This window comes from Paraburkholderia sp. J63 (assembly GCF_905220245.1).
Taxonomy (GTDB): Bacteria; Pseudomonadota; Gammaproteobacteria; order Burkholderiales; family Burkholderiaceae; genus Paraburkholderia.
This window is the reverse complement of the sequence record NZ_CAJMZF010000010.1, coordinates 56,466-171,808: the sequence shown is the minus strand read 5'-3', so window position 1 is coordinate 171,808 and position 115,343 is coordinate 56,466. Positions and strand designations below refer to the sequence as shown.

Here is a 115,343-nt window from a genome sequence, read left to right as displayed (position 1 = left end):
GAACACCTTCCCCGGCACGAGCCGGCGCTTGAGCGTGCGCGTGAGCAGGTAGACCGTGCCGAGCCGCTCGACACCGAGGCGCTGCGTGAGCGTGGCACCGAAGCCGCTCAGGAAGTTGAAGGCCGACGGGCTCGAAAAACCATCGAAGTCGAAGATCAGCCTCCGCTCGAGCGCGCGGCGGATGCCGGTCCAGAGCAGCAGGCTGATCGACCCGCAATGGGCATCCTGCACGCGCGAGGAGAGCAGATAGTAGACCGCCTGATGGTCCCACACGAGCCCGATCGCGGCGACGAGCCGCGCACCCGGGCCGCCACCAGGCCCGTATACGCCAAGCAACATCCCCGCCTTGCGCTCGACAAAGGCGCCGACGAGCTCGCGCATCACCGCTGCGCCGTACGCGTTGCTGCGCGAACGCGCGGCAAGATTGGCGTCGTAGAAGGCCAGGAACTCGGCCGGCGAGAGCTCCGGCGCGATCGTCAGCTCGCGCTCGGCGCTGCGGATCACATTGCGCGTCTTGCTGTCGAGGCGCGCCCACGCCTCGTCGACCGTGCAGTGCGGGGCAATGCGGAACGTGTAGCGCGCCGACACCGTGAAGCCGCGCAGCGCGAAGGCAATCGCATTGTCGACACGCGGGTCGAGCACCTGGAAGAAGCTGTCACATTCGGGCAACTGGTCGATGAGCTGCGCCGTGATATCGATCCGATGATGCATCTGGCGCGAAGCGCTGCCGGTCACCGGATTGATCACGGGCCCGAGCGTGCGGGTCAGCGGCGGCAAATGGGAAATACGCCATAGATGCGTGCGCGAGATGGCGTAGGGCATCTCGCCGACGATTGCGCCGTTGTGCTTGACCACCGCCAGCGACCAGTTCCCCTCGGTGGCGATGTCGAGCCACCAGGGTTCGTGGAAGATCGAATGCGCCGAGCGGACCGGCGGCGGCGATACCGGGGCAGCCGGCGGCTCGATGGGGGGTATCGCCCAGTCGTGTACGGTCGTCATCGGTCTCCACCCTGCTCTGAGGGCATGCGCGCCCCGGGTTCGCACCCGCGCGCCCTGCTGCGCTCCCGTTCTTCGCGGAGCCTCATTCCGGACAGGTCAATGTCGTGTATGCGCCGAGACGATCCTTGCCGTCGTTCATCGCCTCCGGTTCCCGCTTCCGCTCTTTACGCAGCCTCTTTACGCAGCAACGGAGCGATGGCCGTGTTCCCGTACCGCAAATGACGCACGGGTTCCAGTCTACGAGCAATAAACCGGCCTTTTACGCCAGGATCTAGCTCTGTACGCAACCTGCGCGCCTTGTGCCGCATTTTTGGTCGGCCCCAAGCCGCAGCCGGCGGTGAGTCAGGCGATGCGGCGCCGATTGCGTACCCACTGTACGCCGACGGCGTGCAAGCTCAATCGAGCTTGAACTGCCCCACCGATTGCGCCAGATTCGCCGCCTGGCCGCGCAGGGCGGCGGCCGCCGCCGTCGACTGCTCGACCAGCGCCGCGTTCTGCTGAACCATCTCGTCGAGCTGGCTCACCGCGCGGTTCACCTCCTGAATGCCACGCGTCTGCTCACCGGCCGCATTCGTCACTTCGGAAATGATGGTGGTCACGTTGGCGACGTTCGCCACGATCTCGTCCATCGTCTCGCCGGCGCGGCGCACGAGCTGCGAGCCCGAGCTCACGCTCGCCACCGTCGACTCGATCAGCGCCTTGATCTCGCGCGCCGCCTGGGCGCTGCGCTGCGCGAGGCTGCGCACCTCGCCCGCCACCACCGCGAAGCCGCGCCCCTGCTCGCCCGCGCGCGCCGCTTCCACGGCCGCGTTCAGCGCGAGAATGTTGGTTTGGAACGCGATGCCGTCGATCACGCCGATGATGTCGGCGATCTTTACCGACGCGTTCTCGATCGCGCCCATCGTGTCGACGACGTCCGAGATCACCGCGCCGCCGCGCGAGGCCACCGCCGAAGCCGACGACGCCGTCACGTCCGCCTGCTGCGCCGCGTTCGCGGACTGCGCCACGGTCGCCGTGATCTGCTCCATCGAGGCCGCCGTTTCTTCGAGGCTCGCCGCCGCCGATTCGGTGCGGCCCGAGAGGTCGACGTTGCCTGCGGCGATCTCGTCGCTTGCCGTGCGCACCGATTCGCTCGCGTCGCGGATATGGCGCATCACGTCGCGCAGCTTGTCCATGAATGCGTTGAACGCGCGCGCGATCTGCGCGACTTCGTCGTTGCCCACGGCGGGCAGGCGCTGGGTGAGATCGCCCTCGCCCTTGCCGATCGCGGCCATCGCGTCGCGCACGCGCGAGAGACCCTGAAACGACACCGTCGCGACCGCCCCCACCACGAGTGCCGCGAGCACCGCGATCACCACCAGCGCGCCGAGCGAGGCCGTGAGGAGCGAACGCATGCCGGCCGTGGCGTCGGCGCGATCGAGCGCGACCACGAGGTGCCAGTCGGTGCCCGCGATCGGCTGGGCGCGCATCAGCTTGGTGTCGCCGCCCACGTCGACGTTGAGCGGCGCATCGGCGGCCAGCAACGCGGCGAGCTTGTCGCCAGTGAGGCTGGGCGCAATCTCGGTGACGGCCTTGAGCGTGAGCTTCGGGTCCGTGTGCGCGACGATCTGACCCGTGCCGTCGACGAGCATGCCGAAGCTCGCGGGCGTCGGGTGGATCGAGCGCACGTTGGCGATCACGCTGTCCATCACGACGTCGCCCGAAATCACGCCCTTCACCGCGCCCTCGCGAATCACAGGCTCGGCGAACGAGACCACGAGCTTGCCCGTGGCAACGTCCATATACGGCGGCGTGACCACGCCCTTGCCCGCCGCCACGGCCTGCTTGTACCAGGGGCGGCCGGTCGGATCGTAGTCGGCGGGAATGCCGGTGTTGTCCGAGAACTTCGCGCTCTTGTCGGGATAGCCTACGTAGACGTTGATGAAGCCGCCCGCCGCCGCGACCTGCTTGAGCATGGGCACCGGATCGGGTTGCAGCACGGCGTCCTGCAGCGAATCGACCATGCGCGCATGGCTCGCGACCCATTCGTCGATGTTCTGGGCGTGGCTGTCCTCGACGGCCGTGAGCGAGGCGTCGATCGAATCCTTGTTGTGCGAGTCAGCGACGAAATAGTCGAGCGCGGTGTTGGCCGCCAGCGCCACGACAACGATAACGACGCATAGCGCGACGATGCGCGCGCGAATGGTAGTGAACATAGAGGAGGAAGCGCCGTATGGAAGTGAGTATCGAACTGCGGTACGCGTGTGAGATGAAGCTTTGACCCACGCGTTTACGGCGGCTTGCCCGAAGGACTTGAATCGGATTTATCGGGGCGCGATCAAATCGGGGAAGGCGATGGAAGGTGGTCGGCGAGAAATGCGAAAGCGGCTCGCGCAAGGGGCGAGCCGCAATCTGTCGAAGTGGGGGAAAAAAGATGCAAGGACCAGGCGGCCCCGCTTATTTGCTCGCCGCAGCCGCCTTCTTCTTGTCGCCGATACGGCTTTCGGTGCCGTTCACGAGCTTCGAGATATTCGCGCGATGGCGCCAGAACAGCAGCACGCTCATCGCGAGAATCGCGAGCGCCATCACGTGCGTGCCGAACAGGAAGACGTCGAATAGCGGCGCGAACACGGCGGCCGCGAGCGCCGCCAGCGACGAATAACGCGTGAAGAACGCGACGATCAGCCAGGTGAGCAGCGTCGCGCCGCCCAGCACCGGGTTCACGGCGAGCAGCACGCCCGCGGCGGTCGCCACGCCCTTGCCGCCCTGAAAACGGAAGAACACCGGATAGAGGTGGCCGAGGAACACGGCGATGGCGGCCAGAGCCACGGCCGTCTCGCCCAGGCCGAAACGCGGCCCGAAGCGCGCCGCGAGCCAAACCGCGAGCCAGCCCTTGAACGCATCGCCGATCAGCGTGAGGATGGCGGCCTTCTTGTTGCCGCTGCGCAGCACGTTGGTCGCGCCCGGGTTGCCGGAGCCGTAGGAGCGCGGGTCGTCGAGGCCCATGACGGCGCTCACGATCACGGCGAACGAAATCGAGCCGATCAGATAGGCAGCGACGGCAACAAACAGGTTGTACATGCACGAAACCCGAAGGAAGAGAAACGAAGCGCGGCGCTCGAATGTCGATGCGCGCGCGAAGGCGCTCATTCTACCGAAGCGCGGGCGGCCCTTGCCGCGATCCCAGGGTAATCAGGGAAATCGGGGAGCATACCGGTGGCGCTTGGACGATCGGCCCGCCATCAAACCCGGCTATCACTCAACGCTCGCGCACTGCACCGGCTTTGCGTTCAGCAACGTCATCAGCACCGCCGGCGCGAGGCTCACGAGATAGCCGCGCCTGCCGCCGTTGAGCCAGATCTCGTCGAGTTCGAGGATCGTCGATTCGACGTAGACGGGCATCGCCTTCTTCGTGCCGAACGGCGAGGTGCCGCCCACCAGGTACCCCGAGTGACGGTTCGCGACTTCGGGCTTGCAGGGCTCGACGCGCTTGGCGCCGATCTGCCGCGCGAGGTTCTTGGTCGAGACCTTGCGGTCGCCGTGCATGAGGACGATCAGCGGCTTGGCGTGCTCGTCCTCCATCACGAGCGTCTTCACGACGCGATGCTCGTCCACGCCTAGCTGACGCGCGGATTCGCCCGTGCCGCCATGCTCGACGTACTCGTAGGGATGCTCGCCGAACGCGACGCCCGCGCGGCGCAGCATCTGCGTGGCGGGCGTTTCGGAGACGTGTTTCGATTTGCTCATGGCGCGCATTTTAATGTGCAACGCGCCTCGACCGCACCCTATCCGCGCGGATGATGCATCTCGTGCAGGAGCCGCAGGCGCTCGCGTGCAACGTGCGTATAGATCTGCGTCGTGGAGATGTCGCTGTGGCCGAGCAGCAGTTGCACGACGCGCAGGTCCGCGCCGTGATTGAGCAGATGCGTGGCGAACGCATGGCGCAGCGTGTGCGGCGAAAGCGGCGCATGCACGCCCGCATGGAGCGCGTGGCGCTTGATGATGTGCCAGAACTGCTGGCGCGTCATGCCCTCGGCGCGCGCGGTGACGAACAGCGCGTCGGTCGTGCGCGCGCCCAGCAGCGCGGGCCGCGCCTCGCGCAGATAGCGCGTGATCCAGGCCGCCGCCTCCTCGCCGAACGGAATCAGGCGCTCCTTCGAGCCCTTGCCGAGCACGCGCACGACGCCTTCGTTCAGGCCGACCTCGACCGTCTTGAGCGTGACGAGCTCGGTCACGCGCAGACCGCTCGCGTACATCAGCTCGAGCATCGTGCGGTCGCGCAGACCAAGCGGCGTGGCCACGTCGGGTGCGTTCAGCAGCGCTTCGACCTGCGCTTCGGTGAGCGTCGAGGGAAAGCGCGGCGCCTGCTTCGCCGAGCGCACGCGCACCGTCGGGTCCGCGCTCACGCGCTGCTCGCGCAGCGCCCAGCCGTAGTAGCGCCGGAATACCGAAAGACGCCGGTTCGACGAAGTCGACTTGTCGTCCTTGCGGTGCGCGCTGTAGACGAGCAGGTCGTCTTCGTGCACGGCGTCGAGTCCGTGCGAACGCACGCGCGCGAGCCACTCGGCGAACAGGCGTAGATCGCGCCGGTAGGCGTCGAGCGTGTTGCGCGAAAGGCCGTGCTCGAGCCACATGGCGTCGCAGAACGTGTCGATCGCGAGCAGGCTCGCGGAAAGCGCCTGTGCGGCGGCCGGGGCGAGCTCGGTTGCTTCATCGCCGTCCGCCGCGCCCGGCATCACGTCGATTTCGTCATCGAGTTCGCTTTCTTCGATGCCGAAATCCGCATCGCCATCGGCGTTGTCATCTACGTCGCTATCGTTCCGATCGTTCACGTCTGCCCTTTCGCTGCTCTTTTCTTGCGCCGGTTCCTGCACGCCGGCGCGTGCGCGCGGTGCGCTCATCGGATGGTCACGCCTTCGTGGGTGAGGAGCCAACGCTTCACGTCGCGAAAGAAACCGTCGCCGCCGTGATGCGCGAAGCCGCCGATCCCGCTCGCCGACACCACGCGGTGGCACGGAATCACGATGGGAAACGGATTCGAGCCGCACGCCTGCCCGACGGCCCGCGCGCTGATGCTGCCGATGCGCTTCGCGAGCGTGCCGTAGGTGAGCACCTCGCCCGCCCCGATCGCGCTGATGCCGTCCCATACGCGGCGCTGAAACGCCGTGCCGAGCGGCGCGAGCGGCAAATCGAAGTCCGCTTGCGCGCTCGCGAAGTAGCGCACGATCTGCGCGACCGCGCGCTCGGCGAGCGGGCAATCGGGGGCAACCGCGCGCGTGGATTCGGGCAGATAGACGATCTCGCGCACGGCGCCCTCGCCGGTGCGGATGCCGACCTTGCCGAACGGCGCGTCGATGACTGCGTTGAACATGGTTTCCTCCTGTCGTGCGCGCATCAGTCTAAGCCGCTTCCAGCGCCCAATGCACATGCTCGCGCACGAGCGCCGACTCGTCGTGCTCGCGCGCACGCAACGCCGCGACGATGGCCGCGCGCCCTTGCGGTTCATCGTGCGGCTCGTCCGGCTGGCCGCGAGCGCCCGCGTCGTCGCGCGTCGCGCGCAACGCATTGCCCATCGCCACGGCGATATTGCGCGACCACGACTCGTAGCCGATGCGCCGGATCGCGCTGCCCTGCATGCGCTCGTCGAACTGCGCGGCGCTCCAGCCGAAAAGGTCGACGAGACTCGCGCGATCGAGCCCATGACGCACGTCGAAGTCGCCAACGGGCGCGGCCTGCGCGAACTTGTTCCACGGACACACGAGCTGGCAATCGTCGCAGCCATAGACACGATTGCCGATCAGCTCGCGCAATTCCAGGGGAATGCTGCCCTTCAATTCGATTGTCAGATAGGAAATGCAGCGCCGCGCATCGACGCGATAGGGCCCGGTGATCGCCCCCGTCGGACATGCATCGATACAGCGCGTGCAACTGCCGCAATGCGCGCCGGGCTGTTCGGGCGCGGGCGAGGCGGGATCTTCGGCGTCGGTGGGCAGCGGCACGTCCACGTAGATTTCGCCGAGAAAGAACAGCGAGCCCGCATCGCGCTGCAACAGCAAGGTGTGCTTGCCGCGCCAGCCGATGCCCGCCTTCTGCGCGAGCTCGACTTCGAGCACTGGCGCGGAGTCGGTGAAGACGCGAAAACCGAACGCGCCGATCTCGGCCTCGATGCGCTCGGCGAGCTGCTGCAGCCTCGCGCGCATCACCTTGTGATAGTCGCGGCCGCGCGCGTAGATCGACACCACGGCCGCATACGGGTCGGCCAGACGCGCGTGTTCGCGCTCGCGCCAGTTCGCGTGCTCGCCCGCGCGAGGGGTATCGGCGCGGGTATCAGCATGGGTATCGGCGGCCGCTTCGGCATGCACTCGCGGCTGAACTTCGGCTTGCGAAGCACTTTCGGCCATCTTTCCCGAGCCATTCGAAAGGTCGGCGCCCGCAAGCGTTGCGGCGGGCAAATACGCCATGCGCGCGGTGATGACGCGTCGCGTACCGGCCACAAGCGCTGCGGGCCGCGCGCGTTTCATCCCATGTTTGGCCATATAATCCATCTCGCCATGGCAGCCCGCTTCGAGCCACGCGGCGAGGCCCGCCTCGGCATGAGAAAGGTCGGTGTCGCTGATGCCGATCGCACCGAACCCCAGCTCGCGTCCCCATGCGCGGATGCGTGTCGCGAGCGCGGCCAGCGCCGCTTCGTCTAGCGGCGCGGCCTCATTCTGCGGCGCCTGAGTGCCGGCGTCCGACGTAGCGAGGTCCGACGCCGTCCAATGCGCGGATGCTTTCGCGGACGTCCCGACCGGCACGCGCGCATCGACCAGATCGTGCACTTCGTGCCTGTCGCACGAATCGTGCGAATCGCGCGATTCGTGGTGCGCCGGGTTCGAAGGGGAATGCGAGGGATTCATTACGCTATTTTACGAGAATGCCCGGAACACCCGACATGCCCGGACACGACCAAGCCAGTCTGCTGGCCGCAGCCATTCTGCTCGAACGCCGCTTCGAGCTCGCGGACGAAGCCGCCACCGATGCGTTCGGCGCGCGCTTTGCGCACGCGCTCGAGAGCTTGCGCACGCAAGAATCCGGCCATGGCGTGCAAAACGGCCTGCACGTGCAGCTTTTCGGCGACCTCGGCGCGGGCAAGACTTCGCTCGTGCGCGCCGCGCTGCGCGCGCTCGGCCACAGCGGGCGCGTACGCAGCCCGACCTATACGCTCGTCGAGCCCTACACGGTGGCGACGACAAGTGGGGAACTCCAGCTCTATCACTTCGATCTCTATCGTTTCAGCGACCCGGCCGAATGGGCCGACGCCGGCTTTCGCGAATATTTCGCACAAGGAGCAGTGTGTCTCGTCGAATGGCCGCAACGCGCGGGCGGCCTGCTCGGCGTTCCCGATCTCGTGTTCCAGCTCGAACCGGGTCGGTACGGTGAAGGCCGCGTGCTCACCGCGTACGCATACAGCGCATCAGGAAAGGCATGTCTAGAAAGATGTTAATCAAACCGTTCCGCTCGATCGAATCCGCGGCCACCGCGACGCACAACTGGCGGCGCCGGCAGATTCTGAAGGCGGGCGCGTCCACGCTGGTGCTCGGCCTCTCCGTCACGGCACCGCGCCTCGCGTGGGCAACCTCGGTGATCGGCGTGCGCGTATGGCCCGCGCGCGACTATACGCGCGTCACGATCGAATCGGATCAACCGCTCTCGAACACGCAGCAACTGCTGCAGGGCCCGGACCGCCTCGTCGTCGACTTGAGCGGCCTCGACCTCGACGACGCGCTCAAGAATCTCGTCTCCAAGATCACGCCCAACGATCCGCAGATCCAGGCCGTGCGCGTGGGCCAGTATCAGCCGCACGTGGTGCGCATGGTGTTCGACCTCAAGGGGGGCGTGAAGCCCCAGGTCTTCACGCTGCAGCCGGTGGGCTCGTACAAGTACCGGCTCGTGTTCGACCTTTATCCCGCGGTCGCGCCCGATCCGCTCATGGACCTGCTCGCGCAGACCGAGCGCAAGCAGCAGCAGCTCGACGCGCGCGAGGCGATGCGCGATAACACGCCGCCCGCGCCGCCCTCCACGCTCGCGGGCCCCAACAACGCGCCCGCGCACGACAACAGCGACGCGTTCTTCGAGCGCTACGCGCAGAACGATGCGGGCGCCCCCCCGCCTGCTACGCCGGCCACGCCCGCCGCGCCGCGCCCGACACCGCCGGTGCCGCCCGCAACGGTGCTGCCGCGTCCGAAGCCCGCGCCGAAGCCGCCCGTCATCGCAAAGAACGACGATAGCAGCGACCAGCCCGACGACAACTACGGCTTCACCACGCCGAAGTCGAGCAAGGGCGGCACCACGCGGCTTCTCACGGTGGCCATCGATCCGGGCCACGGCGGCGAAGACCCGGGCGCGATCGGCAGCGCGGGCACGTACGAAAAGCACATCGCGCTCGACATCGCGAAGAAGCTGCGCGCGAAGATCGACGCCCAGCCCAACATGCGCTCGATGATGACGCGCGATGCCGACTTCTTCGTGCCGCTGAACGTGCGCGTGCAGAAGGCGCGCCGCGTGGGCGCGGATCTCTTCGTGTCGATCCACGCCGACGCGTTCACGACGCCGCTCGCGCGCGGCTCGTCGGTGTTCGCACTGTCCGAGCACGGCGCATCGAGCGCGGCCGCGCGCTGGATGGCGACCAAGGAGAATTCGTCGGACCAGATCGGCGGCATCAGCGTGCAGACCGCCGACGCCTCGGTGAACCGCGCGCTCTTCGACATGTCGACCACGGCTCAGATCCGCGACTCGCTGCGCTACGGCGGCTTCGTGCTCAACGAGGTCGGCGAAATCAACAAGCTGCACAAAGGCTCGGTCGAGCAGGCCGGTTTTGCCGTGCTCAAGGCGCCCGACATTCCGTCGATCCTCGTGGAAACGGCCTTCATCAGCAATCCCGAGGAAGAGCAGAAGCTCAACGACGACGCCTATCGCGACAAGATGGCGAACGCCATCCTCAAGGGCATCAAGCACTACTTCGCGGCGAATCCGCCGCTCGCGAAGAGCCGCATGACGTAAGGGCGGAGGCGGCGCGAGGGCCGCCGCGGTTCACGACCGCGCGGCCCGCATGGATTCGAGCCGCGCCCTCGCCCAGCCGCCGAACACGTTCACGGCGAGCCCCGCCATCACGAGCGCGGCGCCGCCGATCTGCGCGGCGGAAAGGCGCTCGCCGAGCAGCAGCGCCGCCGCAGCCAGCCCGACGATCGGCACGAGCAGCGAAAACGGCGCAACCTGGCTCGCCGGATACTTCGAGAGCAGCCGGCTCCAGAGGCTGTAGCCGAGGATCGTGGCCACGAACGCGAGATAGACGATCGCGCCGATCGAATCCATGCCGATGCCCGCGAGCGCCGTCTCGATGCGCTGCGGTCCCTCGATGAAGTACGAAAGCACGAGGAACGGCAGCGGCGGAATCAGGCTCGCCCACACCACGAGCCCGACGAGATCGACCTTGCCCACCTTCTTCGTGACGATATTGCCGAGCGCCCACATGCAGGCCGCGCACAGCGTGAGCACGAAGCCGGCAGCGGTCATCGCCTGCGTGCCCGCGCCCGCCGAAGACGACTGCAAGCCGATCACGGCGAGCCCCGCCGCCGCGATCAACAGGCCGATCACGTTCTGCGCGCGAAAGCGCTCGCCGAGGAAGATCGCCGCGAACACGAGCGTGAAGAAAGCCTGCGCCTGCAGCACGACCGAGGCGAGCCCCGCGGGCATGCCCACGTACATGGCGGTGAAGAGGAACACGAACTGCCCGAACGAGATCGTCGCGCCGTAGGCAAACAGCCAGCGCAGCGGCAATTTCGGGCGCTTCACGAACAGCACCGCCGGAAACGCCGCCAGCAAAAAGCGCAGCGCGCCGAGCAACAGCGGCGGCACGCCGTGCAGCCCCACCTTGATCACCACGAAATTCACGCCCCACGCGAGCACGACCACGAGCGCAAACAGCAAGTCCTTCGGCGACATCTCCGGCTCCAATTATTGTTCTGTCGAATACGCGAGTTTACCGGCCAGGGCGTGGCCGCGCTTGCGCCCCTGCGATCCCGCCCCCAGCGCCTGCTTCCCTGACGGCGCGCGGCCGAGGCCGGCGTTAGAATGAGCGCCTGCTCGCGCACGGCGCTGCGCCGTTGCGCGCTGTTGCGTATTCCATCGCGTGCCGTCCGACCCATCAAGGAAGCGTCCATGTCCTCATCGATCAAAGCGGTCCTCAAGCCCCATCAGCGCGACATCGGCAATCTCTATGTGCGCCGCGTGCTGCCTGCGATGGCCGCGCGTCTCGTCGGCCCGTTCATCTTCTTCGACCATATGGGCCCGGCCACGCTCGCGCCCGGCTCGGGCGTCGATGTGCGCCCGCACCCGCATATCGGCCTCGCCACCGTCACCTATCTGTTCGACGGCGCGCTCATGCACCGCGACAGCATCGGCTCGGCGCAGGAGATCGTCCCAGGCGACGTCAACTGGATGACGGCGGGGCGCGGCATCGTCCATTCCGAGCGCACGCCCGACGCCGCGCGCCAGACCGGCCTCACCATGCACGGCATCCAGACCTGGGTGGCGCTGCCGCTCGAGCACGAAGACAGCGAGCCCTCGTTCTTCCACCACGCCGCCGATACGCTGCCGAACATCGAGCGCAACGGCGTCTCGATGCGCGTGATCGCGGGCACGGCGTTCGGCGCGAGCTCGCCGGTCGCGACCTTCTCGGGCACGCTCTACGTGGCTGCCGAATTCGCGCCCGGCAGCGCCATCGCGCTCGACGCGGAGCACGAAGAGCGCGGCGTCTATCTCGTCGACGGCGACCTCTCGATCGACGGCACGCCGCTCGAGCAGTACACCATGGCCGTGCTCACGCCGGGCGAAACCGTCACGCTCGCGAGCACGAACGGGGCACGCGTGATGCTGCTCGGGGGCGAAAAGCTCGCGGGCGAGCGCTTCATCGAATGGAACTTCGTCGCCAGCTCGCGCGAAAAGATCGAGGCCGCCAAGGCCGCCTGGACGCGCCAGGAAATGGGGCACGTCCCCGGCGAGACCGAATGGATCCCGCTGCCCGAGAAGAAGCCGCGGGCCTGAGACGAAGCCACGGCCCCGGCGCAGCATTGAAGCGCGCCGATTCGCCCTCACCTACACGCGTACCGGATTTTTCCCAACGAGGACGTAATGGATACCACCCTGGCCACTTTTGAAAAAGACGTGATCGAGGCGTCGGCGCTCGCGCCGGTGCTGGTCGACTTCTGGGCGCCGTGGTGCGGCCCGTGCAAGACGCTCGGGCCGATGCTCGAAAAGCTCGAAGCCGAATATGCGGGCAAGTGGAAGCTCGTGAAGGTCAATGTCGACGAGAACCAGGAGCTCGCCGCGCACTTCCAGGTGCGCAGCATTCCGCACGTGGTGGCGTTCGCCGACCAGCGCGCAGTGGACCAGTTCATCGGCGTGCTCCCCGAAGGCCAGTTGCGCGAGTTCCTCGACCGCCTGATCCCGGATTCCGCGCAAGCCGCGCGTCAGGCCGCCCAGGAAGCGCTCGCCGAAGGCCGCCGCGACGACGCCTACGAGGCGCTGCAGGCCGCGCTCGCCTTCGACCCCGGCTTCGACGACGCGCGCATGGACCTGATCGAGATGCTACTCGTCGACAACCGCGCCGACGACGCGCACAAGGAAGTCGAGCTGCTCTCGCCGAAGACCACGCAGGGCATCGACGCGCGCTTCAATGCGCTCAAGACGCGCCTCGACGCGCTCGACGCCGCCGCCGATCTCCCGCCCACGGACGCGCTCGAAGCCCAGGTGGGCGCGCACCCCGAGGATCTCGAAGCGCGCTTCGATCTCGCGAGCGCGCTGATCGCGCGGCGTAAGTATGCGGGGGCGCTCGAGCAGTTGCTCGAGATCGTCAAGCGCGACCGCGCGTTCCGCGACGACATCGGGCGCAAGACCATGCTCTCGGTGTTCGATCTCGCGTCGCACCAGCCGCAGCTCGTGAGTGAGTGGCGGCGGAAGTTGAGTGCGGCGTTGAATTGAGCGCGCGGTGCTCTAACGAAAAACGTGCTGGACAATGATTGCCGCGGGCCTCAGATGAGGCTCGCTTTTTTTGCGCCAAGCGCGGGCGTTTGGATTGAAGAAACGTTGCAACGGGGGGATTCCAGGACGGAAATCCGGAGATTCTGTCGTTCTGCTCGAAACTTCTTCAGTCCGGGCAGGCAATTGCGCTTCATCCTCGAAATTTTGTCGCAAACGCCCACGTGCCGAAAAGCCGTGCTCGTTTGGCGGGAACCAACTTCGATTTCCCAATAGCCGTATTGGCGCGGCCAATACGCCTCACCCCGCCGCACCCCGATGCGCCAGCGCGCGCAACACATACGCCGCGGCAGCAAACCCAAAACTCGCCGTCACGCACACGCTCGAACCGAACCCCGCGCAATTGAGCCCCACGGGCCCGTGGTGTCCAGGCGAGGTACTCACATGCTCGGCTTCATTGTCGATGTCGCAAACGGCGGCTTCGGGATAGATCAGCGGCTCATCGGAATACACGGCGCTCACCTTGAAACGCGCCTTGGGACCGCGCGGGAAACCGTGATGCTTGCGCAATTGCCCACGCACCTTCGAAAGCAGCGGGTCCTGAATCGTGAGCGCGAGATCGTCGATGCGAATGCGCGTCGGGTCGAGCTGGCCGCCCGCGCCGCCCACGGTGATGAGCGGCACGCGATGCTCGACGCACCAGGCGATCAGCGCGGTCTTGGTGCGCACGCTGTCGATGGCGTCCACCACGTAGTCGAAGCCGCCGCCAAGCAGCGCATCGAAATTCGACGGCTCGACGAAATCCTCCACGAGCCGCACGTCGCAGGCCGGATCGATGAGCTTGATGCGCTCGGCCATCGCCTCGACCTTCGGCTTGCCGTAATTGCCGTCGAGCGCATGGATCTGGCGGTTGGTATTGCTCTCCGCGACGTTGTCGAGGTCGATGAGCGTGAGCGTGCCGATCGCACTGCGCGCGAGCGCCTCCGCGACCCACGACCCCACCCCGCCGATGCCGATCACGGCGACGTGCGCGCGCTCGAAGGTTTCGAGCGCAGGTGCGCCATAAAGCCGCGCCACGCCGCCAAAGCGGCGGGCCCGGTCGGCAACATCGGCCGCGGCGGGCGCGGTAAGATCGGCGAGGCCGGTGGAACCGGCCGTAGCGGAAAGCGGTGTACTGGACATGGCGGTAGCGGATCGAAAGCGGACCGATCGCGCACTGCCACGGTCCCTGGAAACGCATATTTTGCCTGATCGCGACCAAACGGGCGCATCCGGCCCAAGTGCAGGCCCCGGTGCGGGACCGGTCCGGGCCCAGGTCCCAGCCTCAAAGTGGCCTGCCCGCGCGCCTGTGCCACTTGCTTCGCCGCTGTCTTCGATATACTTGTCCGCATTGAAGCGTTTGCATAAAAAATGACCTCGCTCGCCGACCTCCGCAAGAACTACTCGCTAGGCTCGCTCGATGCCTCCGACGTCGACCCCGACCCGATCCGCCAATTCCAGACCTGGTTTGCCCAGGCGCTCGACGCCAAACTGCCCGAACCCAACGCGATGACCGTCGCGACCGTGGACGCAGAGGGCCGCCCCGCCGCGCGCATCCTGCTGATCAAGGGCGTGGACGAGCGCGGCTTCGTGTTCTTCACCAACTACGACAGCCGCAAGGGCCGCGAGCTCGCCGCCAATCCGCACGCGGCGCTGCTCTTTCACTGGATCGAGCTCGAGCGCCAGGTGCGTATCGAAGGCCGCGTCGAGAAGACCAGCGACGCCGAAAGCGATGCGTATTTCCAGTCGCGCCCGCTCGGCTCGCGCATCGGCGCGTGGGCTTCGGAGCAGAGCGCCGTGATCGGCAGCCGCGCCGAGCTCGAAGCGCGCGAGCGCGAGATCAGCGCACAGTACGGCGAAGAGCCGCCGCGTCCGCCGCACTGGGGCGGCTACCGGCTCGTGCCGGGCGCCATCGAGTTCTGGCAAGGGCGTCCGTCGCGGCTGCATGACCGCATCCGCTATACGCGAGACAGCGTGCACGAAGGCGCCGCATGGCGCATCGAGCGGCTCGCCCCCTGATTCCCGGGCGAATCGCGCGACTTCCTAAAATTTTCGCAGGGCATCTCCGCAACACCAGCAATACCCGCAATACCCCGCATCACGCGCGCGCCGCAGTTCGCTGCGGCGCCGTGCCAGTCAGTTCTACCTCGTAGCACGCATTGCAATTCGCTTTTGTCTTTTGGCTTCAACCGTTCATCGGACCATAACCATCTTGCATGGGACCGGAGTCAGCGCCTTGCACTCGCTCCGGATCGACACGGAGAGAAACGCATGTTCTGGGAGAAAAAACTCGCACAGTGGGTCGACGAAGTCCGCAACAAGGCCAACCTGCCCGCGCGGCTCGTGCTCTGGAGCGGTCAGCAATACGACTTCGGCCATTTCGCGGCCCCGCAGGTCACGCTGAAGGTCAACAGCGCCGCGGCGCTGCCGCTGCTGCTCGAACCGAGCCTCGACAATCTCGGCGAGGCCTACGTGAAGGGCAAGATCGACATCGAAGGCCGGCTCGCCGACATCATCGACATCAGCTACTCGCTCGCGCGCAACACCATCACGAGCGCGGGCAAGCTCGCGCGGGTGCGCCGCTACTTCACGCACTCGAAGAACACCGACAAGCAGGCGATCCAGTACCACTACGACGTCTCGAACGACTTCTACAAGCTGTGGCTCGACGAGAACATGGTCTATTCGTGCGCCTATTTCGAGAACGGCGACGAAGACCTCGCCGTCGCGCAGCTCAAGAAGATCGACCACATCCTCACCAAGATCCAGCTTCAGCCGGGCCAGACGCTGCTCGACATCGGCTGCGGCTGGGGCGCGCTCGTGCTGCGCGCGGCGCAGAAGTTCGGCGCGCGCTGCGTGGGCGTGACGCTCTCGCAGAACCAGTTCGACCTCGCCACCGAGCGCGTGAAGGCCGCGGGCCTCGCCGATCGCATCGAGATCCGCCTGCAGGACTATCGTGACATCCAGGGCCAGTTCGACCGCATCACGAGCGTGGGCATGTTCGAGCACGTCGGGCGCAAGAATCTGCCCGGCTATTTCACGAAGGTGCGCGAGCTGCTAGCCGATGACGGCGTCGCCATGAACCACGGCATCACGTCGAGCGATGCCGAAAGCGGCGAGACGGCGCTGGGCGGCGGCGAGTTCATCGACCGCTACGTGTTCCCCGACGGCGAGCTGCCGCACATCGGCCTCGCGCTCGAAGCGGCGCAGCGCGGCGGGCTCGAGGCGGTTGACGTGGAGAGCCTGCGCCGTCACTATGCGCACACGCTCGGCATCTGGGCGGAGAATTTCGAGGCGCGCGCCGAGGAAGCGAAAAAGCTCGTCGACGATGAGAAGTTCCGCATCTGGCGCGTCTATCTGGCGGGTTGCGCCTACGCGTTCGAGCACGACGACGTGTCGATCTACCAGATCGTCTGTCGCAAGGCCGGCCGCAGCGCGAAGACGTTGCCGTGGTCGCGCCGCTATATGTACGAGAAGCCGCTCTGACGCCATCGCGAAGCGTGCGGCGGTGCGGGCTGCGGCCTGCGCCGCTGTGTTCGCGGGACGGCGCGCTTGCCGGTCAGGCCATAGGGCATGGCCTGTTGCGTCGAGCGGCCTGAATCACCGGATCGCCATCAAGACTCACACGCATGAACGAACGCGACGACGGCCTTTTCGGGGCACTAGAGAACGACGGCGCCGGCGCGATGCCGAGCGAGGACGGAGGCGACGCGACGCGCGGCACGGCTCGCCATTCGGCGCCTGCCACGCAGCGAGCGAGCCGCCCAACGGCGCGCCGAGATTCGCGGGCTGCGGACGCAAACGCGCAGCCCGATACCCAGACCGACCTGTTCGGCTTCGTGCCGCCCGAGCCGCCGCCGGGGCGCGCCGCGCGCAGGAAGGCTAGCGATACGGCCGGCGACGACGAATCACCAACGCTCGACGACACCGAGCAGACGCACGCCGCGAAACCGTCCAGATCGTCGCCGGATTCGCCCGCCCCTGAACCGCTGAAACGCCGCGCGAAAGGCGTGCTGCCCGCCGAGCCCGCCCAGGACGTGCTCGACCTCGCCGCCGAGTTGCCGCCCAGCGTGCGTCTGGGCACCTCGTCGTGGTCGTTCCCGGGCTGGCGCGGCATCGTCTACGGCGACGACTACAGCAATTCCAGGCTCGCGCGCGACGGGCTCGCCGCCTATGGCGCGCATCCGCTGCTGCGCTCGGTGAGCATCGACCGCTCGTTCTACGCGCCGCTCACCGTCACCGACTACCTGCGCTACGCCCAGCAGGTGCCGGACCACTTCCGCTTCATCGTGAAGGCGCCCGCGCTGATTACCGACGCCAGCGTGCGCGGCGATCGCGGCGAGCCGGTCTCGGCCAATCCCTGCTTCCTGAACCCCGAACTCGCCATCCGCGAATTCATCGAGCCGTGCCTCGCGGGGCTCGGCGCGAAAGCGGGCGCGCTCGTGTTCCAGTTTCCGCCGCTGCCCGATCAATTGCTCGCCGATCCGGCCGCCTTCGTCGAGCGTCTCGCGGCGTTTCTGGCCGCGCTGCCGCCGCTGCCCGCGCCCGCCGCGAACGCTGCGCCGGGGGACGCGACCTGCTACGCCGTCGAGATCCGCGACGGCATCCTGCTCACGCCGCGCTTCGTGCGCGCGCTGCGCGCCGCGGGCGTGCGCTACTGCGTCGGGCTGCACGCGCGCATGCCCGACCCGCTGCGCCAGGCCGCCGCGCTTGCCCTAATGGACGGCGAAGCGCCCGCGGGCCCGCTGATCGTGCGCTGGAGCCTGCACAGCGGCTTCAAGTATGAGCAGGCGAAGGCGCGCTACGAACCCTTCGACAAGCTCGTCGACGAGGACCCGCACACGCGCGACGCGCTCGCCGAACTGGCCGCGCGCTATGCGATCGCCGGCCAGCCCGTGTTGATCACGACGAACAACAAGGCGGAAGGCTCGGCGCCGCTGACCTGCGCGAAGCTCGCGCGCGCGATCGCCGACGAGATGCTGCGGATTCGCGGCGAAAACGCCTGAGCGCCGCGCAATTAAAATCCGGATAAAAAACGGCGGGCGCCGTTCAGAAAGAATCCTGAACCGCGCCCGTCGTCCTGATACCAATCGATAAAAAACGCGATAAAAGCGCCGCCGCGCCGCTCACTCCGCCCTGAGCCGATGCGCGAACTTCTGGCGGAACTTCGCCACCTTGGGCGCCACCACGAACGCGCAATAGCCCTGATTCGGGTGCTGCGCGAAGTAGTTCTGGTGATACGCCTCGGCGGGGAAATAGTTGCCGTCGAGCGGCAGCACCTGGGTCACGATCGCGCCGTCGTAGACGCTCTCGGCCTTCAGTTCGCGGATCGCCTGGAGCGCCGTCTCGCGTTGCGCTTCCGAATCCGTGAAGACGACCGAGCGATACTGCGTGCCGACGTCGTTGCCCTGGCGGTTCAACTGGGTCGGATCGTGGATCGCGAAAAAGATGTCGAGAATCTCGCGATAGCTGATCTTGGCGGGATCGAAATCCACTTTCACGACTTCCGCGTGGCCTGTGTCGCCATCGCAAACCTGTTCGTAGGACGGATTCGCGGCATGGCCGCCCGCGTAGCCCGATTCCACCGCCACCACGCCGTCCACACGTAGATAAACCGCCTCCAGGCACCAAAAACATCCGCCGCCGAGCGTGGCGGTTTCGATCGTCTGACTCATGCTGCACTCTCCTTTGATGCCGCGCCGGCCCCGCCGCCCCAGAACGTCGGAGCCCACGCAGCTATTCACCGATTTCCCGCTCCATCCCAGGCGGCCAGGCCGACGGAACCGCCAGCGACCGCTTTTCGTTAAAATTGGGACAATTCGCCGAAATTACACATGACGTTGATACCGACTCCTGCTTGCGCCGCCCGCCCCGTCCAGTTCGCGCCGGGCACGCGCCCCAACGCCCGGGGCGTGCGCCCATGACCCGCCGCGCCAGTCCGCCCAACTTCGACGCCGCCGCGTTCCGCCGCGCGCTCGGCCAGTTCGCCACCGGCGTGACGGTCATCACGACGCGCGCGCCCGACGGCGCGCTGATCGGCATCACCGCGAGCTCGTTCAACTCGGTCTCGCTCAGCCCGCCGCTCGTGCTGTGGAGCCTCGCCACGCGTTCGGCGTCGATGCCGGTGTTCCGCAGCAACAGCCATTATGTGGTGAATGTGCTCGCCGCGTCGCAGCTCGACCTGTGCAAGCGCTTCGCCACCGTGAAAGGCGATCGCTTCGAAGGCGTCTCGCACGCGGCCGGCGACTCGGGCATGCCCGTGCTCGACGGCGCCATCGCGTGGTTCGAGTGCCATAACCGCAGCCGCTACGACGAAGGCGATCACGTGATCTTCGTCGGCGAAGTCGAGCGCTGCGGCGTTCGCGAACCGGGCCAGGACGGCGGCGACAACGCCGCGCCGCTCGTATTCCACGGCGGCGCCTTCCATCAGTTGCTGTCGCTCTAGACCGCCGCTACCGAAAGCGCTGCGCAGGAAAGCACCGGAGGCGCGAGTCCCTATCCTTGCCGCCGCCCGGCCCGGCGGCGCGAGCGCGTCTACTAAGCCTTCGGCTCCCCGCGATGCGCGATCAGGTCGACCGGCACCCCCGCCTCCGTCTTAAGCGTCGTGAGCACGATGTTCGAGCGGATATCCATCACGCCCGGCGCCTTGTAGAGCTTGTTCAGCACGAAGTCCGAGTAGTGCTTGAGGTTGTGCGCGAGCACGCGCAGCAGATAGTGCGTCTCGCCGGTCACCACGTACGCCCCCACCACTTCGGGCCATTCGCGCAGCGCCGCGACGAAGCGCTCGTGCCAGCTTTCCTGGTCGTTGCGCATCGAGACCTGCACGAAGGCCTCCATTTCGAAGCCCAGGATCTCTCGGTTCAGGCAGGCGCGATAGCGCTCCACCACGCCCTGTTCTTCCAGCAGACGCAGCCGCCGCAGACACGCCGAAGGCGAAAGCGCAATACGCTCGGCCAGGTCCAGGTTGCTGATGCGCCCCTCGTTCTGGAGCACGGCAAGAATCCGGCAATCGGTTGCATCAAGCGAGATGGCGTTCATTTTTGGTCTCCGTTCCCCTGTTGACTCAAATTATGTGCCAAGAACTGTAGCGTACGGCGTTTTTTTCGCAAGCACATTTCGCGGCGGGTTGCCTATCATTCGAAAAACGCCCCTTGTGTGGGACCGGACAACCTGGTTGAGACGATGAACGACCTCTGGGACATTTCCCCCTCCATTCGCCCCGAAACGCCCGTCTGGCCCGGCGACACGCCCGTGGGCGTCGAGCGCGTCTGGCGCATGGAAGCCGGCTCGCCGGTCAACGTGGCGCGCGTGACGCTGTCGCCCCACACCGGCGCGCACACCGACGCCCCGCTGCACTACGACGAGACGGGCGCGCCCATCGGCGCCGTGCCGCTCGACGCCTATATCGGCGCGTGCCGCGTGATTGATTGCGTTGGTACGGCGCCGCTCGTGCTGCCCGGGCACGTGCAGGGGACGCTCGCCGACATCCCGCCGCGCGTGCTGCTGCGCACCTACGCCAGCGCCCCGCAGGATCGCTGGGACAGCGCGTTTTGCGCCGTCGCGCCCGAGACGATCGACCTGCTCGCGGAGCACGGCGTGCGCCTGATTGGCATCGACACGCCCTCGCTCGACCCGCAGGAATCGAAGACGATGGACGCGCACCACCGCATCCGCGCGCATCGCATGGCGATACTCGAAGGCATCGTGCTCGACGCCATCGCGCCCGGCGATTACGAGCTGATCGCGCTGCCGCTGAAGTTCGCGACGCTCGATGCGAGCCCGGTGCGCGCCGTGCTGCGCACGCTGCCCGCGCGAGCATGAACGCCACGCATGCCTTGAAACGCCGCGAATCCTGATCGAATCTTTCACATCAATCGCCCCGACCCAACACCTTCACCGCACCGAAAAACCGACATGAACGACCGTAACGACGCATTGGCGCTCGACCGCGCCGACCCGCTCGCGGCACTGCGCGAGCAGTTCGCGCTCGCGCCCGAGACCATCTATCTCGACGGCAACTCGCTGGGCGTGCCGCCCAAGGCGAGCGCCGCGCGCGCCCAGGCCGTGATCGGCGGCGAATGGGGCGACGGCCTCATCCGCAGCTGGAACACGGCGGGCTGGTTCGCCATGCCAAAGCGCCTCGGCAACAAGCTCGCGCCGCTGATCGGCGCGGCAGAAGATGAAGTGGTCGTCACCGACACCATCTCGATCAATCTCTTCAAGGCGCTCTCCGCCGCGCTGCGCGTGGCGAACACGCGCGATCCGAAGCGCCGTGTGATCGTCTCCGAGCGCTCGAATTTCCCGAGCGACCTGTACATCGCGCAAGGACTCATCGAGCAGCTCGATCGCGGCTACGAGCTGCGCCTCGTCGACGATCCGCGCGAGCTGCCCGCCGCGATCCGCGAAGACGTGGCCGTCGCGATGATCACGCACGTGAACTACCGCACCGGCGAGATGCACGACATGCGCGCGCTCACCGACCATATCCACGCGCAAGGCGCGCTCGCGCTGTGGGACCTCGCGCACTCGGCCGGCGCGGTGCCGGTGGACCTGAACGGCGCGAACGCCGACTACGCGGTTGGCTGTACCTACAAGTACCTGAACGGCGGCCCTGGCTCGCCCGGCTTCGTGTGGGTGCCCAAGCGCCATCAGGATGCGTTCTCGCAGCCGCTGTCGGGCTGGTGGGGACACAAGTCGCCGTTCGAGATGCACCCCGTGTACCGCCCGGACCCCGGCGTCGGCCGCTTCCTCTGCGGCACCCAGCCGATCATTTCGATGGCGCTCGTGGAATGCGGCCTCGACGTCTTCCTGCAAACCGACATGCAGGCGATCCGCCGCAAGTCGCTCGCGCTCACGGATCTTTTCATCGAACTCGTGGAGACGCGCTGCAAGGACTACCCGCTCACGCTCGTCACGCCGCGCGAGCATGCGCAACGCGGCTCGCACGTGAGCTTCGAGCATCCGCACGGCTATGAAGTGATGCAGGCGCTGATCGCGCGCGGCGTGATCGGCGACTATCGCGAGCCGCACGTGCTGCGCTTCGGCTTCACGCCGCTCTACCTGAGCTTCGCCGATGTCTGGGACGCCGTCGAAACGCTGCGCGACGTGCTCGCGACCGAAAGCTGGCGCAAGCCCGAATTCGCCGCGCGCGGCGCGGTGACCTGAGGAGCGCGAGATGACCGACCACATGCAAATTCCGGGCGTGCCCGACACCGACGCGGCCTCTGCTCCGTCCAAGGACGCTAACGAAGCGGCACGCGGCGGCTGCCCGTTCGGGCATGGCGCTACGTCGACAGCGCCGCAAGCGGGCACGACCGCGCCAGCCGCTTCGGCGGAAACGCAAAAGGGCGAAGGCTGGCACGAAGCCCAGCTCGACTTCTCGAAGTCGATGAGCTACGGCGACTACCTCTCGCTCGACGCCGTGCTCAACGCACAGCATCCGCTCTCGCCCGATCACAACGAGATGCTGTTCATCGTCCAGCATCAGACGAGCGAGCTCTGGATGAAGCTCGCGCTCTACGAGCTGCGCGCGGCGCTCGCGTGCGTGCATCGCGACGAGCTGCCGCCCGCGTTCAAGCAGCTCGCACGCGTCTCGCGCATTCTCGAACAGCTAGTGCAGGCATGGAATGTTCTGTCCACGCTCACGCCGTCGGAGTACACGGCGATGCGGCCGTATCTGGGCGCGTCGTCGGGGTTCCAGTCGTATCAGTATCGACAGATCGAATTTCTGCTCGGCAACAAGAACGTGCAGATGCTCAAGCCGCACGAGCATCGGCCTGAAATTCTCGCGCAAGTGAAGGCCACGCTGGAGGCGCCTTCGTTTTACGACGAGGTGATCCGGTTGCTCGCGCGGCGTGGCTTTGCCATCGCGCCCGAGCGGTTGGCGCGTGACTGGACGCAGCCGACGCAGCACGATGCATCGGTCGAGGCCGCGTGGCTCGAGGTTTATCGCAATCCTTCGCAGTACTGGGATTTGTACGAGATGGCCGAAGAGCTCGTCGATCTCGAAGACGCATTCCGCCAATGGCGGTTCCGCCATGTCACCACGGTCGAGCGGATTATCGGGTTCAAGCAGGGCACGGGTGGCACGAACGGCGCGCCGTATCTGCGCAAGATGCTCGATGTCGTGCTGTTTCCCGAGCTTTGGCATGTGAGGACGGTGTTGTAACACCGCGCATATCGCAGTCAGGTCAGAAATGACTTCGCGCCGGCCGGCGCACTTTGAAAGCCCACCGTCCGGCGCGTATGTTTCAGCTTTGCGGAACCCCGATACTCGCCGGGGGCAGCCGTGCAGAAGCGTCTTAGACCACCACCGTCTGCGCCTCGCCTTCCTTGCTCTCGCGCACCACGCCGATCTTCCAGACCTGCTCGCCCGCGGCCGCCAGCAGCGAAGCCGCCGCATCGGCCTGATCCGCCGCCACGATCACGGCCATGCCGATGCCGCAGTTGAACACGCGATGCATCTCCGCGTCGGCCACGCCGCCATGCTTCTGCAGCCACGAGAACAGCGGCGGCAGCGGCCACGCCGCGTGGTTCAGTTCGGCCGTGAGGCCGTCGCGCAGCACGCGCGGAATGTTCTCGACCAGACCGCCGCCGGTGATGTGCGCCATGCCCTTCACGGCGATGGTTTCCATCAGCTTGAGCAGCGGCTTCACGTAGATGCGCGTGGGCGCCATCAGGGCGTCCGCCAGCGAGCGGCCGTCGAAGTCGGCGTTCAGGTCCGGGTTCGCACGCTCGATGATCTTGCGCACGAGCGAGAAGCCGTTCGAATGGATGCCGCTCGAAGAAAGGCCCAGCACCACGTCGCCGGGGACGATCGTGCTGCCGTCGATGATCTTGCTCTTCTCCACCGCGCCCACCGCGAAACCGGCCAGGTCGTACTCGCCATCGGGATACATGCCCGGCATTTCGGCCGTTTCGCCGCCGATCAGCGCGCAGCCCGAAAGCTCGCAGCCCTGCGCGATGCCCTTCACGACCGTGGCCGCCGTATCGACGTCCAGCTTGCCGCACGCGAAATAGTCGAGGAAGAACAGCGGCTCGGCGCCCTGCACGAGGATGTCGTTCACGCTCATCGCGACGAGATCCTGGCCGACCGTATCGTGTTTGTTCAGATGAAACGCGAGGCGCAGCTTGGTGCCCACGCCGTCGGTGCCCGAGACCAGCACGGGTTCCTTGTACTTCTTCGGCACTTCGAAGAGCGCACCGAATCCGCCGATGCCGCCCATCACGCCGTCGCGCAGGGTCTTCTTCGCAAAGGGCTTGATGCGGTCGACGAGCGCGTCGCCCGCGTCGATGTCCACGCCTGCGTCGCGGTAGGAGAGGCCTTGCTCCTGCGCTGGGTCCTGGTTAGCGGGGCCGGATTTCGGTTGATTCATGGGGAAGAGGCAGAAGGTCGGTAAAATGCGATTTTAACCGATTGAAGGCGCCCCGCCGCCGCGGCCCGTGTGAGTATTTTGGTAGTAGCGGAGCGGGCGCGTCGATCGGAAACCCCGTTTTGTCGCCGAACACAACGATTTACACGCGATATCAGCGCCAGGCCTTCGTGTGGGCCGCGCGCGACAGGAACTGACAGAGCCCCTTCGGCCAGACACACCGTGCAGCGACAGCTAACGCTCGATCTCGGCACCCCGCCGCCATCGACCTTCGACAACTTCCATACCGGCGCCAATGCGGAGCTGGTCGCGCGGCTGCGCGGGCTCGACGCGGCGCTGGCCGCGGGCCCCGCCGTCGACCCGAAGGTCGACCGGACGTTCTACGTCTGGGGCGAGCCCGGTAACGGCCGTTCGCATCTGCTGCACGCGCTCGCATTCGAAACGCCGCCGGGCCGCGTGCGCTATATCGGGCCGAAGAGCGGCCTCGCCGCCTTCACGTTCGACCCGCAGGTGCCGATTTACGCCGTCGACGACTGCGACTCGCTCTCGGGCGCCCAGCAAATTGCGCTGTTCAATCTCTTCAACGAAGTGCGCTCGCACCCGAAGACGGCGCTCGTCGCCACCGGCAACGCACCCCCAATGGGGCTCGCGGTGCGCGAGGACCTGCGCACGCGCCTCGGCTGGGGCCTCGTGTTCCACCTCGCGCCGCTTTCCGACGCGGGCAAGGCCGCCGTGCTCAAGCACGCGGCGCGCGAGCGCGGCATCAATCTCGCCGACGACGTGCCGGCCTACCTGCTCACGCACTTCCGCCGCGACATGCCGAGCCTCATGCGCCTGCTCGACGCGCTCGACCGCTTCTCGCTCGAGCAAAAGCGCGCGGTGACGCTGCCACTACTGCGTACGATGCTCGCGAGCAGCGAGGATGAGGCGGGTGTTGATACGTCGGGCGAGGATATGTCGGGCGTCGAGACCGCGGATGGCGAGGTCGATCCGCGCACCGGCGAGGCAACCGCCGCCACGCATCCAGGCGAGGCGAGCGAGAGCATCCCCGCTCAGGAAGACGTTGCGCCCGAATCGGCCGATACCGCTGGTACGCCTGCGGATAGCGCTGAGCGAAACGGTGCCCACGGCGTCGAACTCGAACTGTTCCCGTCTCAAGAGACGCCGCAGGCCGGGCCCACGCCTGCGCCCGCCGACCCGGACAACCCTGCATCCGGCAGCGCTGCCGCCTACGAAGCCCCGAAAGCCCCCGCCCTGCAACCGCGCGCGCCGCTCGGAGCGCCGCCATTCCAGCCGCCGACCGACAATGTCGAAGGCGAACTGGGGGCCAAATTCCGCGACGTCGTCCACCGCGAGCTGGGCGCCGAGCTTCAGGGCGAGGTCGAAGCCGACGTCAGCGGCGAGATGAACGGCGAACTCGACGGCGATCTCGATCCGCCTTCGGATTCCGCCGATCCGGCCAATCCAACCGATCCCGCAAGCTCCGCCGACACCGCGCCGCCCACCGATCCGGCCCCATCCAGCCCGACGCACGGCGAGCACTCGCCCGCCCCAGGCACGGCGGCGAACGCCCCAACCCCGGCGCCATCGTCCGCACCGTCCGCCGAATCGCCCGACGCCCCGCATCCCGACGGCCCCAAGCACCAGGAACACCCTCAGCGCCCCGCCTCGCCGGCCGCAGCGGGCACCAGCAACGGCTTCACCCGCTTCAAGTAGAATGAGCGCCCATGGCTAATCTTGCACTTTTTGATCTCGATCACACGCTGATCCCCACCGACAGCGACCACGAATGGGGCCGCTTCATGGTGAAGCTCGGCATTGTCGACGCCGAGCGCTTCGCCGAGCAGAACGACCGCTTCTACGCCGACTACAAGGCCGGCCAGCTCGACATTCACGCGTATCTCGTCGCCATGCTCACGCCGCTCGCCAAGTATTCGCGCGCGCAGCTGAAGCAGTGGCACGACCAGTACATGCACGAAGTGATCAACCCGACCATCGTGCCGGCCGCCGTCGAGCTCGTGCAGCAGCACAAGGAAGCGGGCGACCTCTGCTGCGTGGTCACCGCCACCAACGAGTTCATCACGGCGCCCATCGCCGAGGTGTTCGGCGTGGACAAGCTGATCGGCTGCGAGGTCGAAACCGTGGACGGCCATCCGGCCTCGGCCTTCACTGGCCGCCCGACGGGCACGCCGAGCTACCGCGAAGGCAAGATCGTGCGCGTCGAGGCATGGCTCGCCTCGCTCGGCAAAACCTGGTCGGACTTCGAGCGCAGCTACTTCTATAGCGACTCGCACAACGACATTCCGCTGCTCGAAAAAGTCACCGACCCGATCGCGACCAACCCCGACGACACCCTGCGCGCCCACGCGCAAAAAGCAGGCTGGCGCATCCTCGATTTGTTCCAGGCATCGTGATCAAGAAATTCATCCGCAAGCTGTTCGGCCAGGACGACGCCTCCGCCACGGAAGGCGCCCCGGCCGGCAACGGCGACACCGCGCTGGCCGCGGCCATGCAGGGCGAAGCCGCTGGCGATGCCACCGGCCGCCCGCGCCGCAAGACGGTCACCATCAAGAAAGAGGCCAAACCGCGCGCGGGCAAAGGCGCGCCCGACCCGGCCACGCCCGTCGTCCTCTCCGCCGACATCCACGGCATCGATCCCTCGCTCATCTCCCGCAACGCGGTACGCGTGACCGAAGGCCTGCAGCAAGCGGGCTTTCGCGCGTTCATCGTGGGCGGCGCGGTGCGCGATCTGCTGCTCGGCGTCGCGCCCAAGGACTTCGACGTGGCCACCGACGCCACGCCCGACCAGGTGCAGAAGCTGTTCCGCCGCGCCCGCATCATCGGCCGGCGCTTCCAGATCGTGCACGTGCAGTTCGGCCAGGAAATCATCGAGGTCTCGACCTTCCGTGCGCTCGTCGATGCCCCGGCGGCCCCGCCCGCCGACGCGGCGCCCGCGAAGCGCATGCGCCGCGACGAGCTCGACCGCAAGACCCACCACGTGGACGCGAGCGGCCGGGTGCTGCGCGACAACGTCTGGGGCGAGCAGCACGAGGACGCCACGCGCCGCGACTTCACGATCAACGCGATGTACTACGACCCGTCCACGCAGACGGTGCTCGACTATCACAACGGCATGGCCGACATGCGCGCGCGCCTGTTGCGCATGATCGGCGACCCGCTCACGCGCTATCGTGAAGACCCGGTGCGCATGATGCGCGTGGTGCGCTTCGCAGCGAAGCTCGGCTTCGAGATCGAGGAACACACGCGTGCGCCGATCAAGGAGCTCGCGGACCTCATCAACAACGTGCCCGCGGCGCGCCTGTTCGACGAGATGCTCAAGCTGCTGCTCTCGGGCCACGCGCTCGAATGCCTCAAGTGGCTGCGCAAGGAAGGCCTCCATCACGGTCTGTTGCCGCTGCTCGACGTGGTCCTCGAGCAGCCGCAGGGCGAGCGCTTCATCACGCTCGCGCTCTCGAACACCGACGCGCGCGTGCGCGCGGGCAAGCCGGTCTCGCCGGGCTTCCTGTTCGCGACGCTGCTCTGGCACGACGTGCAGCAGCGCCTGCAGCAATACACGGCCGAGGGCGAGCTCCCCGTGCCGGCGCTGCATCGCGCGATGGACGACGTGATCGACGCGCAGACGGAGAAGCTCGCGATCCATCGCCGCTACTCGTCGGACATGCGCGAGATCTGGGGCCTGCAATTGCGCCTCGAAAAACGCGGCCGCAGCGCGATCAAGCTGCTGGAACACCCGAGATTCAGAGCGGGGTATGATTTCCTCCTGTTGCGCTGCGAATCGGGCGAGCTCGACGCCGAAGTGGGTCAATGGTGGACCGACTTCATCGACGGCGACTCGGCCGCGCGCGAAACGCTGCTCGCCTCGGGCGGCAGCAAGGAGCGCGCGCCGCGCAAGCGCCGCCGCCGTGGCGGCGCGAAGAACCGCAAAACGGGCGAAGCCGCAGCGGGCGCCGAAAGCGCCGAGGCGGCATCCACCTACGGCGGGGACAGCGACGAGCCGCACGAGGACTGAAGCCATGCCGTGCTCAGCCCCGTGCGCGCATGTCGAATGCGTTTCCGCAACAGAGGAAGTCAAGCCATGACGGTTGCCTGGCTGGGGATCGGCGCGAATCTGGGGGATGCGCGCCAGACTCTCAAAGACGCGGTGGTGTGTCTCGCGCAGCAGCACACCATCACCGTACTCGCCAAATCGAGTCTGTACCGCACCGCGCCCATCGACGCGGGCGGCGACGACTATTTCAACTGCGTCGTGAAGCTCGACACGCGGCTTTCGGTGCGCGAGCTGCTTGGCCTGTGCCATCGCATCGAGCACCACTTCGGCCGCGAGCGTCCGTTTCGCAACGCGCCGCGCACGCTCGACATCGACATCCTGCTGTATGGCGAGGCCGTCATCGACGAGCCCGACCTGATCGTGCCGCATCCGCGCATGACGGGCCGCGCGTTCGTGCTCGCGCCGCTCGCCGAGATCGATCCCGAGCTCGCCATTCCGGGCCGGGGCGTGGTCAGCACGTTCCTGCCCGCCGTCGCGGACCAGCGCATCGAAAAGATGAAGCCGCTGTGCCAGTGCCTCGCCGATCCCGAAGCCAGCAAACCCGCCGACGCAGCCGCCGATAGCACGGCGCCCTCGTCCTCATCGCAGCGCTCTCCGGGCACTTGCCGATGAGCACGCCCCTGCCGTTCTCCACCACGGTCACCGCGCGCGCCGCACGGCCCGCGCTCCAGTACCTCGCGATCGAAGGGCCGATCGGCGCGGGCAAGACCGCGCTCGCGACGCGTCTGGCCGAGCGCTGGCAGATGCAGACGCTGCTCGGCTCGCGCGCCGACAACCCGTTTATCGAACGTTTTTACCGCGATACGTCGCGCCACGCGCTGGCCGCGCAGCTCGCGGTCGCGTTGCAGCGCGAGCATCTCTCGCAGCAGGTGGCCGCGCAGCGCGCCGCCGGCACGCCGCTCGTGACGAACTTCCTTGCCGAGCGCAACGACCTGTTCGCGCGCCTCACGCTCTCCGAAGAAGAGCTGCCGCTGTTCCAGGCGCTGGCCGCGCGGCTGCGCGTGGAGGCGCCGCCGCCCGACCTCGTGGTGTATCTGCAGGCGAGCCCCGAGGCGCTCTACGCGCGCATCCAGAAGCGCGCGGTGGCGGCCGAGCAGCACATCTCCGACACCTTCCTGCGGGCGCTGTGCGACAGCTATAACGAATTTTTCTATCATTACGACCGTGCGCCGGTGCTGACCGTCGGCGTCGAGAATCTGAACCCGCTCGACTCCGATGCGGACCTTGCGCTGATCGCCGAGCGTATCGAGACGATGCGCGGCCGCAAGGAATCGTTCGTCAAGGGCACGTCGCTCTAAGCGGCGCGTGCCGTCCGTCCGGTTTTTCTCTTTCTAATCGACTCTCGGATTTCCCATGACTTACCTGCAGGAAACGAGCCGCAGCGCGGTCACGGTGCCCAAGCTCCAGGCGATGCGCGACGCCGGCGAGAAGATCGCCATGCTCACGTGCTACGACGCGAGCTTCTCGGCGCTGTGCGACCGCGCGGGCGTGGATACGGTGCTGATCGGCGACTCGCTCGGCAACGTGCTCCAGGGCCACACGACAACGCTGCCCGTCACGCTCGAAGACATCGCCTATCACACGGCCTGCGTCGCGCGCGCGCAACCGAAAGCGCTGATCATCGCCGACCTGCCGTTCGGCACGTTCGGCACGCCCGAGGACGCCTTTGCGAGTTCGGTGAAGCTCATGCGCGCGGGCGCGCAGATGGTGAAGATCGAGGGCGGCGAATGGCTCGCGCCCACGGTCAAGATGCTGGTCGAGCGCGCGGTGCCGGTGTGCGCGCATATCGGCCTCACGCCGCAGTCGGTGCACGCGTTCGGCGGTTTCAAGGTGCAGGGCAAGACCGATGCGGCCGCCACGCAGCTCGTGCGCGACGCGCTGGCGCTCGAAGCGGCGGGCGCTCAACTCGTGGTGATCGAGGCGGTGCCGGCGGCGCTCGGCGCGCAGGTCACGAAGCAACTGCGCATTCCGACGATCGGGATTGGCGCGGGCCTCGATTGCTCGGGCCAAGTGCTCGTGCTGCACGACATGCTCGGTATTTTCCCCGGCAAGCGTCCGCGCTTCGTGAAGGACTTCATGGCGGGACAGCCCGATATCGAATCGGCCGTGCGCGCGTATGTGAAGGCGGTGAAGGAAAGCACGTTTCCGGGGCCTGAGCACGTGTTTTGATGCGGGCTTGATGGCTGGCATGGCGCGATAGTGCAGAATGCAAAAAAGCGCGTTCCTTGCGGGACGCGCTTTTTTTACGCTCGCTTTCTTCTGCCGGTGCTACGCGCCCGACCCTTTTCGTGGATGCGCGAGGCGCACGCTCATCGAATCAAGCGTGCCGGCACAGCGCCGCGCAGCGCATTCGTCAACAGCAATGCCTCGGCGTTCAGCACGTCCTCGCGCGTGAGCACCCGCTCGCGCGCTCCGAACGCCGCGTCGTCGAGCAAGACGCCGCGCATCACGCCGGGCAGCAGCCCCGACGTCAGCGGCGGTGTCCACCATTGCCCATCGAGCTTCACAAACACGTTCGAGCGCCCGCCCTCGGTCAGATCGCCGCGCTCGTTGAAGAACAGCATGTCGAAGCCACCCTGCGCTTCGGCCTCGCGCCATGCGCGGTCGAACTCGGCACGGCGCGTCGACTTGCGCAGTAGCAGCGCGTCGGCCGACGCGACCGGCGCGAAGCCGTGATCGGGCGCGAGCAACACGCCGACCGTGTCGTGCGCGAGCGGCGCAAGCGGTGCACTGGTCAGCGTTGCCGCCCCACTCTTGCCGAGCGCGAGGCGCAAACGATGCGGCGCATCCTCGTCGGCAAACGCCGCGCATGCTTCAGCGAGACGCGCGCGCAGCGCATCGACATCGCACGGAAAGCCGAGCCATGCCGCGCTCGCCGCCAGCCGCGCGAGATGGCGATCGACGTGACGCACGCCTTGCGCGTGTGTCGCGTACATCGTCTCGAAGAGTTCGATGCCGGGATCGGCCTGGGTGAGAAAACGCGCTTTCAATCGGCACTCCTCGTATTCGTCGGCGGCCACGCTGTCCAGCACGATGCCCGCGCCCACGCCCATCTCGCCGCGCCGCGTTGCGCCGGACACTCCGGGTTTCGCAGCGTCGAGCGTGAGCGTACGGATCACGACCGAAAGGCAGAAGTCGCCGCACACCGCGCCATCGTTCGGGGCGTCCAGCCAACCGATAGTGCCCGTATAAAGCCCGCGCGGACCATGCTCGAGCGCCTCGATCAACTCCATCGTGCGATGCTTGGGCGCGCCTGTGATCGAGCCGCATGGGAACAGCGCGCGCATTGCATCGGCGAACGTCGTACCGGGACGCACTTTCGCCTCGACCGTCGACGTCATCTGCCAGACCGACGCATACGGCTCCACGCTGAACAGCGCCGGTACGCGCACCGATCCCGTCTGCGCAACGCGCGACACGTCATTGCGCAGCAAGTCGACGATCATCACGTTTTCGGCGCGATTCTTGGGATCGTTCGCGAGAAACCGCGCGGCGGCGGCATCCCCGGCCGCATCGGTAGAGCGGGCGGCGGTGCCCTTCATCGGCCTCGCGCGCAACGTTTCGCCATGCTTTTCGACGAAAAGCTCGGGCGAGCACGAGAGCACCCAGCGGTCGCCCGGCAGCGCGATCAGCGCGCCGTAGCGCACGCGCTGACGCTCGCGCAAGCGCCGGTACAACGCCACCGGCGCGCCGAACGCCTCGAAGCTCAGCCGGTAGGTGTAGTTGATCTGATACGAGTCGCCGATGCGCAACGCGTCCTGCACCGCGCCGATGTCGCGCTCGAAGCGAGCGCGGTCGACGCCCATCGTCACGCCGGCGACGCCCGCGGGCGCCGGTGCATCGCTGCCCTCGCGCGCGGCGAGCCAGGCATCGGCTTCGTCGCGCGAGAATCGCTCGCAGCGCTCGAACAATAAAAAACGCAGCGCGGCAAAGCCGTGCTGCGTTTCACTGGATGAGGCGTCGCGCTTCGCGAATTCGAGCGCGCGGCCGAATTCGTAGTCGCCGAGCACGAGCGCAAAGCGGCCCGCGCCCAGTTCGTCGTTCACTTCGCGGCAGGCCGCGTCGAGATCCGATGCACGCTCGCACGCGATCGCGCGCACGAACCCCGTGTAGAGGCGGCTCGAACGGCTGGCCGCCGTCGAATCGCCGTCGTCGAGCAGCGCAAAAACTGCGTCACCCGCCGCCGCGCCCTGGTTCACTGCCATTGACGTTACCGCCTGCTACCGTACGAAGAGAACGAACGCCGCACGAGGCGGCGTACAAACGCGCTTACAAACGCGCGTCCCGATCAATCGAAGAAGCTCTTCACGCGGTCGAACCAGCTCTTGCTCTGCGGGCTATGGCGCGAGCCGCCTTCCACGAGCGACTTCTCGAACTGCTGGAGCAGATCGCGCTGCTGCTCGGTGAGCTTGACCGGCGTTTCGACCTGGACGTGCACGTACAGATCGCCGGCAATGCTCGAGCGCAGGCCCTTGATGCCCTTGCCGCGCAGACGGAAAGTCTTGCCCGACTGCGTGCCTTCGGGCACCGTGAAGCTCGCGCGGCCCGCGAGCGTCGGCACTTCGATCTCGCCGCCGAGCGCCGCCGTCGTGAACGGAATCGGCATCTGGCAATGGAGGTCGTCGCCGTCGCGCTCGAACACCGAGTGCTGCTTGATGTGGATCTCGACGTAGAGATCGCCCGACGGCCCGCCGTTGATGCCAGGCTCGCCGTTGCCGGCCGAGCGGATGCGCATCCCGTCGTCGATACCCGCCGGAATCTTCACTTCGAGCGTCTTGGTTTCCTTCACCTTGCCCGCGCCGTGACAGTGCGTGCAGGGTTCGGGAATGTAGGAGCCCGTGCCGTGGCACTTCGGGCACGTCTGCTGGATGCTGAAGAAGCCCTGCGACATGCGCACCGAGCCCGAACCGTGACAGGTCGGGCAGGTTTCGGGCTTGGTGCCGGGCTTCGCGCCCGAGCCGTGACAGACTTCGCAGCCGCTCCAGCCCGGCACGCGGATCTGCGTCTCGTAGCCGTGCGCCGCCTGCTCCAGCGTGATCTCCATGCTGTAGCGCAGGTCCGCGCCGCGATACACCTGCGGGCCGCCGCGCGCGCCGCGGCCGCCGCCGGCGGCGGCCTGGCCGAAGATATCGCCGAAGATGTCGCCGAAGGCGTCCGCGAAACCGCCGAAGCCCTGCGCGCCCGCGCCGCCCATGTTGGGATCGACGCCCGCGTGGCCGTACTGGTCGTAAGCCGCGCGCTTTTGCGAGTCCGACAGCATTTCATAGGCTTCTTTGACCTCCTTGAAATGCTCTTCCGCATCCTTGTTGTCCGGATTGCGGTCGGGGTGGTACTTCATCGCCAGCTTGCGATACGCCTTCTTGATTTCGTCGTCGCTCGCGTTTTTCGCGACGCCCAGAACCTCGTAGTAATCCCGTTTCGCCATATCGGTTCAACGCCGGCCGCGCGCCTTGCGGCACACACCGGCTCCTCTTGAATGCTGGATCTCGTGACCCGTTTGCCGCTCCCTCGAACCGCCGCGCGGACGTTTTCGCGCCCCGGCGGCCCCTGCAAGAGAACGGCCTCCATAAAACAAATGTGCCCGGAAAGCCAAAAGGCTCGCCAGGCGCTCCAATGCCGACCCGCATCGTAACCGATGCAGCCGTGCTTCGGTCTGTTCAGTCGTTCCGGTTCGGGCCGATTCCTCAAGCATCCGGCGCGAGTCGCGCCGGATGCCCTGGCCCTGAACGAACAGACTTAGTCCTTCTTGACTTCCTTGAACTCGGCGTCGACCACGTCGTCGGCGCTGTTCTGCGCAGCGGCCTCTCCCGCACCCGCGGCGCCTGCCGCCGCACCGGCCGCGCCTTGCTGAGCCTGCATGTCGGCGTACATCTTTTCGCCGAGCTTCTGCGACGCCGTCGACAGTGCCTCGACCTTCGCTTCGATCGCCGCCTTGTCGGCCGACGCGTCCTTCAGTGCGTCTTCGAGATCCTTGAGCGCGGCTTCGATCTTTTCCTTTTCGGAGGCGTCGATCTTGTCGCCATACTCGGCCACGGCCTTCTTCGTGCTGTGAACCAGCGCGTCGCCCTGGTTGCGCGCGTCGGCCAGCTCACGCAGACGGTGATCTTCTTCCGCGTTCGCTTCGGCGTCCTTCACCATCTTCTCGATTTCGGCTTCGGACAGACCCGAGTTCGCCTTGATCGTGATGCGGTTTTCCTTGCCGGTCGCCTTGTCCTTCGCGCCGACGTGCAGAATGCCGTTCGCGTCGATGTCGAAGCTCACTTCGATCTGCGGCACGCCGCGCGGTGCGGGCGGAATGCCTTCGAGGTTGAACTCGCCCAGCAGCTTGTTGCCCGCTGCCATTTCGCGTTCGCCCTGGAACACCTTGATCGTCACGGCGCCCTGGTTGTCGTCGGCCGTCGAGTAGACCTGAGCGTGCTTGGTCGGGATCGTGGTGTTCTTGTTGATCATCTTCGTCATCACGCCGCCGAGCGTCTCGATACCGAGCGAGAGCGGGGTGACGTCGAGCAGCAGCACGTCCTTGCGGTCGCCCGACAGAACCTGGCCCTGAATCGCGGCACCGACTGCCACGGCTTCGTCCGGGTTCACGTCACGGCGCGGATCCTTGCCGAAGAACTCCTTGACCTTCTCCTGCACCTTCGGCATACGCGTCTGGCCGCCGACGAGAATCACGTCGTCGATGTCGCCAACCTTGACGCCCGCATCCTTGATCGCCACGCGGCACGGCTCGATGGTGCGCTCGATCAGGTCCTCGACCAGCGCTTCCAGCTTGGCGCGCGTGATCTTGAGGTTCAAGTGCTTCGGACCCGAGGCATCGGCCGTGATGTACGGCAGGTTGATTTCGGTCTGCTGGCCCGACGAGAGCTCGATCTTGGCCTTTTCAGCGGCTTCCTTCAGGCGTTGCAGCGCGAGCACGTCCTTCGAGAGGTCGACGCCCTGCTCCTTCTTGAACTCGCCGATGATGTAATCGATGATGCGCTGGTCGAAGTCTTCGCCGCCGAGGAACGTGTCGCCGTTGGTCGAGAGCACTTCGAACTGCATTTCACCGTCCACATCAGCGATTTCGATGATCGAGATGTCGAACGTGCCGCCGCCCAGGTCGAACACGGCGATCTTGCGGTCGCCCTTTTCGGCCTTGTCCAGACCGAACGCGAGCGCGGCTGCGGTCGGCTCGTTGATGATGCGCTTGACTTCCAGACCCGCGATGCGGCCGGCGTCCTTGGTGGCCTGACGCTGGCTGTCGTTGAAGTACGCGGGAACCGTGATCACGGCTTCGGTGACCGGCTCGCCGAGGTAGTCTTCAGCGGTCTTCTTCATCTTGCGCAGCACTTCTGCCGACACCTGCGACGGCGCGAGATTGTTGCCGTGCGCCTGGACCCATGCGTCGCCGTTGTCGTGCTTGACGATCTTGTAGGGCATCAGGTTGATGTCCTTCTGCACTTCCTTCTCGTCGAAGCGGCGGCCGATCAGGCGCTTGACCGCGTACAGCGTGTTCTTCGGGTTGGTGACCGACTGGCGCTTGGCCGGCGCGCCGACCAGCACTTCGTTGTCGTCCATGTAGGCGATGATCGACGGCGTCGTGCGGGCGCCTTCGGAGTTCTCGATCACCTTGACCTGATTGCCTTCCATCAGCGCCACGCACGAGTTCGTGGTGCCGAGGTCGATGCCGATGATTTTGCCCATTTTTGTCCAATCTCCAGATTTTGATCGCTGGGCGTTCGCCGCTTCTCGCGTCGTGCGGGGGCGTTCGCCTCAGTTCAATTCGGTTTCAATTCACTGCTGCCCAAATGTGTGCCGCAAAGGCGTTTTCAAGAGCTTCGGGCTATGCATTCGTTAATTTTTTTCAATCGGCGGCGCGTCTGCGGGGAGCGCGCCGCCCAGTCTTTCCGATACCTTACGAAAAGCCGCTCGGGACGCGTTACTTCGGCTGCGAAACCGTGACCAGCGCCGGGCGCAGCACGCGATCGGCGATCACATAGCCCTTTTGCAGCACCGCGACCACCGTGTTCGCTTCCTGCTCCGAAGGCACCATCGAGATGGCCTGGTGGCGATGCGGGTCGAACTTCTCGCCGACCGGATTGATCTGGAGCACCTTGCCCTTCTCCAGCGCGCCGGCGAGCTGCTTGAGCGTGAGTTCGACGCCTTCGTTAACCTTGGCGAGGTCGTCCGAACCGTGGGCGAGCGCGGCCTCGAGGCTGTCCATGACCGGCAGCAGATGCTCGGCAAAGCTCTCGATGGCGAACTTGTGCGCCTTGGCAACGTCTTCCTGGCCGCGGCGGCGGACATTTTCCGTTTCGGCCTTGGCGCGCACGAATGCGTCCTGCAGCTCGGCCACCTTGGCCTGCGCTTCGACGAGCGCTGCCTCGGCCTCGCCTTGCGGCGCCTGCGCGGCGCCTTCAGCCGGTTGTTGTTGCGGCTCGCCGGCGGCAGCGGCCTGCGACGCCTCGTCCGCGGGCGTGGGGTTCTGGCTCGTCGGGTTCTCTTGCGTGTTTTCCATGTCGCTGAACGTCGTTGAAGAGTAAAAAGGGGAGCAAAGCGCGGGCCATTGTTGCCCGCATCGTCCGTCAGGCCGGCGAGCGTTGCGCCGACGCGACAGCAGCTTTGTTCATTGCGACAGCACGTGGGTGCCGGATCGCTTATTTCAAGGGCTTCGCGCCGCTTTTTTATACACGGATCAAACCGCCGAAATCGCTCGTTACAACCATTACCGCAGCGCCGCAAGAATGAAATTGAGTACGGGGCAACCCTGACCTACACTCAGGAACAGGTGCTGCTCACGACGTGTTTACCCTGAGTCGGCACCGCACCGAATGGGCCCTGCCGCCGTCCGCGAACGGGCCTCGTACTGGGCGTTTTGCAGCAATCCCTTGGGGAGTACCGTGAAACTGACCTTTGCCATCTCGGTGGTCGCTCTGGTACTCATTGCTGGAACCACGACCATCTGCATGTCCGGCGCCGTGAACGAAAACACGACGGAGTATGGGGGCGTCCACGCCACGATGGAGGCGCTCTTCAATCCTCACGCGAAAGTTTGTCGATAGTGCGGCGGTCGCGCTTGGTCGGCCTGCCGTGCAGCACGGCGGCCGGCTCGCGAAAGAGCTTTTTGCGCTCCTGCTCTGCCGTGCGTCGCGCGCGGCCGCTCTCCGTCTCCGCGTAGAGCGTCTGGGCGACGCTCGCGGGGCCGCGCACTTCGCAGATGCCCATCACCTTAACTTCCCACACCACGTGTTCGATCTCGATCTCCACGAGGTCGCCCACGCGCACGTCCCGTGAAGCCTTTACCACGTCGCCGCCAATGCGCACGCGGCTTTTGGCGATGGCGTCCGACGCCAGCGAACGCGTCTTGAAGAAGCGTGCGGCCCAGAGCCATTTGTCGATGCGCAGGCGCGCGCCGGGTTCGGTCGAGATCTTGTAATTCATAGAGGCTTCCTGCTGCTTCCTGATTGAGCGTCGCGGGTCTGTCGGCCAGAGTTGGCGCTTTTAGTGCTCTACCCAGCCTGCGCTCAAGCCACCGCGCCTGCCGGAGCCGCGGCCTGCACCGGCCAGCCCTGCAGGTTCTGCGCGACGATTTCGCCCAGCGCCGCGATCCACGCGCGCGAGTCATTGAGGCACGGAATGCGGTGAAACTCCTTGCCGCCGCCGTGCAGGAACTCGTCGCGCACCTCCATGCCGATTTCCTCGATGGTTTCGAGGCAGTCCGCCGTAAAGCCGGGACAGAACACATCGGCGCGGCGCACGCCGCCCTGACCCAGCTCCTTGAGCGTCGGCGCGGTATAGGGCTGCAACCACTGGGCCCGCCCGAAGCGGGACTGGAACGTGACGCGGCACTCCACCGCCGTGAGCTCCAGCGCATGCATGAGGAGCGCCGCCGTCTGCTGGCATTGATCGTGGTACGGGTCGCCGAGGTCGAGCGTGCGGCTCGGCACGCCGTGAAAGCTCAGCACGAGGCGGTCGCCCGCCGCGAAGTCGGGGCGGCCATGCGCGTGCCAGTACTGCTGCACCTGCGCGGCGAGCGCGGCGATATAGGCCGGATGGTCGTGGTACGCGCGCACCGTGCGGATTTCCGGCTGGTTGCGCATGCGCCGCAGCGCGGCGAATGCGGCATCGAAGGCCGTCGCCGTCGTCGACGCCGAGTATTGCGGGTACATCGGCACGAGCAGGATGCGCTCGGCGCCCGCGAGCTTGAGCTGGTTCAGCATCGCCGGGATGTCGGGCATGCCGTAGCGCATCGCGTAGTCCACGAGCACCGTGTAGTCGTTCAGATGCAGCAGGTGGCGCAGGCCATCGGCCTGCTTCTGCGTATGCACGCGCAGCGGCGAGCCCTCGGGAGACCAGACCGCCGCGTACTTCTTCGCCGACGAGCGGCCGCGAAATGGCAGGATCAGCCCGCGCAGGATCACCTGCCAGATGGGCGCGGGAATCTCGACCACGCGCGGGTCGGAGAGGAATTGCGCGAGATAGCGGCGCACGGCGCGCGGCGTGGGCGCGTCGGGCGTGCCCAGATTGATGAGCAGCACCGCGACACGATGCGCGACGGCGGACTGCAGGGGCCGCTCCAGGTCGAAACGCATAGGCGATCAGGGGCGCCGCACTTCAACGCGCGGCAACGGTTGCACAAGTGCGCATTATAGCGGGCGCATTTCGATGCGCCTGGCCCGCTCCGAAGCGATTCCTGGAATCATGCTGGCAGCGCTCGCCACGCTGGCCATTCGGCCAATGGCGCGCCGCGCCGCTTCGGGCGATGATCACGCATACACCGGATACACAGGGAAACGCGAGAAAAACGTGTCCGGTTCAGTTCTGGCTGAGCGCGAGGGAGAGCAGGCGCGCGGTGATGTCGACGATCGGAATCACGCGGTTGTAGGCCATGCGCGTCGGGCCGATCACGCCGAGCGTGCCGACGATCTTGCCGTTCACTTCGTAGGGCGCCGTCACCACGCTCATTTCCTCGATCGGCACGAGGTTCGACTCGCCGCCAATGAAAATCTGCACGCCCTGGGCGTGGCTCGACACGTCGAGCAGTTGCAGGAGGCTCGTTTTCTGGTCGAACACGTCGAAGAGCTTGCGCAGGCGCGCCATGTCCGACGACAAATCGGCCACTTCGAGCAGGTTACGCTCGCCGGAAATGAGCACGGTCTCGCCCGTGTCGGTCTCGTCGGTGCTCGCGGTCACGGCCGCGTGCATGAGCGTGGTCATGTCGCCGCGCAGCGCGTCGATCTCTTCGCGCAGGCGGCGGCGCACCTCGTCGAACGAGAGGCCGGCAAAGTGCGCGTTGATGTAATTGGAGGCTTCGATGAGCTCGGAAGGCGTGAAGTCGCGTTGCGTCGCCATGATGCGGTTCTGCACGTCGCCTTCGGGCGTCACGATGATGAGCAGGATGCGCTTGTCCGACAGGCGCATGAACTCGACCTGCTTGAACACGTGGCTGCGCCGCGGGGTGAGCACCACGCCCGCGAATTGCGAGAGGTTCGAGAGCACGCTGGCCGCCGCCGCCACCACCTTCTGCGGCTCGCCGGGGCGCAGCGTGGTCTTGACCGCGCGCGTGACCGCATCTTCGTCGGCCGAGGGCTCGACGGTGAGCATGGTGTCGACGAAGAGGCGATAGCCGCGCGGCGTGGGCACGCGCCCCGCCGAGGTATGCGGGCTGGACACGAGCCCCAGCTCCTCGAGGTCCGACATCACGTTGCGGATCGTCGCCGGGCTCAACTCCAGGCCGGAAAAGCGCGACAGCGTGCGCGAGCCGACCGGCTGACCTTCGGCGATGTAGCGCTCGATCAGCGTTTTGAGGAGGGTTTGTGCGCGGGGATCTAGCATGACTGAAAATTCTAGCCTAATGCCGGGTTGGCGGCGAGTCCGCGCTCGCCTGCGCTGGCGGCCCGCGAGCGCGGGTCGGCGGCGCCTGGCGGGGCGCTCCGGGCGCCCTGCTGGATACCATGCTGGGCGGCCTGTAAAAACGGCGGCATTTATGCCACTGTCATAGGCGCGTCATCGCCGTGTCACGGCCGCCTGCAAAAAAGGGGCGCAGCGCACGCCCGCGCCCGGCGGGCGTGGGTCGCCAGGTTCTTTTCGAGACTCGACTATGGTGTAATGCCGGCATGCAGATCCAGAAGATCCAGAGCCAGTTCAAGACGGTTGCGCTCGTCGGGCGCAGCAATACGCAAGGCATCGGCGAGCCGCTGATGGCGCTCGCGCAGACGATTTCGCAGCGCGGCTTCGACGTCGTGTTCGAGGCGAGCACCGCCCAGCAGATCGGCGCCACCGGCTATCCGGCGCTGCAGATCGCCGAGATCGGCGCGCGCGCCGATGTGGCCGTCGTGCTCGGCGGCGACGGCACGATGCTCGGCATCGGCCGCCAGCTCGCGCCCTATCGCACGCCGCTCATTGGTATCAACCACGGGCGCCTGGGCTTCATCACCGACATCCCGTTCTCCGACATGCAGGAGGTCGTGCCGCAACTGCTCGCGGGCAGCTTCGAGCGCGAGGAACGGTCGCTCCTCGAATCGCGCATCACGCGCGACGGCGACCCGATCTACCATGCGCTCGCCTTCAACGACGTCGTGGTGAACCGCAGCGGCTTTTCGGGCATGGCGGAGCTGCGCGTGCACGTGGACGGCCGCTTCATGTACAACCAGCGCTCGGACGGCCTGATCGTCGCCACGCCCACGGGCTCCACGGCCTACTCGCTCTCGTCGCAGGGGCCGCTGCTGCATCCTCAGCTCCAGGGCATCGTGCTCGTGCCGATCGCGCCGCACGCGCTTTCGAATCGCCCGATCGTGCTGCCCGACGACTGCAAGGTCAGCATCCAGGTCGTCGCGGGCCGCGACGTCAACGTGAATTTCGACATGCAGTCGTTCACGGCCCTCGAACTCAACGACGTGATCGAGGTCCGCCGCTCGCGCCATACCGTGCCTTTCCTGCACCCGGTCGGCTATAGCTACTTCCGGACTCTGCGCCAGAAGCTGCACTGGAACGAACACCCCTCGCTGCAAGACGCCCCGGAAGAGTGACGCCGCCATGCTCCGCCATCTTTCGATCCGCGACTTCGTGATCGTCGCCGCGCTCGACCTCGAATTCGACAAGGGCTTTTCCGTGTTCTCCGGCGAGACCGGCGCAGGCAAGTCGATCCTGATCGACGCCCTCGCGCTCACGCTCGGCACGCGCGCCGACGCCGGCGTGGTGCGCACGGGCGAGGCCCGCGCCGACATCACCGCCGAGTTCGACGCCCCGCCGCACATCGCGCAGTGGCTCGACGAGCAGGCGCTCGCGACACCCGACGGCGAAGATACGGTGATGCTGCGCCGCGTGGTCGACAGCGGCGGGCGCTCGCGCGCGTTCATCAACGGCACGCCGGCCACGCTCGCGCAGTTGCGGGAAGTGGGCGAGCGGCTCGTCGACATTCACGGCCAGCACGCGCATCAGCTGCTCATGCGCCCCGACGCGCAGCGCGAGCTGTTCGACACGCACGCGGGCCTGACCGAGTTGGCGGCCGCCGTCACGCGCACGTGGCGCACCGCCCGCGACGCGCGCCTCGCCGTGCAAACCGCGACGTCACGCGATCGCGAGCTGCAGCTCGAGCGCGAGCGCCTTGCCTGGCAGCTCGCCGAGCTCGACAAGCTCGCGCCGCAACCGGGCGAGTGGGAGGAAGTGAACGCCGAGCACGTGCGGCTCTCGAATTCGGCGAATCTGATCGAAGGCGTGCAGGGCGCGCTCGCCGCGCTCTCCGAATCCGACGAGGCGATGATCTCGCATCTGAACTCGATTCTCTCGAAGCTGCGCGATCTCGCCGAAGTCGATCCCGCGCTCGGCGATGCGCTCGCCGCGCTCGAACCCGCCGCGATCCAGTTGCAGGAAGCCGCCTACTCGCTCTCGCATTATGCGCAGCGGCTCGATCTCGATCCGCAACGGCTCGCGCAGGTCGAATACCGGCTCGACGCGCTGCACTCGGCGGCGCGCAAGTTCCGCCTCCACGCGGAGTCGCTGCCCGAGGAACACGCGGCGCGGCGCGCCCAGCTCGCCGCGCTCGACGCCGCCTCCGATCTCGACGTGCTGCGCGCCGCCGCCGACAAGGCGCACGACGCGTATCTCGCCGAAGCCCGCCAGCTGTCGAAGGCGCGCGCCAAGGCCGCCAGGGCGCTAGGCGCGGCGGTCACGCAAGGGATGCAGGAACTGTCGATGGCGGGCGGCAGCTTCGAGGTCGCGCTGGTGCCGCTCGGCAGCAGCGCGAACGGCGAGCCGATTGGCGGCGCGCACGGCCTCGAGCAGATCGAATTTCGCGTGGCGGGCCACGCGGGCGTGCCGCTGCGGCCGCTCGCGAAGATCGCCTCGGGCGGCGAGCTCGCGCGTATCAGCCTCGCGCTCGCCGTGATCGCGAGCGCCGCGAGCCCCACGCCCACGCTGATCTTCGACGAAGTGGACACCGGCATCGGCGGCGGCGTGGCCGAAGTGGTCGGGCGCCTGCTGCATCAGCTCGGCCACCAGCGCCAGGTGCTGTGCGTCACGCACCTGCCGCAAGTGGCCGCGCGCGGCGATCACCACTTCCAGGTCTCGAAGTCCGGCGACGGCAACGGCGGCACCGTCTCGGTCGTCACGCCGCTCGACCGGCCGGGCCGCGTGGAGGAAGTCGCGCGCATGCTCGGCGGGCTGGAGATCACCGCGACTACGCGGCGGCATGCGAAGGAGATGCTGGCGGCTTGAGCTTGCCGCCGCTGCCGCATACGCCAGCCGTACGACGCCAGTCAGGCGTTGTACCTTCGGCAGTACGCGAGCACATGCAATCGAGGAGCTAGCAGCAATGCAGTCGGACCACCGCAAGACGGATGAAGAAATCGCGCAGGCCATCGAACCGCCCGGCCTCGCAGATCCGGGCCAGACGCTGCTGGCAATTCTGGCGCTCAACCGAAAAGAGATCGAAGCGGGGGAACTCATCCCCGCCAAGGACGTATTCGCCGAACTGGAAAGAATGGATAAAGAGGCGGGATTTATCTAATTCCAGTTCGATTACGCGCGCTGCACCTTAACCCCGCTCCCCAAACACCCGCCTCCACAACGCCAGCACCGCTTCGCGTTCGCGCTCGACCCGCGCGGGATCGACGCGCGCCGTCTCCATGCCGTCCAGCCGCAACTGGTGCTGGAGCTTGCGATAGAGTCGGTACGCCGAGCCGATCGTATCGGCCTCCTCCTCGCTCATCAGCCCGAAGCGCGACACCTCGCGCAGCAGCGCGATATTGCCCGTGTTGCGGATCAGCTCGGGGTCCTGCGCCGCGTGCAGCAGCACCCAGTACTGCACGAGGAATTCGATGTCGACCATGCCGCCGCGGTCGTGCTTGAGATCGAACAGCTCGGTGCGGTTCGGGTGGCCGTCCTCCACGCGCTGGCGCATCTCGACGATCTCTTTTGCGAGCGGCGCCGCATCGCGCGGCGTCGTGAGCACCTGCACGCGGATCGCCTCGAACGCCTGGCCGATGGCCGTGTCGCCGGCCGAAAAGCGCGCGCGCGTGAGCGCCTGATGCTCCCACACCCACGCCGTGTTCGCCGCGTCGCCCTCGCGTAGCTGGTAGCGCCGGAACGAGCCGAGATCCGTGACGAGCAGCCCCGATTCGCCGTTGGGCCGCAGGCGCAGGTCCACGTCGAACAGCGTGCCCGCGCCCGTGGACGTCGTGAGCCACGTGATCAGGCGGCGCGCGAACGTGGCGTAGATCTCGGAGGCGCGCTCGTCCTCGTCGTCGTAGAGAAAGATCAAGTCGAGGTCCGACGCGTAGCCCAGCTCCTTGCCGCCGAGCTTGCCGTAGGCGATCGCCGCGAAGCGCGGCACCTCGCGGTGGCGCTTCGCGAACTGCTTCCACACCGTTTCGATAGTGACGTCGAGCACCGCGTCCGCGAGCTCGGAGAGCAGGTCGCTCACGTGCTCGACCGTGAGCCGGCCCCCGAGATCGTTGAGCAGGATGCGGAAGACTTCGGCCTGGTGCGCGTGGCGCAGCAGGTCCATCTGCTGCTCGACGTCGGCGGCCGCGGCGAGCCGCGCGCGCAGGAGGCGCGAGAACTCAGGCCAGTCGAACGGCGTGGCGACGGCCTCGTCGTCGAGCAATTCGTCGAGCAGTTGCGGATGGCGGACCAGATAACCGGCCGCCCAGCGCGACGCGCCCAGCACCTTGAGCACGCGGTTGAGCGCATCCGGATATTCGGTGAGCAGCGCGAGATAGGCGCCGCGCCGGATCACGGCTTCGAGCAGGTCGAACATGCGCGCGAGCGTGTCGCCGCGCCGCTCGTGCGGTTCCAGCGTGCGCGCAGCTTCGAGCGCGCGCTGCGCGACGTTGTCGAAGCGCTCGCGGCTCTTTTCGGGCAGGCCCGTATAGCGCGACGACTGCCACAGCCCGCGCAGGCGCGCGAGCAGCGGCGCCGGGTCGTCGATGCCGAGCTCCGCGAGCCGTTCGAGCAGCGCGCCGTCGGTGACCTCTTCGGTCAGCGCGTCGCTCCAGACCCACGCGGCCGCGCCGTCGCCGGGCGCGGCGCAGCCGCTCTCGCCGCCCACCTTGTCGGAGAAGATCTGGTCGAACTGCTGCTCGACTTTCTCGCGATGCGCGTCGAGCACGGCCATCAGCGCGGCGTAGTCGTCAAAGCCCATCGACTTCGCGAGCGCCGCGCGCTCTTCGGGATCGACGGGCATCGCGTGGGTCTGCGCATCGTCGCGGTATTGCAGCCGGTGCTCGAGCTCGCGCAGGAAGTTGTAGGCGCACGTGAGTTCGCCACAGACTTCGGACGCGATCAGCCCGCGCGCCGCCGCATAGCCGAGCACGGCGAGCGTCGGGCGCACGCGGAAACCCGCGTCCTGGCCCCCGCGGATCAGCTGGAACACCTGCGCGCTGAATTCGATCTCGCGGATGCCGCCGCGCCCGAGCTTGATGTCGTCGGCCTTGTCGGGGCGCATGCTGGCGCGGCGCTGCGCCTCGTGACGGATCTGCATGTGCAGCGAACGGATCGCGCTGATCACGCCGAAGTCCAGGTAGCGCCGGTAGACGAAGGGCTTCACGAGCCGTTCGAGCTGCGAGGCGAGGCGCAGCGCGCTCTCGCTCCGCTCCTCCGAGACGAGCCGCCCCTTGATCCACGCGTAGCGCTCCCATTCGCGGCCCTGCACGTAGAAATATTCCTCGAGCATGCCGAGGCTGCACACGAGCGGGCCCGAATCGCCGTTGGGCCGCAGCCGCATGTCGACGCGAAACACGAAGCCGTCCGCCGTCACGTCGGAGAGCGCGGCGATCAGGCGCTTGCCCACGCGCGCGAAGAAGTCCTGGGTGGCGATGGGCGAGCGCTGACCGCCCGTGGTCTCGCCGTCGTCCTCGTAGACGAAGATCAGGTCGATGTCCGATGAAACGTTGAGCTCGCGCCCGCCGAGCTTGCCCATGCCGACCACGCCGAGCGTCAGGCGCTCGCCGTTGGGCCCGCGCGGCTCGCCGAAGACCGTTTCGAGGTCCGCGCTCACGACCGCCAGCGCGCGCTGGATCGTCACTTCGGCGAGATCGGTCATGGCGCCCGTGACTTCGCCGACGTCGGCCGCGCCCGCGAGGTCGCGCTCCATCACCGCGCAGATCACCTCGGCGCGCAACTGGCGCAGCGCCTTTTTCAACTGCTCGTCGGTGAGCGGGATGGCGGGCTGGCCTGGGCTCGCAGCGGGGTTGCCCGATCCAGCGCCGCCGCGCGCCTCGTCGCTCAACGCATCGAGCCGCGCGGCGATGCGCTCGCGCGTGAGCGGCGAGGCGGCCAGCGCCTGAACCTGGTCCGCCAGGCCGGGACGGGCGGCATAGGCGCGCGCCGCATAGCGCGAATAGCTGGAACTCAGAAGGGAGGTAGCAGTCATGTAGGATCTTGCCCAGCTCGTTGAGCGGGGGGAGTGGGCAGGCGTCGGCATTGTTTCAGCCGCATCGATGGATCGAAGCGCCCTCGCCGCCGTGCAAAACACCCCGTGCACCAGCGCACCGCAAGCCATCCCGGCTTCCCCGGATGGCCGGCCCCACGGCCCCCTGTGATACATTTCGACGTCAGAACGCAACGCTACCATACCCCACCCGCCGCAGCATGTCCGAGCGTAACGACCCCGCCGGCCCGCATCAAACCGGACACGTCAGCCGGGAAAACGCCGACGCGGGCCCACAGCATCATCATCCGGTCCTGCGCCACACGTTTCGCGTGCTGGCCTGCATCGCGCTCGTCCTTTATTTCATCGTCGGCGTGCTGCTGCTCGGGCTGCGCTACATCGTGCTGCCCCACGTGGACGATTTTCGGCCGCGCATCGAGAAGCTCGTCTCCGGGAAGATCCACGCCGAGTTCCGCATCGGCAAGCTCTCGCCGCACTGGTCGGGCTTCCAGCCCGGCATCGACGTCGCCGGGCTGACGATCCGCGACCGCCACGGCAAGCTCGCGCTGAACGTGCCGCACGCCACGGCCGCGGTCTCCTGGCGCTCGCTCGTGAGCTTCGAGCTGCTGCTCTCGAGCGTCGTGGTCGAGCGCCCCGACGTGCTGATCGCCCGCGAAGACGACGGCACGCTCACGGTCGCGGGCGTGCCCGTGCCCACGGCGCACACGGGCAACGCCACCTTCACGACCTGGCTCATGCGCCAGCAGGCCATCGTGCTGCGCGGCGGCACGCTGCGCTGGAGCGACGCCACGCGCGACGCGCCCGAGCTCAAGCTCTCGGACATCCGCGTCGCCATCCTCAACGACGGCTACGACCACCGCGTCGCGCTCCAGGCGCCCGCCGAGGGCACGGTGCTGCACGGCCCGCTCGATTTCCGCGCGCATTTCCGGCACGCGCGCGATGCGCAGGCGGGCAAGCCGATCGCCTGGAGCGGCGACGCCTATATCTCGACCGGCCCCGTCGACCTGCCGACGCTCGCGCGCTACATCCACTTGCCGCTCACCATGTATGCAGGACGCATCGACAACGCGATCTGGGCGCACTTCGAGGCGGGACGCATCAAGTCCGCCGACGGCATGCTGAGCGGCAACGACATCGCGCTGCGCGTGAAGGCGACCCAGCCGCGCCTCGACCTGCCCATCGCGCAGTTCAACTGGCGCCTCGGGATCGAGCCCGGCGACTACACGCTGCAGATGCACGACTTCCACGCCGAGCTCGGCCAGCCGCCGCTCGACGACGGCACGCCGCTCGTGCGCTCGCTCGCGTTCACGACGCTGGACGGGCGTTTTCGCCAGCAATCGCTCCAGCACGGCCAGCTCTTTGCCGTGCACGGCGACCGTATCGATCTGGGCATCCTCGCCGAATTCATGCGCGCGCTGCCGCTGCCCGGGCGCGTGCAGAACGCGCTCGTGCGCTTCAATCCGCAAGGGCTCATCGCCAACTACGAGCTCGCGATGGAACGCGCCACGCCCGAGTCGGGCGAAGCGGCGGTCGAGCAGCGCACCACGAGCGTCGAGCCCATCGCCCATTACCGATTCAAGGGCGACCTCCAGGGCATCAGCGTGGCGGCCCAGGAGCCGGGACCCGGCCTCACGCCGCGCGGCCACCCGCGCGCGGGCCTGCCCGGCGTCGAGAACCTCTGGGGGCACATCGACGCCGACGAATCGCACGGCACGCTCCATCTCGACACGGCCGCGACCGCGCTCACGCTGCCAGGCGTGTTCGACGATCCGCGCCTGAAGTTCGACCGCCTCTGGGGGGCGATGACCTGGACAGTGGCCGCGCAGCGTCAGCCCGGCGACAAGCTCAAGGCGTTCGCGGTCGACGTGAGCGAGCTGGGCGTCGAGAACGCCGACGCGCGCGCGAACATGACCGCGCACTACACGAACCCGGGCCACGGGCGCGGCGCGCTCGACCTCGTCGCGAAGTTCGATACGGCGCAGGTCAAGGCCATCCCGCGCTATCTGCCCACCAGCATCACCGAGAAGACCCGCACCTATCTGGGCCACGGGCTCCAGGCGGGGATCTCGAAAGGCGCGACGATCGAGATTCACGGCGATCTCGCCAAATTCCCGTACTCGCGCGACCCGCAGGCGGGCCAGTTCCGCATCGTCGCGCCGTTCCGCAATGGGCGCTTCGACCCGTCGCCGTATCCGCCGCGCAAGCTGCGTAACGGCGCGCCGAACGTCTGGCCCGCGTTCGACGGCATCGACGGCGTGTTCCGGCTCCATGAGAACAAGCTGCGCTTCGACGTGGATCGCGGCCACTATCGCAACTTCGTGCTGCGCGACGTGAGCGGCCGCATCGACGAGCTCGGCATCAAAGGCTCCGATCTCGTGATCGAGGGCGCCGGGCGCGGGCCGCTCGCCGATCTGCTCGACTATGCCGATAACAGCTCGATCGGCGTGATGTCGAAGCATGCGACCGCGAAGGTCCATGCGCAGGGGCCGGCCACGTTCGCGCTCAAGCTCACGATTCCGCGCAAGCCGATGCCGAAGGTCAAGCTGGCGGGCGCGATCGGCTTCGATCACGACACGCTCAGCGCCGACAACGTGCCGCCGCTTTCGAGCCTCACGGGCAAGGTGCGCTTCACGAACCGCAGCGCCCAGGTCGAGCGGCTCACCGGCCACTTCCTCGGCGGCGACGTGCGCGCGAACGGCGGCCTGAGCGACGACGGCCGCTATAACGTGAACGTCGCGGGCAGCGTCGCCGTGGATGCGAACGCGGCGCGCAGCCTGAACCTGCGCGGCACGCCGGCGGCCGTGGTCGGCCGCTTCTCGGGCTCGGCGCCGTGGTCGCTCTCGGTGGCGGGCGTGCGCGGGCGTCTGCCCGACGTGAAGGCGAACTCGGATCTGACCGATCTCGCCATCGACCTGCCCGCGCCGTTCGGCAAGACCGCCGGCGCGCCGATGCCGTTGCGCTTCGCGCTGCAGCCCGGCACCGGCGACAACAACGACGCCGGCACGGTGGCCGCCGCCACCGACGACTCGCAGTACGAGCATGCCGAGCTCGCGCTCGGGCCGCTCGCTGCGCGCTACGTGCTGCGGCGCGATCCTGGCCACGTGCCGGGCGTGGTGCGCGGCGTGATCGCCATGAACCGGCCCGCCGATCTGCCCAGCGAGGGCGTGGTCGCCGTGGTCGACGTGCCCACCTTCGACGCCGACGCATGGCGCCGCGTCGCGCAGGAGCTGCGCGGCACGGCGGCGGCGAGCGAGGCGGCAAACCCGGCGATGAATGCGGCAGGAAACGCGGGGGCAAGCCCGGCGACGACAGCCGGCACCGCGAACGCAGCCTCCGAAGGCACTCAGGCGTCGGCGGCAAGCGCGCGAGCCGCATCGCAAACGTTGGCAACGGCCGCTCCGACGCAAGCAACCTCGGCGACCGCGAGCCCGGCGCAAGCCGCATCGCAAACAGCAGCCACCGCCAGCCCGGCACCAGCCGCATCGCAAGCCACGGCCACGGCGACCCCAGACAACGCGCCCGCTCCCGGCGGCGCCTTCGCGCCCTACCTGCCCTCGCGCTTCGCGGTCCACGTCGGCACCCTCACGCTGCTCAAGCGCCACTGGGAAAACGTGATCGTCGGCGCCACGCGCACGGGCAAGGAGTGGCAGGCCAACGTCGCATCGAACCAGGTCTCGGGCCACGTCTCGTGGAAGCCGGGTCCCGTGGTCGGCTCGCCCGGCACGCTCGAAGCGCGGCTCGCGCGCCTCGTCGTCCCTGCCGCGACCGAGAACGATCTGCTCGGCCAGGCCATGTCGCAGCGCGCGCAGAACATGCCGTCGATCGACCTCGTCGTGAACCAGCTCATCGTGCGCGGCCGCGACCTGGGCCGCCTGCAGATGAACGCCCACAACTACGTCGACAACGGCGTGCCGGTCTGGCAGCTCGACACGCTCGACATCACCAACCCGGACGCGCACCTCACCGCGACCGAGAACTGGCGCGCCGTCGGCGACGAGGCCCCGCCCTCCGACACCGCGGGCGAAACGGGCGAGACGCCGAGGCGCACCGCCGTCGACTTCCATCTCGACATCAAGGACGCGGGCGCGCTGCTCGAACGCGCGGGCGTGGTCCACGTGGTCAAGGGCGGGCAAGGCACGCTGAGCGGCAAGCTCGTGTGGCGCGGCGGCCCGACGATGCTCGACTATCCGACGCTCAACGGCAGCCTCGCGCTCGACCTGCACCACGGCCAGATCCTCAAGATCAATCCGGGCGTGGCGTCGCTGCTCGGCGTGCTGAGCCTGCAAAGCCTCGCGCACTTTCCCGACATGGACTTCCGCGACGTGATCGGCCGCGGCCTGCCCTTCACGAGCGTCACCGGCACCGGGCAGATCCAGAACGGCATCGCCCGCACGGACGACTTCAAGCTCGTGACCGCGCCGGGCCGCGCCCAGATGACGGGCAGCATCGACCTCGCCCACAAGACCCAGGACCTGCGCGTGCACGTCGTGCCCACGGTGAGCGCGGGCGCGGGCGTGATCGCCGCGGCGATCATCAACCCGCTGTTCGGCCTGGGCGCGCTGATCGCCGATTTCGCGCTCCTGCATACCGTCGAAACGACGTTCGCGCGCACCTATGCGATCACGGGCTCGTGGTCCAAACCGCTCGTCGAGCGGGTGCAGGGCGATCAGGGTAAGATGAACGCGCAGGCCCCGGCGGCAGCGCATTGAGAGGAGACGCATCGGTCCGCATCGCGGTTTCAGGGTTTCAAGGCTTTGCGGCCCCGCGCCCGACCCCCGATCCGATACCCGGGAGACCCGTGCGATCCAGATAAGCCGATGCCGCCGCCTGCCGGGCATGGCGCATGCGTGCCACGCCGCACGGCGCATGATTCCCGGAGCCACCCTCCTCTGTTCATTCAAGAGCCGTCGATGAGCGATACTCCCACTTCCGCAACGCCCGGCACGCCGTTTCGCGTCGCCGCGTTGCAGATGGTCAGCACGCCGGACCCCGAGCGCAACCTCGCCGATGCCGAGCGGCTGATCGCACAAGCCGCGAGCCAGGGCGCGCGCCTCGTGCTGCTGCCCGAATACTTCTGCTTCATGGGCCACAAGGACAGCGACAAGCTCGCGATCCGCGAAGCCTATGGAGACGGCCCGGTCCAGCGCTTTCTCGCCGATGCCGCGAAGCGTCACGGCGTCTGGATCATCGGCGGCACGCTGCCCTTGAAGGCGCCCGAAGAAGCACGCGTGCTCAACACCACGCTCGTGTTCGACCCGAGCGGCGCGGAGCGCGCGCGCTACGACAAGATCCACCTCTTCAGCTTCGAAAAAGGCGCCGAATCGTTCGACGAGGCGCGCACGATCCGGCCCGGCGCCGAGGTGCGCACCTTCGACGCGCCGTTCGGCCGCGTCGGGCTGTCGGTCTGCTACGATCTGCGCTTCCCCGAGCTGTACCGGCGCATGGGGGACTGCGCGCTGATGGTCGTGCCGTCCGCATTCACGTACACCACGGGCCGCGCGCACTGGGGCACGCTGCTGCGCGCCCGCGCCGTCGAGAACCAGTGCTACGTGCTCGCCGCGGCGCAAGGCGGCCAGCACGAGAACGGCCGCCGCACCTGGGGCCACAGCATGCTGGTCGACCCGTGGGGCGAGATCGTCGACGTGCTCGACGAAGACCCCGGCGTGGTGGTCGGCGACATCGACCTCGAACGCATAGCCGCCGTGCGCGCGAGCCTGCCCGCGTGGCGGCATCGCGTGCTGGACTGCCCCTGACGACCCTTTGACTGCTCCTGTCAGGCGCTGAAACCCCAACCGAAGCGCTTGATTTGACGACGTTTTGCCCGCATTTACACCGACAGACATTGCTTACCAGCTTACTGAGCGCATGAACATCATCGAACCCGGCATCCGCAATCTGGCGACCGCGAAGGACCTGCTCCTTACGCCCTACGGCCTCGACGAGGCAGTGCTCACGCGCACGCTCGGCGAGATCTTCACGCACCGCGTCGACTACGCCGACCTCTACTTCCAGACCACGCGCAGTGAGGCCTGGAGCCTCGAGGAAGGCATCGTCAAGTCGGGCAGCTTCAGCATCGACCAGGGCGTGGGCGTGCGCGCCGTCTCGGGCGAGCGCACCGCGTTCGCCTACTCCGACGACCTCTCGCCCGAGGCGATCCGCCAGGCCGCCATCGCCACGCGCTCGATCGCGCAGGCCGGCGGCGGCAAGCAGAAGATCAAGGTGGCCACCTCGCTCAAGGGCATCGCGGGCCGCGACCTCTATCTGCCCGCCGACCCGCTTTCGTCGCTCGAAGCCACCGAGAAGGTGAAGCTGCTCGAACGCGTCGAGCAGATGGCGCGCAGCCGCGATCCGCGCATCACCCAGGTGATGGCCGCGCTCGCGGGCGAATACGACGTGGTGCTGGTCGCGCGCAGCGACGGCGCGCTGGCCGCCGACATCCGTCCGCTCGTGCGCGTCTCGGTCACGGTGATCGCCGAGCAGAACGGCCGCCGCGAGATCGGCAACGGCGGCGGCGGCGGACGCTTCGACTACGCCTATTTCACCGACGAGATCCTCTCGAAGTACGTCGACGACGCCGTGCATGCGGCGCTCGTCAATCTGGAAGCACGCCCGGCCCCGGCTGGCGCGATGTCCGTGGTGCTCGGGCCGGGCTGGCCCGGCGTGCTGCTGCACGAAGCCATCGGCCACGGGCTCGAGGGCGATTTCAACCGCAAGGGCTCGTCGGCGTTCGCGGGCCAGATCGGCCAGCGCGTGGCCGCCAAGGGCGTCACCGTCGTCGACGACGGCACGCTGCCCAACCGCCGCGGCTCGCTCAACATCGACGACGAAGGCAACCCCACGCAGTGCACGACGCTGATCGAGGACGGCATCCTCAAGGGCTACATCCAGGACTCGCTCAACGCGCGCCTCATGAAGATGCCCGTGACCGGCAACGCGCGCCGCGAATCGTACGCCGCGCTGCCGATGCCGCGCATGACCAACACCTACATGCTCAACGGCGACAAAGATCCGCAGGAGATCATCGCTTCGGTGAAAAACGGCCTCTACGCCGTGAACTTCGGCGGCGGCCAGGTCGACATCACCAACGGCAAGTTCGTGTTCTCAGCCTCCGAGGCCTACATGATCGAGGACGGCAAGATCACCTACCCCGTGAAGGGCGCGACGCTGATCGGCAGCGGCCCGGAATCGCTCAAGTACGTGAGCATGATCGGCAACGACATGCGTCTGGACTCGGGCGTGGGCGTGTGCGGCAAGGAGGGCCAGAGCGTGCCCGTGGGCGTGGGCCAGCCGACGCTGCGCATCGACCGCATGACGGTGGGCGGCACGGTCTGAGGTCTGCCGGACTGCAGGATTCATGCGCGGCGATGCGGAAAAACCGCATCATCGCGCGGATTTTCTGCATCATGGGTTCATCGCTCGCGGATAGTCCGCATTTTTTCACGACCCGGCTTGCCAGCCACGAGAAGCTCGGGTTATAAAGGCAATTACCCTTTTCGACGTAACCAACGTTTTCGCAATCGAATCCGCCATGTTCGCCACGAAGTTTTACTTTTACTTTTTTTGGTATCTCAGACCGCTGGCGGATCGAGAGGGTTGACAGTACGCGCAGGAACCCGAATTCACGAAAAACCGCCAGCCGAGTCTGGCGGTTTTTTTTCGTCCCTACCCCGAACGAGCCTCACTTTCATCTAACCGATTTTCGACGCAACGCGGAGCGCGTTGCACGCTACACAGGATCAGGAGAAACGACCATGCCCCCGCACAACACCGACGATGTCCGCATTCGCGAACTCAAGGAACTCACGCCGCCCGCACACCTGATCCGCGAGTTCCCGTGCTCGGAAGCCGCGTCGACGCTGATCTTCGAGTCACGCCGCGCGATGCACCGCATCCTGCACGGCATGGACGACCGCCTGATCGTCATCGTCGGGCCGTGCTCGATTCACGACACCAAGGCCGCGCTCGAATACGCGAACAGGCTCGTGGAGCAGCGCGAACGCTTCAAGAACGAGCTCGAGATCGTGATGCGCGTGTACTTCGAAAAGCCGCGCACGACGGTGGGCTGGAAGGGTCTCATCAACGACCCGTACATGGACAACAGCTTCAAGATCAACGACGGCCTGCGCACCGCGCGCGAGCTGCTCGTCTCGATCAACGAGCTCGGTCTGCCGGCGGGCACCGAGTACCTCGACATGATCAGCCCGCAGTACATCGCCGACCTCGTTTCGTGGGGCGCGATCGGCGCGCGCACGACCGAGTCGCAGGTGCACCGCGAGCTGGCCTCGGGCCTCTCATGCCCGGTCGGCTTCAAGAACGGCACCGACGGCAACGTGAAGATCGCCGTCGATGCGATCAAGGCCGCCTCGCAGCCGCACCATTTCCTCTCGGTGACCAAGGGCGGCCACTCGGCCATCGTCTCGACGGCCGGCAATGAGGACTGCCACGTGATCCTGCGCGGCGGCAAGACGCCGAACTACGACGCGCAAAGCGTGGACGCCGCGTGCAGCGACATCGGCAAGGCCGGGCTCGCCGCGCGCCTGATGATCGACGCGAGCCATGCGAACAGCTCGAAGAAGCACGAGAACCAGATTCCCGTGTGCGCCGACATCGGCCGCCAGGTGGCGGCGGGCGACGAGCGCATCATCGGCGTGATGGTGGAGTCGCACCTCGTGGCGGGCCGTCAGGACCTCAAGGAAGGCTGCGAGCTGACCTACGGCCAGAGCATCACCGACGCGTGCATCGGCTGGGACGAAAGCGTGGGCGTGCTCGAAGGGCTCGCGCAAAGCGTCAAGCAGCGCCGCGTCGCGCGCGGCAGCGGCAACTGAACGGTTTTTCGTTCGGCCACGAGCGCGCCGTGCGGGCGTTATAGCCGCGCGGCGCGCTCGGGCCGCACCGCGCCGATGCACAGGTCGGCGATGCCGATGACGTTGCCGATCAGCCGTCCGCGCCGGTCGAGATGCGCCTCGGGGCGCACCGACTTCACGCAGTTCATGCCGATCGCGCGCACGATGTTGCTCGCTGCTTCCTTCCTCGACATCACGCCCTTGCGGCACAGATACATCGCGTTGACCACCTGCGAATAGCCATAGCGGCGCCCCGAGACGCGGCCGCCGCGCAGGCCGAGATGCACGCCCACGAGCGTGTCGCAGTACGCGAGCCGCCCGCGCCGCGCCAGCCGGCGCGAGAAGTCCTTGTCCTCCAGCCAGCCGTAGAGCACGAGCCGCTCGTCGAAGCGCAGGTCGCGAATCGCCTCGCCGCGGCACGCCATGTTGCAGCCGTACAGCTCCACGCAGGGCCTGAGCGGCACGTCCGGCAACGCCACCTCTTGCGCGCCGTCCACCAGCGCGAGCGCCTCTTCCCACGCGACCGGCTGCGTGTTAGCGCCGTCGCGCAGCGTGCGGCCCGACAGCCCCGTCAGCGACGGATCGTCGTCGAATCGCTGCGCGCACCGTTCGATCCAGTGGCGCTCGGGCGCAAAGTCGTCGTCGAAGAAGATCACGACGCCGATGTCCGGTGCGAGCGCATCGAGCGCGCGATTGCGCTGCACGCTCGAACCCGCCGGGCCGAGCAGTTCGTCGATGCGCAGCCCCGCGGTGTCGTAGGGTCCGAGGTCGGCCGCGCAGCTCGCCGAGAGGATCACCTGAGCGGGCCGCAGCGTTTGCCGCGCCAGCAGCCGCACGGCCCATGCCGTCGCCGCGGGCCGGCCCTTGGTCGCGATCACCACCGCGACGCGCGAGCGTGCCTTTGCGCCGTCTGCTGCGCTGGGTGAAAGATCATCGGTTGCAAGCGTCGTCATCCGTTTCTCCGCATTCCAGTGACCCTACCCGCGCCGGCAAGAAGCGCGGGCGAGCACGCGGCCAGCCAGCGCCCGGCATCAGCGCCTCAAAGCCTCACTCAAAGCCTCAGCGCCTCAGCGCCACGCGGTACAGCATCCACGCGGCGCCCGCCGCGAGCCCGAGCGTCATGGCCCAGGCGATGCCGGTCACGCCCCAGTGGTGCATCGCGGGCGGCACGCTCGCCAGCAGCACGCCGACCTGAACCAGCGAGGCCACCGTGACGGCGCGCGCGTCGCCGACCGCGCGCAGATACGACGCCAGCACCGTGTTCAGCGCACTGATCGCCATGTTGATGACGAAGATGCGAAAGAGCGGCACGGCCGGCAGCCACGCGGCGCCGAGCACGAGCATGAACAGCGGCTCGGCCGCGAAGCGCAGCGCGACGACCACGGCGGCGAGCCCCAGCGCCGCCGCGACGAGATACAGGCGGAACAGGCGCGCGGCCGCCTGCGGGCCGCCGCGATGATGGGCGGCGAAGGTGGGAAAGAGGTACTGCGACATGGCGATTGCCGCGTCGGCCAGCAGCATCTGCGCGAACTTCGACGACATCTGCCAGGCGCCCAATTGGGTCGGGCCGAGCAGCTTGCCGACGACCACCTTGTCGAACTGGTTGCTCACCAGGATGATGACGCTGCTCGCCCAGATCCAGCGGCTGAAGCCGACGTAGTGCCCGATCCCGGACCAGCGCAGGCGCACGGGCGGACGCGGCGCGAGCGTGGTCCACGTGAGCACGCTCTTGGACGCCTCGCCGGTCATCATCCCGAGCAGCAGCGCGTACGGCCCCGCGCCCGCCAGGGCGAGCCCGATGCCGACGCTGCAATCGACGCTGGCCGCCGCGATCTCGATGGCCGCGACATGCTGAAAGCGCCGCTCGCGCTGCGCGATGAAGTACGCGGGCGACGCGAGCCCGCGCAGCAGCGGCAGCAGCGCGGCGAGCTGGACCAGCGCGAGCGCGCCGCCGAGGTGAAACTGCGCATTCATGAGCGGCGCGCACGCGACCAGCAGCAGCGCGATCAGCAGCCCGCGCGTCGCGAGCGTGGTCCAGACGGCGCCGTACTGATCGCGGGTCGGCGGCGTCGGGCCCTGGATCACGGCCTGCGGGAGCCCCGTGTCGGAGAGCGCTTCGGCGATCATGACGGCAAGCAGCGCGACGCTCGCGAGACCGATCGCGGACGGCCCGAGGATGCGCCCGATCGCGAGGAACTTGACGGCCACGAGGCCGCGCACGACGACCTGCTGCAGCAACACCCATGTCGCCGCGCCAGGACCGAAGCCCGCCTTCACCGGCCATGCCGGCACCCGCATCGCGCGCAATCTGGGCCTCCTTTCTGGTGAGGTCGCGCCCACGCCGCTGGCTGGCCGCGCAGCGTCGCCGGCATGGGAGCCCGCGAACGGCGCGCGCAGCCGGAGCGTGTTCTGCACGTTACCGCGCCCGATATGTCACCAGACGCCATCTGCCAGGCGGATTCGGACGCGGCGAGCGCCGGTTGGACGGACATCGGTGCGGCGCGTGGCCATGAGCATCCATCCGTGCGGCGCGCCTGCGGCGGCGGCCTGCCCCGCCGAGTGCCGCTTGTATCCCGCCATGTCCCCGCGCCAGGCATTTTCGGCCAGCCCGCGCCGCAATTTGGCGCTTGCCGCGTGCGTTGCGCTGCTATGTTGGTCGCAACGTCATCCGCCGGATCGCCGTCATGGAAACTGTGTCGATCGCCCGATCCCGTCGCGCGTCTCCGGCTTCCGGTGTCGCCACCGATCTGTCCAGCGCCACGGCCGATGCACCCTGCCCGTGCACATCGACCGGCGACGACTGGATCGCGATCATCGAGCCGAATTTCACGGGCCACCGCTGGCGCTACGTCGACTGGATCGCGCAGGCGAGCGTCGAGGCGGGGCATCGCTGCGTGATCGTCACCGATACGGCGTACGCCGCCCATCCGCTCGTGCAGCGCATCGCGCGCGAAGCCTGGCCCGAGCGGCGCGTCGTGCTGCTCGATCTGCACACGGTCGCGCGCGGGCCGCTGCTCGACTGCAGCGTCTACCTGCGCTTTCGCGACTTCTACGCCCGCGCGCTCGCCGAAGTGAGCCGCACGATGCCCGTGCGGCTCGTCGTGGCGCCCTACGCCGACTACTTTTTCTACACGCTCGCCGCATTCGGCTCGCCGTTCGGCGCGACGCCCTGGATCGCCATCGTCATGGGCATGACGTTTCATCACGCCGATATGGGCATGCGCACGCCGCGCCGGCCGTTCGTCGATCGGGTCAAGGCGATGCTGTTCCGGCGCGCCATGCGCGCGCGCGGATTGCGCAGTCTCTTCACCATCGACCCGACGCTGCCCGGCTGGTTCGCGAGCACGAAACCCGCGCGCGCCGCTCCGCTCGTGTATCTGGCCGACCCGTTTCCGCAAACCCAGGCCGAGCATCCGCTGCGTGCGCGCGCGCGTCTCGGGCTCGACGCGCACACGCGCTATCTGCTCGTCTATGGCGCGATCGGCGAGCGCAAGGGTATCCGCGAGCTGATGCACGCGCTCACGCGCAAGGGCGGCGCGCCGTGTCTCCTGATCGCGGGCGAGCAGGACGAGGAAACGCGCGCGTTCATCGACGCCCACGCGCCGCATCTGACGCCCGCGCCCGTGATCTTCGACCAGTTCATTCCCGAGGACATGGAGCGCGAGCTCTTTTCCGCGTGCAACGCCGTATGGCTCGGCTACCGGCAGCATTACGGCATGAGCGGCGTGCTCGTGCAGGCTTACCGCTTCGGCAAGCCGGTGCTCGCGAGCGCCAACGGGCTGATCGGCTGGTTCTGCCGCGACGGCGCGCTCGGCCCGCTGCTCGACGATCTCGAACCGGCCACGATTGCGCGGGCGCTCGATGCGATCGACAAGCTCGATGCGGGCGGCGCCTTCGCGGCCCCGCGCCCTGCGGGCGAGCATCTGCTTGCGCGCAATACGCTCGACGAATTCAAGCGCACGCTGCAGGACGCACTGCGGGATGCGCCGCAGGACGCCACTCGGGATGCGCCGCGGGACGCATGGCCGGCCGCGCCGGCCTGAACGTCCTGCGCGCCGCCGAAAGCGGCTTCATACCGTCGCCCCGATCCCACCGACCTCACCCCATTCAGGCCACGCCTTCAACCTTGCCTTCCACGGCGCCGCTGTCGCGCCGCGCGGGCGCACTGCGCTCGCGCAGATCGGGAAACAGCAGATCGCGCAGGCGCAGGAACGGGAACTCGACCGCGCGCGTGGTCAGATAGCCGAGCGCGATGGCGATGACGAACTGCGCGCCGAGCACGACCGGCCACGCGGCAAGCGGCGGCACGCCGAGCGCGCTGGCCTCGCGGATCAGGAACTCGCCCGGTGCGAGCGCGAGCGAATGCCACAGGTAAATGCCGTACGAGTACACGCCGAGCCACGCAATCGCGCGATACATCCACGACGTGCGCAAGCCGCCCGAATGCTCGAGCACGAGCACGATCAGCGCGCAAAAGCCGATGGCCTGGAGCGTGAAGCCGATGCTCTCGTCGAGCGCGACGTGGCGCGTCGCGAGCGCGAGCCACGCGACCAGCAGCACCACCGTGCCCACCAGCCAGCCCCGGCGCGCGGCGAGGCTGCGCCAGACGTCGGGCTTCATCCAGTAGAGCGTGGCGAGCAGCACGCCGAACAGCAGGCTGTCGATACGGTATTGCGTATAGGCGAACGCGGCCTGCAGGTCGCCTCGGGCGACCACGGCGCAGCGCGCGCCGAGCACGAGCGCGCACAGCACGGCCATCACGCCGATCAGCGCATTCGCGCGCAGCCGGAAATGCGCGAGCAGGATCAGCAACGCGGGCAGAAAGAGATAGAAATGCTCCTCGACGGCGAGGCTCCACGTCTGCACGATCGAGGTGCCGAAATAGTTCTGCAGATGCGTGAGGTTCTGCCACAGGAAGGTATCGCGCGGATGGCGGCCCGCGATCACGTGAAAGAGAATCAGCACGTAGTACGCGGGCCAGATCTTGAAGATGCGCCGCACGATGAAGCGGCGCGCGCCGATGCGGCCCGTTTGCGCGTACTGCCGCAGCAACAGGCCGCCGACGAGAAAGCCGCTCAGCGTGAAGAAGAGATTCACGCCCTCGCGGCCGAAGCTCTTCAGCGGGTACTCGACGAAGTCGACCAGCGCATAGCCGGTATGGACCGTACGGAAGTGAAAGCCCATCACCGCGAGGATCGCGATGCCGCGTACGAAGTCGAGCTCGACGGATCGTCCGCGCGCCGTCAATCGCGCATCGCGCAATAGCTTCATGACGCTTTCCTCGCTCAAGGCCGGCTGCCGGGAGAGCCCCGGACGCCCCCATCTTGCGCAACCAGACCCGGCTGCGCTCGCCAACATCCCGGCGTTCTCGGACACCTGACACGGCCCGCCACAATTCAGTCGCTTCGCGCCACCGGCATGCGCAGGGCGCCTGCTGCGTTTTATATTGAATCGCCCCTTCGCATGCGGCGAAAGCCGTGCGCGAACCCATGCGGGACAAGAGCGGGAGAAGCGCCGATGCGAAACAAACATGCCGTCCTGTGGCTCTGGGTGTGCGTCGTGCCGCTTGCGTTCGACTACAAGGCGCCCGATGCGCAGTTCGGCCATGGCACGCAATGGCTGGTCGTCCTTCCGGCGCTCGCCGGCGCGGCCATCCTCGCGCTGATCGGCCCGCGCTTCACGCGCGCCTCGCGGCTGCGCTCGTTCGTGACGGGCGCGCTCGTGCTGAGCCTGGCCGGCAGCGTCATCGCGCAACTGCTGCAGCACAATCCAGTCGGCAACTATCTGCGCGTCCTGCTGCCGTTCCTGCTGTTCGGCCTGGGCTACGCGGCCATGTGCCGTCCGTGGCACCCGGTGCGCCTCGCGCAGATGCGCCGCGCGCTCTACTGGGCGAACGTGCTCGGCCTCGTGTTCACGTTCGTCTTCGGGATGACGGCGGTCGGCGGGCCGCTCGCCGACATACGCTTTCGGATCGTGTCGCCGACCATGCTCGGGCTCCAGGCCATGCTGCTGCATCAGTTCATCGTCGCGCGGCGCTTTTCGGTGCCGATGGTGCTGGTGTTCGTCGCGACGCTCGTCGTCGAGCTACTGAGCGTGACGCGCAGTCTTCTCATCGCCACGGTGCTGCTCGCGTTGTTCGCCATGTGGCTCGCCGCGCCGTCGCTGCGCCATATGGTGAAGGCGGCCATGCGCGCGAGCGCCGCGCTGCTGTGCGTGGCCGCGCTCGCGCTCGCCACCGCGTGGCTGTTCCCGGCCATCACCAACCACTGGACGCAGCGCGTGCTCGCCGCGCAGAACTCGGAATCCGACCGCGATCCGACCACGATCACCCGCATTGCGGAGATGCGCGACCAGTTCGACCAGGTCACGGCTTCGGCAGAAGCGCTGCTGTTCGGCAAGGGCTACGGCCATGTGTACCGCTATTCGCCGCTCTACTACCCCTATGTGCAGGAGACCTTCAGCAAGGAGGATTACTTCGCTACCAGCGACTGGGTCGCGGGCCATAACTTCTGGATGTACCAGGTGTACGCGAACGGCATCGTGTTCGGGATCTGCCTGCCGCTCGCGGTGATCGTCGCGCTCGTGCGCGCGGGCATCGCGTTCCGGCGCTGGCACCGCATCGCGCCGCGCGACCCGCTGCTGATGCCCCTGAGCATGTCGATCCTGCTGCTCGCCGCGCTACCGGCGACCTCGATCGGCGGCAATCCGCTCGGGCCGCGCTTTTCGGGGCTCGTCTACGGCATCGCGCTCGGCCTCGTGGTCGCCCTGTACTCGCAGTTGCATTACCGGCTAGACATCGTGAGGAGACATGCACGCGCCCCGCGCGTCGCACGCGTCGCACCGACGGCCCGCTCGCCGGCGTCGGTACCGGCACCGCTCACCCCGTACGCCACCCCGGAGCCCCGATGAAAATCCTGCACCTCGTGTCCACCGTAGATCCGCGCTCAGGCGGTCCGATCGAAGGCGTGCGCCAGAGCGGCCTCGCGATGGCCGCGCTCGGCCATCACATCGAAGCGGCGTCGCTCGACCCGATCGACGCGCCGTACGTGCGCGATTTTCCGCTGCCGCTGCACGCGCTCGGGCCCGCGCGCGGGCGCTACGGCTATTGCGCCGGCTACGTGCCGTGGCTGCGTGCGCAGGCCGGGCGCTTCGATGCGGCGATCGTGCACGGGCTGTGGCAATACCACGGCTTCGGCGCGTGGCGCGCGCTGCGCGACGCGCACGTGCCCTACTACGTGTACGCGCACGGCATGCTCGACCCGTGGTTCCGCCTCACCTATCCGCTCAAGCATCTGAAGAAATGGGCCTACTGGCCGTGGGCCGAATATCGCGTGCTGCGCGACGCGGCCGCCGTGATCTTCACGACCGACGAGGAGCGCCTGCTCGCGCGCGAATCGTTCTGGCTGTACCGCGCCAACGAGCGGGTCGTGTCGTTCGGCACCCTTGCGCCCGCGGTGGACGCGCACGCGTTGCGCGAAGAATTCCTGGACGCGGCGCCGCACCTGCGCAACAAGCGCATCGTGCTGTTTCTGGGCCGCCTGCATCCGAAGAAGGGCTGCGACATGCTGATTCACGCGTTCGCCGAGCACGCACGCGAAACGCCCGATGCCCATTTGCTGATGGCCGGTCCCGACAACGGCAACTGGCAGCCCGCGTTGCAGGCGATGGCGCAGTCGCACGGCATCGCGCACCGCGTGAGCTGGCCGGGGATGCTGCAGGGCAATCTCAAGTGGGGCGCGTTTCATGCGAGCGACGTGTTCGTGCTGCCGTCGCATCAGGAAAATTTCGGCGTCGCGGTGGCCGAGGCGCTCGCGTGCGGACTGCCCGTGCTGGTGTCGGACAAGGTCAACGTCTGGCGCGAGATCGAATCGGACCGCGCCGGCTTCGTCGCGCCCGACACGGTTGCCGGGACGCGGCGCATGCTCGCGGCGTGGCGCGGACTCGACGAACGCGCGCGCAATTCGATGCGCGCCCAGGCACGGCGCACGTTCGACGCGCGCTTCGCGATGGACGGCATGGTGCGCTCGCTGCTCGACTTGCTGCAGGAGCATGCGTCGCTCGCCGCCGTGCGTTCGCGCTCGGGGCGCCCGATGAGCGCCAGGGCGCGCGTCGAACCGGAGGAACCGGCTGGGGAAGCGGCCTCGGCGCAGAGCTGAGCGCAAAACTGAGCGCCGCCAAGCGGCGCGTGCGCGCCGGCCGCTCGTGGATCGGATCAGAACAGGAATATCAGATTGCAGACTGGCAGGCATGGGTAGGGATTGGCAGGGGTGACGAAGCAACGCAGCTGAACCGGCAAAAACAGTCAAACGATGAGCGGGCGTTGCACTTTCGTAGCGATGTGCGAATCCTGATAGTGAGGGGGCAAGGCTATGTTACAAGACAGCACACCTGAATTTACGAGCGCGGAGGCCGCCGACGGAACCGCAACAGCGCGCGTGCGCGAGGCCCTCTCGTGCGATCGCGCTGGCCGCCTTCGCAAAGCACTGGCGGGCCGCGCATGGGCGGCAATGGCGGCCACGGTGACCGCAGTGACGTTCACGGCCCTGGTCGCGGGCTGCGGTCTGTCGCCGGGCATGACCGCGCCTTCGAGCGTCACGCAGGCGAAGGCCGCGACCGAAGCGGCGCGCACCGGCTCGGGCAAGGACGATCAACCGCCGACGGGCGCGCTCGTCGAGATCAACAACGAACTGGTCGCGAAGCAGGCGGCGGCGAGACCGACGACAATCCCGAACGACGTCGAAAAGCTGTTCGGCACGCCCAAGCCCTATACGCTCGGGCCCGGCGACGTGCTCAGCATCGTCGTGTGGGACCACCCCGAGATGAACCTGCCGACCACGTCGTCGGCCAACGGCGGCCCCCAGGATCAGAGCACGAGCCAGGTCGTGTCGGGCTATACCGTCGACTCGACGGGCTCGATCCAGGTCGCCTATGTGGGCACGATCCACGTGGCCGGGCTGACCGAGTTGCAGGCGCGCGACCTCGTGGCGAACAAGCTCGCCTACTACCTGAACAAGCCGCAGGTGACGCTGCGTATCGAGGCATACCGCAGCCGGCGTGTCTATGTGGACGGCGAAGTGCGCACGCCCGGGCTGATGGTGCTCAACGACATGACGATGTCGCTGCCTGAGGCGATCAACCGCGCGGGCGGCTTCACGGCGGCGGGCGACCGTTCGCGGGTTAGCGTGACGCGCGGCAAGGAAACGACCATGGTGGACATTCCCGACATGATCAAGAAAGGCGTGAACCCGGACAACATCCTGTTGCAGAACGGCGACCTCGTGCGCGTGTATTCGTCGAATGAAAGCCGCGTGTACGTGCTGGGCGAAGTCGGGCACCCGGGCCCCCTGCCGTTCGACAATGGCCGCCTCTCGCTGAACGACGCGCTCGGCGACGCGGGCGGCATCAGCCAGGGATCGGGCGACGCTTCGCAGGTCTATGTGGTGCGCGGTCAGAAGGAAGGCAACCGCACGGTGTTCCACCTCGACGCGTCGACGCCGGAAGCAATGGCCACCGCCGACGAGTTCGAGCTGAAGCCGAACGACGTCGTGTTCGTCGATGCATCGGCGCTCGTGAAGTGGAGCCGCGTGGTCAACCTGATCCTGCCGAGCACGCAGGCAGCGTCGGCGGGCCGGTACGTCGGAGCCGGGTACTAACGGCTAGTGAGCGAGAGCCGGGGCATAAGCGGTGCGTGAGCGGGCCTGATGGCCTGCTCACGTCGCAACGGCGGCTCACGAAAGGAAGGGCCGCGCCCTCGCGCGAGGATCAGTGCTCCTCGAAACGCCAGCGGATGAAGCGGCACGGATTGCCGCCGTACATGCCTCCTGCCTCGAGCGAGCGATGCACGACCGACAACGGCGTGACGACGGCCGAGCGCCCGATCGTCACGCCCATCTGCACGACGCATTTCGATGAGATCCACACGCCGTCCTCGATCACGATCGGCGCGACGCGCAGGTCCATGTTCGTGCGCATCTCGTGCGAGCCCGCGCTGAGAAACGCGCCCTGCGAAAGACACACGTTCGAGCCGATGCGTATGGGCGCCTGGTTGTAGATCCACACATCGACGCCGATCCAGCAGTTCTCGCCCAGTTCGAGATTCCACGGCGCCTTCACGCGCAGCGGATGCACGAGGCGGCAGCCGCGCCCGATCTTCGCGCCAAACAGCCGCAGCAACGCGACGCGCAGCGCCGAGAACGGCAGCAAGCGGTTATCGAGCATGCAGGTCTCGGCGACGTACCACGCCGCCTGGACGAAGCGCCCACGACGCGCGATGTAGTTACCCTTGCCCGCGCGGCTCAGGTCGATCACGCGAACCGGCGCGTGGGCACTTTGGGGCGCGTGCGCCGCTGCTTCCGCTGCATCCGAGGGCGACGTCTCCGGTGATGCCATCGCAGCACCATCCGTCAAACCGCCGATGCCGATGCCCTCGATACCTTCGATCGCTTGCGTCATGAGCGCTCCTTGCCCATACGGGCCGGCTTTTGTTCGTTCTCCGATCATTATCGGGCGGCCATCCAGGCGCCTCGCGAGCGTGGCCGACACAGCAGGGGTTTTGGCGCGCCCGCGCCACGCAGCCCGCGCACCATGCAGGCATGGCGCCGCGCCTTTCGCGGCGCAGGACAGCCCATCATGTCTACGCGCTTTCATCCGTTGCGGCCCGCCCGCGCCGCGCCCTACGTGCTCGCCGCCGCGCTCCAGGCCGTGTGCGTCATGTGCATCGCGTGGCCGTGCATCACGCATGCGCAGCAGCCCGCCACGGCCGGGGCCCAGCCATCGCCGGCTTCGGCAAACGGCCAGCACGGCGACGATCTGTCCGCCGCCGCCCGCCGGGCGCGCGCCGACGAAGAGCGCATGCTCGGCGGCCCGAGTTCGGCGGGCAACCCCTACCAGAGCGACGCCTACAGCAGCGACGGCGCCTCGCCGGCCGCGCAGGCAAACGAGCTGACGAGCGAGGCGCGCATGCGGATCGTCACGCCATCGAACTTCTACGCAGCGAGCGGCGTGGCCGCCGCCACGAGCGCGGGCGGCCGAAACGACACACGCGGCGGCACGGACCGGATCCGGCAGCGCCCCGGACGCGCGACAGCGGGGAAATACGACCCAGCGGACGACCCGACGACCGGTAGCGGCGCATGGGCCGCTTACGACTATGGCGCGAGCACGACGTCGCCGACCGCGCCGATCTATGGCAATCCGTACACGTCGCAACGCGAGGCCGCGGAGAAGCTGTACCGCTCGCCCTGGTGATTCCGGCAGGGTCCGCCCAGCCCCGCACGCGTCACGCGCTCACACGTCGGACCGGTCGGCCTGCGCCGGCAGCGTCGATCCACTCGCGACCGCCGGAGCCGCTGTATCCGCGACGGCAGGCTGCGCGCCATCCCCAGGCGCGCCGCCCGCGAGCACGGCAAGCCGCGCATCGAGCGCGGCGAAAATCGCATGCGGCGACAGCATCCGCTGCGCGTACTGGCGCGCGGCCTGACCGAGCGCCGCGCGCCGCTGCGGGTCGCCCGCGAGCGCGACGATCGCGGCCGCGAGCGCATCGCGATCCTCGGGCGGCACCACGACGCCGGTCTCCGACACCACGTCGAACAGGCTCGTGCCGGGCCGCGCCATGGCGACGACCGCGCGCCCGCTCGCGAGCATGCCAGTCAGCTTCGAGGGCATCACGAGATCGGCCGCGTCGTTGCGCTGCGGCAGCACGTGGATATCGGCAAGGTTCAGCAATTCGTTGAGTAATTCGGCCGGCTGCACCGGCAGCACGTGGCAGTTCGGCAGCGGCGCGCAGCGCGTCATCAGCTCGCGTCGGGCCGCGCCATCGCCGCAGAACACGAAGCGGATGTCACTGCGGCCTGCGAGCGCCGTCGCGACGTCCGCGAGTATCTCGATGCCCTGCTTCGCGCCCATGCTCCCCGCGTACAGCACGACGATGCTGTCCGCCGCGATGTCGAGCCGCCGGCGGTATGCGTGCGGCTGCGGCAGCGGAAAGATCGCGCTGGTGTCGACCCAGTTCGGCAGGCACAGGGCGCGCGACGCGTCGACGCCCTTGTCGATCACGCGCTCGACCATGCGCGCCGAAATCGACGACACGCCATCGAAGCCGCGCAGCAGCGCGCGTTCGACGGCGCGCGCGGCGCGTGCGATACGTGAGGCGCCGCCGCCCTGCAGCAGTCCCAGATCGAACGCGGCGTCCACTTCGAAGTCCTGAATATGGAGCCAGGCGCGCGCGCCGGTGAGCCGCGCGATGGCCAGCGCCCCCGGCGCGCATGCCAGCGTCGGCGCGATCAGCATCAGGACCTGCGGCCGCCACGGCGCCTGGCGCACGAGCAGCGGCAGCGACGATAGCGCGAAGCTCGCCAGATGCACGATGCGCTTGAGGCCGCCCGGCCGCGCGGGCACCCACAGCGGCGCGCGCCAGAGCGGCACGCCGCGCCACGTCTCGCGCCGGTAGCGCCACGCGCGATAGCCGTCGTGCACGCGCCATTGCGGGTAGTACGGCTGGGCGCTCACCACGCGCACCTCGTGTCCTCGTGCCGCGAGCAGCTCCGCCATCTCGGTCGTGTACTTGCCGACGCCCGTCACCTCGGGCGCGTAGTTCAATCCGTAGATCAGGATTCTCATCGCGTCGCCTTGCTGCTTCGTTTCGTCCGGCGCAGGGCCGGAGCCGAACAAAAAAACGGGCGCCATTTAGCCGGTCCGCACATGACGCCCGCCGCCAACACAAAGGCAAAAAACCAGGAGGCAAAAACCAGGCAAAAACCAGGCAAAAACCAGGAAAATTCGCGGCACGCCTCGGACGCGCGCAGGCACGCTCAGACACACGCTTCAGGAGCGTGCCTCAGGAACGCGCTTCAGACACGCGCTTCACGCACGCATCTCGGCCTCGCAGGCCGGCGCCGCATGCGCCTGAAGAAAGTCGCCATAGGTGCGCGCGAGCCCCTCGTCGAGGCCGATATGCGCATGCCAGCCCAGACCGCCGAGCCGCGACACGTCGAGCAGCTTGCGCGGCGTGCCGTCGGGCTTGGTGGCGTCGAACACGAGCTCGCCCGCGAAGCCGACCACGTCGCACACGCGCTGCGCGAGATCGCGAATCGACAGATCCTCGCCGACGCCCACGTTGTATACGCCGTCGCCTGTCTCGTGCTCGAGCACGAAGAGCGTCGCATCGGCAAGGTCGTCGACATGCAGGAACTCGCGGCGCGGCGTGCCCGAGCCCCACACGGTCAGCGAGCGCGCGCCGTTCGTGCGCGCCTCGTGCGCCTTGCGAATCAGTGCCGGCAGCACGTGGCTGCTGCCGAGGTCGTAGTTGTCGTTGGGGCCATACAGATTGGTCGGCATCAGCGAGACGAAGTGCGTGCCGTACTGGCGGTTATAGGCCTCGCAGAGCTTGAGGCCCGCGATTTTCGCGATCGCATAGGCCTCGTTGGTCGGCTCGAGCGGCGCGCTCAGCAGGTAGGTCTCGCTGATCGGCTGCGGGCATTCGCGCGGATAGATGCACGAGGAGCCGAAGAACACCAGCCGCTCGACGCCCGCGTGCCAGGCCGCGCGGATCACGTTGGTCTCGATCGCGAGATTGTCGTACGCGAACTGCGCGGGCTGCGTCGCGTTCGCGAGAATGCCGCCGACGCGCGCGGCCGCGAGCAGCACCGCATCGATATGCTCGCCGTCGAAAAACGCGTCGACCGCGGACTGATCCGTCAAGTCCAGCGCCTCGTGCGTGCGCGTGACGAGGTTGCGGTAGCCGCGCGCCTGCAAGGCGCGCACCAGCGCCGATCCCACCATGCCGCGGTGGCCCGCGACGAAAATCCGGGAGTTCGTGTCCATGTGCGTCACTCGTGATGTTCGAGAGCCTTGAAGCCGGCCAGCGTGACGAGCGCGTCGCGCCGGGCAATCTGGAAGTCCGCGCGCACCATTTCCTTGACGAGCGATTCGAATGTCGTGACCGGCTTCCAGCCCAGTTTTTGCTGGGCCTTCGAAGCGTCGCCGAGCAGCGTCTCGACCTCGGTCGGCCGGAAGTAGCGCGGATCGACGCGCACGATCACGTCGCCCGCCGCGAGCCGCGTCTCGCGCCCCTCGACCTGCTCGACGACGCCGACCTCGTCGACGCCGGCGCCCTCGAAGCGCACGACGATGCCCAGCTCGGCCGCCGCCGCGCGCACGAAATCGCGCACGCTGTACTGCACGCCCGTCGCGATCACGAAGTCTTCGGGCTCTGCCTGCTGGAGCATGCGCCACTGCATGTCGACGTAATCGCGGGCGTGGCCCCAGTCGCGCAGCGCGCCAAGATTGCCCAGGTACAGCTCCTTCTGCAGGCCCACCGCGATGCGCGCGATCGCGCGCGTGATCTTGCGCGTCACGAAGGTCTCGCCGCGCTGCGGCGACTCGTGGTTGAACAGGATCCCGTTGCATGCGTAGATGCCGTGCGCCTCGCGGTAGTTGACCGTGGTCCAGTACGCGAACAGCTTGGCGACCGCGTAGGGGCTGCGCGGATAGAACGGCGTGCTCTCGCGCTGCGGCACCTCCTGGACGAGCCCGTAAAGCTCCGAGGTGGACGCCTGATAGAAGCGCGTCTTGCCCGCGAGACCGAGAATGCGGATTGCCTCCAGGATGCGCAGCGTGCCGAGGCCGTCCGCATTCGCGGTGTACTCGGGCTCCTCGAACGACACCGCCACATGGCTCTGCGCGGCGAGGTTGTAGATCTCGTCGGGCGCGACGCGCTGGATCACGCGCAGCAACGCCGTGGAGTCGGTCAGCTCGCCATGATGGAGCTGGATGCCGGGCTCCGGATCGTGCACGTCGCGATACAGGTGATCGATCCGGTCCGTGTTGAACAGCGACGAGCGCCGCTTGATGCCATGCACCTCGTAGCCCTTGTTCAAGAGCAGTTCCGCCAGATACGACCCGTCCTGACCGGTGATGCCGGTAATCAACGCAACCTTGCGAGCCATCGTTCTCTCCTCACGTGAGCGAATTGGATTCCATGGTTCCGCCGTCCGCGCGGCGCCGGCCCGGCGCGGACGTCCTGCTCAACCTGCAATGCTTTCGTATCCGTAGTAGCCGCCGCGATAGCCGCCGCCGAACGCGCCCGTCTTCGGCACGTCGGTGAGCAGCACGCCGCACAGGTTCACGCCGCCGTTGCGCAGGCGCTTCACGGTTTCCTCGAGCTCGGAAAGCGGATGGCGGCCGTGGCGGATCGCCAGCAGCGAAGTGCCCGCGTAGCGCCCGATCACGGTCGAGTCGGTCACCGCGAGCACGGGCGGCGTATCGACGATCACGAGGTCGTACTTCGTCCTTAATTCTTCGAGCAGCGTCTCGAAGCGCGCGCTCATCAGCAACTCGGACGGATGCGCATGGAGCGAGCCCTTGGCGAGCACGTCGAGGCCCGGCAGCACCTCGCGCTGGATCGCCGAGTTCGGGTCGGCGCCGAGCAGCACGTCGGAAAGCCCCGGCTGATGCGCAATGCCGAAGTGCGAGTGGACGTCGCCGCGCCGCATGTCGCCGTCGACGATCAGCACGCGCTTGTTCACCGACGCGACCAGCGCCGCGAGATTCACGGAGAGGAACGATTTGCCGACGTCGGGCCGCGAGCCGGTCAACATCACGATGTTGTTGCGCGCCTCGTTGAGCGAGAGCTGCAGCGAGGTGCGCAGGCTGCGCACGCCCTCGACCGCGACGTCCTGCGGCGCTTGCTGCGCGAGCACGTGCAGCCCGCGCCGGCGCAGCGACACGTGGTGCTGCAGCCGCAACTGCTGCGCGCTGCGCGGCACCACCGCGAACACCGGCACGCCGAGCGCGGCCTCGAGCTCGTCGGGACGCTCGACGCCGCCGTACAGCGACTTGCGCACGAAGGCAATCAGGATGCCCAGCACGATCCCGCCGGCCATCGACAGCACGATCACGAGCAGGCGCTTGGGCCGCACCGGGTCGTTGGGCGCCTCCGCGTAATCGACCACCCGCACGTCGCCGACCTGGCCCGCCTTCGCGACGCGCAGCTCCTGCGCGCTGTTCAGGAGGTTGGTGTAAAGCTGGGTGTCCACTTGCACCTCGCGCAGCAGCCGCACCGCGGTCTGCTCGGTGTCGGGCAGCGCGGCGACGTTGCGTGTCAGCGCCCCTTGCGCGCGCTGCAGCGTCGCGATCTGCGCGTCGAGCGCGGCGACCGCGGGGTGATGCTCGGTGAAGCGCTGCGCCAGTTCCGCGCGTTGCTGCTGCAGATCTTCGAGGCGCGTCTTGTTGTCGACGACCTGTTGCAGCAGCAGCCGGCTTTCCTCACCGAGGTCGACCGTGCCGTGCTCGTTGCGGAACTTGTTGTAGCGCTGCTCGGCCGCGTCGAGCTGCGCACGCAGTTGCGGCAGTTGCTCGTCCAGGAACCCGAGCATGTGCTCCGCTTCGGCGGACCGGCTTTCCACGTCCTGCGCGATGAATTCGCGCGCCATGTTGTTGAGGATCGCCGCGGTGAGCTGGCTGTCGTGCCCTTCGAGGCTCGCGCGAATCACGCCCGACTGCAGGCCGACTTCGGACACGTCGAGCGCGCGCTGCAGGCGCTCGACCGTGGTCAGCGTCGAGGCGCGCGAGAGCACGAACGGCGTATCGGGCGGCCCGGTGAGACGATCCACGCGCAGGTTGATCGGACCGTCGACCGTGTTGGCCGACACGTCCTCGCCCACGCTGCCCTGGAGCAGCGCGACGCCGTCGGGGTCGCGCAGCACGAAGGTGCCGTCCTCGCCCGCGATCAGCGTGAAGTTCTGGTCGTAGAGCGCATCCGGCGTATCGAAGCGCGACACGGCGATGTCGCCGCGGCCCCAGGCATAGCCGGACGGCTTCATGAACGACGGCAGCTTCACGCCCCAGCTGCCGTTCACAAGCCCCGAGAAAAGATCGCCGATGACCGGCAGCTCGCGCGGGTGCGCCGCGATGTCCAGATGCAGGCGGTGCACCGTCTCCTGGGTGACGATGCGCGATTTCAGCATCTCGATCTCGCCGTTGGCGGACGTCTTCGTGTCGAACATGCCGGTGAGCGGCGGCAGGCTAGCGTCCTTCTTGCTGCTGTCGGTCTTGTCGACCATATGGAACAGCACGTCGGCACGATAGACCGGCCGGGCGAGGAAGGCATACGCGGCGCCGAGCAGCGTGAGGACGAGCGTCACGAGCGCGATGACGCGCCAGCTCGAAGCGATCGTTTGCAGATAGTCGCCCAGATACCGCTCGTCGGCGCTCACCGCGGCATAGCCGCCTTCATAGTTCATCGCCATCGTCGATCTCCTGAACCTGGTACAGCGGGTGAAACTCGTGACGCTCGCGCGGAATCTGCGTTCTCAGTAAGCGTTGGGACTGGTCAGCCCGTGAACGATCGTGGCCGCGATGATGCGCATGTCGAGCCAGAACGACCAATGGCCGAGGTAGTACAGATCGTGCGCCACGCGCAGCTCCATTTTTTCGAGGCGATCGGTCTCGCCGCGAAAGCCGTTGACCTGCGCCCAGCCCGTGATGCCCGGCTTGATGCGGTAGCGGTGGATATACCCCGTCACCACGCGCTGGTAGAGGTCGTCGTGCTCGAGCGCGTGCGGGCGCGGGCCGACCACCGACATGTCGCCGCGCAGCACGTTGTAGAACTGCGGCAGCTCGTCGAGACTCGTGCGGCGCAGGAACGCGCCCAGCCGCGTCACGCGCGGGTCGCCGCGCGTGGCCTGGCTCACCGTGCCCGGCGCTTCGCTATGCACGCGCATCGTGCGGAATTTGTAGATCGTGAACACGCGGCCATCGGCGCCCTTGCGGCGCTGCCTGAAGAAGACCGGCCCCGGCGACGAGAGCTTCACGGCGATGGCGATGCCGATCAAAAGCGGCATCAGGCCGATGAGCGCCGCGCTCGCGAACAGCCGGTCGAACAGCGCCTTCTTGAACTGCGCGCCCGCGGACAGCGGCGAGGCCACCAGATTGATCGCCGGCACGCCGAGCAGCTCGATCACACTGCTGGTTTCAAAGAGCGCGAGCGAGCGCACGTCGGGAATGAAGCGGATGTTCACGAGATCGTTGCGGAATTCGGTGACGAGCCGCACCACGGTGCGCTCCTCGGCCAGCGAGAGCGCGAGCCAGAGCTCATGCACGTCATGCTCGCGGATGTATTGCGCGAACGCCTCGATGGTGTCGCAAAGCGTGGCGTGGCCGCCGTTCACGGGCCGTATCTGCGGCATCGTGTTGTAGAGCGCGGTGGCGCGAAAACCCGAGCCCGGCTCGGCATCGATGCGCCGCGCGATCTCGTCGCACTGCGTGGCCGATCCGGCGATCGCGACCTGATGGAGGTTGTGCCCCGCTCGCCGCACGTGCGCGAGCACGCCATGCGCGCCGATGCGCCACGCAATCAGCAGCGCGCCCGACACCGCGGTCCAGTACGCGAACCAGAGCCGCGAAACCGCGTCCACGTGATGCACCATCGAGTACATGGCAATCAGCGCGCAGCCCTGCACCACGAGCCACGCGAGCGACACCTCGCCCGCCAGCAGCGCCTTGGAGCGGCCGCGCCACGACTGATAGAGCTCGAACGCCGGAAAGATCGCGAGTGCGAACGCGGCCGCGAGCAGCACGAACGCCTCGTTCATGCCGCGCGGCGCGATGTCGTCGAAGCGGATCTGCGAGGCCACGCTCGCGCCGAGCACCACCGCGATCACGTCCAGCATCCTCGCCATGAGGTTTTGAAGCTCACGCATGTCAGTCACCTTGCCGCTCGCGCCGGGCCGCTCAACTGCAGCGGCCGTAGGTATCGTCGAAGCGGACGATATCGTCCTCGCCCAGATACGCGCCCGATTGCACCTCGATGATCTCGAGCGGCAGCTTGCCGGGGTTTTCGAGCCGATGGCGCACGCCAAGCGGGATATAGGTCGACTCGTTCTCGCTCAACAGAAAGGATTCCTCACCACGTGTGACGAGCGCGGTGCCGCGCACGATGGTCCAATGCTCCGCACGATGGTGATGCAGTTGCAGCGAGAGCCGCGCGCCGGGCGTCACGACAATGCGCTTGACCTGAAAGCGTTCGCCATGATCGATCGAGTCGTAGAACCCCCACGGGCGCTGCACCTTGCGGTGCGCGTCGGCCTCGGGCGCGTGCTGCGCCTTGATGCGCGCGACCAGCCCCTTCACGTCCTGGACCTTCGAGCGGTCGACGACCAGCACGGCGTCGGCGGTCTCGACCACGACGAGATTCGAGGTGCCCACGCAGGCGACGAGACGGCCTTCGGAATGCGCATAGCTCGCGACGGCGCCTTCGAACACCACGCGCCCGCGCCCCGCGTTGCCGGCTTCGTCCTTTTCCATCGCGGCCCACACGGCGTCCCACGAGCCGAGGTCGGACCAGCCCGCGTCGAGCGCGACCACCACGCCTTCGGGCGTCCAGCCGCTGCTGCTGGAAAGCCGCTCCATCACCGCGTAGTCGATCGAGTCGGCGGGCGTGCGCGCGAACGCCGCCTCGGCCGGACGAAACACCGCGCCGTCCATCTGCCCGTCGACGAAGGCCGCGAGGCAGGCCGCGTGCATGTCGGGCTGCAGCGCGCGCAGCGCATCGAGCCAGACGCTCGCGCGCATCACGAAGATGCCGCTGTTCCACCAATAGCCGCCTTGCGCGACGTATTGCGCGGCGAGTTCGGGCGCGGGCTTTTCGACGAAGCCGTCGATGCGGTACGCGCCGTCTTCGAGCGCCGCGCCAACGCGGATATAGCCGAAGCCCGTCTCGGGCGAGCGCGGCGGCACGCCGAGCGTGACGATCGCGCCGCTCTGCGCGTGGCGCGCGGCACAGGCGAGCGCGCGCTGCAAGGCAGCCACGTCGGTGATCGCGTGGTCCGATGGCATCACGACGAGGATCGCGTCGTCGCCGTTCGCGCTCGCGAGCGCCGCGCCGAGCGTGAGCGCGGGCGCGGTATCGCGGCGTGCGGGCTCTATCACGAGCCGTGCGTCCACGCCGCACGCGTGCAGTTGCTCGGCGATCACGAAGCGGTGAGGCTCGCCGCACACCACGATCGGCGCGCTCGCGACCTGCCAGCCCGGCGGAAAACCGTCGAGCCGGCGCACGGTGGCCTGCAGCAGCGTATCGCTGCCGACCACCCCGATCAGCTGCTTCGGAAAATGCTCGCGCGACATCGGCCACAGGCGCGTGCCCGATCCGCCCGCGAGCACCACCGGCACGATGCGTGTGCACGCAAGCGCATCGCCTGGCTGCCCGTTTGGTGCATCCGCATCTGGCGCGACCGCTTCCGGGAGCGCCGCTTGCTCTACCCCTGATCTTTCCTTCATGTTCGGACTCCTGTGTATTGGACAGGGCCGCATCGTCGCGCTGCACACGATCCGGAAACCGCCAGGAAGCCGCTGCTAAGCGCTCAGCCTCCCGCTTCGCGGCGGCTTTGCTCGCGATACTCGGAGGGCGAGATCATCATGCGCTTGCGGAAAATCTTGGCGAGGCGATCGCCATTGCCCATGCCGGTGCGGCGCGCGATCTTGTCGACCGGCAACTCCGAATCGGTCAGCAGACTGCAGGTGATCGCAAGGCGCGCATGCAGCAGATAGTCCGATGGCGTGATGCCCATCTCCAGCTTGAAGCGGCGCAGGAAATTGCGTTCGCTCATCGCGGCGACCTGCGCCGCGTCGGCGATCGAGATCGCGCGCTGGCAGTTCTCCTGGAGCCAGCGCGCTGCCGTTCGCACCTTGTCGGCGGGCGCGCTGCCAAGGGCATCGCCGAGGAACGGCGTGAGGTTGCTGCCCGAGTCGGGCATCAGACGGTCGGTCACCGCGCGCGCGACGTCCACGCCCAGATCGCGCTTGACGAGCGTGAGCGCGCTCTTCATCGACTCGAGCCGGTCGCCGGCGTCGCCGCCGGGTTCGTCATGCAGGCCGTGCACCGGGTACGAGCCGAACTCGCGCTGGCTGCACAAGCTCGCCGCTTCGAGCAGCGAGCGCCCTTCGCCGATCGGGCGGATCGTGCCCGTATTCGCGTGCACGTGGCGCAGCCAGGCGATCAGGCGCTCGTCGTTGGCGGCCGCGTAAGCCCCCTTGCCGCCCGCGACGAAGAGCGCGTCGAAGCCCACATAGTGGTGCGCATCGAGCCCGTCGGTCCAGACCCGTACCGACGACGAGCAGGTCACGTTGCCGCCGTCGGAGGAGAGGATCCTTACGTCGTACGGCAAGCGGCGTGACGCGTCCGACGACAGTTCGTTGGCGACGTGAAAGACCTCCGCCACGATGCCGGCGCCGAGCAGCGAGCAGCCATCGAATAGCAGTATCGCGATGTGGCGCACCTCACGACTGATGCCCGAGGTCACCAGATGCGCATGAGCGAACGGCGGCAAATCCAGACTTGCGTATGCCATGCTTTTCCTCCAAACATTCCCCGTCCAAAGCGAAAAGTCCTGGTAATAGCATTCCGTGTGCAGTGCATCATAGGCAGAGAAAAATCAGCGCAACGACGACTGACCGAAACTGGCGAGACATTGGCGCATTTAGTCCGGTCGCGGCCCGTTTTGAAGCATGCGCCTTACGGCTTGCACCGGAAACAAGCCGTTGAAACGTCAATTCCTTCGATGAAATGAGCCAGACGCGCGCGCCTTACAAAAGGCGGTCGGGAGGCCATTGATACGACAAAAGCGGGTATTGTCTTCCGATCTTTGCGCAGGCGCAGGATGGAAAAAGGGGGGAAAGCAATGAGCACGCGCTTAATCGTCCGATTTAAACGGATTAAACAGGCTTTAAACGCCAGATCGGCGCGCGCATTTACGATATTAGGCGTTTCAAATCTGGTTGCACTGCACAATTACAAATAATGAATGAGGGCGCTTATATCCGTTTTGACAGTGCGCGACCGGATCGCGCGTGCTGTGTGCGGTAGCGCACGGACAATTGCGTGAAAAGCCTGGACCCTGGCGGCGCGCGCAGGCCGAGCGCCGCTAGGCTAGGCTTGCCTTGCCACGCTGCCGGGGAATTCGCCGATGAAGCCATGCTCCTCCGTTGGGTCCGTTCCGAAGCCTGCGCGCGCCGCGCGTAGCGCTGATGAGGCATTCGCCGCGCGGGCCCACGCGCGCCGGGCGGCGGCGTTGCCTTCGGCGCTCGCGTTCAGGTTCGCCGCCGTGCTCCTGCTGGCACTCGGCGCCCTGCTCGCCACGCAAGCGTGCCGCGCCGCCGACGCCCCGGTCTGCCGCCGCGCCGCCGGCAGCATCGCGTCGCCCGCGGGCGACGAACCGATCTCGGCGGACACGCCCGGCAGCGACGGCACGCGGCTCTTTGCACACGGCAAGAGCGTGCGCATCGAGGTGGTCACGCGCGCCGCGCGCGACGACACGGTGCAATGGCAGATTGCCGACACGTGGGGCCGCGCCCAGGCGAGCGGCACCTTCCCCGTTGCCGCCGGCGCGCGCGTCACCGCGCTCGTCTGCACAATGCCGCTCGCCGGCTACTTCGCCTTCTCCGCGTCGCTCGCCTCGCAACCGTCCGCCGGCTTGCCTCAGCGCGGCACGCGCCCGGCCGGCATCGCCACCTTCGGCGTGCTGCCCGACGTGTTCGCCACGCTGCCGGCGCCGCGCTTCGCGCGCGAGGATCTGCACCGCTTCGGCGGCCAGGGCACGGCCTACATCGCGCCGGGCCAGCATTGCTGCGGCGGCGACGGCTTTCGTCCGCTCTATACCGACCTCGGCCTCGCGTGGGCCAACGACAACCGCAACTGGTACACCATGGAGCCGAAAGGTCCGGGTACGTTCGATCCCTCGACCGCGGAGCTCGCCAGCGGATTTCGCCCCGGCAACATCATGCGGCTGATCCTGCTCGACGGCATTCCGGCGTGGGCGAGCCCGAACGGCCAGGAAACCCACAGCTATGCGCCCGTCTCGGAGGCGCAATTGCGCGACTACATGGCGCGCGTGGGCACCGAGTCCGCGCGCGTGCGCGCGAAGACCTTCCCGCGCCAGGCGCACAACTACTATCAGGTCACGTGGGAGCCCGACCCGGATGGCGGCTTGCCCTGGAAAGACACCGACGCCCATTTCGTCGATCTCTATGCCTCCGTCTGGCAAGGCATACACTCGACCGATCCATCGGCGGTCGTGATGGGACTCACCTATTCCGGCGTGAGCGACAACACCAAGTGGCTCAAACATTTCGCACAACTTGGCATTACGCGCTATCTCGACGGCCTCACGATCCACGGCTATTACGACTTCGGCACGAGCCCCTCGCATCCGCCCGAGCGGCTCGCCGACGCCCCGGCGGGCAGCACGCCCTCGTTGCCCGTCGCGATGCGCGCACTGCGGGCCACGATGCGCGACTTGCTCAAGCCCGGCGCGCCGCTCTTCGTGACCGAGACCGGCATCAGCTACGACCTCGGCGCGAAGTACGGCCCGCATTATCCCGACGCGCAGACGCTGTACGCCCAGGGCGCCGTGGTCGCGCGCACGCATTTGATCATGCTGGGCGAAGGGGCCGACGTGACCTTCGTGTTCTACGGCGCCGACATGCCCGACACCACACCGGGCTACGGCGTGTTTTTCGAGCTCGATCATCCGCAGGGCGCCTATGGCGCGGCGAACATCAGCCCCAAGCCGGCCGCGCTCGCGGTGGCGGCCATGACGCGCCTGATCGACGGCACCGTCACGCTCGGGCCGCTGCGCGGCACGCCCGCGGGCGTCTACGCCTATGCGTTCGCGCGGCCCGACGGCAAGGTGGTCACGGCGCTATGGAGCCACGACAACGCGCACTGGAGCGCGAGCGCCGGCTTCGACTCGACCCGTGCAACGCGCTGGACGCTCCAGGTGGATGCGCGCGGCCGCTCGGGCCAGGTGAGCGTGTTCGACATGATGGGCAACGTCTCGACGATGCGCTACGAGGACGGGCTGCTGCCGCTCAGCTTGACCGAGTCGCCGATCTACGTGGTGTCCGGCAACGCCGACGTCGTCAAGGCGAACGCGACGACGCCCGCGGGCTACGTCACGCATTGAGGCCGCGAACGACTTGAATGAAGCGGATGAAGCGAAAGTGGCGAAAGAGACCGCAAAGCGCGCATCTTGGCCCTCGATGGCGAAACTTCGGCGGCAAACGACAGTGCGCGGCGATATCGAGCCGCCTAGACTGACTGCAGTTGACCGTGCTGCTGCCTGCTCCGTCGCTTCCCTGCGCCACGCGCACGAGGCGAGCGGGCGCCGCCCCGCGTCTTCCCCACCCAACGGAAGGCCCGCTCATGCTGTCGCCTACCGAATTCCTCGATGTGGTGCGCCTCGCGCCGCTGGTCGCGATCGACCTGATCGTCGCGGACGCGGACGGCCGCATCCTCGTAGGCCAGCGGCGCAATCGTCCCGCGCGCGGCACGTGGTTCGTGCCGGGCGGGCGCATCCGCAAGGAGGAGCGTCTGGACGCCGCGTTCACGCGCATCGTCGACACCGAGCTCGGCATCGCGGGCATGCAGCGATCGGCGGCGCGCTTCGGCGGCGTGTACGAGCATCTGTATCCGGACAACTTCGCGGCGGAGAACGGCATCGGCACGCATTACGTGGTGCTCGCCTATGCGTTCACGCTCGACAGCACCGTGCCGGTCGGGCGCTTCGACCAGCACAGCCAGTATGCGTGGCTCGCGCCCGAGGAACTGCTCACGCGCGACGACGTGCACCCGAACACGAAGGCTTATTTCCGCTAGATGGCCGGCAGCAGGAACGGCCACCCCGGCGCAGCTTAACCGGCGCATATCGAGCCATTCTGCCAATTTCTCTGCGTTTTCCGACTGCGCGGCGCAGCGGCCACGGCATGCCGCCTATCATGAGAGCCATCGAAGCGCGGCACGTCTCGCGCCCGCGAAAATGCAACGTACTCCTGCGAATCCATTTCTGCGCGAGGGACCGGCCATGCACATCGATCGGGTGATCTGCCGGCAAGCCGCTTTCCGGCCGCGCGGCACTCACTTCAAACTGGCACACATGGGCAAGCGCATCGGCATCCTGGTTTTCGAGGGTTTCCCGCTCGGGGACGTGAGCCTGCTCGCCGATGTATTTCGTCTTGCTAACGATGCGTGCGGCGGCATGCTGCCGTTCTATTCGCTCGCGATGCTCTCCGGCACGGGCGGCAGCGTCGCGAGCAACTGCGGGCTGCGCGTCTGGACAGAGAGCCTGCATGGGCCGCTGCGCAGCGGCTTCGACACCCTCTTCATCGCGGGCGGCTCGGGCGCCACCGAAGCGCGCGACAACGAGCGCTTGCTCGCGCGCCTGCAGGCGCTCGCGCCGAAGGTGCGCATCATGCGCGCGCTCGGCGAGGGACGCACGGTGCTGGCCGCCGCCGACATGTCGTTCCTGCGCACCAGCCTGAACGCGGCAGCGCCGGCGCAGCGGCTGCGCCGCTCGCTCGAGGCGCATAGTGCAAGCGCTTCGGTGGCCACGCCGCCCGAGGCGCTGGTCGCCGCGCTCAAGGTCGTCAAGCGCAATCAGGGCGTCCTGCTCGCGCAGCGGGTGTCCGAAGACGCGATGCCCGGCGCGTGGGAACGCCTCGGCCCCATGCTCGACGACGGCGAATCGGACAGCGCGAACGGCAAGATCAGCTCGGCCGCGCACTGGCTGCGCGAGAACTACCACCAGCCGATCTCGGTCGCCGATGCGGCGCGCGTCGCGCAGATGAGCATGCGCAACTTCCTGCGCCACTTCAAGACGCAGACCGGCCTCACGCCTTCCGAATATCTGCTGCGTGCGCGTCTCGACGCGAGTTGCCTGCTGCTCGCGCAAACCAATCTGCCGATCGACGAGATCGCGCAACGCTGCGGCGTGCCGCGCGGAGAGCAACTCGCGCGGATCTTCCGGCGCCGCCTGTCGATCTCGCCCTCCGGTTATCGCGCGGTGAACCGGCGCGCGTCGCACGAGTAAGGCGCGAGTAACGCGCGGGAGCGAGCGGCCTGCGCGGCGCGGCGCACGCAAACGCGCGCTGCGTGAAGCTCAGGCCGTTTCAGCGCGGTGCGTTACAGCGTGCCCGAGCCGAAGATCTCCGTATGGATGCGCGATGCGTCGACACCGCGAGCGATCAGCGCGTCGCGCTGCGCGCGCATGAACGCGACCGGGCCGCAAACGTAGTAGTCGGCATCCGGCAGGATCGCGTCGGCGGCGATACGATCGAGCTCGACGCGGCCTTCGAAGTCGTAATCGAAACCCACGCGGTCTTCGGCGCCCACCTCTTCGTAGAACACCGCGACGTTCACGTTCGGATGCTCGGCGGCGCTACGGCGCACCCACTCGCCGAAAGCATGCACGCTGCGGTTACGGCAGGCATGCACGAACGTCACCTGGCGCTCGCTGTGCTCGGCCAGCAGCGTGGCGAGCATCGACGCCATCGGCGTAATGCCCACGCCGCCGCTCATCAGCACGACCGGCGTGGTCTTCTTGCGATCGAGCTTGAATTCGCCCATCGGCGCGCTCACGTGCACGACCGCGCCTTCTTCCACGCCCGCATGCATCAGGTTCGAGACGTGGCCCGGCTCCACTTCGCCGCGACCGTCTTCGCGCTTGACCGAGATGCGCAGCCAGCGGCCGTGCGGGGCGTCGGAGAGGCTGTACTGGCGCGGCTGGTCGACGCCGAGCTTGTCGACGTAGCGCGTCACGCTCACGTACTGGCCCGGCTCGAAGCCGCCCGCCGACGCGCCATCCGAGGGCGCGAGGTAGAACGAGGTGATCTCGTCGCTTTCGACGTGCTTGCGCATCACCTTGAACGGACGGAAGCCGCTCCACGGCGCCGCTTCATAGAGCTTGGCCTCGGTGCCGATCATGATGTTCGCGAGCTGCTCGTAAGCCACCGTCCAGGCGTCGAGCGTGGGCTGATCGACGGCGTCGCCGAGCACGTCCACGACCGCACCCAGCAAATGGCGGCCGACGATCGGATAGTGCTCCGGACGAATGTTCAGGCTCGCATGCTTGTTCGCGATGTGCGAGACCGCGCCGCCGAGCGCGCCGAGATTGTCGATGTTCGCCGCGTAGGCGTAGACCGCGCGCGCGAGCGTTTCGGGCTGGCTGCCGCTCTTCTGGTGCGTCTGGTTGAAGATGTTCTTCAGTTCCGGATGCGCGTTGAACATCCGCTTGTAGAAGTGCTTCGTGATGGTGGCGCCGTGTTCGGCGAAAACGGGTGCGGTGGCTTTGACGCGGGCGATCTGATCGGCGGTGAGCGCAGTCATTGCGGCTTCTCCTTGTTAAACATGCAAACACGATACATGTTTAATGGGACAAGCCGCCCCAGGCATTTTGTCGCACCCCAGCATTTGCCCGATGGCGGGGCGCGAATGGTATCGGCGGCCCGGTTTGCGAGGCCGGCCGCCGTTTTCCCGGCGCTTCGCCGCGGTTCCTTTATTCGCTGGAGCCGGTGTCGGGCTGGCCGTTTGATGCACCGCGGTCATGGCGCCAGAGCACGTCGGCGCCGCCCGCCGCGCGGTTGAGCACGCGCGCGAGCACGAACATCAGGTCGGAGAGCCGGTTCACGTAGCGGCGCGGCGTTTGGGCCAGCGGCGCGGACGATGCACTCGCGCCCTGCCCGGCGCCGAGCGCGACGATGGCGCGCTCGGCGCGCCGGCACACGGTGCGGCAGACGTGCGCGAGCGCCGCCGCGCGCGAGCCCCCGGGGAGGATGAACTCCTTGAGCGGCGGCAGCGTGGCGTTGTACTCGGCGAGCCAGCCGTCGAGCCGCGCGAGATGCGTGTCCGTGACGACGGTGTGGCCGGGCATGCACAGCTCGCCGCCGAGGTCGAACAGGTCGTGCTGGATGGCCGTGAGCGCGGCGCGCACGTCGTCGGGCAGCGTCTCGCACAGCAGCACGCCGATATGTGAATTGAGTTCGTCGACCTCACCGATCGCGGCGATGCGCGCGTCGTCCTTGCGCACGCGGCTGCCGTCGCCGAGGCCCGTCGTGCCGTCGTCGCCCGTGCGCGTGGCGATCTTGCTCAGGCGGTTGCCCATGATGTGTCTCTCCGATTAGCAAACAGGTGGAATCGTCATTGTCTCCCGGCCGGCGCTCGCGGCCGGGCTGGCGGCGATTATAGATTTCGCCCCCGGCGCTTCGTGCTGCGCTTCGTGCCGCATTTCGTGCGCGGCAGCGGGCCGAACGCGCCCGCGAACGTTGAGCGTAAAATAAAACGCGCTCAAGACCACGATTCGCTACGCTCAAACCAAGGAGACACCCGCGTGAATCATCCCGCGCCGCCGGCCGTTACCGCCGCTCCCCGCCGCCCGTTCCCTGCCGATCTCCTCGACAAACTGCGCAGCGCGTTCGGCGAACGCGTCTCCACCTCCGAGGCCGTGCGCACCCATCATGGCCGCGACGAATCGCCGTTCGACCCGCAACTGCCCGACGCCGTCGTCTTCGCGCAAAACGCCGAAGAGGTCCAGTCGATCGTAAGACTGTGCGCGCAGTATGGCGTGCCGATCATCCCCTATGGCAACGGTTCGTCGCTCGAAGGCCATCTGCTTGCGGTCCAGGGCGGCGTCTCGATCGACCTCTCGCAGATGAACCGCGTGCTCTCGATCAACGCCGAGGATCTCACCGTCACCGTCGAGCCCGGCATCTCGCGCAAGGCGCTCAATGATGCGCTGCGCGACAGCGGCCTCTTCTTCCCCATCGACCCGGGCGCCGATGCGAGCATCGGCGGCATGTCGGCGACGCGCGCCTCCGGCACCAACGCCGTGCGCTACGGCACGATGCGCGAGAACGTGCTCGGCCTCACCGCCGTGCTCGCGGATGGCCGCGTCATCAAGACCGGCACGCGCGCGCGCAAGTCGTCGGCGGGGTACGACCTCACGCGCCTGTTCGTGGGCTCCGAAGGCACGCTCGGCGTGATCACCGAAATCACCGTGCGGCTCTATCCGCAGCCCGAAGCGGTGTCGGCGGCCGTATGCGCATTTCCCTCGATGGCCGAGGCCGTGCGCACGGTCATCGAGACGATCCAGATGGGCGTGCCGATCGCACGCGTGGAATTCATCGACTCGCTCGCGGTGCGCGCGATCAATCGCCACTCGAACCTGACGCTGCAAGAAAAGCACACGCTCTTTTTCGAGTTCCATGGCACCGAGGCGGGCGTGGCGGAACAGGCGCAACTCGTGCAGGAGCTGGCCGCGCAAAACGGCGGCGAAGGCTTCGAATGGGCGACGCGCCCCGAAGACCGCAGCCGCCTGTGGAACGCGCGGCACAGTGCCTACTTCGCCATGCTGCAGTTGAAGCCCGGCTGCCGCGCCGTGACGACGGACGTCTGCGTGCCGATCTCGCGCCTCGCCGAATGCGTGGTGGAAACCGAGGCGGACCTCAAGGCGTCGTCGCTGCCGTGTCCGATCGTGGGCCACGTGGGCGACGGCAACTTCCATGTCGCGATCCTGATCGACCCGGACAAGCCCGAGGAGATCGAGGAGGCCGAGCGCCTGAACCACCGCATCGTGCAGCGCGCGATCCGCATGGACGGCACCTGCACGGGCGAGCATGGCGTGGGACTGCACAAGATGGGCTTTCTCGTGGAGGAGCATGGCGCCGACACGATCGACACCATGCGCGCGATCAAGCACGCACTCGATCCGCACAATCTGATGAATCCCGGCAAGATCTTCAGTTGGGGGGCGTAGTACCGGATGCCCCTCGCCGCGCGCGGCTCGCGCGTGCGGCGCCTTCGACGACACGACCGGCTGCGCGGCAAGCATCGACATGAACGTCGGCACACCAGCCGCAGCCACGGCCCCAGACAAGCTGGAGGAGAGATGAACGCACCGGAGGCGAATTTGCCGGAGCTGACGCCGGAAGTCCTCGCGCAACGGCAGCGCGAAGTGGTTCAGGCGTTGATGGCGGTGCTGCCTGCGCACTGCCTGCTGCATCGGGAAGAAGACACGGTCGCCTATGAATGCGACGGGCTGGCGGCCTACAGGCGGCTGCCGCTTGCCGTGGCGCTGCCGGAAACGGAATCGCAGGTGCAGCGCATCGTGCAGATCTGCCGGCGTCTGGACGTGCCCATCGTGCCGCGCGGCGCGGGCACCGGCCTCTCGGGCGGCGCCATGCCGATCCGCCACGGCATCGTGCTCTCGCTCGCGCGCTTCAAGCGCATTCTCGAAGTGGATCCTTACGCGCGCACGGCCACCGTGCAGCCCGGCGTGCGCAATCTCGCGGTGTCCGAGGCGGCCGCGCCTTACGGCCTCTATTACGCGCCCGATCCGTCGTCGCAGATTGCCTGCACGATCGGCGGCAACGTCTCGGAAAATTCGGGCGGCGTGCATTGCCTCAAATACGGCCTCACGGTGCACAACGTGCTGCGCGTGCGCGCGGTGACGATGGACGCCGAGATCGTCGAGTTCGGCTCGCTCGGCCCCGACGCGCCGGGGCTCGATCTGCTCGCGGTCATGATCGGCAGCGAGGGCATGTTCGCCATCGTCACCGAAGTCACGGTCAAGCTGATTCCGCGTCCGCAGACGGCGCAGGTGATCATGGCGAGCTTCGACGACGTCGTGAAAGGCGGCGACGCGGTGGCGGGCATCGTCGCCGCGGGCATCATTCCGGCGGGCCTCGAAATGATGGACAAGCCCGCCACGCGCGCGGTGGAGGAGTTCGTCAACGCGGGCTACGATCTCGACGCCGCCGCAATCCTGCTGTGCGAATCCGACGGCACCACCGAGGAAGTCGCCGAGGAAATCGCGCGCATGACCGTCGTGCTGCGCGAGCATGGCGCGACGCGCATCCAGATCTCGCGTACCGAGGAAGAGCGCCTGCGTTTCTGGTCGGGCCGCAAGAATGCGTTTCCGGCGGCGGGCCGTATTTCTCCCGACTATTACTGCATGGACGGCACGGTGCCGCGCCGCGCGATCGGGCCGCTGCTCGCGCGCATTCATGAAATGGAAGCGCAGTACCGGCTGCGCTGCATCAACGTGTTCCATGCGGGCGACGGCAACATGCACCCGCTCATTCTCTTTAACGGCAACGATCTCGACGAATGGCACCGCGCCGAGGCGTTCGGCTCGGACATCCTCGAAACCTGCGTGGAGCTGGGCGGCACGGTCACGGGCGAGCACGGCGTGGGCATCGAAAAGATCAACTCGATGTGCGTGCAGTTCTCGCGCGAAGAGCGCGACGCTTTTTTTGCCGTGAAGCATGCGTTCGACCCGGCCGGCCTGCTCAATCCCGACAAGGGCATCCCCACGCGGGCGCGCTGCGCCGAATACGGCAGGATGCACGTGCGCGGGAACCTGCTGCCGCATCCGGACCTGCCGCGGTTTTAATCGCGCTGTTAACCATACTTCCAGGCGCGTTTTTAAACCGGCGTTTTTAAACCGGGCCTCCGGGCCCTGCTTGCGCAGCATCGCGAACCGGTACTGCGCAAGTCGCCATGCAAAACGCATGTTCCAGGTGAACGCTGGAGCTGGGGCTGTGCGTTTTGCATGCCATTTCCTGCGGCCCGCCTGATTTCCCGACTCCCCTCCTTTGCGTCGCGCCGCCATGCGGGCCTGCCCCGGGTTGCCAGAGTGGGGCGCGTCAGTACAATCGAGCGAACCACAACGACAAACGCGCCATGGAAATCATGGAAGAGGACGATATCGTCGCGGTCTGGTCCGAGCGCATTCGCTCGGCAACCGCAGACGGACGCACGCTGCGCATACGCGGCGGCGGCACGAAAGACTGGTATGGCCAGATGCTCGAAGGCGAGGTGCTCGACACGCGCGCGCATCGGGGCATCGTTTCCTACGACCCTGCCGAGCTCGTCATTACCGCGCGGGCCGGCACGCCGCTGCTCGAGATCGAGCACGCGCTCGCGACACACGGCCAGATGCTTCCTTTCGAGCCGCCCCACTTCGGCCCCCAGGCCACGTTCGGCGGCTGCATCGCCGCCGGCATTGCCGGGCCGCGCCGCGCGAGCACGGGTGCGGCGCGCGATTTCGTGCTGGGCGCGGTGCTCATGAACGGCCACGGCGAGGTGCTGCACTTTGGCGGCCAGGTCGTGAAGAACGTGGCCGGCTACGACGTCTCGCGCCTGATGGCGGGCTCGCTCGGCACGCTTGGCCTCATTCTCGAGCTTTCGGTGAAGGTGCTGCCCATCGCACAGGCGGAGACCACGCTCAAGTTCGACATGAACGGCACCGACGCCGTGCGCAAGCTCAACGAATGGGGCGGCCGGCCGCTGCCGATGACGGCGAGCGCCTGGCGCAACGGCACGCTCGCCGTGCGGCTCGCGGGCGCGGAGGCCGGCGTAAAGGCCGCGCGCGCGTCGCTGGGCGGCGAAGTCGTGGACGCCGTGGAAGCGGAGCGCTTCTGGGCCGGATTGCGCGAGCAGACCGACCCGTTCTTCGCCTCGATCGCGCCGAACGCCGCACTGTGGCGTCTCGCGCTGCCCTCGATTGCCGAGCCGTTGCAGTTGCCGGGCACGCAACTGATGGAATGGGGCGGCGCGCAACGCTGGTGGATCACCGAAACCGACGCGCAAACGGTGCGCATCAGCGCGAAGCAGGCCGGCGGCCATGCCACGATGTTCCGCACGGGCCGCGACTACGACCGCAGCGCCGGGGTGTTCACGCCGCTGCCCGCGCCGCTCATGAAGATTCACCGCGGCCTGAAGGCCGCGTTCGACCCGGCCCGCATCTTCAATCGCGGGCGTCTCTACTCCGACTTCTGACCCAACCTTCACGCGGCGATGCAGACGAACCTCGCGGACTTCATTCGCAACACTCCCGACGGCGACGAAGCCGACGCGATCCTGCGCAAGTGCGTGCACTGCGGCTTCTGTACCGCGACCTGCCCGACCTACCAGTTGCTCGGCGACGAGCTGGACGGCCCCCGCGGGCGCATCTATCTGATGAAACAGATGGTCGAAGGCGCCCCGGTCACGAAGAGCACGCTCACGCATCTCGACCGCTGCCTCACCTGCCGCAGTTGCGAAACCACCTGCCCTTCCGGCGTGCAATACGGCAGGCTCGTGGAAGTGGGCCGCAAGCACGCCGAGCAGATGGTGCCGCGCCCGTTGCGCCAGCGCCTCACGCGGCGCTTCCTCGCGGGCTTCCTGCCCCAGCGCATGCTGTTCTCTCCGGCCATGCGTGTGGCCCAGCAGGTGCGCGCGCTGCTGCCGCGGCGGCTGCGCGACAAGGTGCCGGTGCGCCAGCGCCCGCTCGCGTGGCCCACGGCGAAGCACGCGCGCAAGATGCTCATGCTCCAGGGCTGCGTGCAGCCTTCGATGATGCCGAACATCAACACGGCCACGGCGCGCGTGCTCGATGCGCTCGGCATCGAAACCGTGGTGGCGCCGCAGGCCGGCTGCTGCGGCGCGATCCGCCTGCACCTGGGATACGTGGACGATGCGCTCCACGACGTGCGCGCGAACATCGACGCCTGGTGGCCCTACGTCGAGCACGGCGTGGAGGCGATCGTCATGAATGCCTCGGGCTGCGGCGCGACGGTCAAGGAATACGCGCACCTGCTGCGCAACGATCCGGCCTACGCGGACAAGGCGCGACGCATTGCCGAACTCACGCGCGATCTTTCGGAGATCCTGCCCGCGTTTCAGGACCAGCTCGTGGCCGCCACGCGCAGACGTGGCATTCACGCCGTGGCGTATCACCCGCCCTGCACGCTGCAGCACGGCCAGCAACTGCGTGGCGGCGTGGAAAAGGTGCTCGCCGCGCTCGGGCTGGACGTGCGCCTGCCTGTCGACAGCCACTTGTGCTGCGGCTCCGCCGGGACTTACTCGATCACGCAGCCGCGCCTGTCCTACACGCTGCGCAACCAGAAGGTGGAGCGGCTCAAGGCGCTGGAGCCGCAATTGATCGTTTCGGCGAACATCGGCTGCATCGCGCATCTGCAAAGCGGCACGACGATTCCGGTCACGCACTGGATCGAACTCGTGGAACATATGCTGGCGGCCAACTAAGGGCAAACTGAACGCATTTCGGACGTTTCGTTGAAGAACCAGCGTAACGAATCGCCGCGCTCGCCAACAGTCGGCCATTCGGCATAGGGCTTTCGGCGGACCGCAAAGCGGGTTTTTAGCGCCGGGCGCAGTCCGCGCAGTCCGTATAATGGCCTTCGTTCGCTTCAAGTGCGCCACTACGGCCGCGGAACGCGCGCGAGCGCGGCAACTCCGCAGCCGGCCTCCATGCCGATGACCGATTTCGCTCACAATCTCGAAGCCGTCCACCAGCGCATCGCCGCCGCCGCGCGCAATGCGGGCCGCGCGCCGGAATCCGTCGCGCTGCTCGCGGTCTCGAAGACCTTCCCCGCGCAGGACGTGCGCGCCGCCCACGCTGCGGGCCAGCGTGCCTTCGGCGAGAACTACGTGCAGGAAGCCGTGGACAAGATCGAGGCGCTCGCCGACTTGCGCGCGAGTCTCGAATGGCATTTCATCGGACCATTGCAGTCGAACAAGACGCGCCCTGTGGCGGAGCGTTTCGACTGGGTGCATTCCGTCGACCGTCTCAAGATCGCGCAGCGCCTTTCCGGGCAGCGCCCGGCCGGCATGGCGCCGCTCAACGTCTGCCTGCAGGTGAACGTGAGCGGAGAAGCGACCAAGAGCGGCGTGGCGCCGCAGGAAGCCGCGCAGATCGCGCACGCGATCGCCGCGTTGCCCAACCTGCGCCTGCGCGGGCTGATGTCGATTCCCGAGCCCGAACCCACGCTCGACGCGCAGCGCGCGCAGCACCGGCGCTTGCGCGAACTGTTCGAGTCGCTGCAAGAGTCACTGCGCGCCGATGGCGTCGCGCTCGACACGCTCTCGATGGGCATGTCGGCGGACCTCGAAGCCGCCGTGCTCGAAGGCGCGACCATCGTGCGCGTCGGCACAGCCATCTTCGGGACGCGCGATTACTCTCACTGATTCACTCACGTACTCCATCACCATGAAAATTGCCTTCATCGGCGGCGGCAACATGGCCGCTGCAATCATCGGCGGCTTGATCCGCAAAGGCGTGGCCGCCAGCGACCTGTATGCGATCGACCCCAACGACGACGTCTGCAAGCGCAATGCCGATCAATTCGGCATCCGTACCGGCACGGCCGCCGACGCCGCGCTTGGCGAATACGATGCAGTCCTGCTCGCGGTGAAGCCGCAGATCGCCAAGGCGGTGGCGCAATCGCTCGCGCCGCACCTGGGCGCGCATCAGGTCGTGATCAGCATCATGGCGGGCATCCGCATCGAGGACCTCTCGCGCTGGCTCGGCGGCCACGCGCGCATCGTGCGCACGATGCCCAACACGCCCGCGCTGATCGGCATGGGCGCGACGGGCCTCTTCGCCGGCGACAGCGTCGATGCGGCGGGCCGCGAGCTGGCGTCGAAGGTGCTCGGCGCGGTCAGCCAGGCGGTCTGGGTCGACGACGAGAGCAAGATCGACGCCGTCACGGCCATCTCGGGCAGCGGCCCGGCCTACGTGTTCTATTTCATCGAAGCGCTCGAAGAAGCCGCCCGCCAGCTCGGCATGGACGAGCAGCAGGGCCGCGCGCTCGCCATCGCCACCTTCACGGGGGCGGCGCAGCTCGCGCTGCAATCGGACGAGCCGCCCGCGGTGCTGCGTGAGCGCGTGACGTCCAAGGGCGGCACCACGGCCGCGGCGCTCGCTTCGTTCGACGCATCGGCCATCAAGGACGCGATCGTGCGTGGCGCGCTCGCTGCGGACGCGCGTGCGAAGGAGATGGGCGCGGAGTTCGGCAAACAGTAATTCGAGCCGCACCCCATGCGCACGACGCGCGTGGCCGCATCGCACACGTAAAAAAAGCGCCCAAAGGCGCTTTTTTTACGTCCGTTCCAGGCAGAGCCGGATCGCTCACATGCCCGCGGCCGCATAGTGGGCCGCAATCCCGACGAAAAGCGCGCCGCCGAGCCAGTTGTTGTGGCGGAACGCCGCGAAGCACGGCATGCGCTCGCGGTCCTTGATGAGCGTGTAGTGATAGATCGCGCAGCCCACCGCCGCCGCCCAGCCCAGCCAGTAGAGCACGCCAAAGTGCAGCGCCACACCCACCCAGACGTAGATGCCGAGCGTAAGCGCATAGCAGAGCATGATCGCGAGCACGTCGAAGCGGCCGAACGTGAGCGCCGACGTGCGGATGCCGATCCTGATGTCGTCGTCGCGGTCGACCATCGCGTATTCGGTGTCGTAGGCCACCGACCAGAACACGTTCGCCACGAGCATGATCCACGCGAGCATCGGCACGTGGTCCTGAATGGCGGCGAACGCCATCGGAATGCCGAAACCGAACGCGATGCCCAGATACGCCTGAGGAATCGCGAAAAAACGCTTCGTGAACGGGTACGAGCCCGCCACGAACAGCGCCACCACCGAAAGCTCCTTGGTGAGCGCATTGAGCGGCAGGATCAGCAGAAACGAGACGAATGCGAGCGCAACCGCAATCGCCACCGCCTCCCATGCGCGGATGCGGCCCGAGGTGATCGGGCGCTCGGCCGTGCGCTTCACGTGGCGGTCGAAGTCGCGATCGGCGTAATCGTTGATCGCGCAGCCCGCCGAGCGCATGAGCACCGTGCCCACCGTGAAGATCACGAGCAGCGAAAGCGTGGGACGGCCGTTCGAGGCGATCCACAGCGCATTGAGCGTCGGCCATAGCAGCAGCAGGCTGCCGATCGGCTTGTCCATGCGGACGAGCCGCAGATAGAGTGGAAGTCGGGCGAACATGATGGGAGCGGGAAAAACGATGCCGCTATTGTAGGCGAGAGCCGCGATGCTACGCCGGCTCATCATCGTCGTCGCGCGCCGAAATTCGGGCGCGATGGGTCAGCGCGACGGGTGGCCCGCAATGGATCGGCACAGGATCGGCACAATGCGCGCGCCATGACGCGCGCCACGCGGCCATAAAAAAGCCCGCCGGTCTGCCAGCGGGCTTTGCACTTCAGTGACTGCACCAACGCGAAAATCCGCGGGCGCGAGCGGGTATAACCTCACCGCGCCCCGGCCGCGCCGGCATCGAGGTCAGGATCAAGCCAGCATCGAGCGCAGCATCCACGCGGTCTTTTCGTGCGTCTGCATGCGCTGCGTGAGCAGGTCCGCAGTCGGCTCGTCGTGGGCGGCTTCCGTCGCCGGGAAAATCTCGCGCGCGGTGCGCACCACGGCTTCCTGGCCTTCCACGAGCTGGCGGATCATGTCCTCGGCGGCCGGCACGCCGTCGGCTTCCGGAATCGACGAGAGCTTCGCGAAGTCCTTGTAGCTGCCCGGCGCGTGCACGCCCAGCGCGCGAATGCGCTCGGCGATGGCGTCGACGGCCAGCGCCAGTTCGTTGTACTGCGTCTCGAACATCAGATGGAGCGTGTTGAACATCGGCCCCGTGACGTTCCAGTGGAAATTGTGCGTCTTCAGATACAGCGTGTAGGTGTCCGCGAGCAGGCGCGAAAGACCTTCCGCGATCTTCTTGCGATCCTTGTCGCCGATGCCGATGTTCACGTGCTGCACAGTAGATTTTTTGGCCATGAGAACTCCTTTTTGTAGCAGTGAGACGACCGATCCCTCAACGCGCTCGCGCCGATGCAACCTGCGGCACGCGCGCGCCAGACCGGTGGTCAGTGTAGCGTAACGATTTCGTGTGGCCGATCGTCCGGCCCTTCATGGGGGCTTTCAGTCCGGCGCGCGATGCTCCGTGCGCGGTGATGCGAACTCAGTGACCCAGCAAGTGCGCGAGCCCTTGCGTGGCGAGCGCCACGAAGCCGCTCGCCACGATCGCGAAGCCCACCGCGCGGCGCACCGCCTGCGTACCCTCGGCGCGCGTGCGCGCCATTGCGGCCGCGCGGCCGGGGCCCACGGCTTTGAGTGTCATCGTCATCGTCCTGGTCATGATCGTGCTCCTGTCCCGTGCAAAGCTTGACGCTGCGTCAACGGCGGCGCGCAATGGCGCTCCGCCGCGACTTCCGGTACTTGCCCGCGTACGCAGATGCGCGTTGTCCGCGGGCGGCGGCCGTGTGCCCGAAGCGACACTGCGCCGCGCCCTTTCCACTTACTTCGCGGCTTACTTCGCCGCCTTCCGCCCCTCGGCGAGCGTGGCAATCGCCGCGATCACGCCTTGCGCATACGCCGGATCGGCGCGGCGGAAATGCTCGATCTGCCGCTGCACGATCTCGTCGGGCACGCCCGCGATGGCGCGCGCGATATTCGCGAAGAGACGCTCGCGCTGCCCCGCATCGAAGAGACGAAACAGCGCGCCCGGCTGGCTGTAGTAATCGTCGTCCTCGCGGTGATCGTAGTGATCGACCGCCCCCGCTGCGAGCGCCGGCTCGCCGGCTTGCGGACGCTGCGCGAAGTCGCCTGCGCGGCTCGGCTCATAGTTCACGGTGCCGCCGAGGTTGCCGTCGGTGCGCAGCGCGCCGTCACGGTGAAACGAGTGGAACGGGCAGCGCGGCGCATTCACCGGAATCTGGTGATGATTGACGCCGAGGCGATAGCGCTGCGTATCGCCATACGAGAACAGACGCCCCTGCAACAGACGGTCCGGCGAGAAGCCAATGCCCGGCACCACGTTCGCGGGCGTAAAGGCGGCCTGCTCGACATCGGCGAAATAGTTCTCCGGATTGCGGTTCAGCTCGATCGTGCCCACGTCGATCAGCGGGTAGTCCTTGTGCGGCCACACCTTCGTGATGTCGAACGGGTTGTACGGCACCTTGGCGGCATCGGCCTCGGGCATCACCTGAATGCGGAAATGCCACTTCGGGAAATTGCTTTTCTCGATCTCGTCGTAGAGATCGCGTTGCGCCGATTCGCGGTCCTGCGCAACCACCTGCGCCGCTTCGGCGTCGGTGTAGTTCGCGACGCCCTGCGCCGACTTGAAGTGGAACTTCACGTAAAAACGCTCGTTGCTCGCGTTGATGAACGAGAACGTGTGCGAGCCGAAGCCGTGCTGCTGCCGGTAGTTCTTCGGAATGCCGCGATCGCTCATGAGGATCGTGACCTGATGCAGCGACTCCGGATGACGCGCCCAGAAGTCCCACGCGGCGACGTTGTTGCGCAGGTTCGTGCGCGGATCGCGCTTTTGCGTGTGGATGAAGTCCGGAAACTTGAGCGGGTCGCGGATGAAGAACACGGGCGTGTTGTTGCCGACCACGTCCCAGTTGCCCTCTTCCGTGTAGAACTTGATCGAGAAGCCGCGCACGTCGCGCTCGGCGTCGGCGGCGCCGCGCTCGCCCGCGACTGTCGAAAAGCGCATGAAAAGCGGCGTTTCCTTGCCGACTTCGCTAAACACCCTGGCCTTCGTGTAGCGCGAGATGTCGTGCGTGACCTTGAGCGTGCCGAACGCCCCCGAACCCTTCGCATGCACGCGGCGCTCGGGAATCACTTCGCGGTCGAAGTGCGCGAGCTTTTCGAGCAGCCACACGTCCTGGAGCATCACCGGGCCGCGCGGGCCGGCGGTGAGCGAGTTCTGATTGTCGACGACGGGTGCGCCTGCGGCGGAGGTGAGGGTGCGGTCGGTCATTATGGATTCCTGACGAGTGCGGTGAATCGGTGCGGTGGGGGCGGCTGCGTTCAATGCGTGGTGCTGGCCGGTACGCCGGCAGACGACGTCAGGCGGACAGCGCCCGGTCGACGAGCAGCGAGAACGCGACGGTGCGCAGGGTCGGGATGACGCGGGTTTGGGCCAAAGTGGCGGCGGGGTTCGGAACGTTGGTTTGCATCGCTTTCTCCAGTTCGTCGCGGTTTGGATCGGTTGGAGAAACTGTATCAATTGCTATCGATATACGTAATTTAATTTATTTAATCTATCGAATAGGCGCGGCTTATTGGGGTCGCAAGACAAAGATCACAGCAGGAAGCTGGGCGGGCGAACGCCGCACACCAGGAGAGAAAGCGCTGCGTGCACTCGACGCGCAGCGCCGTAAACTTCAAGCCGCCTCGGCAGGCGCCTCGACCTTCTTCACCCCCGGCAGCTCGCAGGCATGAATTGCATCGACAATCGCCTCGATCGCCGGCATGCGCGTAAAGCTCTTGCGCCACGCGAGCACCACGCGGCGGTCCGGCACCGGTTCGTCGAACGGCACGTAAGAGAGCAGCCCCGAGTCCACGCCGCCCGCATGCGGCTTCACCTCGGTGACCGACATGCGCGGCAGCACCGTGATGCCCACGCCGCTCGCCACCATGTGGCGAATCGTCTCCAGCGACGACCCTTCGAACGTCTTCTGGATGCCGTCGGCGTTCTGCGAAAAGCGCATCAGCTCGGGGCAGACGCCCAGCACGTGATCGCGGAAGCAATGGCCGCTGCCGAGCAGCAGCATGGTTTCCTGCTTGAGGTCGTCGGGGTCGATCTTTTCGCGCTGCTCCCACGCATGGCCCGACGGCAGTGCGACCACGAATGGCTCGTCGTAGAGCGCGCGCAGCGTGAGGCCGGTTTCGGGAAACGGCAGCGCCATGATCGCGACGTCGATCTCGCCCTGCTTGAGCAGCTCGATCAGCTTGAGCGTGTAGTTCTCCTGCAGCATCAGCGGCATCTGCGGGACGCGCTTGATCATCTGCTTGACGAGCGTGGGCAGCAGATACGGCCCGATCGTGTAGATCACGCCCAGACGCAGCGGCCCCACGAGCGGATCCTTGCCCTGCTTGGCGATTTCCTTGATCGCGAGCGTCTGCTCGAGCACGCGCTGGGCTTGAGTCACGATCTGCTCGCCGATGGGGGTCACGCTGACTTCGCTCGTGCCACGCTCGAAAATTTGTACGTTGAGCTCGTCTTCGAGCTTCTTGATCGCGACCGAGAGGGTTGGCTGGCTCACGAAGCACGCCTCGGCGGCCCGTCCGAAGTGGCGCTCGCGGGCGACCGCTACGATGTATTTCAATTCAGTGAGCGTCATTTCATTGGGGACCAATCAAAAAGGGTGAATCAATAGTTTGTACTTATACACCTATGGCGGCGATTCGCCAATAATCAACACCCCCAAGCGGGGCGGGATCACATACAGGGTCTGACGGCGTGGCGGCGCGCAGGTTCCGCTCACGTAGCTTTGAGATGAGAGGGAGTCTGGCAAGCGCCCGCGAGGGCCCAGACCAAGCCGGCGCTAAGCCTTCAGATACTGCTCGCGCGCACCGAGCCAGCGGTTCAGATGCTGGGTCACGACGTGCGGCCACTCGCGCAGTAGACACTCCGCCGCATCGCGCGCGGGGTCGATCAGCCAGGCGTCGTTTTCGAGGCTCGCGAAGCGCAGCATGGCCGCGCCCGACTGGCGTGCGCCGAGGAATTCGCCGGGACCGCGGATTTCCAGGTCGCGGCGTGCGATCTCGAAGCCGTCGGTGGTCTCGCGCATGGTCTGCAGACGCGCGCGGCCCGTGAGCGACAACGGCCCCGAGTAGAGCAGCACGCACACCGACGCCGCCGTGCCGCGCCCCACCCGTCCGCGCAACTGGTGGAGCTGCGCGAGCCCGAAGCGCTCGGCGTGCTCGATCACCATCAGCGAGGCATTGGGCACGTCCACACCCACTTCGATCACCGTCGTGGCGACCAGCAGTTGCACTTCGTTGCGCGAGAACGCGTCCATCACGGCGGCCTTGTCCGCGGACGCCAGGCGCCCGTGCACGAGCCCGACCGTGAGCTCCGGCAGCGCGGCCACGAGCGTCTCGTAAGTCTCCACCGCGGTCTGGAGCTGCAGCGTCTCGCTTTCCTCGATCAGCGGACACACCCAGTACACCTGGCGCCCCGTGAGCGCCGCCGCGCGCACGCGCGCGATCACTTCTTCGCGGCGCGCGTCGGAGACGAGCTTCGTGAGAATGGGCGTGCGGCCGGGCGGCAATTCGTCGATGGTCGAGACGTCGAGGTCCGCGTAGTACGTCATGGCGAGCGTGCGCGGAATGGGCGTCGCGGACATCATCAGTTGATGCGGCTGAAACTCGCGCGCAGCGGTAGCGGTGCCCTCCGTTGCAGCGGCGAACGTCTTCGCGTTTTGCGCCTTGGCGCGCAGCGCGAGACGCTGCTCGACGCCGAAGCGATGCTGCTCGTCGACGATCACGAGACCGAGCCGCGCGAATTCCACGGCGTCCTGAATGATCGCGTGCGTGCCGATCACGAGTTGCGCGGTGCCGAGCGCCGCGGCTTCGAGCGCGGCGCGCTTTTCCTTGGCCTTGAGGCTGCCCGAGAGCCAGGCCACCTGCACGCCGAGCGGTTCGAGCCAACCGCGCAGCTTGCGCGCGTGCTGCTCCGCGAGGATTTCGGTGGGCGCCATGAGCGCGGCCTGGTAGCCGGCGTCGATGGCCTGCGCGGCGGCGAGCGCCGCCACCACGGTCTTGCCGCTACCCACGTCGCCCTGCAGGAGGCGCTGCATCGGGTGCGGCTGCTCGAGATCTTGCGCGATCTCCCCGACCACGCGCTCCTGCGCACCCGTGAGCTTGAACGGCAGCGCCGCGCGCAGGCGCGCGAGCAGCGCGGTGCCGGAATCGCGTCCGGCCACGTGGCGCGCCATCGCGGGCGCGGCGCGCGTGCGGCGCTCTTCGTGTGCGCGCTTGAGCGAGAGCTGCTGCGCGAGCAATTCGTCGAACTTGATGCGGGTCCACGCGGGGTGCGTGCCGTCGATCAGTTCGTGCTCGTCCGCATCGATGGGCGGGTGGTGCAGCGTCTTCACCGCCTCCATCAGCGGCGGCAGATTGAGCGGCGCCATGAACTCGCGCGCGACGGCTTCGGGCAGCAGCTCGGGCAACGAAGCGCGCGACAGCGCGTTGTCGATCGCCTTGCGCAGGTACGCCTGGCTCACGCCCGCCGTCGACGGATAGACCGGCGTGAGCGCCTGCGGCAGCGACGTGTCGCCTTCCACCACGCGCACCGCCGGGTGCACCATCTCCATGCCGAAAAAGCCGCCGCGCACGTCGCCGCGCACGCGCAGACGCTTGCCCACGGCCATCTGCGTGACCTGCGAGCCGTAGAAGTTCAGAAAGCGCAGATGCAGCTCGTCGCCGCTCGCGTGGTCCGGGTCGCGCAGCTTCACGAGCAACTGGCGGCGCGGGCGATAGGCGATCTCGTTGTCGTACACCACGCCCTCGGTCTGCGCCACGCCGCCCGGCAGCAGTTCGCCGATCGGCGTGAGCGTGGTCTCGTCCTCGTAGCGCATCGGCAGATGCAGCACGAGGTCGATGTCGCGCGTGAGGCCGAGCTTGGCGAGGCGGTCGGCGGTTTTAGCAAGCTTGGGCTTGTCTTTTGCCGTGGGCTTGTCGGCGGCTTTGTCGGCAGCTTTGTCGGTGGCCTGCCCGGTGGCCTGATCGGCGGAGCGCTTCCTGGCAGCGCGTTTGCGCGGCGCGGCGGCCTGCCTGTCGCCCGCCTCGACATCGGCCGCGCGCGACCCGCGAGGCTCGCGCACGTCATCGTGCGCGTCGCTGGCGGCATCGGCTTCGGAGATCAATCGGCTAACGGACGAGGGCATGAGCAGCTTCGCAAGTACAATATCGGCTTTCCGGCAACGCGCCGCGCGTGACGCGCGGCCGCCCGCTCCAGTCAGGCACTCTCAAATGGGCATGTCCCGCAATCATAGCCGCTGACTGTGCGCGGGCGGGCATTGCGGAGGCTTTTTGGGGCACAACCGGGCATCTCGCCTGGCGCTTCGTCTGCTCAAAGCCGCCGCGCGCCGGGTCTTAAGCCGTATTTCCGTTTCATCAGGCCGCATGTTCAAGCTTTCCGATTTCGACTTCGATCTTCCTCCCGAACTGATCGCGCAAACCGCCCTGCCCGAGCGCAGCGCGAGCCGTCTGCTGGAGGTCGACAATGGCGTGCAACCGGCACGCCTCACCGACCGCCGCTTCGCCGATCTGCCCGCGTGCATCGCGCCCGGCGATCTGCTCGTCTTCAACGACACCAAGGTGCTCAAGGCACGCTTCTTCGGCCAGAAGGCCAGCGGCGGCAAGATCGAGGTGCTCGTCGAGCGCCTGACCGGCGCGCGCACGGCGCTCGCGCAGATCCGCGCGAGCAAGAGCCCGGGCCCGGGCACCGTGCTGCGTCTGGCCGATGCGTTCGACGTCACCGTGGGCGAGCGCGTGGAGCCGTTCTACACGCTGCATTTCCCCGACGACTGCCTCACGCTGATCGAGCAATTCGGCCGTCTGCCGTTGCCGCCCTATATCACGCACGACGCCGACGCGAGCGACGAGACGCGCTACCAGACCGTATTCGCGCAAAATCCGGGCGCGGTCGCCGCGCCCACGGCGGGCCTGCATTTCGACGATGTCCTGCTCGCGCAGCTCGACGCGCAAGGCGTGGAGCGCGCCACGCTCACGCTGCACGTGGGCGCGGGCACGTTCCAGCCGGTGCGCGTGGAGAACATCGCCGATCACACGATGCACAGCGAGTGGTATCAGCTGCCGCAGTCGCTCGTCGAGAAGATCGCGGCCACGCGTGCGCGCGGCGGCCGCGTGATCGCGGTGGGCACGACCTCGATGCGCGCGCTCGAAGCGGCCGCGCGCGACGCCGAACGCGAAGGCCGAGAACTCGCCGCCACGTCCGCCGAGACCGACATCTTCATCACGCCGGGCTACAAGTTCCGCGTGGTGGACCGGCTCGTCACGAACTTTCACCTGCCGAAGTCGACGCTCCTGATGCTCGTTTCGGCGTTCGCGGGCATCGAGACGATTCGCGCCGCGTACCGTCACGCGATCGCGGAGCGCTATCGCTTCTTCAGCTATGGTGACGCGATGCTGTTGACGAGAACCGAAGACGCGCTCAATACCTGAGGCGCCCGCACACCCTTTCCCCGCTGCCGCGCAGAGTGCGCGACGGCGTTTCAACCATTGCGCCGGACTGTTTTCCGGTTGCACAGGAGTTACCGCATGACCGACGGTCATCAACAAAGCAACGCACGCGCCGAACACGGCGCATACCTGGGCGAACGCCCGCGCATTGATCAATTCAGCGGCCTCAAATTCGAGCTGCTCGGCACCGACGGCCTCGCGCGCCGCGGCCGCGTCACGCTCAATCACGGCGTGGTCGAAACGCCGATCTTCATGCCCGTGGGCACCTACGGCACGGTCAAGGCGACCCAGCCGCGCGAGCTCGAAGAGATGAAGGCGCAGATCATCCTCGGCAACACCTTCCACCTCTGGCTGCGCCCCGGTCTCGAAACGATCGAGGCGCACGGCGGCCTGCACCGCTTCATGGGCTGGAACCGGCCGATCCTCACCGATTCGGGCGGCTTCCAGGTGTTTTCGCTCGGCGACCTGCGCAAGATCTCGGAAGACGGCGTGCGCTTCGCCTCGCCCGTGAACGGCGACAAGCTGTTCCTCTCGCCCGAAGTCTCGATGCAGATCCAGAAGGTGCTGAATTCGGACATCGTCATGCAGTTCGACGAGTGCACGCCCTACGCGACCAATAGCGTGCCCACGACGCACAAGGAAGCCGCCGACTCGATGCGCATGTCGATGCGCTGGGCGCAGCGCTCGATCGACGAGTTCAACCGTCTCGGCAATCCGAATGCGCTCTTCGGCATCGTGCAGGGCGGCATGTTCGAGGACCTGCGCGACGAGTCGCTCGCCGGCCTCTCGCAGATGCCGTTCCACGGCTATGCGATCGGTGGTCTTTCGGTGGGCGAGCCCAAGGAAGACATGATGCGCGTGCTCGAGCACATCGCGCCGAAGCTGCCCGCCGACAAGCCGCACTATCTGATGGGCGTAGGCACGCCCGAGGATCTGGTGGCGGGCGTGGCCGCGGGCGTCGACATGTTCGACTGCGTGATGCCCACGCGCAACGCGCGCAACGGCTGGATTTTCACGCGCTTCGGCGACATCAAGATCCGCAACGCCGTGCACCGCAACTCGCTGCGCCCGCTCGACGAGCAGTGCGGCTGCTATACCTGCCGCAACTTCACGCGCGGCTATCTGCACCATCTGCACCGCGTGGGCGAGATCCTCGGCGCGCAGCTCAACACGATCCACAACCTGCACTACTACCTCGAGCTGATGAGCGAGATGCGCACGGCGATCGAGACGAAGACGTTCGCGGCGTTCCGCCAGCGTTTCGCGGAGAACCGCGCGCGCGGCGTGGATTGAGCGCGACCCGGCCGTGGCGCTGACCGGCGGCACTTTCGAAGGTTTCCGATATCGGGACACGGCAGGCGCCGCCAGACTTTACAATTGCCTTTCGCTTTGCCGACGCGGCATGAGCCGTTCATCTGCCGTTCATGAACGTTTTCCCGTCCTGGCCACACGCACCACACCGCGCCCGGACGGGCAAATACGTGATAACAGCTTGATCGGAAAGCCCATTTTGCGTCGTCGTCGCGTATCTTGCCGGTGGTAGAATAACCGGCTCGCTTTTTGATCGTATCTTTGATCGTAGTGATCGTATAAACGGAGAGACCAACGTGTCGTTTATTTCCAATGCCTTCGCCCAAGGCTCCGCAGTCGGTGGTGCAGAATCGAGCCTCATGAGCTTCCTGCCGCTCATTCTGATGTTCGCCGTGCTGTACTTCATCATGATTCGTCCGCAGATGAAGCGCCAGAAGGAACACCGCAACATGCTCGCCGCCATGGCCAAGGGCGACGAAGTCATCACGAGCGGCGGCATCGTCGGCAAGGTGACCAAGGTCAGCGAAGCCTATGTGGGCGTCGAAATCTCGGACGGCACGGAAATCACCGTGCAGAAGTCGGCGGTCTCGACCATCCTGCCGAAGGGCACGATCAAGTCGCTCTAAGCCTGAAGCCCTCGATTTTCCTGGCCGCCCCTATCCGCGCGGCCTTGCGCGTCCGGCCCCGCCACCGAAACGCCCGCGAGGCGCATCATGGAGGCCCGGTCGGACGCGCGCACATCGTGCAGGCCATTCCCCTCCCCCGTTGGGCCAACCAATGAACCGTTACCCCCTCTGGAAATATGTCGTGATGCTGGTGGCGCTCGCCATCGGCCTCGTGTACACATTGCCCAATTTCTTCGGCGAAGCGCCGGCGGTCCAGGTATCGAGCGGTAAAGCCACCGTCAAGCTGGACTCGACCACGCTCGCGCAGATCGAAGCCGCGCTGCCCGCGAACAACATCAAGGCCGACGACGTCACGTTCGACAACTCGACGATGAACGCGAACATCCGCGTGCGCGTCGCCGACACGGACACGCAGTTGCGCCTGAAAGACGTGCTCACGAAGGCGCTGAACCCCGACCCGAGCGATCCGAACTACATCGTCGCGCTGAACCTGCAAAGCGCGTCGCCCCGCTGGCTGACGGCGCTGCACGCGCTGCCGATGTACCTCGGTCTGGACCTGCGCGGCGGCGTGCACTTCCTGCTGCAGGTCGACATGAACGGCGCGCTCAACAAGAAGCTCGACTCCGACTCGTCCGATGCGCGCACGATCCTGCGCGACAAGAACATCCGTGACGGCGGCGTGAACCGCGTCGGCCAGAGCGTCGTGATCAATTTCGCCGATCCGGCCGTAGCCGAAGACGCGCGCAAGGTGCTCTCGGGCACGGGCGGCGTGAGCGAGCTCGTGTGGGCCACGCAGAGCGCGCCCGAAGGCGGCTCGCAACTGGTGGGCACCTTCACGCCGGCCGTGAAGAAGTCGGTCCAGGACGCCGCGCTCAAGCAGAACATCCAGACGCTGCATAACCGCGTGAACGAGCTCGGCGTGGCCGAGCCCGTGATCCAGCAGCAAGGCGACGACCGCATCGTGGTCGAGCTGCCGGGCGTGCAGGACACCGCGAAGGCGAAGGACATCATCGGCCGCACGGCCACGCTCGAAGCGCGTCTTGCCGACCCGCTGGGCCTGCATCCGGACCCGGCCGCACCGGTGCCGCCGGGCGACGAGCTCTTCACGCAAGGCAACGTTGGTCCCGTGCTGCTGCGCAAGCAGGTGATCTTCACGGGCGACCGCATCATCGACGCCTCCGCGGGCTTCGACGAGCACAACCGTCCGTCGGTCAACATCCGTCTCGATTCGGCGGGCGGCCGCGCGGTGCGCAGCGTCTCGCGCGACAACATCGGCAAGCCGATGGCGATGGTGCTGTTCGAGAAGGGCAAGGGCGAAGTGCTCACGGTGGCCACGATCCAGTCGGAACTCGGCGACCGCTTCCAGATCACGGGCCAGCCCACGCCGCAGGCCGCCGCCGACCTCGCGCTGCTGCTGCGCGCGGGCTCGCTCGCGGCGCCGATGGACATCATCGAGGAACGCACCGTCGGCCCGAGCCTCGGCGCCGACAACATCCGCAAGGGCTTCGATTCGGTGGTCTACGGCTTTGCCGCGATCGCCGTGTTCATGATCGCCTACTACGTGCTGTTCGGCCTGATCTCGATGATCGGCCTTTCGGTGAACCTGCTGCTGCTCGTGGCCGTGCTCTCGATGCTGCAGGCCACGCTCACGCTGCCGGGCATCGCCGCTATCGCGCTCGCGCTCGGTATGGCGATCGATGCGAACGTGCTCATCAACGAGCGCGTGCGCGAAGAGCTGCGCCACGGCGCGCCGCCGCAACTGGCGATCCAGAACGGCTACGCGCACGCCTGGGCGACGATTCTCGACTCGAACGTGACCACGCTCATCGCCGGTCTCGCGCTGCTCGCGTTCGGCTCGGGTCCGGTGCGCGGCTTCGCGATCGTGCACTGCATCGGCATTCTGACCTCGATGTTCTCGGCCGTGTTCTTCTCGCGCGGTCTCGTGAATCTCTGGTACGGCGGCAAGAAGAAGCTCAAGTCGCTGGCCGTGGGCCAGGTGTGGCGTCCGGAACCCGAAGCCGCAGGCGCGCCCGCGCTGGGCGCGTCCGACGCCGGCACCGACACGGGCCGCGCCGTGGCCCAGTCGACCAAGCCGCGCGAAACCGCGAAGGCCGGCGTCAAGGGCGCCGCGCGCGCCAAGCCTACGGTGCGTCGTCGGAATAATCCTGACGGTTCCGGCACCCCCGGCTCGTCCCGCTGATACGGAGTCAAGAACATGGAATTTTTCCGCATCCGCAAGGACATCCCGTTCATGAAGCACGCGTTGATCTTCAACGCGATTTCCTTCATCACGTTCATCGCGGCGGTGTTCTTCCTGTTTCACCGCGGCCTGCATCTGTCGATCGAATTCACGGGCGGCACGGTCATCGAGGTGCAATACCCGCAGGCGGTCCCGCTCGAACCCGTGCGCGATTCGCTCGCGAAGATCGGCTATGGCGACGCCCAGGTGCAGAACTTCGGCACCTCGCGCGACGTGCTGATCCGCCTGCCGATCAAGCAGGGCCTCTCCTCGGCGCAGCAAAGCGATCAGGTGATGTCCACGCTCAAGACCGAGAATGCGCAGGTGCAGTTGCAGCGCGTGGAGTTCGTCGGACCGCAGGTCGGCAAGGAGCTCGCCACCGACGGCCTGCTGGCGCTCGCGTGCGTGGTCGCCGGCATCATCATCTACCTGTCGTTCCGCTTCGAGTGGAAGTACGCCGTGGCCGGCGTGATCGCCAACCTGCACGACGTGGTGATCATTCTGGGCTTCTTCGCGTTCTTCCAGTGGGAGTTCTCGCTCTCGGTGCTCGCGGCGGTGCTCGCGGTGCTCGGTTATTCGGTGAACGAATCGGTCGTTATCTTCGACCGGATTCGCGAGACCTTTCGGCGCGAGCGCAAGATGACGGTCATGGAAGTCATCAACCACGCGATCACGAGCACGATGTCGCGAACCATCATCACCCACGGCTGTACGGAAATGATGGTGCTCTCGATGTTCTTCTTCGGCGGCCCGACGCTGCACTACTTCGCGCTCGCGCTGACGGTGGGTATTCTGTTCGGCATCTACTCGTCGGTGTTCGTGGCCGCGGCGATCGCGATGTGGCTCGGCGTCAAGCGCGAAGACCTCATCAAGGAAAAGAAAGAGCAGCACGACCCGAACGATCCGAACGCGGGCGCGCAGGTTTAAAGCCCTGGCGTTCCATCGAACGAAAAAGCCGGTTCTCGCGAACCGGCTTTTTGTTTTTTTGCGCCCCTCGAAGCATGCCGGTCTTTATGAGATTGATCGGCGATGGCCGCATGTAGCATCGCTACGGCCAATTCTTTGGGAGGGCGGCTGTGTTGTATCTCACCGACAAAGACATTCCCTACTACAAAACAGGCTTCTGGAAACAACGATGGAACCCGGGTGAAGGCTGCAAACCCGTCAGCGTGCCAGGCATCTCGTTTGACAAACCGCTGCCACCGCTGCCCAAGCCAGCCAGGCTGCCATCCGCACAGCGCAAGGAGGAAATCAAGGTTCCGCCCTTCGACATTCAGGAAATACCGAACGCAATGCGGCTTGAAGGCATGCCCATTGCCGCCAGGCTCATGGAACGATGGTTCTCAGGCATCCTGAACTATGCACCGACCGACGATGACCTTGCTGCCGAGATCAATCAGAATGGCGAGCCCTATCCGCCGGGCATGTACGACACCACCACCATCAAGATGGATTGGGTTTTGAAATTCAGGCGAGCGCAAGAAAAGTACATCGAACTACTGAGCCACCAGATTTACCAAAATAAAGCCATTGATGTACTCAGAGATGTACTAACGCCATACAGGGATGCAATCACGCCTTTAGATACATGGAGTCTGTGCAAAAACAGTATGTCGGTACTTCATCGTCACTTTCAATTCCAGTTCGCCAGCGTTGGAAGTTCGCTCGCGGAAAAAATTGACGACTTCATCGATTCCCAGTTTAAAAGAAACGGTGTCCCCGGTTCACTCGGCTCGTTCAACTTCTATGCCGCTCCAGCAGACGTGAAGCTCGCCTACATCAAGCGGGAAGCTATAGTATCCAGCGTCTACGTGTATATTAAGGATAGCTATGATTTCACGGACAAACCCGGATGCATATCACAGTACCTCGGCCACTGGAGCAACAAAGGTGTAATCGTCGTGCCGTACAACGGGTTAGTAGGGCAACTCAATACCCCATCATTGTATCTACCCTATCCTGTTGCTCGTGGCGATGTGAGGGTGAAGGGAAACATCTACTATCCGGTTCATAACAGCGACTTCCGGCAGTGGGCTATCAAGCATCAAAGGGGCGGTGACTTCATTATTTTCTCGGACCGGAAACGTTGTCGACTTCGCACACCGATACGGATCAAGTTATGAAGAAGGTGCTAATCGCAGTCTCGACACTAGCGCTGATCTATTTCTTCGTCACGCATCGATCAGACTCTAACGCGAGCAGTTGCGTCCGTAGCACGTCGCCCGATCGTCTCTACATTGCGGAGGAGTGCAGGCTGGACTGGAACCATCGCGATAACCCCGAGTATGTTGGCCGAGTCTACGATGCCGCCTCCGGCAAGCTGATCGCCCGACGAACACTCCAGACACCGGTGCCGCAGATCATGTGGAGCAGCAACTATGTTTTCTTTCAGAGGGGCGGCGACGATGACGATCTTGTCATGCTGCCGCCTTCGCTCTACGACCGTATCAATGCGCTTTATTGGCGAATGACTCAGTGGTAAACGGGATAGGGGCGGTCAGTTGATCTGACCGATCCCCTCCCATTACCACCCGGCGTGCGGGTCCGCACCGGGCGGTTCGAGCAGTTGAGGTCATGAGAGCCGGGGCACGCCCAGCCGGTCGAAGTAGGCCACGGGCAGCGCCCGGTTCAGCAGCATGTAGCTGTTACGCCACCAGCGGCAGTTGTTCACCGCCACCTGTCGCGCGTCTGATTCCGAGGCACCCATCGCCCGCAACTCCCGGTACATCGTCGTCCCCCGTCGCCAGTGCTTGAGCTGCAACGCCCGCAGCCGGTGCCTGATCCACTCGTCGAGTTCACGGAACACCCGCGGGGTCTGGGCCAGCTGGAAGTATGCCTTCCAGCCGGGCACATAGGCCCGCAGTCGCTCCGTCACCTCCAGCAGGCTGCGCCCGCACGAGCGGCGTGTCATCTCCCGGATACGTTGCCTGAAGGTCGCCAGCGCCTTTCTCGACATCGCGCATTTGATCCGCCCGCCCGCGCTGCGCCACAACTCGTAGCCCAGAAACTTGCGACCGGTCGCCGGCGCAACCGGCGCCCTCATGCAGTTGCGCTTCACTTCATTCACTGTGACCAGCTTATGGCGGGACTTGCACCCGCAGGAATGCGCCCATGCTGGGCGCACAACGAAAAAGCCGGTTCTCGCGAACCGGCTTTTTGTTTTTCTGTGCCCCTCGAAGCATGCCGGTCTTTATGAGATTGATCGGCGATGACCGCATGTAGCATCGCTACGGCCAATTCTTTGGGAGGGCGGCTATGTTGTATCTCACCGACAAAGACATTCCCTACTACAAAACAGGCTTCTGGAAACAACGATGGAACCCGGGTGAAGGCTGCAAACCCGTCAGCGTGCCAGGCATCTCGTTTGACAAACCGCTGCCACCGCTGCCCAAGCCAGCCAGGCTGCCATCCGCACAGCGCAAGGAGGAAATCAAGGTTCCGCCCTTCGACATTCAGGAAATACCGAACGCAATGCGGCTTGAAGGCATGCCCATTGCCGCCAGGCTCATGGAACGATGGTTCTCAGGCATCCTGAACTATGCGCCGACCGACGACGACCTTGCTGCCGAGATCAATCAGAATGGCGAGCCCTATCCGCCGGGCATGTACGACACCACCACCATCAAGATGGATTGGGTTTTGAAATTCAGGCGAGCGCAAGAAAAGTACAACGATCTGGTGAACAATGCCATTCATCGGGACTCCACACTCAAACCACTCCGCGACAAACTGATGCCGGTTAGGGACGCGATGATGCCTTTGGACATCTGGGACTTATGCAAAGGCAGCATGTCCGTTCTTCATCGTCATTTTCACTTTCAGTACGCAGGCGTGGGAAGTTCGCTTTCGCAAAAAATTGACGAATTCATGGAGTCACAGTTTCAAAGAAATGGCATCCCCGACGATCTTACCGGCGCACTTGGATCTTTCAACTTCTACGCCGCCCCAGCAGACGTAAAATTCGAATATGCCAAAAGGGAGGCCGTAATAACCAGTGTCTATGTATACATCAAGGATAGCTATGATTTCACCGACAAACCCGGCGGCATATCACAGTACCTCGGCCACTGGAGCAGTAAGGGTGTAATCGTTGTGCCATATAACGGCTTGATTGGGCAACTCAACACTCCATCCTTGTATCTCCCTTATCCAGTTGCTCGCGGCGATGTGAGGGCCAAGGGAAACATTTATTATCCGGTTCATAACAGCGACTTTCGGCAGTGGGCTATCAAGCATCAAAGGGGCGGTGACTTCATCATTTTCTCGGACCGGAAACGTTGTCGACTTCGCACACCGATACGGATCAAGCTATGAAGAAGGTGCTAATTGCAGTCTCAACACTGGCGCTGATCTATTTCTTCATCACGCATCGATCGGACTCGAAGGCCAGTAGTTGCGTACGCAGTACATCGCCCGATCGTCTCTATATTGCGGAGGAGTGCAGGCTGGACTGGAACCATCGCGATAACCCCGAGTATGTTGGCCGTGTCTATGGCGCTGCCTCAGGCAAGCTAATCGCCCGGCGGACATTTTCTACGCCGTCACCGAAGATAATGTGGGCAGACAACTACGTCCAGTTTCAGATTGGCGGCGACGATGACGATCTTGTCATGCTGCCGCCTTCGCTCTACGACCGTATCAATGCGCTTTATTGGCGAATGACTCAGTGGTAAATGAAACAGGGCCCGCCCGGCGCGGGCCTTGTCCGGTGCGCGTCTCGCGCGCTTTCTCAGGCCGCCGCTACTGCTTGATGCCTTCGGCCTGAATATGCAGAGTGGTCTTCATCTTGAAGCCGTACTTCTTGCCCGAGTCCATGCCGTAGTCGTCGCGGTTGAATTCCGCCTCGGCTTCCACGCCGCAGACCTCGCGCTTGAGCATCGGGTGCTGCATGCACTTGAACGACTCGATCTCGAGCTTGAGCGGCCGCGTGACGCCGTGCAGCGTGAAGGTGCCGATCACTTCCTTGGGCTTGTCGCCGTCGAAGACGATCTGCGTGCCCTTGTAGGTAGCGCTCGGGTACTTCGCGACGTCGAAGAAGTCGTCGCCCTGGAGATGCTTGTCGAGCTGCGGATTGCCGGTTTGCACCGAATCCGTATCGATCGTCACGTCGACGGTGCCGGTCTTGGCGGCCCGATCGAGCGTGACCGTGCCCGTGGTTTTCGTGAACTTGCCGCGCCAGATGGACAGGCCGTCCATGTGATCGGCCTCGAAGCTCGGGAAGGTGTGGTTCGGGTCGAGCTGGTAGGTGTCGGCCGCATGCGCGAGCGACGCCGCCAGCGACAGCGCTGCGATGCCTGCGGCTCTTGCGGTCAACAACACGAATCTGTTCAAGTGCGCCTCCTGGGTGATCGTTGCGCAACCGCTGCGTAGTAACGCATCGGCTGCGCCGTGAAAGAACCGCGCCGCCGCCCGCCTTGCCCGCTACTTGTGCGCGACGACGATGTGAAACTTGATCAGCACTTCGTCCGCAACGGTCGAGGTGTCCTTCCACTCGCCCGTGCCGATGTCGAACGCGAGCCGGTGAATGGGCAACGTGCCGTCGAAGGTCTGCGTCGCGCCCAGCTGGGTGAGCACGACGGGGATCACGACACGCTGCGTATGCCCCTTGATCGTGAGATTGCCGCTCATGCTGTACTGGCTCGGGGCGCTCTGCACGATCGACGTGGAGACGAAGGTGGCCTGCGGATACGCCTTCGCGTCGAACCATTCGGGACCGCGCACCGAGTCGTTGTAGCTCGCGTCGCCGAGATCGTAGCTGCCGGTATCGACCGTCAGGCGCGCCGTGCCTGCCGCCGGCTTCGCGGGATCGAAGCTGATCTGCGCGTCGAACTTCGTGAAGCTGCCCTCCACGGGCACGTTCATTTGCCGCGAGATCGCCACGAGCGTACTCTTGCCCGCGTCCATTTGCGCCCAGGCTGCGCTGCTTGCTGCCGCCAACACTGCCAGCGCCGCCAGTACCCCGCGCACCCCGAGCCCGGCCCGCACGAGCGCCGCCCTCGCCCGGGTCGCGCGCACCCGGCCTACTGTCAAACGCGCCAGTCCGGTCAATGCTTCCATGATTTTCCCCAACCCGGGCGTTGGGAACCTCCGCCAATCGCGCCCGCCGCCCGCGCGGGTTTCGTGGAGGGATGGCCGCTCACCCGGCCGCTCAGGAAGAAAGATAACCTGGTGACGCGTATGCAAACAGAATGCAAACGTCCGGAGCCAATGGCGCATGGCACGCCTCGCGTGCGGCGGTGCAATATAGTGTGCGAAGCAGCGGCGCCGGGAAAAGCCAGCACGCAAGACTGCGCTAGCGCACGAATGTTGCACGAACGGCGTACGCAGGTGCGGCAAACGTGGCACACTCCCACGCCGTTCGAGCCGTGAAGGCGGCCCGTCCCATCGGACGCACGGCTCGCCGCGCGCCCCATTGAGACGAACGAAACACGTATCGCCGACCTCCTTTGGTAACATGGCCGGCAATGCTGCCGCCGGCTCGCGCCGTTGCAGCATCAGCGTCTTTCGTTCCGTTCACGTCGTTTTGCGTCTTCTGCCCGCATGGCCCAGGACAATCTGATCGCGTGTCACGAATGCGACGCGCTTTACCGCAAGCCTCGCCTGTTCGGGCGACAGAGCGCGCGCTGCTCGCGTTGCGGCGCCACGCTCTATAACAGTGCTTCGGCGCAGCTCGACCGCATCTGCGCGATCACCATCGCCGCGCTCGTCACGTTCGTCATCGCGCAGTCGTTTCCCATCATCGAGCTCGATGCCAACGGCATCATCTCGCAGTCGAGCCTCTTCGGCGCGCTCGTGGTGCTATGGAACGAGGGCATGGAGATCGTCGCGGTGATGGTCTTTTTCGCCACCATCCTCTGCCCGCTCACCGAACTGGTTGCGCTGCTCTACGTGCTCCTGCCAATACGGCGCGGCTACATTCCCCCCGGCTTCAACCTCGTGCTCCGGACGATCCAGTTCGTGCGGCCCTGGGGCATGCTCGAAGTCTTCATGCTCGGCGTGCTCATCACCATCGTGAAAATGGTGAGTCTCGCACGCGTGATTCCGGAGACCGCGCTGTTCGCGTTCGGCGCGCTCACGCTCATGATCACCGTGGTGCTGACCTTCGATGCGCGCACGCTGTGGGACGTCGCCGACGCCCTGCGCGAAGGCGCGCGCGCCTCGCGCCACGGCGGTGCGGACCCGGCGGGCGGCGGTACGGGTCCGGGCGGGCCCGGCGGCTCGGGTGGTCCAGGCGGCCCGCGTGATTCAGGCGACTCGGGTGGCCCGCGCGGGTTCGACGGCTCCGCCGCGCATGGCCTTTCCCGCGACGCGAGCGGCACCGGCCTGCCCGACGCAAGCTCGAGTTCCGACGGACTCGACATCGACCCCGTCGGCGCGCTCGACCCCGGCATGCCCGCGCTGTTCTCCGGGGACGCGCCCGATGCCGCTGAAGCAGCCGACAGCACCGATCGCGCGTCCCAGAACGCACCCGGCACTTCCAGTGCGATCGGCCCGCTCGCCAGTCCCGAGATCCACGATCCGGACGCGCCGAAGCGCCCCGGCGGCACCGCAAACGCTCCCGGCTGGACCCCGCAATGAACGCCCAGCGCACCGAGGCATCCCGATGAAATTCACCACCGCCACCGACGCCGGCCTGATCTCCTGCCACGCCTGCGGCCACGTGCAACCGCGCACGGCCGGACATGAACGCTGCGGGCGCTGCAACTCGCCGATGCACGAGCGCCACCCCGACAGCCTCACGCGCACCTGGGCGCTCCTGTTCGCCGCCGCAATCCTTTACATTCCCGCGAATCTGCTGCCGGTGATGCATACGGCCTCGCTCGTCGGCGACGAGGACGACACCATCATGAGCGGCGTCGCCTACTTCTGGACCTCGGGCGACGCCCCACTCGCCGTGATCGTCTTCATCGCGAGCATTCTTGTGCCCATGCTCAAGCTCTCCGTGCTCGCGCTGCTCTGCACCACGGCGCAGCGCCGCTCCAGGTGGCGCCCCGTCGAGCGCACGAAGCTCTATCGGCTCGTCGAGTTCATCGGCCGCTGGTCGATGCTGGACGTGTTCGTTGTCACGCTGACCGTCGCGCTGGTACGCTTCCAGTCGCTTGCGGTGATTACGGCGGGACCCGGCGCGATCGCGTTCGGCTCGGTCGTGATCCTGACGATGATCGCGTCGATGCAGTTCGATCCCCGCCTTATCTGGGATCCGATAGACGAAGACAAACAGCAACCCTCGCAACACTCTCAGGATCGCCCTCATGAATAGTCCGAAAGGACCGACCCCGCCTTCGGGCGGTGGCTCGCTACCGCCCGACCTGCCCGAGCCGGACATCGTCAAGCCGAGGCGCTGGCTCCCGTCGCTCGTCTGGATCGTGCCGCTCGTCGCGGCGCTGATCGGCATCGCGCTCGTGGTGAAGTCCGTGGCCTCGCGTGGCCCGACCATTACGATCAGCTTCATGACCGCCGAAGGTCTCGAGCCGGGCAAGACCAAGGTCAAGTACAAGGACGTCGACATCGGCTCGGTGCGCGCCATCAAGCTTTCGCCGAACCTCTCGCGCGTGCTCGTGACCGTGGAACTCACCAAGGACGCCGAAGACTTCGCCAAGAAGGACAGCCGCTTCTGGGTGGTGCGCGCGCGTGTGGGCGCGAGCGGCGTCTCGGGGCTCGGCACGCTGCTTTCGGGCTCCTACATCGGCGCCGACGCGGGCCGCTCGAACGAGACCTCGAGCGACTTCGTCGGGCTGGAAACGCCGCCCGCCGTGACCGTCGACGAAAAGGGCCACCGCTACACGCTGCATAGCGAGAACCTGGGCTCGCTCGACATCGGCACACCCATCTTCTATCGGCGCATCCAGGTGGGCCAGGTGACGGGCTACTCGCTCGACAAGGACGGCGACGGCGTGACGGTGCAGGCATTCGTGAGCGCGCCCTACGATCAGTACGTGGGCACCAACACGCGCTGGTGGCACGCAAGCGGCGTGAACGTGCAGCTCGATTCGAGCGGCATCAAGGTCAATACGCAGTCGCTCGCGACCGTCATCGTGGGCGGCCTCGCGTTCCAGTCGCCGCCGGGCCAGGCCATGGGTCCGCAGGCGCCCGACAACTCGACCTTCACGCTCGCGGACGACGAAACCGACGCGATGAAAGAGCCGGACGGCGCGCCGGTGCATGTCGTGATGTACTTCAACCAGTCGTTGCGCGGTCTCTCGGTGGGCGCGCCGATCGACTTCCGCGGCATCGTGCTCGGCCAGGTGACCGGCATCGGCATCGAGTACGACCCGAAGGAGCACAACTTCACGATGCCGGTGACGATGAACCTGTATCCGCAGCGCCTCTCGCGCCGCATCCACGGCGAGGCGCCCGAGCCGCATACGGCGCAAAGTCAGGAACTCGTCAGGCGTCTCGTCGCGCGCGGTCTGCGCGGCCAGTTGCGCACCGGCAACCTGATCACGGGCCAGCTCTACGTCGCGCTCGACATCTTCCCGAAGGCGGCGCCCGCGAAGGTGGACCTCGACCGCGACCCCATGGAGCTGCCGACGACTCCGAACTCGCTCGAAGAGTTGCAGTTGCAGGTCGCCGACATCGCGAAGAAGCTCGACAAGATCCCGTTCGACCAGATCGGCAGCAATCTGAACGATTCTCTGAAGAACGCGAACCAGTTGTTCGACAAGGTCAACGACGAGATCCTGCCGCAGATGCGCGGTACGCTCGATCAGGCGCAGAAGACCTTCAACGCCGCGCAGTCCACGCTGCAGCAGGACTCCCCGCTGCAATCGGACGTGCACCAGGCGCTGCAGGAGCTCACGCGCACGCTGCAATCGCTCAACGCGCTCTCGGATTATCTGGAGCGCCATCCCGAATCGCTGCTGCGCGGCAAATCAGGAGACAAGCCATGACGTCTCGCCGGCTCCCCTCCCGGCTCCCCGCAGCCCTTGCGGCGCTCGCCCTCGCGGCGGCGCTCGCGGGCTGCGCCTCGCCCGGCAGCCATTTCTACACGCTGAGCCCCACCGACGATGCCGCGCGCGCGAGCGTCGCCTCGACCACGGGCAATCCGGCGCTGCTGGTCTCGCTGGCGCCGGTCGACGTGCCGCCGCAAGTCGCGAAGGCACAGTTGGTCGTGCAGAACGACGCCACGCAGGTCAGGGTGCTCGAGCAGGAGCGCTGGGCTTCGCTGCCCGGCGACGAAATCCGCCGCGCGCTCTCGGGCGATCTCACGCAGCAGCTCGGCACCATCGACGTGTATGGCTCGCCGCATCCCGATGGCGTGCCGGTGTACCGCGTGAGCGTGCAGGTGCAGCGCTTCGAATCGTGGCCTGGCTCGCACGCCCTCATCGACGCGGTCTGGAGCGTGCGCTCGCTCGATACGCAGGCGGTCATGACCTGCCGCAGCGTGCTCAACGAGCCCGTCGGCGATGGCTACGACGCGCTCGTGGTCGGCCACCGTCGCGCGGTGGCGGCGCTCTCGCAAGCCATTGCAAGCGGCGTGCGCACGCTTGCCGCCGCACCGCAGGCGAGCGTGACCACGACCACGAAGAACGGCGCGAAGACCTTGCGCACGAAGCCGATGACCATCATGGCCTGCCCGCAGGCCGCAACGGCAGGCTGACACGCTGAAGCCTGATGTGTCGACGAACGCGGCGCGCCTCTGGCGCGCCGCATTTGTATCGGCTAGCGGATGCGCCTCAATTCCCCACGCCAACGCACCGATCATCTGCCCCGGCACGCCGCGCCTGGAACGCTCATCGGCTCCGCTGCGGTCTCTCTACCTTGGCTCCCCACGGCCCAAAAAACTCGCATCACGCCAGCCCGCGGCCCAACTCGAACGGCCCAATCCGCATGAACCGCGATAATGGCGCGTTGCCCTACTGCCTGACGCTTTCGTATGTTTCGTTCGATCAAGACGCTCTGGAAAAAATGGCGCGCTTCGCGCAGCGCGGTTCGACAGCTTGACGCGCTGCTCGCCACCGCCGACGCCGACGCGCCCTACGCGGAGCGCAGCGACTGGCTGATCGAGCTCGCGCACTGGCTCCACCGGCGCGGCAAGCTCGATGCCGACGCCACGTCCCCCGCCGCCGCCGAGAACGCTCCGCTGCGCGCGCCACCCGAGCACGCGCGCGTGCGCTACCTGCTGCACGTGCTGGACCGCAATCCAGCGTGGAAAGCCAACGTCGGCGCCATGGTGCGCAAGCTCCTGCGCGAGAGCGACAGCATCACGCTGCTCTGCGACGCGGGCATGCCCGTCCACTCGGGTCTGTTCGGCGCGCTCGTGGAACGCGTGCAGGCGCAGCTGATCCCGCCGGCGCCGAACCGCCGCGACCTCGCGGCGCTCGTCACGCTGATGTTCCCCGCCATCCACGATCCCGAGTGGAT

The 115,343-nt window shown here is 66.9% G+C and carries 92 protein-coding genes and 4 pseudogenes (2 of these 96 cut by a window edge); 54 read left to right on the top strand and 42 right to left on the bottom strand.

The window, feature by feature from the left end:
- From U5775_RS13780 to queG, 7 genes are all read right to left on the bottom strand, one after another.
- Window positions 1–999, bottom strand: partial view of a GNAT family N-acetyltransferase gene (locus U5775_RS13780; RefSeq protein ID WP_322058681.1) — the 5' portion only. 15 nt of this gene lie to the left of the window's left edge; the window shows 999 of its 1,014 coding nt (coding positions 1–999); its start codon is at window positions 997–999; its stop codon lies off the left edge, out of view.
- A gap of 395 nt (window positions 1,000–1,394) precedes the next feature.
- Window positions 1,395–3,194 carry a methyl-accepting chemotaxis protein gene (locus tag U5775_RS13775; protein WP_322058680.1) on the bottom strand — a complete coding sequence of 600 codons (1,800 nt, stop codon included), beginning with the start codon at window positions 3,192–3,194 and terminating at the stop codon, window positions 1,395–1,397.
- A 241-nt stretch (window positions 3,195–3,435) separates the two neighbouring features.
- Window positions 3,436–4,059, bottom strand: coding sequence for a glycerol-3-phosphate 1-O-acyltransferase PlsY (plsY, locus tag U5775_RS13770; RefSeq protein ID WP_322058728.1), 624 nt, complete (start codon window positions 4,057–4,059; stop codon window positions 3,436–3,438).
- Between the two features lie 174 nt (window positions 4,060–4,233).
- Window positions 4,234–4,725: a Cys-tRNA(Pro) deacylase gene (ybaK, locus tag U5775_RS13765; RefSeq protein ID WP_322058679.1), complete on the bottom strand. Its 492-nt coding sequence runs from the start codon at window positions 4,723–4,725 to the stop codon at window positions 4,234–4,236.
- A gap of 38 nt (window positions 4,726–4,763) precedes the next feature.
- Window positions 4,764–5,714 (bottom strand): site-specific tyrosine recombinase XerD, encoded by a 951-nt coding sequence (gene xerD, locus U5775_RS13760; RefSeq protein ID WP_322058727.1) that lies wholly within the window; start codon window positions 5,712–5,714, stop codon window positions 4,764–4,766.
- 161 nt (window positions 5,715–5,875) lie between these two features.
- On the bottom strand, window positions 5,876–6,349 hold the full coding sequence (locus tag U5775_RS13755) for a methylated-DNA--[protein]-cysteine S-methyltransferase (protein ID WP_322058678.1): 474 nt from the start codon (window positions 6,347–6,349) through the stop codon (window positions 5,876–5,878).
- Between the two features lie 28 nt (window positions 6,350–6,377).
- Window positions 6,378–7,658 carry a tRNA epoxyqueuosine(34) reductase QueG gene (gene queG / locus U5775_RS13750; RefSeq protein ID WP_415913570.1) on the bottom strand — a complete coding sequence of 427 codons (1,281 nt, stop codon included), beginning with the start codon at window positions 7,656–7,658 and terminating at the stop codon, window positions 6,378–6,380.
- Between the two features lie 236 nt (window positions 7,659–7,894).
- Here queG and tsaE point away from each other — a divergent pair, with 236 nt between their 5' ends.
- Entirely contained in the window at window positions 7,895–8,464 is a 570-nt protein-coding gene (tsaE, locus tag U5775_RS13745; RefSeq protein WP_415913565.1) for a tRNA (adenosine(37)-N6)-threonylcarbamoyltransferase complex ATPase subunit type 1 TsaE, read from the top strand.
- A complete protein-coding gene (locus U5775_RS13740) occupies window positions 8,446–10,020 on the top strand; it encodes an N-acetylmuramoyl-L-alanine amidase (protein WP_322058675.1) in 1,575 nt (524 codons plus the stop codon). The genes tsaE and U5775_RS13740 overlap by 19 nt, the downstream gene beginning before the upstream one ends.
- 30 nt (window positions 10,021–10,050) lie before the next feature.
- On the opposite strand, the gene U5775_RS13735 is transcribed toward U5775_RS13740, so the two are convergent.
- Window positions 10,051–10,962, bottom strand: coding sequence for an EamA family transporter (locus U5775_RS13735; protein WP_322058674.1), 912 nt, complete (start codon window positions 10,960–10,962; stop codon window positions 10,051–10,053).
- Between the two features lie 216 nt (window positions 10,963–11,178).
- Between U5775_RS13735 and U5775_RS13730 the strand changes: the two genes are divergently transcribed.
- Together U5775_RS13730 and trxA are read left to right on the top strand one after the other, a co-directional pair.
- A complete protein-coding gene (locus U5775_RS13730) occupies window positions 11,179–12,063 on the top strand; it encodes a pirin family protein (protein ID WP_322058673.1) in 885 nt (294 codons plus the stop codon).
- Between the two features lie 87 nt (window positions 12,064–12,150).
- The gene (gene trxA, locus U5775_RS13725; protein WP_322058672.1) at window positions 12,151–12,999 is read left to right on the top strand and encodes a thioredoxin; all 849 of its coding nucleotides are present in this window, start codon (window positions 12,151–12,153) and stop codon (window positions 12,997–12,999) included.
- Window positions 13,000–13,296: 297 nt separating this feature from the next.
- Here trxA and U5775_RS13720 read toward each other — a convergent pair whose 3' ends face one another.
- A complete protein-coding gene (locus U5775_RS13720; RefSeq protein WP_322058671.1) occupies window positions 13,297–14,178 on the bottom strand; it encodes a tRNA threonylcarbamoyladenosine dehydratase in 882 nt (293 codons plus the stop codon).
- Between the two features lie 228 nt (window positions 14,179–14,406).
- Here U5775_RS13720 and pdxH point away from each other — a divergent pair, with 228 nt between their 5' ends.
- From pdxH to U5775_RS13705, 3 genes are all read left to right on the top strand, one after another.
- Window positions 14,407–15,054 (top strand): pyridoxamine 5'-phosphate oxidase, encoded by a 648-nt coding sequence (gene pdxH / locus U5775_RS13715; RefSeq protein WP_322058670.1) that lies wholly within the window; start codon window positions 14,407–14,409, stop codon window positions 15,052–15,054.
- Window positions 15,055–15,306: 252 nt separating this feature from the next.
- Window positions 15,307–16,521 (top strand): cyclopropane-fatty-acyl-phospholipid synthase family protein, encoded by a 1,215-nt coding sequence (locus tag U5775_RS13710; RefSeq protein ID WP_322058669.1) that lies wholly within the window; start codon window positions 15,307–15,309, stop codon window positions 16,519–16,521.
- Between the two features lie 143 nt (window positions 16,522–16,664).
- On the top strand, window positions 16,665–18,041 hold the full coding sequence (locus U5775_RS13705; protein WP_322058668.1) for a DUF72 domain-containing protein: 1,377 nt from the start codon (window positions 16,665–16,667) through the stop codon (window positions 18,039–18,041).
- Window positions 18,042–18,161: 120 nt separating this feature from the next.
- Here the strand turns inward: U5775_RS13705 and msrA are convergent, their stop codons facing one another.
- On the bottom strand, window positions 18,162–18,710 hold the full coding sequence (gene msrA, locus U5775_RS13700) for a peptide-methionine (S)-S-oxide reductase MsrA (protein ID WP_322058667.1): 549 nt from the start codon (window positions 18,708–18,710) through the stop codon (window positions 18,162–18,164).
- Between the two features lie 245 nt (window positions 18,711–18,955).
- Here msrA and U5775_RS13695 point away from each other — a divergent pair, with 245 nt between their 5' ends.
- Window positions 18,956–19,480: a flavin reductase family protein gene (locus tag U5775_RS13695; protein ID WP_322058666.1), complete on the top strand. Its 525-nt coding sequence runs from the start codon at window positions 18,956–18,958 to the stop codon at window positions 19,478–19,480.
- A gap of 92 nt (window positions 19,481–19,572) precedes the next feature.
- Here U5775_RS13695 and U5775_RS13690 read toward each other — a convergent pair whose 3' ends face one another.
- Entirely contained in the window at window positions 19,573–20,073 is a 501-nt protein-coding gene (locus U5775_RS13690; protein ID WP_322058665.1) for an Lrp/AsnC family transcriptional regulator, read from the bottom strand.
- A gap of 144 nt (window positions 20,074–20,217) precedes the next feature.
- Between U5775_RS13690 and kynB the strand changes: the two genes are divergently transcribed.
- The 3 genes from kynB to kynA all read left to right on the top strand — a co-directional run bounded on the left by kynB (window position 20,218) and on the right by kynA (window position 23,203).
- Window positions 20,218–20,856 carry an arylformamidase gene (gene kynB / locus U5775_RS13685; RefSeq protein ID WP_322058664.1) on the top strand — a complete coding sequence of 213 codons (639 nt, stop codon included), beginning with the start codon at window positions 20,218–20,220 and terminating at the stop codon, window positions 20,854–20,856.
- A gap of 93 nt (window positions 20,857–20,949) precedes the next feature.
- A complete protein-coding gene (gene kynU, locus U5775_RS13680) occupies window positions 20,950–22,200 on the top strand; it encodes a kynureninase (RefSeq protein WP_322058663.1) in 1,251 nt (416 codons plus the stop codon).
- 10 nt (window positions 22,201–22,210) lie between these two features.
- Window positions 22,211–23,203, top strand: coding sequence for a tryptophan 2,3-dioxygenase (kynA, locus tag U5775_RS13675; RefSeq protein ID WP_322058662.1), 993 nt, complete (start codon window positions 22,211–22,213; stop codon window positions 23,201–23,203).
- Window positions 23,204–23,336: 133 nt separating this feature from the next.
- Here kynA and purM read toward each other — a convergent pair whose 3' ends face one another.
- Window positions 23,337–24,410 carry a phosphoribosylformylglycinamidine cyclo-ligase gene (purM, locus tag U5775_RS13670; RefSeq protein ID WP_322058661.1) on the bottom strand — a complete coding sequence of 358 codons (1,074 nt, stop codon included), beginning with the start codon at window positions 24,408–24,410 and terminating at the stop codon, window positions 23,337–23,339.
- Window positions 24,411–24,629: 219 nt separating this feature from the next.
- On the opposite strand from purM, the pseudogene hda reads away from it, so the two are divergent.
- The 6 genes and pseudogenes from hda to panB all read left to right on the top strand — a co-directional run.
- A pseudogene (gene hda, locus U5775_RS13665) lies at window positions 24,630–25,328 on the top strand (DnaA regulatory inactivator Hda); the annotation flags it as partial.
- Between the two features lie 806 nt (window positions 25,329–26,134).
- Entirely contained in the window at window positions 26,135–26,821 is a 687-nt protein-coding gene (locus U5775_RS13660) for an HAD family hydrolase (RefSeq protein WP_322058660.1), read from the top strand.
- On the top strand, window positions 26,818–28,437 hold the full coding sequence (pcnB, locus tag U5775_RS13655; protein ID WP_322058659.1) for a polynucleotide adenylyltransferase PcnB: 1,620 nt from the start codon (window positions 26,818–26,820) through the stop codon (window positions 28,435–28,437). The genes U5775_RS13660 and pcnB overlap by 4 nt, the downstream gene beginning before the upstream one ends.
- Before the next feature lie 66 nt (window positions 28,438–28,503).
- On the top strand, window positions 28,504–29,088 hold the full coding sequence (gene folK, locus U5775_RS13650) for a 2-amino-4-hydroxy-6-hydroxymethyldihydropteridine diphosphokinase (RefSeq protein WP_322058658.1): 585 nt from the start codon (window positions 28,504–28,506) through the stop codon (window positions 29,086–29,088).
- Entirely contained in the window at window positions 29,085–29,774 is a 690-nt protein-coding gene (locus U5775_RS13645) for a deoxynucleoside kinase (protein WP_322058657.1), read from the top strand. Before folK ends, U5775_RS13645 begins: the two co-directional genes overlap by 4 nt.
- A 55-nt stretch (window positions 29,775–29,829) precedes the next feature.
- Entirely contained in the window at window positions 29,830–30,645 is an 816-nt protein-coding gene (panB, locus tag U5775_RS13640; RefSeq protein ID WP_322058656.1) for a 3-methyl-2-oxobutanoate hydroxymethyltransferase, read from the top strand.
- A 140-nt stretch (window positions 30,646–30,785) separates the two neighbouring features.
- Here panB and pabB read toward each other — a convergent pair whose 3' ends face one another.
- From pabB to grpE, 4 genes are all read right to left on the bottom strand, one after another.
- Window positions 30,786–32,681 (bottom strand): aminodeoxychorismate synthase component I, encoded by a 1,896-nt coding sequence (pabB, locus tag U5775_RS13635; RefSeq protein WP_322058655.1) that lies wholly within the window; start codon window positions 32,679–32,681, stop codon window positions 30,786–30,788.
- 83 nt (window positions 32,682–32,764) lie between these two features.
- Window positions 32,765–33,901, bottom strand: coding sequence for a molecular chaperone DnaJ (dnaJ, locus tag U5775_RS13630; protein WP_322058654.1), 1,137 nt, complete (start codon window positions 33,899–33,901; stop codon window positions 32,765–32,767).
- 311 nt (window positions 33,902–34,212) lie between these two features.
- A complete protein-coding gene (gene dnaK, locus U5775_RS13625; RefSeq protein ID WP_322058653.1) occupies window positions 34,213–36,159 on the bottom strand; it encodes a molecular chaperone DnaK in 1,947 nt (648 codons plus the stop codon).
- A gap of 235 nt (window positions 36,160–36,394) precedes the next feature.
- Window positions 36,395–36,973 (bottom strand): nucleotide exchange factor GrpE, encoded by a 579-nt coding sequence (grpE, locus tag U5775_RS13620; RefSeq protein ID WP_322058652.1) that lies wholly within the window; start codon window positions 36,971–36,973, stop codon window positions 36,395–36,397.
- A gap of 14 nt (window positions 36,974–36,987) precedes the next feature.
- On the opposite strand from grpE, the gene U5775_RS13615 reads away from it, so the two are divergent.
- Window positions 36,988–37,203 carry a hypothetical protein gene (locus tag U5775_RS13615; protein ID WP_322058651.1) on the top strand — a complete coding sequence of 72 codons (216 nt, stop codon included), beginning with the start codon at window positions 36,988–36,990 and terminating at the stop codon, window positions 37,201–37,203.
- 285 nt (window positions 37,204–37,488) lie between these two features.
- On the opposite strand, the gene U5775_RS13610 is transcribed toward U5775_RS13615, so the two are convergent.
- The 3 genes from U5775_RS13610 to hrcA form a co-directional block, all read right to left on the bottom strand.
- On the bottom strand, window positions 37,489–37,896 hold the full coding sequence (locus U5775_RS13610; protein ID WP_322058650.1) for an RNA-binding S4 domain-containing protein: 408 nt from the start codon (window positions 37,894–37,896) through the stop codon (window positions 37,489–37,491).
- Window positions 37,897–37,979: 83 nt separating this feature from the next.
- The gene (hemH, locus tag U5775_RS13605) at window positions 37,980–39,047 is read right to left on the bottom strand and encodes a ferrochelatase (RefSeq protein ID WP_322058649.1); all 1,068 of its coding nucleotides are present in this window, start codon (window positions 39,045–39,047) and stop codon (window positions 37,980–37,982) included.
- A gap of 223 nt (window positions 39,048–39,270) precedes the next feature.
- Window positions 39,271–40,290: a heat-inducible transcriptional repressor HrcA gene (gene hrcA, locus U5775_RS13600; RefSeq protein ID WP_322058648.1), complete on the bottom strand. Its 1,020-nt coding sequence runs from the start codon at window positions 40,288–40,290 to the stop codon at window positions 39,271–39,273.
- A 281-nt stretch (window positions 40,291–40,571) separates the two neighbouring features.
- Here hrcA and U5775_RS13595 point away from each other — a divergent pair, with 281 nt between their 5' ends.
- From U5775_RS13595 to U5775_RS13585, 3 genes are all read left to right on the top strand, one after another.
- Window positions 40,572–41,483: an NAD kinase gene (locus U5775_RS13595; protein WP_322058647.1), complete on the top strand. Its 912-nt coding sequence runs from the start codon at window positions 40,572–40,574 to the stop codon at window positions 41,481–41,483.
- A 7-nt stretch (window positions 41,484–41,490) separates the two neighbouring features.
- A complete protein-coding gene (gene recN, locus U5775_RS13590) occupies window positions 41,491–43,170 on the top strand; it encodes a DNA repair protein RecN (RefSeq protein ID WP_322058646.1) in 1,680 nt (559 codons plus the stop codon).
- A gap of 97 nt (window positions 43,171–43,267) precedes the next feature.
- Complete coding sequence (locus U5775_RS13585) at window positions 43,268–43,462, top strand: hypothetical protein (protein ID WP_322058645.1); 195 nt, start codon at window positions 43,268–43,270, stop codon at window positions 43,460–43,462.
- Between the two features lie 27 nt (window positions 43,463–43,489).
- On the opposite strand, the gene glnE is transcribed toward U5775_RS13585, so the two are convergent.
- Window positions 43,490–46,327 (bottom strand): bifunctional [glutamate--ammonia ligase]-adenylyl-L-tyrosine phosphorylase/[glutamate--ammonia-ligase] adenylyltransferase, encoded by a 2,838-nt coding sequence (gene glnE, locus U5775_RS13580; RefSeq protein ID WP_322058644.1) that lies wholly within the window; start codon window positions 46,325–46,327, stop codon window positions 43,490–43,492.
- Window positions 46,328–46,545: 218 nt separating this feature from the next.
- Here glnE and U5775_RS13575 point away from each other — a divergent pair, with 218 nt between their 5' ends.
- The 4 genes from U5775_RS13575 to aroG all read left to right on the top strand — a co-directional run bounded on the left by U5775_RS13575 (window position 46,546) and on the right by aroG (window position 55,170).
- The gene (locus U5775_RS13575; RefSeq protein WP_322058643.1) at window positions 46,546–51,054 is read left to right on the top strand and encodes a YhdP family protein; all 4,509 of its coding nucleotides are present in this window, start codon (window positions 46,546–46,548) and stop codon (window positions 51,052–51,054) included.
- Between the two features lie 201 nt (window positions 51,055–51,255).
- Window positions 51,256–52,098, top strand: a complete 843-nt coding sequence (locus U5775_RS13570; RefSeq protein ID WP_322058642.1) for a carbon-nitrogen hydrolase family protein — start codon at window positions 51,256–51,258, stop codon at window positions 52,096–52,098.
- 112 nt (window positions 52,099–52,210) lie between these two features.
- Window positions 52,211–53,677, top strand: a complete 1,467-nt coding sequence (tldD, locus tag U5775_RS13565) for a metalloprotease TldD (protein WP_322058641.1) — start codon at window positions 52,211–52,213, stop codon at window positions 53,675–53,677.
- 419 nt (window positions 53,678–54,096) lie between these two features.
- On the top strand, window positions 54,097–55,170 hold the full coding sequence (gene aroG / locus U5775_RS13560; protein ID WP_322058640.1) for a 3-deoxy-7-phosphoheptulonate synthase AroG: 1,074 nt from the start codon (window positions 54,097–54,099) through the stop codon (window positions 55,168–55,170).
- A 38-nt stretch (window positions 55,171–55,208) separates the two neighbouring features.
- Here the strand turns inward: aroG and U5775_RS13555 are convergent, their stop codons facing one another.
- Both U5775_RS13555 and U5775_RS13550 read right to left on the bottom strand, forming a co-directional pair.
- Window positions 55,209–56,141 carry a glycosyltransferase family A protein gene (locus tag U5775_RS13555; protein WP_322058639.1) on the bottom strand — a complete coding sequence of 311 codons (933 nt, stop codon included), beginning with the start codon at window positions 56,139–56,141 and terminating at the stop codon, window positions 55,209–55,211.
- Between the two features lie 106 nt (window positions 56,142–56,247).
- Window positions 56,248–57,495 (bottom strand): oligosaccharide flippase family protein, encoded by a 1,248-nt coding sequence (locus tag U5775_RS13550; RefSeq protein WP_322058638.1) that lies wholly within the window; start codon window positions 57,493–57,495, stop codon window positions 56,248–56,250.
- 377 nt (window positions 57,496–57,872) lie between these two features.
- Here U5775_RS13550 and U5775_RS13545 point away from each other — a divergent pair, with 377 nt between their 5' ends.
- Window positions 57,873–59,231 (top strand): glycosyltransferase, encoded by a 1,359-nt coding sequence (locus tag U5775_RS13545; RefSeq protein WP_322058637.1) that lies wholly within the window; start codon window positions 57,873–57,875, stop codon window positions 59,229–59,231.
- 64 nt (window positions 59,232–59,295) lie between these two features.
- Here the strand turns inward: U5775_RS13545 and U5775_RS13540 are convergent, their stop codons facing one another.
- A complete protein-coding gene (locus U5775_RS13540; protein ID WP_322058636.1) occupies window positions 59,296–60,459 on the bottom strand; it encodes an acyltransferase in 1,164 nt (387 codons plus the stop codon).
- A gap of 246 nt (window positions 60,460–60,705) precedes the next feature.
- Here U5775_RS13540 and U5775_RS13535 point away from each other — a divergent pair, with 246 nt between their 5' ends.
- The 3 genes from U5775_RS13535 (at window position 60,706) to U5775_RS13525 (ending at window position 64,841) form a co-directional block, all read left to right on the top strand.
- A complete protein-coding gene (locus U5775_RS13535; protein WP_322058635.1) occupies window positions 60,706–62,097 on the top strand; it encodes a hypothetical protein in 1,392 nt (463 codons plus the stop codon).
- Window positions 62,094–63,344, top strand: a complete 1,251-nt coding sequence (locus tag U5775_RS13530; protein WP_322058634.1) for a glycosyltransferase — start codon at window positions 62,094–62,096, stop codon at window positions 63,342–63,344. Before U5775_RS13535 ends, U5775_RS13530 begins: the two co-directional genes overlap by 4 nt.
- Before the next feature lie 363 nt (window positions 63,345–63,707).
- Window positions 63,708–64,841, top strand: coding sequence for a polysaccharide biosynthesis/export family protein (locus U5775_RS13525; protein ID WP_322058633.1), 1,134 nt, complete (start codon window positions 63,708–63,710; stop codon window positions 64,839–64,841).
- A 109-nt stretch (window positions 64,842–64,950) separates the two neighbouring features.
- Here the strand turns inward: U5775_RS13525 and U5775_RS13520 are convergent, their stop codons facing one another.
- Complete coding sequence (locus U5775_RS13520; protein WP_322058726.1) at window positions 64,951–65,577, bottom strand: DapH/DapD/GlmU-related protein; 627 nt, start codon at window positions 65,575–65,577, stop codon at window positions 64,951–64,953.
- 240 nt (window positions 65,578–65,817) lie between these two features.
- Here U5775_RS13520 and U5775_RS13515 point away from each other — a divergent pair, with 240 nt between their 5' ends.
- The gene (locus tag U5775_RS13515; RefSeq protein ID WP_322058632.1) at window positions 65,818–66,435 is read left to right on the top strand and encodes a hypothetical protein; all 618 of its coding nucleotides are present in this window, start codon (window positions 65,818–65,820) and stop codon (window positions 66,433–66,435) included.
- Between the two features lie 39 nt (window positions 66,436–66,474).
- On the opposite strand, the gene U5775_RS13510 is transcribed toward U5775_RS13515, so the two are convergent.
- From U5775_RS13510 to U5775_RS13480, 7 genes are all read right to left on the bottom strand, one after another.
- The gene (locus tag U5775_RS13510; protein ID WP_322058631.1) at window positions 66,475–67,806 is read right to left on the bottom strand and encodes a glycosyltransferase WbuB; all 1,332 of its coding nucleotides are present in this window, start codon (window positions 67,804–67,806) and stop codon (window positions 66,475–66,477) included.
- Between the two features lie 243 nt (window positions 67,807–68,049).
- A complete protein-coding gene (locus tag U5775_RS13505; protein WP_322058630.1) occupies window positions 68,050–69,009 on the bottom strand; it encodes a GDP-L-fucose synthase in 960 nt (319 codons plus the stop codon).
- Window positions 69,010–69,014: 5 nt separating this feature from the next.
- On the bottom strand, window positions 69,015–70,133 hold the full coding sequence (gene gmd, locus U5775_RS13500; RefSeq protein WP_322058629.1) for a GDP-mannose 4,6-dehydratase: 1,119 nt from the start codon (window positions 70,131–70,133) through the stop codon (window positions 69,015–69,017).
- A gap of 78 nt (window positions 70,134–70,211) precedes the next feature.
- Window positions 70,212–72,434: a polysaccharide biosynthesis tyrosine autokinase gene (locus U5775_RS13495; protein WP_322058628.1), complete on the bottom strand. Its 2,223-nt coding sequence runs from the start codon at window positions 72,432–72,434 to the stop codon at window positions 70,212–70,214.
- A gap of 63 nt (window positions 72,435–72,497) precedes the next feature.
- Window positions 72,498–73,886, bottom strand: a complete 1,389-nt coding sequence (locus U5775_RS13490; RefSeq protein ID WP_322058627.1) for an undecaprenyl-phosphate glucose phosphotransferase — start codon at window positions 73,884–73,886, stop codon at window positions 72,498–72,500.
- 31 nt (window positions 73,887–73,917) lie between these two features.
- Window positions 73,918–75,462 carry a mannose-1-phosphate guanylyltransferase/mannose-6-phosphate isomerase gene (locus tag U5775_RS13485; protein WP_322058626.1) on the bottom strand — a complete coding sequence of 515 codons (1,545 nt, stop codon included), beginning with the start codon at window positions 75,460–75,462 and terminating at the stop codon, window positions 73,918–73,920.
- A gap of 83 nt (window positions 75,463–75,545) precedes the next feature.
- Window positions 75,546–76,532, bottom strand: coding sequence for a GlxA family transcriptional regulator (locus U5775_RS13480; RefSeq protein ID WP_322058625.1), 987 nt, complete (start codon window positions 76,530–76,532; stop codon window positions 75,546–75,548).
- 615 nt (window positions 76,533–77,147) lie between these two features.
- On the opposite strand from U5775_RS13480, the gene U5775_RS13475 reads away from it, so the two are divergent.
- From U5775_RS13475 to U5775_RS13465, 3 genes are all read left to right on the top strand, one after another.
- Complete coding sequence (locus U5775_RS13475) at window positions 77,148–79,145, top strand: hypothetical protein (RefSeq protein WP_322058624.1); 1,998 nt, start codon at window positions 77,148–77,150, stop codon at window positions 79,143–79,145.
- 239 nt (window positions 79,146–79,384) lie between these two features.
- Window positions 79,385–79,837 carry a GDP-mannose mannosyl hydrolase gene (locus U5775_RS13470; RefSeq protein ID WP_322058623.1) on the top strand — a complete coding sequence of 151 codons (453 nt, stop codon included), beginning with the start codon at window positions 79,385–79,387 and terminating at the stop codon, window positions 79,835–79,837.
- A gap of 205 nt (window positions 79,838–80,042) precedes the next feature.
- Window positions 80,043–81,047 (top strand): GlxA family transcriptional regulator, encoded by a 1,005-nt coding sequence (locus U5775_RS13465; RefSeq protein ID WP_322058622.1) that lies wholly within the window; start codon window positions 80,043–80,045, stop codon window positions 81,045–81,047.
- 92 nt (window positions 81,048–81,139) lie between these two features.
- On the opposite strand, the gene hmpA is transcribed toward U5775_RS13465, so the two are convergent.
- Window positions 81,140–82,342, bottom strand: coding sequence for an NO-inducible flavohemoprotein (hmpA, locus tag U5775_RS13460; protein ID WP_322058621.1), 1,203 nt, complete (start codon window positions 82,340–82,342; stop codon window positions 81,140–81,142).
- Window positions 82,343–82,511: 169 nt separating this feature from the next.
- Window positions 82,512–83,117 carry a cob(I)yrinic acid a,c-diamide adenosyltransferase gene (locus tag U5775_RS13455; protein ID WP_322058620.1) on the bottom strand — a complete coding sequence of 202 codons (606 nt, stop codon included), beginning with the start codon at window positions 83,115–83,117 and terminating at the stop codon, window positions 82,512–82,514.
- Between the two features lie 225 nt (window positions 83,118–83,342).
- Between U5775_RS13455 and U5775_RS13450 the strand changes: the two genes are divergently transcribed.
- From U5775_RS13450 to proC, 6 genes are all read left to right on the top strand, one after another.
- On the top strand, window positions 83,343–84,767 hold the full coding sequence (locus tag U5775_RS13450; protein WP_322058619.1) for an FAD-binding oxidoreductase: 1,425 nt from the start codon (window positions 83,343–83,345) through the stop codon (window positions 84,765–84,767).
- 132 nt (window positions 84,768–84,899) lie between these two features.
- Window positions 84,900–86,405, top strand: coding sequence for an FAD-linked oxidase C-terminal domain-containing protein (locus U5775_RS13445; RefSeq protein ID WP_322058618.1), 1,506 nt, complete (start codon window positions 84,900–84,902; stop codon window positions 86,403–86,405).
- A gap of 299 nt (window positions 86,406–86,704) precedes the next feature.
- Window positions 86,705–87,793, top strand: a complete 1,089-nt coding sequence (gene glcE / locus U5775_RS13440) for a glycolate oxidase subunit GlcE (protein ID WP_322058725.1) — start codon at window positions 86,705–86,707, stop codon at window positions 87,791–87,793.
- Window positions 87,794–87,811: 18 nt separating this feature from the next.
- Window positions 87,812–89,041, top strand: a complete 1,230-nt coding sequence (gene glcF / locus U5775_RS13435) for a glycolate oxidase subunit GlcF (protein WP_322058617.1) — start codon at window positions 87,812–87,814, stop codon at window positions 89,039–89,041.
- A 231-nt stretch (window positions 89,042–89,272) separates the two neighbouring features.
- Complete coding sequence (locus U5775_RS13430) at window positions 89,273–89,983, top strand: YggS family pyridoxal phosphate-dependent enzyme (RefSeq protein WP_322058724.1); 711 nt, start codon at window positions 89,273–89,275, stop codon at window positions 89,981–89,983.
- Between the two features lie 22 nt (window positions 89,984–90,005).
- Window positions 90,006–90,821, top strand: coding sequence for a pyrroline-5-carboxylate reductase (gene proC / locus U5775_RS13425; protein WP_322058616.1), 816 nt, complete (start codon window positions 90,006–90,008; stop codon window positions 90,819–90,821).
- 105 nt (window positions 90,822–90,926) lie between these two features.
- On the opposite strand, the gene ubiA is transcribed toward proC, so the two are convergent.
- The 6 genes from ubiA to recG form a co-directional block, all read right to left on the bottom strand.
- A complete protein-coding gene (ubiA, locus tag U5775_RS13420) occupies window positions 90,927–91,790 on the bottom strand; it encodes a 4-hydroxybenzoate octaprenyltransferase (protein ID WP_322058615.1) in 864 nt (287 codons plus the stop codon).
- A gap of 300 nt (window positions 91,791–92,090) precedes the next feature.
- Window positions 92,091–92,579: a Dps family protein gene (locus U5775_RS13415; protein WP_322058614.1), complete on the bottom strand. Its 489-nt coding sequence runs from the start codon at window positions 92,577–92,579 to the stop codon at window positions 92,091–92,093.
- A 184-nt stretch (window positions 92,580–92,763) separates the two neighbouring features.
- Window positions 92,764–92,940 (bottom strand): hypothetical protein, encoded by a 177-nt coding sequence (locus U5775_RS13410; RefSeq protein ID WP_322058613.1) that lies wholly within the window; start codon window positions 92,938–92,940, stop codon window positions 92,764–92,766.
- 171 nt (window positions 92,941–93,111) lie between these two features.
- Window positions 93,112–94,569, bottom strand: coding sequence for a catalase (locus tag U5775_RS13405; protein ID WP_322058612.1), 1,458 nt, complete (start codon window positions 94,567–94,569; stop codon window positions 93,112–93,114).
- Window positions 94,570–94,975: 406 nt separating this feature from the next.
- Entirely contained in the window at window positions 94,976–95,935 is a 960-nt protein-coding gene (locus tag U5775_RS13400; RefSeq protein WP_322058611.1) for a hydrogen peroxide-inducible genes activator, read from the bottom strand.
- Window positions 95,936–96,139: 204 nt separating this feature from the next.
- Window positions 96,140–98,485, bottom strand: coding sequence for an ATP-dependent DNA helicase RecG (gene recG / locus U5775_RS13395; protein WP_322058610.1), 2,346 nt, complete (start codon window positions 98,483–98,485; stop codon window positions 96,140–96,142).
- A gap of 238 nt (window positions 98,486–98,723) precedes the next feature.
- Here recG and queA point away from each other — a divergent pair, with 238 nt between their 5' ends.
- The 8 genes and pseudogenes from queA to U5775_RS39455 form a co-directional block, all read left to right on the top strand.
- Entirely contained in the window at window positions 98,724–99,785 is a 1,062-nt protein-coding gene (gene queA, locus U5775_RS13390; RefSeq protein ID WP_322058609.1) for a tRNA preQ1(34) S-adenosylmethionine ribosyltransferase-isomerase QueA, read from the top strand.
- 96 nt (window positions 99,786–99,881) lie between these two features.
- Entirely contained in the window at window positions 99,882–101,096 is a 1,215-nt protein-coding gene (tgt, locus tag U5775_RS13385) for a tRNA guanosine(34) transglycosylase Tgt (protein WP_322058608.1), read from the top strand.
- A 314-nt stretch (window positions 101,097–101,410) separates the two neighbouring features.
- Window positions 101,411–101,740: a preprotein translocase subunit YajC gene (yajC, locus tag U5775_RS13380; RefSeq protein ID WP_028216134.1), complete on the top strand. Its 330-nt coding sequence runs from the start codon at window positions 101,411–101,413 to the stop codon at window positions 101,738–101,740.
- Between the two features lie 151 nt (window positions 101,741–101,891).
- Window positions 101,892–103,940 (top strand): protein translocase subunit SecD, encoded by a 2,049-nt coding sequence (gene secD, locus U5775_RS13375; protein ID WP_322058607.1) that lies wholly within the window; start codon window positions 101,892–101,894, stop codon window positions 103,938–103,940.
- Between the two features lie 15 nt (window positions 103,941–103,955).
- Complete coding sequence (gene secF, locus U5775_RS13370; RefSeq protein WP_322058606.1) at window positions 103,956–104,906, top strand: protein translocase subunit SecF; 951 nt, start codon at window positions 103,956–103,958, stop codon at window positions 104,904–104,906.
- A gap of 149 nt (window positions 104,907–105,055) precedes the next feature.
- Window positions 105,056–106,102 (top strand): DUF6402 family protein, encoded by a 1,047-nt coding sequence (locus tag U5775_RS13365; protein WP_322058605.1) that lies wholly within the window; start codon window positions 105,056–105,058, stop codon window positions 106,100–106,102.
- On the top strand, window positions 106,099–106,461 hold the full coding sequence (locus U5775_RS13360; RefSeq protein WP_322058604.1) for a hypothetical protein: 363 nt from the start codon (window positions 106,099–106,101) through the stop codon (window positions 106,459–106,461). The genes U5775_RS13365 and U5775_RS13360 overlap by 4 nt, the downstream gene beginning before the upstream one ends.
- Before the next feature lie 181 nt (window positions 106,462–106,642).
- Window positions 106,643–106,750 (top strand): annotated as a pseudogene (locus U5775_RS39455) (hypothetical protein); the annotation flags it as partial.
- On the opposite strand, the pseudogene U5775_RS39450 reads toward U5775_RS39455, so the two are convergent.
- Window positions 106,702–106,935: pseudogene (locus U5775_RS39450) on the bottom strand (group II intron maturase-specific domain-containing protein); the annotation flags it as partial. The pseudogenes U5775_RS39455 and U5775_RS39450 overlap by 49 nt on opposite strands.
- A gap of 299 nt (window positions 106,936–107,234) precedes the next feature.
- Here U5775_RS39450 and U5775_RS13350 point away from each other — a divergent pair.
- Both U5775_RS13350 and U5775_RS13345 read left to right on the top strand, forming a co-directional pair.
- Window positions 107,235–108,293, top strand: a complete 1,059-nt coding sequence (locus tag U5775_RS13350) for a DUF6402 family protein (RefSeq protein ID WP_322058603.1) — start codon at window positions 107,235–107,237, stop codon at window positions 108,291–108,293.
- Window positions 108,290–108,652 (top strand): hypothetical protein, encoded by a 363-nt coding sequence (locus U5775_RS13345; protein WP_322058602.1) that lies wholly within the window; start codon window positions 108,290–108,292, stop codon window positions 108,650–108,652. Before U5775_RS13350 ends, U5775_RS13345 begins: the two co-directional genes overlap by 4 nt.
- Before the next feature lie 67 nt (window positions 108,653–108,719).
- Here U5775_RS13345 and U5775_RS13340 read toward each other — a convergent pair whose 3' ends face one another.
- Both U5775_RS13340 and U5775_RS13335 read right to left on the bottom strand, forming a co-directional pair.
- Window positions 108,720–109,292: a YceI family protein gene (locus tag U5775_RS13340; protein ID WP_415913569.1), complete on the bottom strand. Its 573-nt coding sequence runs from the start codon at window positions 109,290–109,292 to the stop codon at window positions 108,720–108,722.
- Window positions 109,293–109,400: 108 nt separating this feature from the next.
- Complete coding sequence (locus U5775_RS13335) at window positions 109,401–109,883, bottom strand: YceI family protein (protein WP_322058722.1); 483 nt, start codon at window positions 109,881–109,883, stop codon at window positions 109,401–109,403.
- Window positions 109,884–110,519: 636 nt separating this feature from the next.
- Between U5775_RS13335 and U5775_RS13330 the strand changes: the two are divergent.
- From U5775_RS13330 to U5775_RS13310, 5 genes and pseudogenes are all read left to right on the top strand, one after another.
- A pseudogene (locus U5775_RS13330) lies at window positions 110,520–111,143 on the top strand (paraquat-inducible protein A); the annotation flags it as partial.
- Between the two features lie 439 nt (window positions 111,144–111,582).
- Window positions 111,583–112,239 (top strand): paraquat-inducible protein A, encoded by a 657-nt coding sequence (locus U5775_RS13325; RefSeq protein ID WP_322058601.1) that lies wholly within the window; start codon window positions 111,583–111,585, stop codon window positions 112,237–112,239.
- The gene (locus U5775_RS13320; protein WP_322058600.1) at window positions 112,232–113,869 is read left to right on the top strand and encodes an intermembrane transport protein PqiB; all 1,638 of its coding nucleotides are present in this window, start codon (window positions 112,232–112,234) and stop codon (window positions 113,867–113,869) included. Before U5775_RS13325 ends, U5775_RS13320 begins: the two co-directional genes overlap by 8 nt.
- Window positions 113,866–114,579: a PqiC family protein gene (locus tag U5775_RS13315; RefSeq protein ID WP_322058599.1), complete on the top strand. Its 714-nt coding sequence runs from the start codon at window positions 113,866–113,868 to the stop codon at window positions 114,577–114,579. The genes U5775_RS13320 and U5775_RS13315 overlap by 4 nt, the downstream gene beginning before the upstream one ends.
- Before the next feature lie 276 nt (window positions 114,580–114,855).
- Window positions 114,856–115,343 carry the start of a site-specific recombinase gene (locus U5775_RS13310; RefSeq protein WP_322058598.1) on the top strand. 1,705 nt of this gene lie beyond the right edge of the window, so only the first 488 of its 2,193 coding nucleotides appear in the window; it begins with the start codon at window positions 114,856–114,858; its stop codon lies beyond the right edge, outside the window.

Bases quoted from the DNA above. Each gene is read 5' to 3' on its own strand.
- U5775_RS13595 (WP_322058647.1), top strand. From the start codon at position 40,572: ATGCAGATCCAGAAGATCCAGAGCCAGTTCAAGACGGTTGCGCTCGTC.
- grpE (WP_322058652.1), bottom strand. From the start codon at position 36,973: ATGGAAAACACGCAAGAGAACCCGACGAGCCAGAACCCCACGCCCGCG.
- U5775_RS13505 (WP_322058630.1), bottom strand. From the start codon at position 69,009: ATGGACACGAACTCCCGGATTTTCGTCGCGGGCCACCGCGGCATGGTG.
- U5775_RS13445 (WP_322058618.1), top strand. From the start codon at position 84,900: ATGAACGCACCGGAGGCGAATTTGCCGGAGCTGACGCCGGAAGTCCTC.
- hrcA (WP_322058648.1), bottom strand. From the start codon at position 40,290: ATGCTAGATCCCCGCGCACAAACCCTCCTCAAAACGCTGATCGAGCGC.
- glnE (WP_322058644.1), bottom strand. From the start codon at position 46,327: ATGACTGCTACCTCCCTTCTGAGTTCCAGCTATTCGCGCTATGCGGCG.
- U5775_RS13335 (WP_322058722.1), bottom strand. From the start codon at position 109,883: ATGGACGCGGGCAAGAGTACGCTCGTGGCGATCTCGCGGCAAATGAAC.
- aroG (WP_322058640.1), top strand. From the start codon at position 54,097: ATGCCCCCGCACAACACCGACGATGTCCGCATTCGCGAACTCAAGGAA.
- U5775_RS13475 (WP_322058624.1), top strand. From the start codon at position 77,148: ATGAAGCCATGCTCCTCCGTTGGGTCCGTTCCGAAGCCTGCGCGCGCC.
- U5775_RS13720 (WP_322058671.1), bottom strand. From the start codon at position 14,178: ATGTCCAGTACACCGCTTTCCGCTACGGCCGGTTCCACCGGCCTCGCC.
- U5775_RS13555 (WP_322058639.1), bottom strand. From the start codon at position 56,141: ATGACGACGCTTGCAACCGATGATCTTTCACCCAGCGCAGCAGACGGC.
- U5775_RS13645 (WP_322058657.1), top strand. From the start codon at position 29,085: ATGAGCACGCCCCTGCCGTTCTCCACCACGGTCACCGCGCGCGCCGCA.
- ubiA (WP_322058615.1), bottom strand. From the start codon at position 91,790: ATGTTCGCCCGACTTCCACTCTATCTGCGGCTCGTCCGCATGGACAAG.
- U5775_RS13575 (WP_322058643.1), top strand. From the start codon at position 46,546: ATGTCCGAGCGTAACGACCCCGCCGGCCCGCATCAAACCGGACACGTC.
- U5775_RS13350 (WP_322058603.1), top strand. From the start codon at position 107,235: ATGTTGTATCTCACCGACAAAGACATTCCCTACTACAAAACAGGCTTC.
- U5775_RS13485 (WP_322058626.1), bottom strand. From the start codon at position 75,462: ATGAAGGAAAGATCAGGGGTAGAGCAAGCGGCGCTCCCGGAAGCGGTC.
- U5775_RS13480 (WP_322058625.1), bottom strand. From the start codon at position 76,532: ATGGCATACGCAAGTCTGGATTTGCCGCCGTTCGCTCATGCGCATCTG.
- U5775_RS13530 (WP_322058634.1), top strand. From the start codon at position 62,094: ATGAAAATCCTGCACCTCGTGTCCACCGTAGATCCGCGCTCAGGCGGT.
- xerD (WP_322058727.1), bottom strand. From the start codon at position 5,714: ATGCCGGGCGCGGCGGACGGCGATGAAGCAACCGAGCTCGCCCCGGCC.
- U5775_RS13755 (WP_322058678.1), bottom strand. From the start codon at position 6,349: ATGTTCAACGCAGTCATCGACGCGCCGTTCGGCAAGGTCGGCATCCGC.
- U5775_RS13405 (WP_322058612.1), bottom strand. From the start codon at position 94,569: ATGACCGACCGCACCCTCACCTCCGCCGCAGGCGCACCCGTCGTCGAC.
- recG (WP_322058610.1), bottom strand. From the start codon at position 98,485: ATGCCCTCGTCCGTTAGCCGATTGATCTCCGAAGCCGATGCCGCCAGC.
- U5775_RS13315 (WP_322058599.1), top strand. From the start codon at position 113,866: ATGACGTCTCGCCGGCTCCCCTCCCGGCTCCCCGCAGCCCTTGCGGCG.
- msrA (WP_322058667.1), bottom strand. From the start codon at position 18,710: ATGAGTCAGACGATCGAAACCGCCACGCTCGGCGGCGGATGTTTTTGG.
- U5775_RS13465 (WP_322058622.1), top strand. From the start codon at position 80,043: ATGCACATCGATCGGGTGATCTGCCGGCAAGCCGCTTTCCGGCCGCGC.
- U5775_RS13545 (WP_322058637.1), top strand. From the start codon at position 57,873: ATGGAAACTGTGTCGATCGCCCGATCCCGTCGCGCGTCTCCGGCTTCC.
- panB (WP_322058656.1), top strand. From the start codon at position 29,830: ATGACTTACCTGCAGGAAACGAGCCGCAGCGCGGTCACGGTGCCCAAG.
- U5775_RS13345 (WP_322058602.1), top strand. From the start codon at position 108,290: ATGAAGAAGGTGCTAATTGCAGTCTCAACACTGGCGCTGATCTATTTC.
- U5775_RS13490 (WP_322058627.1), bottom strand. From the start codon at position 73,886: ATGCGTGAGCTTCAAAACCTCATGGCGAGGATGCTGGACGTGATCGCG.
- queA (WP_322058609.1), top strand. From the start codon at position 98,724: ATGTTCAAGCTTTCCGATTTCGACTTCGATCTTCCTCCCGAACTGATC.
- U5775_RS13735 (WP_322058674.1), bottom strand. From the start codon at position 10,962: ATGTCGCCGAAGGACTTGCTGTTTGCGCTCGTGGTCGTGCTCGCGTGG.
- U5775_RS13495 (WP_322058628.1), bottom strand. From the start codon at position 72,434: ATGGCGATGAACTATGAAGGCGGCTATGCCGCGGTGAGCGCCGACGAG.
- U5775_RS13320 (WP_322058600.1), top strand. From the start codon at position 112,232: ATGAATAGTCCGAAAGGACCGACCCCGCCTTCGGGCGGTGGCTCGCTA.
- purM (WP_322058661.1), bottom strand. From the start codon at position 24,410: ATGAATCAACCGAAATCCGGCCCCGCTAACCAGGACCCAGCGCAGGAG.
- pdxH (WP_322058670.1), top strand. From the start codon at position 14,407: ATGACCTCGCTCGCCGACCTCCGCAAGAACTACTCGCTAGGCTCGCTC.
- dnaJ (WP_322058654.1), bottom strand. From the start codon at position 33,901: ATGGCGAAACGGGATTACTACGAGGTTCTGGGCGTCGCGAAAAACGCG.
- U5775_RS13535 (WP_322058635.1), top strand. From the start codon at position 60,706: ATGCGAAACAAACATGCCGTCCTGTGGCTCTGGGTGTGCGTCGTGCCG.
- folK (WP_322058658.1), top strand. From the start codon at position 28,504: ATGACGGTTGCCTGGCTGGGGATCGGCGCGAATCTGGGGGATGCGCGC.
- U5775_RS13660 (WP_322058660.1), top strand. From the start codon at position 26,135: ATGGCTAATCTTGCACTTTTTGATCTCGATCACACGCTGATCCCCACC.
- dnaK (WP_322058653.1), bottom strand. From the start codon at position 36,159: ATGGGCAAAATCATCGGCATCGACCTCGGCACCACGAACTCGTGCGTG.
- U5775_RS13775 (WP_322058680.1), bottom strand. From the start codon at position 3,194: ATGTTCACTACCATTCGCGCGCGCATCGTCGCGCTATGCGTCGTTATC.
- kynB (WP_322058664.1), top strand. From the start codon at position 20,218: ATGAACGACCTCTGGGACATTTCCCCCTCCATTCGCCCCGAAACGCCC.
- U5775_RS13510 (WP_322058631.1), bottom strand. From the start codon at position 67,806: ATGAGAATCCTGATCTACGGATTGAACTACGCGCCCGAGGTGACGGGC.
- U5775_RS13730 (WP_322058673.1), top strand. From the start codon at position 11,179: ATGTCCTCATCGATCAAAGCGGTCCTCAAGCCCCATCAGCGCGACATC.
- U5775_RS13520 (WP_322058726.1), bottom strand. From the start codon at position 65,577: ATGGCATCACCGGAGACGTCGCCCTCGGATGCAGCGGAAGCAGCGGCG.
- pabB (WP_322058655.1), bottom strand. From the start codon at position 32,681: ATGGCAGTGAACCAGGGCGCGGCGGCGGGTGACGCAGTTTTTGCGCTG.
- proC (WP_322058616.1), top strand. From the start codon at position 90,006: ATGAAAATTGCCTTCATCGGCGGCGGCAACATGGCCGCTGCAATCATC.
- U5775_RS13540 (WP_322058636.1), bottom strand. From the start codon at position 60,459: ATGAAGCTATTGCGCGATGCGCGATTGACGGCGCGCGGACGATCCGTC.
- U5775_RS13400 (WP_322058611.1), bottom strand. From the start codon at position 95,935: ATGACGCTCACTGAATTGAAATACATCGTAGCGGTCGCCCGCGAGCGC.
- U5775_RS13430 (WP_322058724.1), top strand. From the start codon at position 89,273: ATGACCGATTTCGCTCACAATCTCGAAGCCGTCCACCAGCGCATCGCC.
- tldD (WP_322058641.1), top strand. From the start codon at position 52,211: ATGAACATCATCGAACCCGGCATCCGCAATCTGGCGACCGCGAAGGAC.
- U5775_RS13515 (WP_322058632.1), top strand. From the start codon at position 65,818: ATGTCTACGCGCTTTCATCCGTTGCGGCCCGCCCGCGCCGCGCCCTAC.
- hemH (WP_322058649.1), bottom strand. From the start codon at position 39,047: ATGCGTTTCGACCTGGAGCGGCCCCTGCAGTCCGCCGTCGCGCATCGT.
- U5775_RS13705 (WP_322058668.1), top strand. From the start codon at position 16,665: ATGAACGAACGCGACGACGGCCTTTTCGGGGCACTAGAGAACGACGGC.
- gmd (WP_322058629.1), bottom strand. From the start codon at position 70,133: ATGGCTCGCAAGGTTGCGTTGATTACCGGCATCACCGGTCAGGACGGG.
- plsY (WP_322058728.1), bottom strand. From the start codon at position 4,059: ATGTACAACCTGTTTGTTGCCGTCGCTGCCTATCTGATCGGCTCGATT.
- glcF (WP_322058617.1), top strand. From the start codon at position 87,812: ATGCAGACGAACCTCGCGGACTTCATTCGCAACACTCCCGACGGCGAC.
- secD (WP_322058607.1), top strand. From the start codon at position 101,892: ATGAACCGTTACCCCCTCTGGAAATATGTCGTGATGCTGGTGGCGCTC.
- U5775_RS13325 (WP_322058601.1), top strand. From the start codon at position 111,583: ATGAAATTCACCACCGCCACCGACGCCGGCCTGATCTCCTGCCACGCC.
- U5775_RS13710 (WP_322058669.1), top strand. From the start codon at position 15,307: ATGTTCTGGGAGAAAAAACTCGCACAGTGGGTCGACGAAGTCCGCAAC.
- kynU (WP_322058663.1), top strand. From the start codon at position 20,950: ATGAACGACCGTAACGACGCATTGGCGCTCGACCGCGCCGACCCGCTC.
- kynA (WP_322058662.1), top strand. From the start codon at position 22,211: ATGACCGACCACATGCAAATTCCGGGCGTGCCCGACACCGACGCGGCC.
- U5775_RS13690 (WP_322058665.1), bottom strand. From the start codon at position 20,073: ATGAACGCCATCTCGCTTGATGCAACCGATTGCCGGATTCTTGCCGTG.
- U5775_RS13570 (WP_322058642.1), top strand. From the start codon at position 51,256: ATGAGCGATACTCCCACTTCCGCAACGCCCGGCACGCCGTTTCGCGTC.
- secF (WP_322058606.1), top strand. From the start codon at position 103,956: ATGGAATTTTTCCGCATCCGCAAGGACATCCCGTTCATGAAGCACGCG.
- U5775_RS13455 (WP_322058620.1), bottom strand. From the start codon at position 83,117: ATGGGCAACCGCCTGAGCAAGATCGCCACGCGCACGGGCGACGACGGC.
- tsaE (WP_415913565.1), top strand. From the start codon at position 7,895: ATGCCCGGAACACCCGACATGCCCGGACACGACCAAGCCAGTCTGCTG.
- U5775_RS13470 (WP_322058623.1), top strand. From the start codon at position 79,385: ATGCTGTCGCCTACCGAATTCCTCGATGTGGTGCGCCTCGCGCCGCTG.
- U5775_RS13695 (WP_322058666.1), top strand. From the start codon at position 18,956: ATGACCCGCCGCGCCAGTCCGCCCAACTTCGACGCCGCCGCGTTCCGC.
- U5775_RS13610 (WP_322058650.1), bottom strand. From the start codon at position 37,896: ATGAATTACAAGATCTCGACCGAACCCGGCGCGCGCCTGCGCATCGAC.
- ybaK (WP_322058679.1), bottom strand. From the start codon at position 4,725: ATGAGCAAATCGAAACACGTCTCCGAAACGCCCGCCACGCAGATGCTG.
- U5775_RS13585 (WP_322058645.1), top strand. From the start codon at position 43,268: ATGCAGTCGGACCACCGCAAGACGGATGAAGAAATCGCGCAGGCCATC.
- hmpA (WP_322058621.1), bottom strand. From the start codon at position 82,342: ATGACTGCGCTCACCGCCGATCAGATCGCCCGCGTCAAAGCCACCGCA.
- U5775_RS13360 (WP_322058604.1), top strand. From the start codon at position 106,099: ATGAAGAAGGTGCTAATCGCAGTCTCGACACTAGCGCTGATCTATTTC.
- trxA (WP_322058672.1), top strand. From the start codon at position 12,151: ATGGATACCACCCTGGCCACTTTTGAAAAAGACGTGATCGAGGCGTCG.
- tgt (WP_322058608.1), top strand. From the start codon at position 99,882: ATGACCGACGGTCATCAACAAAGCAACGCACGCGCCGAACACGGCGCA.
- U5775_RS13740 (WP_322058675.1), top strand. From the start codon at position 8,446: ATGTCTAGAAAGATGTTAATCAAACCGTTCCGCTCGATCGAATCCGCG.
- U5775_RS13415 (WP_322058614.1), bottom strand. From the start codon at position 92,579: ATGGCCAAAAAATCTACTGTGCAGCACGTGAACATCGGCATCGGCGAC.
- glcE (WP_322058725.1), top strand. From the start codon at position 86,705: ATGGAAGAGGACGATATCGTCGCGGTCTGGTCCGAGCGCATTCGCTCG.
- U5775_RS13410 (WP_322058613.1), bottom strand. From the start codon at position 92,940: ATGACCAGGACGATGACGATGACACTCAAAGCCGTGGGCCCCGGCCGC.
- recN (WP_322058646.1), top strand. From the start codon at position 41,491: ATGCTCCGCCATCTTTCGATCCGCGACTTCGTGATCGTCGCCGCGCTC.